The sequence below is a fragment of the Enterococcus sp. FZMF genome (assembly GCF_030263915.1).
GTDB lineage: Bacteria > Bacillota > Bacilli > Lactobacillales > Enterococcaceae > Enterococcus_D > Enterococcus_D casseliflavus.
In genome coordinates this window covers 1,384,116-1,499,458 of the sequence record NZ_CP127160.1, presented here as the reverse complement: position 1 = coordinate 1,499,458, position 115,343 = coordinate 1,384,116, and the positions used below count along the sequence as shown (strand labels likewise).

The following is a 115,343-nucleotide window of genomic DNA, read 5'->3' as shown; positions in this document are numbered from 1 at the left end:
CAATTTTTGTTTTTTTACCTAATGTAAGCCAGCGCCGAGCTTTTAAATACTGACCATCCAAGATCAGCAGATGACCAATTTGTAAATACCCGTCGGTTTCTTTTAGATAGTCATCCAAATAGTCTTCCGCCAGATCTAACGCTTTGGCAAAATCATTCAACTGCTGCAGACATTCAACCAGCCATTGATTGATCTCAAAACTGGCATTTTTTTGATAGAGTTCATTGTACAGGCGAAAAGCTTGCAAAAACTCCTTTGACTGGTAGGCTTTTTCTGCCGCCAGCCGAAGCCGTTCATTTGGTCCTGGGAAATCAATCGTCTCACCCATTCTCGATCCCTCCTTTACTACTTGCTTGATCTGCTAGTTAGTTTTGTGCGCCACTCATTACGTGATTGGCATCCACCTGTTTATTGAAAGCTTTGATCAGATTAATGGTCACCACACTGGTTTCTGCGAAATAATCCGCAGCCTGCTGCTTATTTTTATTAAAGACGATTGGTAAGTAACCGAGATAAAAGAAAAGATTGAATTGTAATACGTAGCGTCCGCAAAGCTCGCGAATCAACACAGTTTGCCAGCTGAGTTCTTCCTCTACAAAAGAAACCACTCGAATGCCAAAAAGCATTTTCCCAATCGTTTGACCATGATTTAGCTTTGTCATTAGAACAAAATAGCCTAGATAGATTGCTAAGGCACAGATGTTGTAAAGGCCAAACCGCTGATTGGTTGCCGTTAAATTCGCTAGATTGTAGATACTACCGATCGTTATTTGGGTAATCGCTCGGATCACCAACACATCAACGAGATAAGCAAAGAAACGAATCCAAAACCCAGCAAAAAAGTAGCTAGGAAAATCATTGAAGAACCGTTTGTCTTCTGCCTGTTTTTCAGGTTCCTCATACCGTTGCCAGGCTTGTTGTTTTTCCTCGATCTCGCTTTGGGTATACTCTTCTTCCCTAAAAGACGTCAAGACTTGTTGGTAAAAATCATCGGGATGATTTACTTGTGTGTTCCTCATCGCTTTGTTGGCAGTTACTGGTTCGGTTGTTTCTGAAACCTGCGCTTCAGTTTGCACATCCGTATGACCGGTTGACGGTGTCGAGGTTTCCCGCTGTTCCCTTTGATCGATTGACGAACTTGTGTGATTGTCATCCGTTGACGATGTGCCAGCGGAATACTTGTTTTTCTCTGTCATAGTCATTCACCTCCATAGTAATATAGAGGTTTTGGAGCATCGCTGGTTCCAAGGCTTTCCATCAATTGGATCACTCGCTCTGTGTTTGATTCTTTTAATCCTTGTAGTTCGGCTAAACTTGAACCTAACCAAGTAGAAGCAAATCCAGTAGATGAAACATCATAGCTGAAAATCTCGGCATCTTCCAAGCCTAGATCTGCTTTCATTGCTGCTAATGTATCTTCAGGAAAACCGATTTCATCCACTAAACCAACGGACACTGCTTGCTGCCCATCATAGATGCGGCCATCAGCGATCTTTCTAACGGCTTCTTCTGTCATGCCGCGTCCTTCTGCTACGATTTTTACGAACCGACCATAGGCATTGTCGACGTAGGTCTGCAAGACTTCTTTGTCGGCTTCTGTGGGTTTTCTCGTTGCTGAACCTACATCTTTTAGTGCGCCGCTTTTATACGTATTGTCTTCGATCCCTAGCTTTTCGAATAAGCCAGCATAGTTTAACCCTGACATGATCACCCCGATTGAACCAGTAATGGTTTCATCCGTTGAAAAAATTTTATCAGCACCTGCCGAGATATAATAACCGCCACTGGCTGCCATGTTTTTCATACTGACATACATCGGAATCCCTAACTCTTTGATTTTTGCTAACTCACGAGCGATCTCCGCACTTTCATAGACGCCGCCTCCAGGGGTATTGACTTCCATCAAGATGCCCCCAATAGTTGGATCTTCTTGGATCATCCGTAGTTCTTCTAAAAATCGCTGATGATCATAAGACTCTGTTGTGAATAAGCCGCCACTGGAGCTGCTGGCGATGGTTCCTTCTAAAGATAAGCGAACAATACGATTGTCTTGATCTCCGGCAACTAACGTTGTCTCTTCGATCGCATTACTTCCGTAGAACAAAGCATTTAACCCTTGCAGCGTCTGAGTTTCCTCTTGCTCTGGACGATTTGTGATTACTGAAAAAACCCCCGAGCAGATAAATAACCCTGCTGCGATCGCCGCTGCGATCCATCTTCTTTTATTCATTTTCCCACCTAACTTTTCACCTTTCCCATTTTTAGTATAGATTTTTGATGACGATCACTGCTTCTTCGTCTCCAACCGCATCAAATTTCTCACTTTTTTCAGCTAAGACGTAGCCGCCAAAAAATTCCTTTGTTAGTTCATCCTGGACTTCGAATGTTTGCGCGGTTTCCACGGTGACTGATCCAGGCAAAATTTCTTGCAAGCTGTCCCAGCCCGTATCCAACATGACCTTTGTTTCATCTGTGACATTAGGATCTTTTTCTATCGCAGCTACCATTTTCTTTAGCTCTGAAAAAGTCATACAATTTACAAATTCTGGCATTTCATTCCCTCACTTTCTTACTTTTTTATTGTAGCGAACTTAAAAAAAAAAGCATAGCTTTATGAGGAAATTTCTTGGGAATCTTAATCGACAAAGCTATGTCAGCTGTTTTAATTTCCTTTAAACAGGTTCAAATCAACCTTACCAATAACTATACCAATTATTTTTATATAACTTTGAGTTGACAGAATCAGGAATAAATATTATGATATTGCTTGTATTTCTATAAAATACCTCACAAGGAGGATAGATAGACCAATAAGGATAGCGCCTGATCTGGAAACAGATGACGAGGAAAGAGTTTATCGAAACATTCGGCGGATGACTCTAGGGACTGCACTCTACAGGCAAGAACAAATCTCATCGTAAGGTGATGACAAAGACTTGCTACGCAGATAGAAATACATAATGCCAAACTAAATTTTTTGAAAGTAGGATTATCATTATGTGTGGAATTGTAGGAATCGTAGGAAAATCAAATGCAGAACGAATTATTTTGAACGGATTGGAACGCTTAGAGTATCGCGGCTATGACTCAGCAGGTCTTTATGTCGCTGATCGGACTTCGGATCACTTAATTAAAGCCCAAGGAAGAATCAAAAACTTGGAAGAAAAAGTGACTTCTGAAGTAACAGGAACGATCGGTATCGGACATACCCGTTGGGCGACCCACGGCAAGCCATCAGAAATGAACGCTCATCCTCATACTTCAGCAAACCAAGCACTCGTGTTGGTTCATAACGGTGTGATCGAAAACTTTGAAGAGCTTCATCAAGAATATTTAAGCAACCACCAATTTGAAGGTCAAACAGATACGGAAATCGTTGTTCATTTGATTGAAGCATTGAAGGAGCAAGACAACAGCACGACCAAAGCAGCCTTTAAAAAAGCTTTGTCCTTGATTCGCGGCTCTTATGCCTTTGCCTTAGTAGAAAAAAATGATCCAGAAACCATTTATGTTGCCAAAAACAAAAGTCCTTTATTGATCGGTTTGGGAGATGGGTTCAATGTCATCTGCAGCGATGCCTTAGCAATGCTCGATCAAACGACTCATTTTGTTGAGATCGAAGATGGCGAAATGGTGACCGTAACAGCCGATGCGATCGAAATCGAAGATCCAAAAGGAAACCTTGTGTACCGTGAATCTTATGAAGCACAACTAGATCTGACTGACATCGAAAAAGGAACGTACCCTTACTACATGTTAAAAGAAATCGATGATCAACCAACTGTGATGCGCCGCTTGATCCAAGAATATCAAGGAGAATCTGGTGAAGTAGTGATTGATCCAGCGTTAAAAAGCGAACTTTTAGCTAGCGATCGGATCTACATCATTGCTTGTGGTACCAGCAATCATGCTGGCTGGGCAGCAAAAGCCATTTTAGAAAAACTAACACAGATTCCTGTTGAGGTTCATTTATCTAGTGAGTTTGGCTACAACATGCCATTGTTGTCAGCAAACCCCTTCTTCTTGTTCTTATCACAAAGTGGTGAAACGGCAGATAGCCGTCAAGTATTAGTGACGATCAACCAGTTAGGTCTTCCTAGTCTGACGATTACCAACGTTGCTGGTTCTACTCTTTCTCGAGAAGCGAACCATACCTTATTGCTTCATGCTGGTCCAGAAATCGCTGTTGCCTCTACAAAGGCGTATACTGCACAGATCGCAGTGATGACGTTATTAGCAAAAGCCATTGGTGATGAAAAAGCTGTTCCTGAAGCATTGGACTTTGATGTTTTCCATGAACTAAGCATCGTTGCTTCTGCAATGGAGGCTTTAGTGGATGAAAAAGCTGTTATCAGTCAATTTGCTGAGGATTTCCTTTCCGAAACCCGTAATGCGTTTTACATTGGACGTGGAAATGATTACTATGTATCGATGGAAGCGGCATTGAAATTAAAAGAAATTTCTTATATCCAAGCGGAAGGCTTTGCGGCTGGTGAATTAAAACACGGCACCATCGCGTTGATCGAAGAAGGTACACCAGTGATCGGTGTGATCACGGAAGAAGTGACCGGCTCTCATACGCGAGGCAATTTGAAAGAAGTCGAATCTCGTGGGGCTCATACCCTTGTGATCGTTAGCCAAGAATTAGCAAAAGCGACTGATCAAATCATTTTACCAAACGTTCACCCATTGGTAACAAGCTTAGTTGCAGTCGTTCCAACACAGCTGCTGGCTTACTTTGCCACTTTACAGCGCGGATTCGACGTTGATAAACCAAGAAACTTAGCAAAATCCGTTACCGTTGAATAAGTTTTTTAAAAGATTGAAACCGAATTGGTTATCTTCTGTATAATAAAAAGAACTCCTCGTTCGATGACTCGATCGTTCATAGGGGTTCTTTTTTTCTTATTTTCTGCACAACAAATCCGAAATGACTTTTAAAAGCAACTATCCTTCGCAAGGCTTGCCCACTGCGTATCCCCTGTCAAGCATTGTCGACAAATTCGTTGACAAGTTTCTCTAGTTCGCAAGTTGGCTTCTTGCTGGTAAGTAGACAAAAGAAGACGACCAAAGGATGTCTGGCTCTATAATTTATGGGACTGATGAATCAGAATTGATTCTTCAGCCCCATTTTCATTTTAGGTATTAAAAAACATATCGTTCTCTAGTATGATTAAATCACCACAAAATAAACAACTGAGAGGACGATATGCTATATGAATGATTCTATCAAAAAAATGCTGAGAATAATAGAGAAAGATTTGATGATTACAGAGGTCTCTTACGAGACCCTTCAGAAGAAAAAGACGTTGGTCGTCGATGCTGTTCTCTCGCCTACTCCTCGTGCTTGTAGAAGTTGTGGTTCTACTGTGGTAGATGGAAACGGGAAAGCAATTATAGTGAAAAATGGGAAGAAGGAAACGATTGTCCGTTTTGAACAATACAATCATATGCCTTTGGTTATGCGCCTAAAAAAGCAGCGCTATACCTGTAAAAACTGCCGAACCCATTGGACGGCTCAAAGTTATTTTGTCCAACCCAGACATTCAATCGCAAATCATGTTAGATATAAAATTGCTTCTTTACTGACTGAAAAAGTATCTTTATCTTTTATTGCGAAAAGCTGTCAGGTATCTTTGACCACCGTTATTCGTACATTGAAAGAGTTTAAAAGCTATTTACCAAAGCAATCTAAGAAGATTCTCCCCAGAGTATTGATGGTTGATGAATTTCGTTCGCATGCTTCTATAGAAGATAAAATGAGCTTTATTTGTGCAGATGGCGAAACAGGAAAATTAATAGATGTTTTGCCTACGCGTAAATTACCTCGATTAACAAGCTATTTCTTAGGTTGTACCAATCCAGAAGAAGTAGAATTCTTGGTGACAGACATGAACGCCGCCTACTTCCAGCTCACCAAACGTGTTCTGCCAAATGCGAAAGTCGTGATTGATCGGTTTCATATTGTCAAACACATGAATCAAGCGTTCAATGAGTTGCGTATCCGTGAAATGAATGAACTTCGTAAAGCCGGACAGAAAAGCCAGGCAGAAAAACTGAAAAAGAACTGGCGCTTTTTGCTAAAAAATCGTGCAAACATCAACCATTATGAATACAAAACATGGAAAAATTTCCGAGCACCAAAATACCCATTTCTTACTGAAGCAATGATGATTGATCGATTGCTTGAGTTTTCTCCGCCCCTAAAGGAGGCGTATCCCTTTTTTCATGAATTAGTTGAAGCCTTTCGAGACAAAGACCCTGACTTATTTTTCTCCTTATTGGCAGAACTTCCCGAAACGTTAGATGACAGCTTTCGGGAAAAGCTTCAAAACCTTCTGACCTATGAAGAAGGCATCACCAACGCAATGATCTATCCTTATTCCAATGGAAAAATAGAAGCGAAGAATACCCACATAAAGACAATGAAACGAGTATCCTACGGATTTAAATCATTTGAGAACATGAGAATTAGAATCTTTTTGATCAATCAATTAATCAATGTAAGATAACAAAAAATCTGAGCCAGAATGTGGTTCATTCTGACCCAGATTTGATTTTGCACAACTCATCAGTCCTTATTGACAAAGAGCCGGATGTCTTTGATCGTCTTACTTCTTTATTTATTCCGCACCGATTTCTTCTCGAACGACCGCTGCGATTTTTTCAACATAGTAATCGACTTTTTCAATGGTCGGCGCTTCTGCCATCACCCGAAGCAATGGTTCTGTTCCTGAAGGGCGAACCAAGATACGGCCTTCGCCGTTCATTTCTGCTTCTGTCTCTTCCACGATTTTACGGATAGCTGGAACATCCATCGCGCCATTTTTATCTGTCACTCGAATGTTGACAAGTTTTTGTGGATAGATCGTTACCTCTCCTGCTAATTCCGACAGTTTCTTGCCCGTTTGTTTCATGATATTCAATAGTTGAATTCCTGATAGCAAACCGTCACCTGTCGTATTGAAATCCAAGAAAATCATGTGACCTGATTGCTCGCCACCAAAATTATAATCGTTTTTACGCATTTCTTCGACGACATAACGGTCACCGACTTGTGTGATGACATCTTTCAGTCCAATTGCTTCCACTGCTTTATGGAACCCTAAATTGCTCATGACTGTTGTCACGATCGTTCCTTGGTTCAAGCGCTTTTGCTCCGCTAAATATTTCGCACAGATATACATGATTTTATCGCCATCAACGATGTTTCCTAGTTCATCTACTGCGATGACCCGATCACCATCTCCATCAAACGCAAGACCAGCATCCGCCCCTTTTTCAACGACAAATTCAGCTAACGCTTCAGGGTGAGTCGATCCCACACCATCATTAATGTTCAACCCGTCTGGAGACGTCCCCATTGTGAAGAATTCTGTTTCTAGATCAGCAAACAAACGATTGACACTTGTTGCTGTTGCGCCATTTGCTGCATCAACACACACCGTGATCCCTTCCAAATCATCAGGAATCGTTTGACGTAGAAATTGAGAGTATTTCAACAACCCTTCTGGAAACTCATCCACCGTTCCTAAGCCATCGGCAGAAGGACGTGGAAGCGTGTCTTCCGGTGCATCAAGTAATGCTTCAATTTCAGCTTCTTGTTCATCGACTAATTTAAAGCCATCATTCCCGAAAAACTTTATGCCATTGTCTTGTGCAGGATTGTGAGAGGCAGAGATCATTACACCTGCACTCGCTTTTTGCACTTTCGTCAAGTACGCAACACCCGGTGTAGAAATAACACCCAATTGGAATACCTCGATTCCGACAGATAATAGTCCAGCGATCAATGCATTTTCTAGCATCTGTCCAGAAATCCGTGTGTCCCGTCCCACCAAAACACGGGGACGGCGGTCACCAGTTTCATGCTGACTTAATACATAGCCGCCGTAACGACCTAATTTAAATGCTAATTCAGGTGTCAACTCCTTGTTTGCTTCTCCTCTAACACCATCAGTACCAAAATATTTTCCCATTTTAATAACCTCTCTTATTCATTCTCTACAGTCAAACGACTAAGAACTGCTTGTCGTCGTGCTGCTTGCGGAATTCTCTGTTTGTTCTTGCGTCGTGTCGACTGTCGAAGAATTGGCTTGAGAATTCGCACTGTTCGTTGCTTCATCGCCATCATTGTTTGATTGATTCTCAGTAGTTGTTTCTGCAACCGGAGTGATTTGGATCGTCACTACTGTTGGATTGATCGTTGTTCCCTCTGGTATTGGAATCGTTACTGTCCGTTCGGTCGTGGTTGTGATCTCACTAACATCCACTGGGACACCGATCTGCTGGGTCTCATCCAAAATACTTTGTGGTCCTGTTAGCACCGCACTGATACTACTCATCCGGTAGATGTAATGAGAGATCCCATCTGGTGTTGTCCCCTGTTGAGTGACAAACAATTCAATTTCTTTGCTTGGTGCTTCCATCATCAATGCCACATCGACCGAATCTGGCTCAGGAATGATCGCTAAAGGATTGTTTTCACTATCCCAAGCCTCGATCGTTCCATCCACCGTGATCGAATCGCCAGTAATATCATCTGGATTCACGATCGCTACCACTCGGTCGATTTCTGCCAGTGTCTTGTCGCCAGTAGTGATCTCTACTTCTTGCGGTTCAACACTCATTGAATCAACGCCGTAACCACTCGTTGCTCCATCAGTCGAGATGACTGGCTCAACGGTAAACGTTTGGGTGACTTTTTTCTCGATCGTCACAGTGACGGTTTTGGGTTCGATTTCGGCTGTCACACTTGAGCTAAGATTTTTCACTTCTAAAGGGACCTCATGGGTTCCTTCATCAAGTCCAGTCAAATCAGCCACTACTCGAAAGCTCCGCGTTTCCTCGCTACGTTCAGCATTCAATTGCACCCGATTTCGACTAGACAAAGTCACGTCTACTGTTGTTTCAAACCCTTGGATAAAGTATTCATCTGTGTCATAGGTGGTCTGAATCGGTACATTATCGATCTCTTCCTCATAAGGATTTGAAGTTCCTGCAAGGTTGACTTGCAGGCTTGATCCGCTGGCGATGAAAAACAGAACCAGACTAAAGAACAGCGCTAGTATACCATAAAATACGTTTTGACGACGTTCTTTCTTGATCATTTTCTTCCTCCTTTGTTGACCCCTTCAAAGAAAGATTGCAGCAAGTTGCGTTTACCAGGCTTTTCTTCTGGCACTAATTCGCGATTCAACACGTCGAGATACTCTTGTCGCGAAAGCTCAGTAAGCATCCGATTATTCAGGGTAATACTGACGTCTCCCGTCTCCTCTGAGACGATAATGGTCAACGCATCACTAACTTCTGAAATCCCGACAGCCGCTCGATGGCGCGTCCCAAATTCTTTGGGAATCAACGGACTTTCTGACAGTGGTAAGTAGGCACTAGCAACAGCGATCTTATCATCTCTTAAGATGACTGCACCATCGTGTAGCGGTGTATTGGGAATAAAAATATTGATCAGTAATTCGCCCGTCACGTCCGCATCTAAAGGAATCCCCGTTTCAATATATTCTTCTAACCCCGTCGTCCGTTCGATCGTGATCAATGCACCGATTTTTCGTTTTGCCATATATTGAACAGCTTTGTCCAACGCTTGGACCAACACTTCATCCCGTCGTTTTTCATTCTTAGAAGTCTTGAAGAAAGAGCTACGGCCAAGATGCTCCAGCCCTCGTCGAATTTCTGGTTGGAAAATAACAATCGCGGCGATCACCCCATATGTGATGACTTGATCCATCAACCAAGATAGCGTCTTTAATCCTACGATACCTGCCAAAAACCTTAGAACAATGAATAGGCCGACGCCTTTAAACAACTGGATCGCTTTTGTTCCTCGCACAAGCTGGATCAGCTTATAAACCAAATACCAAACAACGATCACATCTAAAACATTTACTAAAAATGACCAAGAAAATATATCAAATGAGAGCAATTCTCTCCAATAATCTAAATTAAAAAAATCCCTGAAATTTATCAACATAAACAGCCTTCCTTTATTCTTAAGACTTCAGATAATAGTATAACATAGGACCTCTTCAAAGATTTGAAAAAAAACAAATTTATGAAAAAGTTTTGAAAAAATAAACAGCTCTTTTACTTAGTTTACCATTATCCTGAAATCATTGTTTGTCAAAGGTCTTAGAAGATTTCATCTAAAAGAGCTTCTTGCACTCATTTCTTAGGAAAAACAACAAATGACCCTAAAAAACGGGTCAAACCGTTTTTCAGGGTCATCCCTCAGCGAGCGATTACTCTTGCTGACGGCGCTTTGCGCGCGCTGCACGCCGTGCTGCTCTTTCAGCGAGCTGCTCTTCGCTTAACGGCTGTTTTTCTCTTCGTACACGCTCCGTTTTTACTGCCGTTGGTTGTTCTGCATCAGTACTTACCTTTTTTTCAAGCTTTGCTCGTATTTTTTCTTCTTGACCTGCTAAGCGGGCATAGTTGTAGAAACGAGTTTTCGCATGTGAAACGGTTTTTTCAAACAACGCTTGCGCCGCATTCGGATTGGCAGACTGCAAGGATGCAAATCGAACTTGTGTCTGCATAAAGGCAGGCATTTGATCAAATGCTGGCTTTTTGAAATCGAGTGTCATTGGCTGTTTCCCTTTTTCTGCCAACAGCGGGTTATAGCGGTAGAGGCTCCAATACCCCGATGCAACTGCTTCTTGTGCTTCTTTCAAGGATTGACGCATTCCGCCTGCAAGACCGTGGGTGATACATGGCGTATAGGCAATGATGATTGACGGTCCTGGGAACCGCTCGGCTTCTTCAAAGGCTTTTATCGTTTGCATTTGATTGGCACCAGATGCGATTTGTGCGACATAGACATGTCCATAGGTCATCGCCATCATTCCTAAATCTTTTTTGGAAACAAACTTGCCACTTGCAGCGAATTTAGCAATGGCCGAAGTCGGTGTCGCTTTAGAGACTTGCCCCCCTGTATTAGAATAGACTTCATTATCTAACACGAGAATATTGACGTCTGCACCAGAAGCGAGAACATGATCGATACCGCCAAACCCAATATCATATGCCCAGCCGTCACCGCCTATCATCCATTGGCTTGGCTTAACAAACAAATCTTTCTCCTGCAAGATTTTGTTCAGCTGAGGTGTTGTGGCAGCTTCAGCTTCTAAGGCGGCGATCAATTTTGCTGCTCGCTGCTGCGTCCCAGCACTTTCTTCTCGATGAAGGTCCCAATCATCAATCAAAGCCTGCAATTCTTCTGATACATTGGCTTTCAACGACTGCAGCTGGGCTGCTAATTTCTCCCGTCGGGTTTGGTTGGCTAAGAACATGCCATAGCCATATTCGGCATTGTCTTCAAACAACGAGTTTGACCAAGCTGGCCCTTGTCCTAAGTGATTGGTTGTATAAGGGGATACTGGTGAGGTTCCACCCCAAATCGAAGAGCAGCCGGTCGCATTGGCGATCATCATGCGATCACCAAACATTTGGGTCAATAGTTTCACATAGGGGGTTTCCCCACAGCCCGCACAAGCACCAGAGAACTCCAACAAAGGTTTATTGAATTGAGAGCCCAAAACAGTTCCTGGTTTTGCTGGATTTTCTTTTTGACGTAAAGTCATCGCAAAAGCCCAATTTAAAGCTTGTTCTTTTTGTTCTTCGTAAGGACGCATCGTCAAAGCTTTCCCTTTGGCGGGACATGCTTCCACACAAAGGCCGCAACCTGTACAATCTTCAACGGAAACTTGAATTCGATATTTTTGCCCATTCGCGCCTCGCATCTCTCTGACGATAAAGCCTTCAGGTGCTTCGGTTAATTCATCTTCATCTGCCAAAAACGGACGGATCGCCGCATGAGGACAGACAAAGGCACACTCATTGCACATGGTACAGCGATCTGATAGCCACTCGGGCACTTCAACAGCGATGCCCCGCTTCTCAACCGCTGTTGTCCCGACAGGGATCACCCCTTCAGTCATTTGATTTCGTACGAGGGTTCCCACGCTTAGTTGGTTGCCTTCTTGACGGTTGATGGGTTCCACGATTTCCCGCACAAATTGTGTTGTAGCAGTGGATGTCCTCTTCGGCACTTCGATCGTTGCCCACTTGCTTGGAACAGGGATTTCTTGTAATAATTCGATGGTGCGATCGATGGCTGCTTGGTTCTTTTCAACGATCGCCATCGATTTGTGCCGATAACTTTTCAGCGCCTCTTCTTTTAAAATCGGCAAGATTTCCTCGGTCGGAATGATGTTTGCCAAGTAAAAGAAGGCTGTTTCCATCGCAGTATTGATCCGCCCACCTAAGCCGACTTCCATTGCCAACTGCATGGCATTGATGGTATAAAAGCGGATCTCGTTTTCAGCAAGATAACGTTTCATTTTCTTCGGTAGATTTTTTAAGATTTGCTCTTGTGACCAGGTCGTATTTAATAAAAAGGTTCCGCCTTTTTTGAGTCCTTTCAGCAAATCATACGTATGCAAATACGCAGACGTATGACACGCAACGAAATCCGCGTGTTCGATCAAATAGGTAGAACGAATGGGGGTATCCCCAAATCGCAGATGAGAAACCGTTAGACCACCAGATTTTTTCGAATCATAATGGAAATAGCCTTGTACATATTTTTCGGTATGGTCACCGATGATTTTGATTGCTGACTTATTTGCCCCGACGGTCCCGTCAGAGCCGAATCCCCAGAATTTCGCTTGGAAGGTGGATGGATCAGTTAGATCTAGCGTGCCCTTTGATGGCAACGACAATTGCGTCACATCATCCGTGATCCCAATGGTGAAGCGTTTCTTTTGGCTCGCTTTTGGCTTGAGCAATTCGTCATAAACGGCAACGATTTGATCAGGCGTCACATCTTTTGACCCAAGACCATAGCGTCCACCAATGATCGTCGGCCGAATCGCTGAATCATACATGGCACTTTGCACATCCAAAAGCAAAGACTCGCCATTGGCACCAGGTTCTTTGCTGCGATCCAATACAGCGATACTTTTAACGGTAGCAGGCAGTTTTTCTAAGAAGACTTCTAGTGGGAATGGTCGATACAAATGGATCGACAAGACCCCCACCTTGCGGCCTGAAGCGCATAAATGATCCACCGTTTGCTGGATCGTTTGCGTCGAGGACCCCATCGAAACGATGACTTCTTCGGCGTCCGAAGCACCATAATAATCCACTAAGTCATAGTTGGTTCCTCTTAAAGCATTGATTTTTTTCATGTAAAAACGAACGATCTCAGGCAATGTTTGATAATGCTGATTGATCGTTTCCCGCTGTTGAAAATGGATATCAGGATTTTGATTCGTTCCACTCGTCGTCGGGTGATTCGGGTTCATAGCTTTTTGTCGAAAGGCAGTCAATTTTTCATGATTGACCAACTGTGCCAATTCCTCATAATCTAAGACCTCTATTTTTTGAATCTCATGACTGGTTCGAAACCCATCAAAAAAATTTAAAAATGGGATATTGGCTTCGATAGCTGCTAAATGAGCGACTGGCGCTAAATCCATTACTTCTTGGACACTGCTTTCCGCTAACATAGCAAAGCCTGTTTGTCGGGTGGCCATTACATCGGTATGATCTCCAAAAATATTCAAAGCATTGGTGGTCACTGCTCGGCTGGCGACATGAAAGACGCCTGGCAGCATTTCCCCGGCAATCTTGTACATATTTGGTACCATTAATAAAAGTCCCTGGGATGCCGTATAGGTCGTCGTTAAGGCGCCCGTTTTTAATGAGCCGTGAACCACACCGGCCGCCCCTGCTTCAGATTGCATTTCAACCACTTTCACCGGCTGCCCAAAAAGATTATGCTTTCCTTGAGCAGACCACTGATCCACTAATTCAGCCATGGTTGAACTAGGGGTTATCGGATAGATCGCCGCAAGTTCCGTAAAGGCATAGGAAATATAGGCTGCTGCCGTATTGCCATCCATTGTTTTTCTTTTTCTCATCTATATAACTTCCTTTAATCATCATTTTGCACAATAAAACACAATTCATTATAGCTGAAAATCAAGGAATATAAAAGCACAGTCAGGGGAATTTTCTTAATTTCGTGAAACGAAATACATAGTATTTCGCTCATTTCCCTCCTCTTTTCACAGACTTAAATTAAAAGACCTGAGGCTTTTCTTTCAGTAGAAACTTCGGTAAACTAAAAGAAAAAGGAGGAATCTTAATGGATATTTCAATCATCAAAGCACAGGAAACAAATGCGGTAACAGGGATACATATCGGAGACCCTTCCGCTAAACCGATCGTCGAATTTATGAATTTACGCTGTCCTTATTGTCGGCAATGGTTTGAGGAATCGTTACCGATCTTAAGTGAAGCTGTCGCAGCTGGGAAACTACGCCGTGTCATCAAATTATTCGACAAAGAAAAAGAATCATTGCAACGAGGCAATGTGATGCACCGCTTTGTTTCCAGTACAGATCCTCAGGCAACGATCGCTGAGATCACAAAAATTTATCAAACACAAGACGAATGGGGGCATTTATCTTTACCTGAAGTGGCAGAATATGCGAAAAATACCTTAGGGCTATCTGAACAAAACCATCCTGCGATCGCAGGAGAAATTGTGGAAGAAGCGAAAAACGCCAACATTCAATTTGTGCCAACGATTATCTTAGATGGGCACATTTTTGATGAATCGGTCTCTGCTGAGGAATTAACTGCATTGATCAATGAATAACCACTAACAAAAAACAGGAGCCGATTTGACGCGAACTTCCACGTCAAATCGGCTCCTGTTTTTTGATTCATTTTTATTCCATTCGACTAGCTGACTTGTTCCCGAAGATGATCGGCAAATTCGTTGATTTTTCGAATGCGATGATTAATTCCTGATTTCGAGATCGCTCCTGATGGAATCATTTCTCCTAGCTCTTTCAAGCTGACCTCGGGATGTTCCAAACGTAATTCGGCGATTTCTTGCAGCTTTTCAGGTAAAGCTTGCAAGCCAACTCGATCTTGAATAAATTCGATATTGTCGATCTGCTTCGAAGCAGCGTCGATCGTTTTGTTCATATTGGCGGTTTCGCAATTCACCAAACGGTTGACTGAGTTACGCATATCACGCACGATCCGCACGTCCTCGAATTTCAGCATGGAATTGGTGGCACCGATCAGTGTCAAAAAATCAGCGATTTTCTCAGCGCCTTTCAAGTAAGAGATATACCCATTTCTGCGTTCTAATGCACGGGCATTCAATCCATATGCGTTTAGCATATCGCAAATATCTTGGTTATGCTCCTCGTAGATGGAATAGATCTCTAAATGATAGCGGCTGGTTTCTGGATTGTTGATGGACCCAGATGCCATGAAAGCGCCTCGTAAATAGGAACGCATTTTTTGAGTATTGCCCATGATCTCATCAGAAACATGGCTTTGAAACATCAGCCCGTCCATGATATCTAAGTCCAAAAGCACGCGCTGTGTATCTTGCTTCAAACGAACGATGTAAACGTTGTTTTTTTTTAATTTCATTTTACGACGGACCAGCAATTCGCTGCGCACGTCGTAATGATCTTTTAGTAACGAATAGATGCGTCTGGCAATCGCCGCGTTTTCTGTTTGAACGTTTAAAACAAATTGTTGGTTATTGATACTTAATGACCCATTCATCCGAATCAAAGCGGCCAATTCTGCCTTGGCATGTTCGCGATGAACTTCTAATGCGGTCAATTCTTTTTTTACTTCTGCTGCAAAGGACATAAAAAAATCCCTCCTTTCTTAGATTTTGGCCCCGTAAACGATACGTAGAAGTTCTTCAATCACTTTATCTCCGTCATGAAAAACTCCGCCATCTCTAAGCTCCAGAAAGTCAGCTGAAATGACACGGCTGGCTTCTTCTCGCAGTCCTTGGAAATCGTGTTTCACTTGTACAAGATATTCATCATAAATCTCTGGGTCCATATACCCTTCTGGAACTTTCTCGGTGTTGACTAACACCGTATCAATAAAGGGTTTGCCTAAATGCTTATGCAGGACCCGCACATGGTCGGCATCACTAAAGTGTTCAGTTTCACCTTTTTGGGTCATGATATTACAAATATAAACCGTTTCAGCTTGTGTTTCCAACATTGCTTGGCCGATCTCGCTAATCATGAGATTGGGCAAAATACTAGTAAAGAGACTACCAGGACCCAAGACGATCATATCTGCCTCCATAATTGAAGAAACAACTTTACGAGCTGCTTTCGGCTCATCATTATTTTCTTGATTACGAACAAAGACCCGATCGATCGTTTTGCGATCAACCGCGATCTTGGACTCTCCTACCGCTTCGGTGCCGTCTTTAAAAACAGCGTGTAACACCAATGGCAGATCTGACGAAGGATAAACTCGTCCATCGATATGCATGATTTTTGACAAAATTTGAATGGCTTCATAGGTACTGCTGCGCATTTCAGCAATCGCCGCAATAATCAAGTTCCCCAGGGCATGATTGGCTAAAAATTTGTCTTCGGCTTTAAAACGGTATTGAAAAATATCATTATACAGTTGCGGCATATCAGATAGAGCCGCCAAAACATTGCGCAGATCCCCTGGTGGCGAGATAGAGGAAACCAAATTGCGAATTTCGCCGCTGCTACCGCCATCATCAGCGACCGTAACGATCGCTGTGATGTCGACACCCTGATTCCGCAAGCTCTTCAGGATGACTGGTAACCCAGTTCCGCCACCTACCACAACGATCTTCGGCTTTCTGATTCGGTACGTTTTCATTTTCATGAACGATTCACCGTCTCTTTACGCTTATCTTTGTCGCGATGAGTAATATTGACGCGATAGTCTTCTGCCAAAACCGCACCGATGCGCTCAGATAATGCAACGGAACGGTGTTGGCCCCCAGTACAGCCGATAGCCACCGTCAAGCTGCTTTTGCCTTCCTTGACATAGCCTGGCATGATCGTTTGCAACAGTGTACTAAATTGCTGATAGAATTCTTCCGTTTCTGGAAAAGACATGACGTACTCATACACGGGTTCATCTTTACCCGTTAAAGGACGCAACTCTGGAATGTAATGGGGATTCGGTAAGAAACGAACATCCATCACAATATCAGCATCGATCGGCAAGCCATACTTGAAGCCAAACGAAAGTATTTCAATACGAAACCCTGTCTCATGAGAAGCACGAAATTCTTGATTGATTTTTTCTCTCAGTTGCCGTGGGGTCAGGGTCGTTGTGTCAATAACAATACTGGCACGCGTCTTCAAATCGTTTAAGATCGCTCGCTCTTTGCGAATCCCTTCCGTAACTAAGCCATCCATCGCTAATGGATGTGCTCTTCTCGTTTCTTTGTATCTTGACACCAATTCATTGTCCGATGCATCTAAAAAGAGCATCCGTGTGTCGATAAAATTCGTGTTTTCAATATCGATCAGCATACTTTGGATTTCTTCAAAAAACGATCTTGAACGCAGATCGACAACTAAGGCAATTTTTGTCACTTTTCCTGATTCTTTGATCAGTTCCCAAAATTTAGGGATCAAGCTTGGGGGCATATTATCGATACAAAAGTACCCCATATCTTCAAAACTCTGGATCGCGACCGTTTTGCCGGCTCCGCTCATCCCAGTAATAATGACCAATTCTAAATGATCCACTTCAGTCATAGGTAAAACTCCTTTCTGAAACAACTCTATTATATCATGCCGGGCGTATCATTGGAACACTGGCATAAAAAAAGACGTTAGCTCAAAAAATGCCGCTAACGTCGCTATCAGCTTTAGATTGCTTGGCGATTTGCCAATGCTTTTTCGATCGTCCGATCAACTAAAATCGATTGGGCATCGACGACTGGATACGGATTATCAGTCACAAATTCATCCATCAAGGACAACTCGGTACATCCAAGCACTACGCTTTCACAGCCGATACGTTCGGTGACTTCTTCCAGTATCTCAAAGTAAAGTTCTTGATCCAAATGATCATTTTCTTTGATTCGATCATAGATCAATGTATTGACCTTTTTTTGGATCGTCGGCTCTGGAAGATAGACGTCAAGTCCGAACTTCCGCAATTCTTTCTCATAGATGCCGGCTTTGACACTGCCTTCTGTCCCAAGAAAGGCCACTTTTCCAGTGACGCCTTTTTCAAAAACGACTTTCGCAGCCTCACGAGGCATATGCAAAATCTCGATTTCAGTGGCAGCTTGCAGCTCATCAAAAAAATAATGGGCAGTGTTACAAGTCAACACAATAAAATTTGGCTTTAACAAATTTTGTTTTTCGATGTCGTCCATTAAATATGGAACAGGGTTTTCTAACGTGTTGTCTAAAATATATGCCGTCCGATCTGGGACTGTCGCATGATTGAATAAAACATAGTTCAAGTAATCTTGGTCTTTATGGGTCTGTGTCCGTCGGTTTAAAATGCGGACAAAACTTTCCGTCGCTAACGTTCCCATGCCGCCTAAAATACTAAAAAAATTCTCCATCTTCTAGCCTTCTTTCGTATGGAAATACGTTTTGAATCGTTTGTTGTACAGATGGAACATTCTCTTTAATAGAATCCAGCGCTTTAAAGATAAGTCTTCTTTGTAAAAGACAGTCGTTCCCCAGCGATTCTCTGCTAATAATTTTTTTGCGCGTTCTTTCGCAGGATTTTCTTTTGCATAAGTCAAGAAAATGTTTTTTGGTACCCCTAGCCATAATTTCGCTTCAGGCGCGTCAGCTTTGCCATAAACCGTTTCTGTGTAAGGTTTTTCGAAGACTAAATCCTCTGTGATGAACTTCGCCAGATTCAATCCGCTTAAGGTAATAAAGAAACTGCTTCTTCCTTGACGCAAGTTGATTTCAAATAATTTATATTGACCGTCTCGCGCATCATATTTCAAGTCAAAATTGGCAAACCCAACATATTCGATCTCTTTTAAAAACTTACGGATCATTTGATAGATTTGATCATTTTCATCTGGAATGATCGCGACATAATTCCCAACAGCTCCAGGGGTTGGATCCTCTAATAAAGGATGACCTAAACCCATCACGCGAACTTCGTGATTCTCATCAACATAGGCATTTAAGACCCGCATGTTGCTGTCATCGCCAGGAATAAAATCTTGGACGATCATTTCATATTGATAACCCGCTTGATAAATGCGAGAAACGATTTCTTCAAATTCTGTTCGATTGTCAATAATGAAGGCTTTTTTGCGCCCTTCAAAATCAACTGACAGCCACGCGACACTATTTGCTGGTTTCAAAGCCACAGGAAAATCAAAAGGCAGCTCTCCTTTGAACGTTCCTTCCGTCAACAGTTCAGGTGTTAAAATGAAGGTCTTAGGATAAGGCAAGCCATATTCCTCGCAAACTTCGTAAAAACTGACTTTATTGATCAACCGTTTTAATAGGGAATAGTCATTGGCCATAAAGGTATAATAAGGCTTCAATTCTTCTTTATGCTTCGCTAACAGTTCTGCATAGCCATCGCCGCAAGGAATCAATAAATATTTCATGGCAGGATCGTTGTAAGTATTTTTTCCTAACTTGATCAACGTCTCAGTGAATCCTGGATCATGGTCAAAACCTTCCACTTGATTGATTGTAACAATTTTACTAAAGCGGGTTGGCGCAAGTTCCGCACCAGCATAAGCAACTGATTGAATGCCATATGCTTCGTGGAATGCTCTGGCCATACCATAAACATTCATATCGCTTCCTAATAATATGGGAAGAAAATTTTCCTGACTCATCAAAAATCACTCTCTCTTTTGAATACGAAAAACGACCTCTCTCGTTTCGTTTAATTACAATAGAATTATAATACCACAAAGAAAAAAGCAATCAAAGTATCTATCTTTGATTGCTTTCTCCCACTTTGAACGGATAGAACTTATAGGCAGTTTATTCAATGCGAATATACGTATACCTATTGCTATTCTATCAAATAAAATTTTGATTTCAAGCCCTTATCATGAAATTTGCAGATATTTCACGCTTCCTTAAACTTTAGCGAAACCTATTGACAGACAAGTAAAAAAGTGAGTGCTCTTTTCCTTGCCTAAAGGACTTTTTTCAAATAATGACCGGTGTAGCTTTCAGAAACCGCAGCAATTTCTTCTGGTGTACCAGTTGCAATGATCGTTCCACCGCCTTCGCCACCTTCTGGACCTAGATCAATCACATGGTCCGCTGATTTGATGACATCCAAGTTGTGTTCGATCACTAAAACGGTATTGCCAGCGTCGACAAATCGTTCCAAAACTTTCAACAAACGGGCAATATCATCCGTATGCAGACCAGTCGTCGGTTCATCTAAGATATAAAAACTCTTGCCATTGGAATTTTTGTGCAGTTCACTGGCAAGCTTCATCCGTTGCGCTTCCCCACCAGACAAAGTAGTCGCTGGTTGTCCCATCGTGACATAACCTAGACCGACATCGACGATCGTTTGCAATTTTCGATGGATTTTAGGAATATGTTGGAAAAATTCCACTGCATCTTCCACGGTCATATCTAAGATTTCCGAAATATTTTTCCCTTTGTAATGAACTTCTAACGTTTCTGAGTTATAACGTTTGCCATGACAAACCTCACAAGGTACGTAGACATCAGGTAAGAAGTGCATCTCGATCTTGATGATTCCGTCCCCTTTACATGCTTCACAGCGTCCACCTTTCACATTAAAACTAAAGCGGCCTTTTTTGTAACCACGGACTTTCGCCTCATTGGTTTTAGCAAATAAATCGCGAATGTCATCAAAGACACTGGTATACGTTGCTGGATTGCTTCGAGGCGTCCGACCGATAGGGCTTTGATCAATATCGATCAATTTCTCAATCGCTTCATAACCAGTAATGGTTTTAAAGCGACCTGGCTTGTTCGAATTCCGATTGATTTTTTGCGCCAAGGCTTTTTTCAAAATTTCGTTGACTAATGTCGATTTACCAGAGCCAGAGACCCCAGTAACGGCGACGAACTTTCCTAATGGAAAATCGACCGAAATGTTTTTCAAGTTATTCTCAGAAGCACCGGTCACACGAATCTTTTCACCATTGCCTTTGCGGCGTTCCGTTGGTGTCGGGATTTGTCGTTTTCCTGATAAGTACTGACCTGTTAAGGAAGACGCATTGGCTGCGACTTCATCAGGAGTGCCTGCAGCGACGATCTCGCCACCTGCTTGTCCTGCACCTGGACCGACATCGATCAAGTAGTCCGCTGCCCGCATCGTGTCTTCGTCATGCTCAACGACGATCAGGGTATTCCCAAGATCACGCATTTTCCGCAATGAATCTAGTAAGCGATCGTTATCCCGTTGGTGAAGACCGATCGATGGCTCATCAAGAATGTAAAGCACCCCAGACAAATTGGAGCCGATTTGTGTTGCCAAACGAATCCGTTGCGCTTCCCCACCAGAGAGTGTGCCTGATGCACGACTCAAGGTCAAATAGTCCAATCCGACATTTTTCAAGAAGCTTAAACGATCATCAACTTCTTTCACGATCGGACGTGCGATCATTTGCTCTTGTTCCGATAGTTTCAATTCTTCGACAAAGTTCAACGCATTGTTGATTGCCATCTCGCTCATTTCACCAATGTGTTTTCCGTTGACTTGCACGCACAGCGCTTGAGGGTTCAAACGATAGCCATGACAAGTTTTACAAGTCAATTCCGTCATATACAAACGCATTTGATCACGGGTGAAATCAGAGTTGGTTTCATGATAACGGCGCTTAATATTTGGTAAGATTCCTTCAAAAGCTACCTCAACATCACGCACGCCACCGAAATCATTCTCATAATGGAAATGGAAAATTTCGCCATTCGAACCATTCAAAATAATGTCTTTGTGTTCTTCTGGCAGCTCTTCAAAGGGTGTGTCCATATCGATATTGAACTCTTGACAGGCTTGTTCCAGCATTTGCGGATAATACTGTGAACTGATTGGGTTCCAAGGTAATAGTGCGCCTTCACGCAACGTTTTGCTTTGATCGGGAATCACTAGGTCGACATCGACTTCTAGCTTCACACCAAGACCATCACAGTCTGGACAAGCACCAAAAGGCGCATTGAATGAAAAGAGCCGTGGCTCTAATTCACCAACTGTAAAGCCACAATACGGGCAAGAATAATGTTCACTGAAAAGCATCTCTTCTTGACCAATCACATCGACTACCGCATAGCCATCAGCTAAACGTAATGCCGCTTCAAAGGAATCAAACAGACGAGAACGGATGCCTTCCTTTACAACGATTCGGTCAATGATGATGGCAATATCATGCTTTTTATTTTTTTCTAATTCAGGCGCTTCTGAGACATCATAGACTTCGCCATCCACCCGCATCCGAACATAACCTTCTCTTTGGATACGTTCGAAGACTTTTTTGTGCTGCCCTTTCTTTTGATAAACGATAGGTGCCAACAATTGGATCTTGGTGCGTTCTGGTAATGCCAAAACTTCATCCACCATCTGCTCAACCGACTGACTAGTAATCTCAATATGATCATTGGGACAGATTGGGTGACCGATTCTGGCGTAAAGAAGCCGCAGATAATCATTGATTTCAGTAACCGTCCCCACTGTTGATCGCGGGTTCTTGCTGGTGGTTTTTTGATCGATAGAAATCGCTGGACTAAGTCCATCAATGCTATCTACGTCGGGTTTATCCATTTGCCCTAAAAACTGACGGGCATACGCCGATAGACTTTCGACATATCGGCGCTGTCCTTCGGCATACAACGTATCAAATGCTAAGGAGCTTTTCCCTGAACCCGAAAGACCAGTTACAACAACGAGCTGGTCTCTGGGAATCGTCACATCGATATTTTTTAAATTATGGGCCCGTGCCCCATGGATCACGATTTTATCATTTGCCATATTGTTTCTCCTTCTAATCAGCAGCTTTTAGCTCAAGAATAGTATCTCTCAAGGTAGCAGCCGTTTCAAAATCCAGTGCTTTCGCAGCATCTTTCATTTCTTTTTCTAATTTCAGCAACAAGGTTGCTTTTTCTTCACGACTCAATTCTTCATAAGAAGTCGTGGTGTATTCGCCAGTTTCTTCCGCCACTTTCGTGATTGCGATCAGATCGCGAATCTCTTTGATGATGGTTTTCGGTACGATTCCATGTTCTTCGTTATAAGCTTCTTGAATACTTCGGCGTCGCGCTGTTTCGTCGATCGCTCGCTGCATCGAATCGGTCATTTTATCGGCGTACATGATTACTTTTCCTTCTGAGTTACGAGCTGCTCGTCCGATCGTTTGGACTAATGAACGCTCGCTGCGCAAGAAGCCTTCCTTATCGGCATCAAGGATCGCAACCAGGGAAACTTCTGGGACGTCTAACCCTTCTCGCAGTAAGTTGATTCCGACCAGTACATCAAATTCACCGAGACGCAGGTCGCGAATGATCTCTGTTCGTTCCAATGTTTTGATGTCACTGTGCAAGTATTTGACTTTGATCCCTAATTCTTTAAAGTAATCCGTCAAATCTTCAGACATTTTTTTCGTCAAGGTCGTGACAAAGACCCGTTCATTTCGCTCGACTCGCTCATTGATTTCTCCTACGAGGTCGTCAATTTGACCCATGATCGGTCGTACTTCGATCACCGGATCTAACAGACCAGTCGGACGAATGATTTGTTGAATGACGGTATCGGTTTGATCGTATTCATATGGTCCAGGTGTTGCTGAAACATAGACGATTTGATTGACATGCTTCTCAAATTCTTCCAAGCGTAGCGGACGGTTATCCAGTGCAGAAGGCAAACGGAAGCCATAATCCACTAACATTTGTTTTCTAGCACGGTCACCATTATACATCCCACGAACTTGCGGCATGGTCACGTGGGATTCATCAATAACGATCAGAAAGTCATCAGGAAAGAAATCTAATAACGTATAAGGCGGTTCGCCTTCTTTTCGTCCATCCATGTGGCGAGAGTAGTTTTCGATCCCTGAGGTATACCCCATTTCTCGCATCATTTCAATATCATAGTTGGTTCGCTGCTCTAAACGCTGCGCTTCCAACAGCTTATTTTCTGCTCGCAAAACTTTCAGTCGTTCATCGAGTTCACTTTGGATCGAAGCGATCGCATGTTCCATATGGTCTTCATTGGTCACAAAGTGAGTTGCCGGAAAGATCGACACATGTTCGGTGTCACTCATGATCTCGCCCGTCAAGGCATCGACTTCACGAATCCGATCGATTTCATCGCCAAAAAACTCAATGCGTAACGCTCGCTCATCACGAGAAGCTGGGAAAATCTCCACAACATCGCCACGTACGCGAAAACGCCCCCGTTGAAAATCGATGTCGTTTCGTTCAAATTGGATCTCGATCAATTCTTTTAATAGTTGATCGCGAGACTTTTCCATCCCTACTCGTAAAGAAACAACCTGTCTGGCATACTCGATCGGCGAACCTAAACCGAAAATACAAGAGACAGAAGCTACAACGATCACATCGTTTCTCTCTAATAAAGAACTTGTTGCCGAGTGACGCAGCTTATCGATTTCATCGTTGACACTGGAGTCTTTCTCGATGTATGTATCACTGGAAGGAACATACGCTTCTGGTTGATAGTAATCATAGTAACTGACAAAGTACTCGACCGCATTATTTGGGAAAAAGTCCTTGAACTCGCCATATAATTGTCCAGCCAGTGTTTTATTATGGGCAATGATCAATGTCGGTTTATTGACTTCCTTAATTAGATTAGAAATCGTATAAGTCTTACCGGTCCCAGTGGCTCCCAACAAAATCTGTGCTTTTTTTCCACCGACCACCCCGTCAACCAATTGATGGATCGCTTCTGGTTGATCCCCAGCTGGTTGATATTTTGATACTAAGTCAAATTCATGGGAAGTTGTTCTTTCGATCATCTTCATTCCCCCTCGATTATTCTAAACGACAACAAAAAAAGAAAAACTCGCTGCCGCTTTTCCATAAATAAGTATATCATAGCGAACATACTTTCGCCATCATTTGCTATGAAAGTTTCATGCGATTAAGCATAACTTAACATGTTTGATTTTCTAACATCTGATGTGAGGTTTAAGCAATTTTGTCATATTTTTAAAGAGAAAGACTTGTGTGTTGAAGAAAAAATCCATATAATCTATAAATACGTTATATCTAAAGGGGGAATTTTCTTGAAAAGAAAACACATGTCCTTCGCTTTAATCGCGCTGATTATCAGCATTTTTACGCTATCAGTAAAGTCAGCAAGTGCGGAGGAAACTACGTATAAGATAGGAACAGATTTAACATTTGCTCCTTTCGAATTCAAGAATGAAAATAATGAATATGTAGGGATCGATATAGATTTATTAAACGCGATCGCTGAAGATCAAGGTTTTGCAGTTGATTTACGTCCACTCGGTTTTGATCCTTCCATCCAAGGTGTTTTGTCCAATCAGTTGGACGGAATGATTGCTGGAATGAGTATCACAGAAGAGCGTAAAGAGAACTTTGATTTCTCAGATCCTTATTTTGATAGTGGGATTCAAATGGCGGTAGCTGCTGACAATGACAGCATTACTAGCTACGAAGATCTTGAGGGCGAAACGGTCGGTGCAAAGGTTGGTACCGAAAGTGCCCGCTTTTTAGAAGAAAATAAAGACCAATATGGCTACGACATCAAACTTTATGATGACGCTACTGGGTTGTATGGCGCTGTACGCAATGGTACTGTGGCAGCCGCTTTTGATGATTATCCAGTGCTTGGCTATGCCATCAACAACGGCGAACCGATGAAACTTGTCGGCGAACCTGAAAAAGGTGCTTCTTACGGATTCGCTGTCAGAAAAGGCCAAAATCAAGAACTACTTGAAAAATTCAATGCTGGTTTAGCCAACATGAAAGCTTCTGGCAAATACGACGAAATCGTCAATACTTACATCACAACGTCTGATTCAGATGCAGACACCAGTGAAATGGTGAAAGTCGAACCAAAGAAAGATGTTTACCGAATTGCCAGTGACTCCGCCTTCGCTCCATTTGAATTCCAAAATGAAGACAATGAATATGTAGGGATCGATGTGGATTTAATGAATCGGGCGGCAGAATTGCAAGGGTTCAACATTGAATTCAATTTCATCGGTTTTTCAGGAGCTTTGCAAGCCTTGGATGGTAACCAAGCAGATGGGATGATCGCTGGGATGACGATCACTGATGAGCGTCGTCAATCCTATGACTTCTCTGACTCTTACTTTGAAAGCGGCATTCAGATCGCTGTAAAAGAAGGCAATGATTCCATCAATTCCTATGAAGATTTAGATGGAAAAACCGTTGGTGCGAAAGTGGGAACAGAAAGTGCAGACTTCTTAATCGCCAACGAAGAAAAATATGGCTATTCGATCAAATATTATGATGCAGCCGATCAATTATATGCGGCGGTTAACGGCGGACAAATCGATGCCATGATGGATGATTATCCAGTAATCGGTTATGCCATCAGCCAAGGTCAAAAACTAGTGACACCGATTGAAAAAGAATCTGGCGGTCAGTACGGTTTTGCGGTGAAAAAAGGCCAAAATCCTGAACTGATCCAAATGTTCAATGAAGCATTGAAAGAAATGAAACGGACTGGCGAGTACGATCAAATCATCAATAAATACATTGAAGATGGCTCTGCCACAGAAAAACGAGTGGATGAATCAACGATCACTGGTTTGATCAGCAACAACTATAACGTCTTATTAAAAGGTTTATGGAATACCCTTTTACTAGCATTGATTTCTTTTGCCTTAGCATTAGTGATCGGCATCATTTTTGGACTATTTAGTGTTGCTCCAATCAAAGCATTGCGGGTTTTTGCAGGGATCTATGTTGATATCATTCGTGGTATTCCTATGATGGTATTGGCTTTCTTCATCTTCTTCGGACTTTCCGATGCCATTGGTATCACGATTCCCGACTTTGCAGCCGGGGTCATTACATTGACTTTAAATGCCAGTGCCTATATCGCTGAGATCGTCCGTGGCGGGATCAATGCGGTGCCAAAAGGTCAGATGGAAGCCTCTCGTAGTTTGGGGATGACCTACACTCGGACAATGCAGAAAATCATTTTACCGCAAGCGATCAAAATCATGATTCCATCTTTCGTTAACCAATTCGTTATCTCGTTGAAAGATACAACGATCATCTCGGTTATCGGAGTCGTAGAATTATTGCAAACTGGGAAAATCATCGTTGCTCGGACTACGCAAAGTACCTATGTTTACTTGATCATCGCGATTATTTACTTAGTCGTGATCACAGCTTTAACGAAACTTGCAAAAGTTTTAGAAAAGAAGGTGAAATAGCATGAAAGAAAAAATCTTAGTTGAAAATCTTGTAAAAAAATACGGCGACAATACCGTATTGAACAATATCAATGTTTCAATCGCTGAAGGAGAAGTCGTTTGTGTGATCGGTCCTTCAGGATCTGGGAAATCGACGTTCTTACGCTGTTTGAACCGCTTAGAAGAACCAACCAGCGGCGATATTATCGTTGACGGCGCACATCTGATGGATAAAAACATCAATATCAATGCTGTTCGTCAACATATCGGCATGGTGTTTCAGCATTTCAATCTCTTCCCTCACTTGTCGGTTTTAGAAAATATCATTTTAGCACCGATGGATCTAAAAAATGCTTCTCGGCAAGAAGCGGAAAAGAACGCAATTCGTTTATTAGAAACGGTCGGTTTGGCAGATAAAAAAGACATGTACCCTGACAATCTGTCTGGAGGACAAAAACAACGGGTGGCGATCGCTAGAGCTTTAGCAATGAATCCTGATGTGATGTTGTTCGATGAACCAACCTCCGCACTCGATCCAGAAATGGTTGGCGATGTCCTCAATGTTATGAAGGATTTGGCAAAACAAGGAATGACCATGGTGATCGTAACTCACGAGATGGGGTTTGCCAAAGAAGTAGCAAACCGCGTGATGTTTATTGACGGCGGGAACTTCTTGGAAGACGGTACCCCTGAGCAAATCTTTACCAATCCTAAGCATGAGCGTACCAAAGACTTCTTAGACAAAGTATTGAATATTTAAAAAAGCCTCTGCAACAGTCCGACGAAGGAACTGTTGCAGAGGTTTTCTTTATTGTTTGTTCCGTTTCGTTTCATCTGCGATCCGCTTTTGATTTTCCCCCAAAAACACTTTTGTATCGATGGGGTTTGCTTTGTTCGCCCCGCCGATGCCAGTATCAACCATTTTCCCCCAGCCCTTCAACGGCTCTTTCCCCGCTGCACGAAGCTTGGCATTTTTTAACCGTAATGCCTGTTTTTTTACTTCTTTTTTCGCTTGATGTTTTGCTTGCCAGTCCCTTAAGATCTTCATTCCCTCTTCCTCTCTTTTCTATTAAAACAATGCCACATTCAAATGCTCGAAAACCTTACCAACGATCTGTTTGCATCAAATGCCCTTTGCCACTGAAGCCGTATTTTTTTATCTTGTAGTTGACTATAGTATATCACGTGAATTTCATGATCATCAGGAATAGAGACTAAATTTTATTAAAACTATGAAATGCATTTTGAAATCGAGTAGTCAGATCAGGAGTGGCATGTTACACTTATTAAACAACACTCCCTCCATAACTGCATAAGCTGTATAAATACATTGATTCTTTTGTTTAAACATCGGTTAGAACCCTTCTTATAAAAAACCAACCTTAAAATAACAACAAAAGAAAAATGCAGAAAATTACTTTGGAGGCATACATCTTATGAAAACCATCTGTTTCTTTCCCTTATTGATTTTCCTTTCCTTATCACTCACTGGCTGTACCCTGATTGACGAACTCCTGGATGAAACGCGACAAAGCAGTTCGTCATTAGAAACAGCGGTGACGTCTCAATCATTGTCAATGGATTCGGGAGCTAACAGCTCTTCCTCTACTGAAAAGCAATCAACGTCTACTACAATTGACATAAGCAGCTCTTCTGACAGCCTTGATCAACAGTCAGTAAGTACCGAAGAATCCACCTCTCACTTCTCCTATTGCGAGCAATTGCAGATTGGATTGCCACGACGTTGGAATAGAACCGTCACCAAAGATTTGCTCCACCAATTGCAAGAAGGAATGTCCTGCGATCAAGTATTAGAGATCATGGGTGGACTGCCTTCTTGGCGACTAGCGATTCTAGGCGTTGAATCCAATGCCTGGATCAATCAAGAGGGCGAAGCGATCATCGTTACCCTTTCCAATCGAACCGTTACTGGCGTTACCTGGCATGATCAGTTTTCTGAATCAGAAATTGAGTAATCCATTAAGCGACCTCTCGTAACTAAGATTGGCAAAATGCGTCATGAAATTCAAACACCTCTATTATCATGAGTCGTCTAAAAAACTTAGGAGTTGAAGGATAAAATGAAACTGAATCGTCCTATGAAAAAAATCCGGGAGCATCGCAGAAGAAGTCTTTTTCTTTGTTTGGGCATTAGTTGTTTTTTACTCGGAGCTGTCCTCTTCTACAGCGAAAATCAGCCAGCAGCTGCCTACGAGCAGTTTTTAGAGATCGATTACTTAACTGCTTTACTGGAAGAAAGACCTTCCCCTGAATCCATCAGCGATCTCGGCCTCGCTCTCATCAAACGTAGTGATCGGGTAAATCAAGAGCGCAGTGCCATTAACCGAAAGCGGCGCCGCGAAAATGTGATCGTCACGGAAGAGACTAGAAAAGTTTTTTCTCCCGATCAAGGAGCAATGGTTGATGAAGTAAGAAAAGTAACCACTCGTTTGCCTGATTCAGCCATTGATTTGTTATCACCGATGGCTGACAGCAGCGCTCTCGAGACAAAAAGAGTTCCTTTAGGTTCAAGGGACAAACTGTCCAAAATCAGCTTTGATTTTGACTCCGATAACGCGGGAAATGAACATTTATCTAGAATCGCATTGGTTGATGTCCCAGAATTTTTCGGTATTGATTTCTCACAATTCGGGAAAGAGGATGATATTGAGGAGATCAAAGAGACATTGATCGAACAGTATGGTTTAAATGCTCACATCAGAGACGTTAGCGCCATTCGGAGACTTTTCTTTGTTCATGAAGGATTTGAGTTTTACATTAGTCAAAGCTATAATCCAAACGGAGTCGGCATCACCGTCCAAGCAGTAGAACCATAAACAAAAAAATAGTGAATCCCCGTCTCTTTGCGGGTTTAACAAAAAAGGCGTCTGCGAATCCAAACGCAGGCACCTTTTTTCTACTTCTATTTTTATTTAGGCAAAAACGGTCGACCAATTGTCACGTTCATCAAGAAATTCTTGCGCTAATTTTTGCGCACCCTCTAAGGTATGGTTCGCCGCCCAACCGCATTGCACTTCATTGCTGGCAGGTACTTCAGTTGCTTGCAAAACGTCCTTCATGGTTTTTTCTAGGACGGTCAAAATCTCTTCATAATCGTCATGATTCAAGACAGTCAAATAAAAGCCGGTTTGGCAGCCCATTGGCGACCAGTCCACGATATAATCCGCATGATTACGAATCAATTCTGCCGTCAAATGTTCTAGCGAGTGCAGACTTGCCATATCCATATGCGCTTGGTTCGGCTGCTTCAAACGGACATCATATTTGATGATGGTATCATTCGTTCCTTGTTTTTTATCGGCAACCCGTACATAAGGTGATTTGACTTTCGTATGATCCAAATTAAAGCTTTCAACATTCATTTTCATTGTACTTCTCTCCTACTCTTTTTGTGCTTCCACAAGCCAAACATACTCATTGATCTGCTTAAAACGACTGGTAAACCCATGCTGACGAAAGTATCGTTCGATATCCGCTATAACTGGATAGTACTCTCTTTGCAGATCAGCGGCTAGTCGCTGGTGACCAGCTTGCCGTACTTCATCGATTCGTTCCATTTTGTGGGCTAGAGAAAGAAACATCGTATCCCCGAAAAGCACTTTACCGCCTTTGGGCAGCATCGCAGCATATTTGCCGATTGCCCGTTGTTTTTCGTCCTCCGTAAGATGATGAAAAACATAGGTAGAAACGATCGTATCAATCACATCCGTGATCTCAGGAAAAACCTCCATATCACCATCTACAAAAGTCACTTTAGAAAGACTGGGTTTTGACTTGGCGATTCGCCGCATCTCTGGCGATGGCTCGATCGCCAGCACGTTTTTTCCTTGATCAAGCAGAGCTTGTGTTAGATTTCCAGTTCCACTACCAAATTCTACCACAGACTGCCCTGCTTTTTCAGCAATTTCAGCGAGTAACTGTTCATATTTGAAAAAAACCGCTCGATATTCTTCATCCTTACCTGCAACTGTTTCATCGTACTCAGCTGCCCAGTCAGAAAAAATTGGAATAAACTCTCTCCCCATCACTAGCTACCTGCCTTTTCAAACGCTTGCTCTAAATCTGCCTGCAGATCCTCACCGTCTTCGATGCCGACCGACAACCGAATCAAGCCATCTTTGATCCCAGATTGCTCACGAATTTCTTTAGGGATCGAGGCATGGGTCATCACAGCTGGCACTTCTACCAAGCTTTCCACGCCACCTAAGCTTTCTGCTAAAGTAAAAATCTTTAATGATTCAACAAATTCTGCTGTTTTCGATTCATCGTTTAGTTCAAAAGATATCATACCGCTATACCCAGACATCTGTGATTTGGCGATCTCATGTCCTTCATGGGCAATCAAGCCTGGATAATACACGTTTGCGACAGCTGGATGTGCTTGTAAGTAGTGAGCAATTTTCATCGCGTTGTTTTGATGTGCTTCCATCCGCAAAGCAAGAGTTTTGATGCTTCGTTGAATCAACCAGCTATCATGAGGCCCCAATACACCACCAATGGCGTTTTGTAAAAAAGCAATTCTTTCGGCGATTTTTGGCTCTTTGGCAACCGCTAACCCAGCTACTACATCACTGTGTCCACCGAGATACTTGGTAGCACTGTGAATCACAATATCTGCGCCTAATTGTAGCGGCTTTTGAAAGTAAGGGGTCGCAAAGGTATTATCCACGATCGTCAAAATGTCCTGTTTTTTAGCTAGTTGGGCAACGATTGCGATGTCCGTGATCTTCAATAATGGATTAGTCGGCGTTTCCAGAAAGATCGCTTTGGTTTCTGGAAGGATGGCTGCTTCAACGGCAGCTAGCTCATTTGTTTTGACAAGTGTATAAGACAATCCGCTTTTTTCTAATACTTGATGGAGCAAACGAAACGTCCCGCCATATACATCATCCCCTAAAATGACATGATCTCCAGTCTGAAACAGCGAGAAGACCGCATGGGTGGCTGCTAATCCAGAGGCAAAAGCAAACCCTTGGGCACCTTCTTCCAGATTCGCAATCAATTCTTCTAAGGCAAATCGAGTTGGATTGCCTGAACGACTGTATTCATATTGCTTTGGCTGACCAAGAGCATTTTGCCGATAGGTTGATGTTTGGTAAATTGGCACACTGACAGCACCAGTCATTTCGTCTTCGCTGATACCGCCGTGGATTACTTTTGTATTAAAATGCATGGTTTGCTCCTCCTATGAATGGGGTGATTGATGATTCACCCGCATAAATCTGTTTTGATAGATAGCGATCGCCTCCATCTGGAAAGACGGTAACGATCGAGCTTCCAGTTGGTAATTCGAGGCTTTCTTTTACTGCTGCTGCCATCGCCGCTCCACTTGAACTTCCAACAAGTAAACCATAGTTTCTTGCCAAGTAACGAGTAAAAGCAAAGCCTTCCGCATCACTGATCGTATAAATTTGATCAATAAGCAAATCGTCAAAAAATTGTGGAATGAACTCAACACCGATCCCTTCAATCTCATGTCCATGGGCAGGCCAGCCATTTAAGATCGATCCTTCTGGTTCAACGACAGCAAGTCGAGTGCTTGATTTTTGCTTCTTTAAGTATGTTGCGACACCCGCGAAGGTCCCCCCGCTGCCAGCTCCAGCAACAAAGCTGTCAATTTTTCCAGATAACTCCTGAAAGATCTCTGGGCCTAAGGTTGCTTGGTAGGCTGCAGGATTGTTTTGATTGTGAAATTGCATTGGCATATAACTATTTGGTAGCTGTTTTGCTATTTCCTTTGCTTTTTCAATAGCCCCTTGAATGCCTGCTTCAGTGGGCGTATGAACGATGGTCCCGCCCAACGCTTCAATCAGTTGCTGCTTTTCAAGGCTAAATTTTTCAGGAATGACAAAAATCATTTTTAAGCCATACTCGATTCCAGCTAAAGCTAAACCAATTCCAGTATTTCCCGCTGTCGGTTCGATAACGGTTGTCTCATGATCGATCACATGCTCGCGAAACGCTTCATCGATCAAATACTTTCCTAAGCGGTCCTTGATACTTCCACCAGGATTTAAATACTCAAGTTTCGCATAGATGGTACTTCCCTTTTTGCCGCCAAATGCTGCGGCATCAAATTCAAAGAATGGGGCGTGCCCAATCAATGCTTTTATATTATTAACGATCATCGCTCGACTCCTCGCTCAACTTTGTTTGGCACAACTCGTATGCTTCATGTACTCATTTTCATTTGCAATCATCAGCCGTCGCCAATGAAAGCGGTAAAAAACAGCAAACAAAAAGGGGTACTGACTATTACATCAGTACCCCAAAAAAATGTCGTCTTATCCGGATAGAAGTGAATCACTAAAGAAACTTCAGCGATCTTCTGCGACAAAGGAACTAATAATAGGCATGACAAATCGGTATGCTGCTTTTTGCACCATACAACAACAACAGGTAGTTTGTGTGTTGACGTTTGTCATGTCTTGTTCCCTCCTTTAATTTGCTTGTTATCAAAATAGCACGACTCTTTTTTATTGTCAAACGTTTTTTGAAATCACTGAGCACACATTGATGATCTTTAATAAAATAACATCATAGAGGATAGTAAGCACTCACATAGGCATCCACGGCTTTGATCGCTGCTGCAACATCTTCTGCAGAAACCGGAAATGGCATATTGTGGATCGTTTCCCCTTCGATGGTTGCTTGCTCGCCAATTTTTAATAGGTCTGCATCGCTGGCTTCCGCAAGATGCATGTCGGATAAGGTCGTCGGTAATTCTAAGGCCTGATACAATTCTATATATTGGTCGAGCTCTTCAGGATCTGCATTTTCCAGCATCAATTGAGTGAGTGTTCCGTAAGCAACCTTCTCACCATGGGTCAGATCATGAACGTCTCCTTCAAGGGCTGTCAAGCCATTATGAATCGCATGAGCTGCTGCCAGACCTGCACTTTCAAAGCCTAATCCACTTAGCAAAGTGTTGGCTTCCACGATTTGTTCAAAAGCTTCGGTAACGACTTGTTTTTTATTCGCTTGATAGGCTTTTAAGGCATTCTCAAAAAGGATCTCTTCGCATTTTTCAGCGATCGCCATGCTGGCAATTGGTTGCACCCCGCCGACCATATTTTTACTATGGCTTCGAGCAACAGCACGTGCCTCGACATAGGTTGCGAGTGCATCCGCAATACCAGCGGCTAGCAATTTGGCAGGCGCTTTGGCAATCACAGCGGTATCCACTAAGACAAGTTCAGGATTTTTGTTATAAAAACGATACTTTTCAAAACGACCTTCATCAGTATAAATAACAGAAAGTGCCGAAGTTGGTGCATCAGTGGAGGCAATCGTTGGCAAAACAGCAATCGGTATTTTCAATTCATCCGCAACAGCTTTCCCAGTATCGATGGCTTTCCCACCACCTAATGCGGCAATCACTTCGATTGATTCACTTTTGGCTTTAGAGACGATACGATCGATTTCATTTGCAGAAGCTTCTCCACCAAAAATTTCTTTTACCGGTTCTAACTCGGCTGCTTTCAGGTTCTCAAATAGTTCTTCACCGGCAATTTTCCAAACAGTTTCATCGGTCAAAAGAAGCACTTTCTTTCCTAAATCTTTGATATGGGATAACCCATGCTTCAAGACCCCTTTTCCTTGAACGTATCGTGACGGACTCGCAAATATTCTTTCCATTGTATCTCCTCCTTTAATTGGTCTACTTTTATTGTGACACACTAAGCAAGCGATTTCAAAGGAAAAGAAAAAAAGATGGCCAAGAAGATTCGATTCTTGCCCATACTGCACATTTATAGCCATACAAACACTCATGCCCTTATAAAACGGATGGTTTTATAAGGGCATGAGTTGGATTTTTTCATGGTTATTTCTTTTTCCCACCAAAAGCATCTTTCATTTTATCAAAAAATCCTTCTGGTTGTTGTTCGTTCGTTTCATGGCCACTGGCTTTTGCATAAGCCCGCAATGCCTCTTTTTGTTCCTCATTTAAGTTCTTAGGTGTGATCAGCTTCACTTTGACCTGTTGATCGCCATTGCCGCCTCCCCGTAAGCGAGGAGCTCCCTTACCGCGTAAGCGGAAGTTTGTGCCTGTTTGCGTACCAGCTGGAATTTTTAATTTCACATTCCCATGAACCGTTGGTACATTGACTTCGTCGCCTAAAGCAGCTTGGACAAAGTTTAACGGCAGTTCGTAATAAATTTCCGACCCATCACGGTCAAAAATATCACTTTCTTCCACTCGGAAAACAACGTACAGATCACCATAAGGACCACCATTGGTGCCAGCTTCTCCTTGACCAGACAAGCGCATTTGTTGTCCATCTTCGACACCTGCAGGTACGTTGACTTTCACACTGTGTTTTTTCTTTTCATGGCCAGTTCCATGACATGTTGTACATGGTTCTTTGATTTCTTTCCCAGTTCCATGACAAACATCACAGGTTTGACGGCTCATCACACGACCAAGCGGTGTTTGACGTTCAACATTGATGGTACCTGCACCATGACATTTATGACAGGTTTCTGGTGAAGTACCTGGTTTTGCCCCGTTCCCACCGCAGGTATGACAGGTTTCTTCACGATTGTATTGAACAGTTTTTTCCACTCCGAAAATCGCTTCTTCAAAGGAAAGATCAACCGCATATTGCAAGTCCGCTCCTTGTCGAGGTGCATTAGGATTGGCTGCTCTGCCGCCTCCACCACCGAAAAACGATTCGAAAATGTCTTCAAATCCACCAAAACCGCCACCGGAGAATCCGCCACTGTTAAAGCCGCCGAATCCACCGCCATAACCGCCTCCGTAGTTCGGATCGGTACCAGCATGACCATACTGGTCATAAGCAGCTCTTTTTTGGGAATCACTTAATATTTCATAGGCCTCAGAAATTTCTTTAAACTTTGCTTCTGCATCAGGTTCTTTATTGATGTCTGGATGATATTGTTTTGAAAGCTTACGATAAGCTTTTTTGATTTCGTCATCCGAAGCCCCTTTTTGTAGACCTAAGACCTCATAATAATCTCTTTTGTCTGCCATTGGCTTCCCTCCACTATATTCTTGCGTCTCTCGTATTTTAGCATATAATTCGCTCTAGAAAAATACGTTTCGCAAATTCATAAGAAAAAGCCAAAGCGGTGACTTTGGCTTTTTCACAAACAGCGATTATTTATCGTCACCGTCTACTTCTTCAAAGTCGGCGTCAACCACATCGTCTGCGCCGCCTTGTGCAGCTTCTGGATTTTCTTGTGCTTGTTGTTGTGCTGCTTGTTCGTATAATTTAACAGTTAAGTTTTGTACGATTTCATTCAAAGCATCACGTTTCGTTTTCATTTCTTCTAAGTTGTTTGCTTCAAGTGCAGCTTTCAACTCATCACGAGCTTCTTCCGCTTTTTTGACTTCGTCTGCATCCACTTTGCCTTCAAGCTCTTTCAATGTTTTATCAACAGTGAACAACAAAGCATCGACGTCATTGCGTAGATCAACTTCTTCTTTGCGTTGTTTGTCGGCTTCAGCGTTTGCTTCAGCATCTTTTACCATGCGTTCGATTTCTTCATCTGATAAACCTGAAGATGATTTGATCGTGATTTTTTGTTCTTTTTGTGTACCTAAATCTTTTGCAGAAACATTGACGATCCCATTTTTATCGATATCAAATGTTACTTCGATTTGAGGGATGCCACGAGGTGCTGGTGGAATATCCGTCAATTGGAATCTACCTAATGTTTTGTTGTCAGCTGCCATTGGGCGTTCTCCTTGCAAGACATGGATATCAACGGCTGGTTGATTGTCTGCTGCAGTTGAGAAGACTTGTGATTTACTTGTAGGGATCGTTGTGTTACGATCGATCAGTTTTGTGAAGACGGCACCCATTGTTTCGATACCTAATGATAATGGTGTAACGTCTAGTAAGACGACATCTTTCACATCACCTGTGATCACGCCACCTTGGATCGCAGCACCCATCGCTACCACTTCATCTGGGTTTACTGATTTGTTTGGTTCTTTATTGGTTTCTTTACGAACAGCATCAACTACTGCTGGAATACGTGTTGAACCACCAACTAAGATGACTTCATCGATTTCTGATTGTGACAAGCCAGCATCTTTCAAAGCTTGGCGTACTGGAATTTTTGTCCGTTCGACTAGGTCTGCGGTCAATTCATCGAATTTCGCACGAGTCAAGGTCATTTCCAAGTGCAATGGACCAGCATCACCAGCTGTGATAAATGGCAAGCTGATTTGAGTACTTGTTACACCTGACAAGTCTTTTTTCGCTTTTTCAGCAGCATCTTTCAAACGTTGCAAGGCCATTTTGTCTTTTCCAAGATCAATGCCGTTTTCTTTTTTGAATTCTGCTACCATGTGGTCGATGATTTTGTTATCAAAGTCATCCCCACCTAGGTTGTTGTCCCCAGCAGTTGATAATACGTCAAAGACGCCATCCCCTAATTCAAGGATCGATACGTCGAAAGTACCGCCACCTAAGTCAAAGACTAGGATTTTTTCATCTTTATCTGTTTTATCTAACCCATAAGCTAAAGCTGCGGCAGTTGGTTCGTTGACGATCCGTTCTACTTCAAGACCGGCAATTTTACCAGCATCTTTGGTTGCTTGACGTTGCGCATCGTTGAAGTATGCAGGAACAGTAATGACTGCTTTTTCAACTTTTTCACCTAAATAGTCTTCAGCAAATCCTTTGATGTATTGAAGAACCATTGCGGAAACTTCTTGTGGTGTATAGGATTTACCTTCAACTTCTACTTTGTATCCAGCTTCACCCATATGGCGTTTAATAGAAGAAATCGTATTCGGGTTTGTTACTGCTTGGCGTTTTGCAACTTCCCCTACTTGGATCTCACCGTTTTTGAATGAGACAACAGAAGGTGTGGTACGGTTTCCTTCTGGATTCGTAATGATTTTTGCTTCGCCGCCTTCAAGGACAGCAACAGCTGAGTTTGTTGTTCCTAAGTCGATACCGATAATTTTACTCATAAGTAATACACTCCCTTTTTTAATTTAAACATCTACTTATAGATAGAAAGAACTATTGTGCAACGATGACCATGCTTGCACGCAAGACACGATCATGCAATTTATACCCTTTTTGCAAGACAGTAACGATTGTGTCTGCCGGTGTTTCATCAGAGGCAGGTACAGTCTGCACCGCTTGATGCAAGTTCGGATCGAACATTGCACCTTCAGCAGGAATCTCTTCGATTCCCTCTTCTTTTAAGGCTTGACGCAGACTTTCAAGAACCATTTCAACGCCTTTTTTCAAATTCGCAGCTTGGTCTTGATCGACATCTGCTGCCATCGCTCGTTCCAAATTGTCGATTGCTGGCAACAGTTTTTTGCCAAGATCTTGCGAGCGGTATTTTTGTAAAAGTTCCCGCTCGTTGCGGTTACGTGAAGTGATATTTGCGATCTCTGCACGAGCACGCAGGAATTGATCTTCCAATTCGTTATTCTTTTCTTGCAAAAGTTCCAATTCGCTTTTTTCCACTGCTTCTTCCTCTGGTTGAGGAGTCTGTGCTTCAGTTTCAGTTGATTCATTTGAAGATTCAGTTGTTTCTGCGGTTTCTTCAGCAGTTTTATCTAATTCTTCATCTAAACGCTCTTCTTTTTCCGTCACGTTTCAACCATCCCTTCTACGATTTGTTTCATTGCCGCTTATTCATTGGCAGCGTCTAATGCGCGATAATAATCGGCCAATTTTTTTGCTAACTCGCCTCGAAAAACTTCCATCAATCCAAACATCCGTGAATACGGCATACTTGATGGACCTAATAAAGCGATCGTTCCTTGTCCATGACCTTCGATTTCATAGCTGGCTTGGATCAAACTCATATTTTGTAACAAGTCGTTGCCAAGCTCAGAGCCGATTCTGATTTGAATCGCAGAATCTCTTGGCGCCAGCAGCTGTGTCAGCTGATCTGCGTTTTTCATAAATGAATACATCGATTTGAACTGACTAACATCTTGCGTCGGTTCAAAATCCAGAAGATTCATTCGCCCGCCGACGAAGATTTTTTCTTCAAAAATATGGCTCAGCATCGTATCAAAGAGATCAACGATTCCGTCAGTCGTTTGAAAATACTTATGCAGAATCATAGGAATCTCGGTTCTTAATCGATGGTAGACCGTCATTAGAGGTTCACCGATCAATTTGTCGTTGATGATCCTTACCATTTTTTCCAAATCTTCGCTGCTCATCGATTCAGGAAGAGTAAAGACTTGATTTTCGACATTTCCTTTATCCGTCACGATGATCGCGATGATCTGTCGTGCATTCAAAGGGACGATTCGAAAGCCCGTCAATTTCCTTTCCTTCATGTCTGGTCCGAGAGACAACGCTGTATAGCTAGTCAAGTTGGACAAGATCGTGGCAGACTGCTGGATGATTTCATTGATTTCATGAAAATCTTTTCCAAAAGAATGACGAATGGTTTGAATTTCGTTTTGGTCAACTTCAGATGGCTTCAATAAGTGATCAACGTAATAGCGATACCCTTTTATTGATGGCACACGCCCTGAAGATGAATGTGTCTTTAACAGAAGTCCAGCTTCTTCCAGCGCCTTCATCTCATTACGAATGGTGGCAGAGCTAGCTTCAACCCCATCTTCCATCAATCGCTTCGAGCCCGTGGGCTGACCAGTATTCGTATAGTTTTGGATGATGAGGTGTAAAATCATTTGTTGTCTAGGTGTCAACATTTTATCCACTCCTCCGTTAGCACTCATTCCTATTAAGTGCTAACACGATTATAAATATATCATATTTGCTAGGAATGTCAAGTATTTGCATCACTTTTTTAGCACTCTTTCTAAGAGAGTGCTAAAAAAAGAAATCAAAAAAAGAAGCAGCGCGAAATGGCTACTTCTCTTCCTTGTTCTTCCTTATTTTTCTCCATCCAAGAGAAATGCTTCAAACACTTCGTTGCCAATGAACATCCCAGCTTTCGTTAAAAAGACACGATCACCTTGACTAGCCAACCAGCCTTTTTGAATCAACTGTTCGCTAGTTGAACCATAGATTTCCTGAAAAGACTTCCCGAATTTTTCTGCAAAGCGTATTTTTGAAATGCCAGCCTTTTTACGAAGGCCTAAAAACAGTTCCTCTTCCATTTGATTACTGGTTGTCAATTCTTCGGTTTCATGGATTGGCAATTGATTTTCCTGTAATGGTTTCAAATAATGCTGGATTGGACCTTTGTTCTTGTAGCGGGTCTGTCCAAGATACCCGCTGGCGCCTGCCCCAAAGCCAAAATAATGTTCATTGTTCCAATACACTAGATTATGCAAGGACTCATACCCTGGTCGTGCAAAATTACTGATTTCATATTGATTCAAGCCAGCTTTTGTCATCGCGGCGATCGCCTCATCAAACATCTGCGTTTCAGCTTCTTGAGAAGGCAGCGCCATTCTCCCTTGGCGAACCCAGTTCATAAACATGGTTTTGTTTTCTAAAATCAAGGAATACATCGCATAGTGAGGCAACCCGAGATCAATCGCTCGCGTCAGTGTATCACGGAAGCTTTCTATGCTTTGTCCCGGAAGTGCGTAAATCAAATCGATCGTCACATTCTGAAAATCATGTTTTTCCAGCAGCTGAATGGTTGAATAAACATCTTCAGCGGTATGCTTGCGGCCAATTTTTTTAAGCAAGCGATTATCAAAGGTTTGGACCCCCATCGACAAGCGAGTGACTTGATGGTTTTTCAAAACCAGCATTTTTTCTTCACTCAAATCACCAGGATTTGCTTCCACGGTAAACTCTTTGGTTGTGTGGGTCGGCAGCAATTCATGCACACCTGAAAGCAATCGATCCAGCTGGTTCGCCGAAAGCGACGTTGGCGTCCCGCCGCCGATATAAATTGTTTCCGCCTCATTGATAGGCTGACGCAAGAGGGTCAGCTCAATTTCTTTTAGTAACGCTTCGATGTACTCATCCACTGGCTGCCCTTCTAAAAACACTTTGTTGAAGTCACAGTAATAGCAGATATGTTCACAGAATGGTATATGTATATACGCAGAAATATTTTGCGCGCTTTTTGTAGATGGATCGTTTATTGTTTGACCTTCAGGCATTCCTAAGTGATTCTCCTCTACCTTCTTTTTACTCCCATCGCTGAGAGCATCGGCACTCATTGTAGCATAGTTCTTAGAATTCTCCTATCACTTGGACTATTTTGGGCAAGAAAAAACACCACTTCCAAGAAGTGATGTCTTCAAATAGTCATAGCAAAAATTAAGAGCACTACTCTTATTAAGTACGGTAAAATACCGCTTTTGTTCTTATCCCGCCCAGAAAAAAATCTGTTTGTTACAAGAACTAACACTTCCCCCAAACTGTTAGCGCCACAATAGATAAGCTGTTGCTGACGGCTTACTTAACAAGAGCAGGACTCTTATTCTTGAAAGACAATTGCTTGTCTTATCTGACTTAAGTATACCTTTTTTAAAAAATTAAGTCCTATCATCTTTTTCACCAGTCTATGAAAACGATGAGAATCATCCCCTTGGCGACCGTTATAGAATGTGTAGCAAAATATCGATCAGATAGCGGATCAACCGATACGCAATAAATAAGAAGAAAATATTTCCCAGCAAGAATTGAAAAACATTGCCGATCGATCCCTTAAAGGAACGAAAGCTGAAATAACGAGACCAACGATTGAACCCGTTTTGGCGATTTCGTTTCAAACGATACGCTTCATCATACTTCATTTCCAAGAGGTCATAGTAAAAAATCATCAAGGGTTGTTGCACAAAGAAAACTTTTTTATAGCCTGCCATCAACGTGTACTGCTTATTATTGGAAGGGAAGTTGCGATTGCCGTTTTTCTTCACGCGCATCGTTGTTCCATCGTTCATTGGGAACGCATAATGATCCTCGAATTCTGTCAGTTGATGAATTTGCGGCACCTGATTTTCTTCTTCAAAAGCACGTACGACCTCACTCGCTTTCTGAGAAAGTGAAACCAGCCACGCCATCATCCCTAGCAAAATACCTAGCAAGATGATATTTAAAAGCAAACTTTCTTGTAACAAAAATAAATAACCTAAGATAATCAAAATCGCCACACCTAGGGCAATCATTCTTCTACGGAAATAACTGCGATACATCAATTCAAAAGAGCGCCGATAATAGGCAAAATCTTCTTTTACAAAATCCATTTTTTCCACATCTTTCTGCGTTTAGGTTGCTGATAATGTATCAAAGATCCTTTTGAAAGTCAATTTACCGATAAAGTTTCAGCGTCTGATTTGTTTCAAACAAGAAAACGTTTTATAATGGAAGATGTAACAAAAAAAAGCGATGAAAGTAGGTTGAGATACGTGATATTACAAGAAACATTTACCTTGCAGAACAAACTGACGATTCCTAAGATTGGCCTTGGAACCTGGCAATCTTCTCCAGAAGATGCTTACAACGCCACAAAATTTGCCATTCAAAATGGTTATCGACATGTCGATACAGCGGCAGCTTACAAAAACGAAGAAGCGGTTGGGAAAGCTGTGCGCGATTCAGGCGTTGCCCGCGAAGAAATTTTTGTTACCACGAAAGTACCTGCTGAGTTGAAGACCTACCAAGAAGCGGTTGATAGCATTGATGCTTCTCTAAAAAAACTTGACTTAGGGTATATCGATTTGATTTTGATCCACGCCCCTCGTCCTTGGAAAATCATGGGAAACAATCCAGAAAACAAAGATTTTTATCTTGAAAACATCGATGTTTGGAAAGCATTAGAAGAAGCCTACTTAAGTGGGAAAGTAAAATCAATTGGTGTTTCCAACTTCGATCAAAAAGATTTACAGAATATTTTTGATCATTGCGATGTGAAACCGATGGTCAACCAGTTTGTTTACCATATTGGACGCACAAATGAAGAGTTATTGGCATTTTGTAAAGACCACGATATTTTAGTGGAAGGCTATTCTCCAATCGCCACCGGTCGTTTACTCGATAACGATGCAGTGAAGACGATTGCGGAAGCTTATGGAAAATCTATTCCACAACTTTCAATTCGTTACTTGCTACAAAAAGACATTCTGCCATTGCCAAAATCCGTTCATGAAGAATACATTTCTGACAATGCCAAAGTTGACTTTGAAATTTCTGAAGAAGACATGAAGAAATTGGATGCGTTGCAAGCTTAAGAATGCTTACGTTTAATTGAAAAAAAGCAGTCCGATCAAGTCCAGTAAATACTGATCATGGATCGGGCTGCTTATTTTTATCTTCTACAACTCTGTTTAGAAAAACAACCGTTTCTTAGTTTGTCAAAGCTGGATTCTTCTTATGTTAGTTGCTCAAAGGTACCCCACACTTTCACTTCTTGTTTTTCTACCATCGTTCTGCCTTTCGCTAGAACCGTTTCTACTACTAATGTTTCTTTGTTCAGCAAGCAAATATCAGCATCCATCCCTGCTGCAAGACGTCCCTTTTGATCAAGCTTCAATACTTTCGCTGGATTGGAAGTGATTGCTCGAATGGCGATCTCCAATGGAATCTGCTCTTTTTGGACTGCTTCTTTAATGCCTACCATCAAGGCTCGCGAACTACCGACACCCAGACCTATGAATTGATTGTTTTCATCAAAGTACGGGAGGCTACCTTGCCCATCAGAGGTCATGGTAAATTGATCCAGCCCGATCCCTTCTGCTAACAAACGCTTCAATCCTTTACTGAAGCGAACCTCATCGTCTTCTTTTTCCCAGAAATCAGGATCCTCACTCGCCGTAAAATCAATCGTTCCACCCATTTTTGCAAAAGCAATACTTGCTTCGAAAAGCTCGCTGGTCCGATTGGCATGTGTCGGTAAAAATTGGCTGATTGGAATCTCTGTTTCTTCGATGGTTCGTAAAAGTAGCTCATATTTTCTCTTTCCTCCACCTAAGTGGACATTTACGATGCCTGCTTTTCCAGAAAGCATCCCACCAACACGGGCATCCGCCACCGCGCGGGTAAATTCTTCGAAACTCGGTTGTGAAGAACGATGGTCAGAAACGGCAATTTCACCGATACCAATGATTTTGTCAATAGTCAAAAAATCTTGAATGATAGAAGCGGTGACCGGAGTCAATGGCAATCGATAAGAACCGTCATACAAGTACGTCGTGATGCCTTCTGCCTCTAGTCCACGAGCCTTACTGATCAAGGCAGTCATATCTCTGCCTACTCCGTCAGTACCCAAACACCCAACCACTGTCGTTACCCCCGCAGAGGTCAGCTGAGACAATTTCACTTCTGGTGTCCGGTTCTGAAAGCCGCCTTCCCCGCCACCTCCTAAGATATGAAAGTGGCAGTCAATAAAGCCGGGAACAGCAAGTAACCCTGTGCCATCGATTTCTTCAAGAGGAACCCCTGAGAATCCTCCTTCGATCGAATCTTCAATAGCAATGATCTTGTCTTCGCTTAAAAGAATATCTTTTTTTCCTAAATAGTCAGGCGCATAAACCTCCGCTTGTCGTACCACTTTCATGAGTGCTTCCTCCTCGTGTCTGATTGCTTCTTATTGCAAGCCGATCGCGACTGCAATAAAGATGAAGATCGTTCCTAATACAAATAAGAACCCTTGCATTTTGATCTGGAATTTCGCCCATTTCACCCATTCGATTCTTGCGACACCTAGTACACCGATCAGACTTGCCGATACTGGAGTGAAGGCATCCATGAAGCCTGAGCCTAATTGATAAGCCAATACAGCGATCTGTCTTGAAACACCTAAAAGATCAGCTAATGGCGCCATGATCGGCATGGTCAATGCAGCCTGACCTGAATTGGAGGTGACAATCAAATTGAAGAAGCTTTGGAAAATGTACATGAACCAAGCCCCAATAAATGCTGGAACATTGCTTAACAAACCACCAATGCTGTGCAAAATCGTATTCAAGGCTGACGGCACGTTGGCATCAGAACCGCCGAGAACCAGAAGAATCCCTTTGGCCATCCCTACAACGATTGCAGTTCCTGCTAATTCTGAGGCCCCTGATTGAAAGGCACTCGCCACATCATTCAAGCCCATATTTTCTAATTTGAAAAGAACCGCTATGATTCCTGCCCCTAAGCCCATAACAAAGAATTGAGAAGCGATCTCGGGAATATAATAGCCTTTTTGTGTCACACCCCATACGATCCAGATCAAGACCGCCAGCATTTCAACCAAGATCAATTTATGCCCTAATAAAAATGGTTTTTGCTCACTGGAGGTTTTTTCAAGATGATTTCGAAAATACGCATCTGATTGATACGTGAGCGATTTCTCAGGATTCTTGCGAATTCTTTCGGCATAGATCATGAGGTATCCTGCGGATAATGCGGTAATCACGACCCACATGATGATTCGGAACGTTGCGCCTGAAAGAACGGGAATACCTGCGATCCCTTGAGCCACTGCCACACTAAATGGACTCATCCACGAGGTGGCATTCCCAATCTGGGAGGCGACATAGGTGACAGTGACCGCCACGATCGAGTCATATCCTAATGCGATCACGAAAGGCACCATGACCATCGAAAACGGAATGACTTCTTCTGCCATCCCAAAAGTAGCACCACCAAATGAAAAAGCAAAGAACAACAGCGGCAATGCCAAACGTTCTAACCCACGGGTTTTGCTGATAAATGCAAAGATCCCCGCATCGATCGCTCCGGTTTGCATGATAATACCAAACGCACCACCAACCACTAAAATCAGTGCTGCAATCCCAACTGCTGAGCCGTATTTGTCGCCAGAAACCAACCCTTCAAAAACAAAATTTAAAAAGCCGAAACCGCCAAAGTCATCGGTTCCCCAAACCTTGGCTGTTTTATGCAGTTTTTCTGAAGTATCATAAATCTTTTCGCCATAAAGGCTGTAAAGGGTATCATCCGTTAGCCCGACCTCATCTAATTGACTCTGGGACAACTCTTTAGGCCCTTCAGCTAGAACAGCTGCTAAAGCCTCAGGATCGACATCTAATTCTTCCAGCTCTTGTGGATCGTCTTCCAATTGATTCAACTGTTGATAGACGTATTCGTTATCTAACGGGTAGGCATAACGAAACGAATCTTGCATCAAGACCGTTCTGGTACTTATGTCCCCATTTGCATCGGTATACTCGATTTCTTGTGTACTAAATTTCCCAGCAGGAACTAAGAAAGTCAGCAACCATGCCAACAGCACGACCCCAAAAATGATGACATACGTATGCGGCGTTTTCATTTTGGTTAAATCTTTCTTTTCTTTCCCCTTTTTCGCTTTTTTTCCAATTGTCACTTTTTCTCTCCCTTTCCCTTTGCAGCGTACTGCATAAATTATCATTTTAGCCTATTTTTTAGTATATCGAAAAAACGTTTTTTCCTCATGGGGAAAGCATTAGAATTCAAATAAACTACGTTATAAAAAGAGAGAAAAAGAAAAAGTGAAAAGAAGCCAGAAACGCTTCTTTTCACTACGAATGACTAGTTTTCTTCAGAAAGCCCATCAAAATAAGCTTCAGTGTCTCGTTCATCTTGCTTTAATTGCTCGATCAACGCTTGTGCGCCATTGAAAGCGACTTGATCACGTAAGAAATGATGCCAACGGATCGCCACGGTTTCACCATAGATATCTTGGTGAAAATCGAGAATATAAATCTCTACTGTTAACTGGCGACCTTGACCAAACGTATCATTGTGACCAATCGATCCCATCGATGGATACCACTTGTCACCAACTTTGATTTCCGTCACATAGACGCCTTCTTTTGGCAACCGAACGGTGCTCTTCACTTTGATATTTGCGGTTGGAAACCCAAGTTCTCGTCCTCTAGCATCACCGTGAACGACGGTTCCTTCAAATTCATAAATATACCCTAACAAGCGATTGACTTGCGCCATATCACCATTTTGTAGTGCAGAGCGAATGCGTGTGGAGCTGACCTTTTCCTCATGAAACGATTCTTGCGCGACAGTCACGACTTCAAAATGTCCTTCTGCATAGGTTGGCAAAAGCGCCATGTTGGCTATCTCTTTCTTGCCATAGGTATAGTCAAAACCTGCAACAACAACTTTTGCATGCAGTCCGATCATGTATTCGTCTACAAATACTTGCGGTGCCAAATTTGCAAAAGCAGAAGTAAATTCAATGATATAAAGAATATCTACCCCAAGCTGTTCCATGTGCGCTTCTTTTTGCGGCAAACTGGTCAGGTATTGCATTTTTTCAGGATCAACCTTTTGAAAAACGATCGAGGGATGCTGATTAAAGGTCATCAACGCCAATTTTAACCCTTTCTCCTCTGCAATCTTTCGTCCTGTTTCAATGACTTTTTGATGACCTAAATGCACGCCATCGAAAAAGCCTAAAACTAAGACGATCTCCTCCTCAGGAATCGCTGCGTGATCATAAGGGTGTCTTATTTCAATGATTTCCATATTCATTCTCCTATTTCTGTACGGATGACTTTTACCGGTTTCATCATATCCTGGTATTTGTCATGAGCTTTATAGATACTGATCAATTGTTCTCGATAAAAAATCGCCACTAATTCCTCTGGGCGCTTTGGTAATCCAAACGCGCTGAAGGGCAAACGCATGCCATTTTTTACTTTCTGCCAGAGGTCTGCATCGATCGTCACTTGAAGAAATTCTGATACCCCGTATTCTAAAGGTAGTAGTAGTTCCGAAACACGTTGTTCATCGACTGCCTTTTGCACCTCTTCAATCGTGTAGGATTGTTCTTTTGAAAAACCACCGCTTTTTAGGCGAGTCAAATCAGACATATGCGCGGGTACACCCAGCAATTTCCCTGTGTCGACCGCTAATGTGCGAACATAGGTCCCTTTTCCACAAGAAACTTCAAAACGCCAGCTTTGCGTATTGTCCTCATGAATAATCGGCTCTGAAATTCGTTCAAAGGAATAAATTTCTGCTTTGCGCTGTGGCCGCTCGACAGTTTCATTGTTACGAGCATATTCGTAAAGTCGTTTGCCATTGACTTTGACCGCCGAATACATCGGCGGGATCTGGGTAATCGTCCCCGTCAACTGTTTCATTGCCTGATCGATCTCTTCCTTCGTAAACGGACGAGTTAGTGCTTGTTGTTCAACGATATCCCCCGACCGATCTTCTGTAGTGGTACTGAATCCCAAGGTGATTTCCCCGGTGTAGACTTTTCCAGAATCAACCAAGTATTCGACGATCTTCGTTCCTTTTCCGATACAAATGGGCAAGACACCATCCACGTCAGGATCTAGTGTGCCGCTGTGTCCGATTTTTTTTGTCTTTAATATTTTTCGTAATTTAAACACGCAGTCGTGACTTGTTTGTCCACGCTCTTTCCATAATGGTAAAATCCCGTCCATCGTATTCCTCCATTTCACTTCAACTTGCTTATTATAACATATAAAAAAAATTCATTGCACGACAAAATCCTTTTCGCTCTTTCTCATTACATGATAAACTAAGCATATAAGGAGGTCCTAAAATGGTTGTTTTAACGATAGGGTCATTTATTGGATTTGCCATTTTTTTGATCATGATTCAGCTCGGCACGATGCAGCGTTGGGAAGAAGCGTTTGCTTTGCAGATCATCCAAAGCCGTACGCCCTCTTTGACGCGCATGATGCACTTTTTTACCAATTTAGGAAAAGCCTTTCCGACAGTTGCGATCGCTTTACTGTTGTTTGCCTTTCCATCATCGCGGGCGGATCTTGCACCAAAAACAGCAGTCAGTATCTTCATAGTATCAGCAGCTGCTTACTTGATCAAACGAATCATCCGACGAGATCGTCCTATTGATCATCGTTTAGTTGAAGAAAAAGATCACAGCTTTCCTAGTGCTCATGCTGCCACATCCGCTGCCATGTATGGAACGATCGCCTTGAATCTTGGACAATTGGTTCCCTCAGCTGTCATCCCGATGACCTTACTGGCAATTTTGCTTAGCTTTATGATTGGCTTTAGCAGAGTCTACTTAGGGATCCATTTTTTAACAGATGTGATCGGTGGTTGGCTCTTAGGGGCAGGTGTTGCTGGACTGGTTACTTTACTGATGAATTCCTGATGCTTTTTCCAAATAAAAAAGAACAGCTTCGACTGGAAGCTGTTCTTTTTTTTATTCTTCTGAGTGCAATGCGCGAATCATTTCATCAATTGTATTCCCGTATTGTACAGATTCATCCAACTCGAATTGGATTTCTGGAACTTTGTAGAGCGTTAGCGCTTGGCCTAGTTCACGACGAACCAACCCAGTTGCTTTTTCCAGTCCTGCTTGGGCTTTTTTCTTATCTGAAGCCAAGTCCGTCAAGGTGCTGTAAAAGATCGTTGCTTGCTGCAAATCTCCAGTTACTCGTACATCTGTGATCGTCACATCTTGCACGCGAGGATCACGAACTTTTTTACGAAGAATTTGATTGACTTCTTTTAAGATTTCTTGCGCCACTCGGCGATCTCGATAGTTAGCCATTCAAAAAGCCTCCTTGTATAGTTGTCATTTCGTTTATTTTGTTGGTACTTCTTCCATGACATAGCCTTCGATCACATCATCGACTTTTACGTCGTTGAATTTCTCGATCATCGCGCCACATTCAAATCCTAGCTTCACTTCTTTGACATCGTCTTTGAAGCGTTTCAAGCTGGCAAGTTTGCCTTCATAGATGACGATACCGTCACGAATCACCCGTACACCACTGTCACGGCGAATGCTGCCTTCCGTCACATAGCAACCAGCGATCGTACCAACTTTAGAAACTTTGTAGGTTTCACGAACGATCATTTGACCGGTAATTTTTTCTTCAAATTCAGGATCAAGCATCCCTTTCATCGCTGTTTCGATTTCTTCGATCGCTTTGTAGATAATGCGATGCAAACGAATATCGACTTCTTCTGCTTCCGCTTGCTGTTTGGCTTGCGGTGTAGGGCGGACGTTGAATCCGATGATGATAGCATTACTTGCTGCTGCTAGCGTTACGTCACTTTCATTGATGGCACCAACCGCTGAATGGACGATGTTTACTCGCACACCTTCAACATCGATTTTCTTCAATGACGCAGCTAACGCTTCGGCTGAACCTTGTACGTCTGCTTTGATGATGACGTTCACTTCTTTCAGTTCGCCTTCTTTTAGACTTTCAAACAAGTTATCCAATGTCACACGACTGCTTGATGCACGTTGTTCCATCAAGGCACGTTTTGCACGTTCTTCACCTGCTGCCCGAGCCGTTTTTTCATCTTCAAAGGTAACGAAACGGTCACCTGCTTGAGGGACATCGTTCAATCCTGTGATTTCGACTGGCGTTGCAGGTCCAGCTGCTTTATCACGACGACCTAAATCATTCGTCATCACGCGGACACGACCGAAAGTGTTCCCTACAACGATTGGATCACCAACATGAAGAGTTCCTTGTTGTACCAATAGTGTTGCTACAGGACCTTTGCCTTTATCAAGGCGCGCTTCAATAACGGTACCGATCGCTCGTTGGGTAGGATCAGCTTTCAAATCTTCGACTTCTGCTACTAAGAGGATCATTTCAAGCAATTCTTCAATGTTTTGCCCAAATTTCGCTGAGATTTCAACGAAGATCGTATCCCCACCCCAAGCTTCTGGGATCAACTCATGTTCACTTAATTCTTGCATCACATGTTGAGGGTTAGCACCTGGTTTATCGATTTTGTTAACTGCAACGATGATTGGCACTTTTGCTGCTTTCGCATGGTTGATCGCTTCCACCGTTTGCGGCATGACACCATCATCAGCTGCGACAACTAAAATCGTAATATCAGTGATACTTGCTCCCCGTGCACGCATACTGGTGAACGCCGCGTGTCCAGGAGTATCTAAGAAAGTGATTGGTTTGCCATTGATGTCGATTTGGTAAGCCCCAATATGCTGCGTGATTCCTCCAGCTTCCCCACTTGTTACGCGTGAATGACGTAACGTATCTAGCAATGTTGTTTTCCCGTGGTCAACGTGACCCATGATGGTTACAACAGGTGGTCGTGATACTAAATTCTCTTCAATTTGTTCTTCTGCTTCGAAGAATTTATCGATATCTGCGATATCCACTTGAACTTTTTCTTGTGGTTCGATTCCGTAATCGGTAGCAAGCAGTTCAATCGTATCTTTATCTAAAGGTTGGTTTTGATTGACCATAACCCCCATCATAAAGAGCTTCTTGATGATCTCTGCTGGTTCACGGTAGATTTTTTTCGCGATATCCGCTACGTTCATGCCTTCTGTATATTCCAATACTTCTGGCAGTTCACGGAATTTACGTGCTGGAACTGGTGGTTTCTTTTCCGTCTGCTGACGGCCTTTCTTCCCTTTTTTGTTAAATTTATTGCGATTGTTGTTGTTGAAATTGTTATTGCGTCCACCGTAATTTGACTTGCCGCGGTTTTGATTTCCTCCACGGGAATCATTCGAGCCTTGCGTACGGTTGTTGTTGCGGTCTGCTCCTTGCGTATTTCCTGCAGATTGAGCGGCTGGACGGTTTTGTTGCCCTTGATTGTTCGGACGATTTTGTTGTCCTTGGTTGTTTGGACGGTTTTGCTGTCCTTGGTTATTCGGACGATTTTGTTGCCCTTGGTTGTTTGGACGGTTTTGCTGTCCTTGGTTATTCGGACGATTTTGTTGCCCTTGGTTGTTTGGACGGTTTTGTTGTCCTTGATTGTTCGGACGATTTTGTTGTCCTTGGTTGTTTGGGCGATTTTGTTGCCCTTGATTATTCGGACGGTTTTGTTGTCCTTGGTTTGTTGGGCGGTTTTGTTGCCCTTGATTGTTACGATTCTCTTGGTTATTCACTCGATTATGACTTCCTTGGTTATTTGGTCTGTTACTTCCTTGACTGTTCGTGCGCTCTACTTGTCCTTGACCAGCAGGACGGTTATTGCTTTGCGTAGTTCGCTGTTGACTTTGATTGTTATGACGGTTTTGGAAGTTAGGATTATTTCTTTGCGTTTTAAATTTCTTTTGTTCTTGTTTTTCCGGCTGGTTGGCTGGTTTCTGATTTGCGGGATTTGAGTTTGCAGATGTTTTACCATTTGGATTGCCGCCTAATGACTGCTGCAATTTCTGCGCCTCTCCATCTGAGATCGCGCCCATATGATTTTTGACATCAAAGCCTAAAGATTGTGCTTTTTCAACAACCTCTTTGCTCGATTTGTTCCATTCTTTTGCAAGTTCATAAATTCTTTTTTTCCCCATGCAATCACCTTCCTAACCTAATATTAATTCCTGCACCTTCCTTGCAAATCCTTGATCTAAGATGCCAATGACCATTCTTGGTTTCCCAATGGCCGCACTGATTTCATCAGCAGAAAATGCATCTAGGAGCGGAATTTCGTAATAAGAACTTTTGTCCTTAATTTTCTTTTGTGTATTTTTACCAGCATCACTGGCGACAATGACCAAAGCAGCTTTCTCATTGCGAATCTCTTTTAAGGTCATTTCTTCACCAGTCACTAATTTCCCAGCACGCATGGCTAGTCCTAACATATTTAATGCTTTGGTTTTATTCATTTGCAAATAACTCTTTTCGCGCTTTTTGGTGCGTTACATAGTCCAATAGTTCTTGGTAAAATTCATCTGTTAATTTCGTTTCCAGCACCCGATCCAAGATCCGCTTATCCCATGCTTTCTGGGCTTCAGCCGGTTCGATCGCTATATAAGCTCCTCGACCGGGCATTTTTCCTGTTGGATCGATGGAAACAACGCCTTCTTTTGAACGAGTGATACGAAGCATTTCTTTCTTAGGCAGCATTTCGCCTGAAATCACTGATTTTCGTAAAGGAATTTTTCGTTTTTTCATCACGATCTCACCTCAACTATTTTTCGTCAAACTCAACATTTTCATAATCATCCGCAGTCATGTCTGATGAAAGGATCGCTTCATCAACTGTTTCTGCAGATTCTGTTGCTTCTGTGCTGCTTTCTTCAGCAGCTTCTGAAGCAGTTGCATCATACTCATCGATATAGTCGCCTTCATCCAGCTTCGCATAAAACTCTTCCATATCTGTTTCTGATTTGATATCGATTTTGAAGCCAGTCAATTTGGCTGCTAGACGAGCATTTTGTCCGCGTTTACCGATCGCCAATGATAATTGGTAATCAGGCACGACAACAGTACATGCCTTCGGATTATCAACGTCGAAAATAACGTCGCTGACTTCTGCTGGATTCAACGCATTGGCGATGAAGATCGCTGGATCTTCATTCCATTCCACGATGTCCATGTTTTCGCCTTTTAGTTCATTGACGATCGCTTGAACCCGTTGACCTTTAGGGCCGACACAAGTGCCGACTGGATCGACGTTGGCATCAAAGGAACGAACAGCGACTTTGGCACGATCCCCTGCTTCACGAGCAATACTTACGATCTCTACAGTACCATCATATACTTCTGGCACTTCTTGTTCAAATAATCGGCGTAGCAAATCTGGATGGCTACGGCTAACGAATACTTGAGGGCCTTTCGAAGTATTTTCAACACGAGAAACGAATACTTTGATCCGATCATGGGGTTGATAAAACTCATTTGGCATTTGGTCTTGTTTTGAAAGCACGGCTTCAATTTTGCCTAAGTTTACATAGATATAACGATTATCTTGGCGTTCAACGATTCCTTGCAGAATGTCTTTTTCGTACGCACTAAATTCGTTATAAATAATGTTTCTTTCCGCTTCACGGACCCGTTGCAAAATGACTTGTTTTGCCGTTTGCGCCGCAATACGACCAAAGTCTTTAGGCGTTACTTCAAAACGGATTTTGTCGCCGATTTCATAAGCGGGATTGATTGTCATCGCTTCTTTTAATGAAACCTCTAGTTGCGAGTCCATGACTTCTTCTGTCACTTCTTTGACTGCATAGACGTGGATGTTGCCTTTTTTCTGATCAAATTCAACTTCCACATTTTGTGCTTGCCCGTAATGACGTTTGTACGCTGAAACCAATGCCGCTTCCAAGGCATCGATGACAATCTCTTTTGAAATGCCTTTCTCTGCTTCTAATGCATCCAATGCATTCAACATTTCTTTACTCATGATTCTTTCATTCCTCCGTGTTTAAAATTGAATGGCTAAACGAGCTTTGGCAATATTTTTCCGGTCGATCGTTCGTTCTTTTTCTCTGGTTTTGATTCGGGTCTTAATTACTAGCTGATTTTCGTCGAATGACTGTAAAAAGCCTTCGAACTGTTTTTCTCCATCAATCGGTTGATATAAAGAAACATGAATGTACTCGCCGACTGCCCGTTGATAATCTGCTTCTTTCTTCAATGGACGCTCGGCGCCAGGGGAAGAAACTTCCAAGAAATAAGCCTGTGGAATAGGATCAGGTTCGCATTGGTCTAATTGTTCACTAAGTTGTTCACTGACAAAGGCACATTCCTCGATATCGATTCCGCCTTCTTTATCGATGAACACACGAAGAAACCAATTTTTCCCTTCCTTCACGAATTCTACTTCAACTAATTCAAATTTTTGCGCATCCAGAATAGGGGTCACTATATCTGTAACAGTTTCCACTACCGTACTCACAACATCGCCTCCTTTATTTCTCAACGAAACGAACTTCATTCCATTAAAAAGAGTGAGCGAAAAAACCGCTCACTCACTCTAAGTATCATTACATTGTAAATATAACACAATTTTCATAAAGATTCAACTACTGTCGCATGTTCCCTTCGCTTTCAGAAAAAAACAAAGCATTTTCTTAAAGATTTTTAATGCCTGGGTGAATGGCTGTTAGTGAATCACTTGACCAATCCGACGTAGTAGTTGTGGGAAAATGCTCTCTGGATCAAAGTCCATTGGCGCGTCATGTGGGAAATGAAGCCAGAGCCGACCACCATAAACCACTAGTACCAAAAGTGTCAAGGTCAGCCACAGGTTGTGACTGTGGTAAAGTTTGCTGATTTTCAGATTTTTTTTGAACAAAACGATTCCGAATACGATCGGCACTAACCAAAACAAGGGATGAAAATGCAGCGCACCTTCAAGATCACCCTGAAATAAGTGCAAGTAGGCGCGCGTCATGCCACAACCTGGACAAGGAAACCCCGTTAACCATTTAAACGGACAAATCAATAATCGACCCAATCATCTGAATCAGACGAATCGTTTGATGTAGCAGATGACATCATGGCATTTTGATCAGCTGCTTCCCACATTTGATTCATATCACCTTGTAAAATCGCAATGTTGATGAAATCAAAAGCAAAAAGGCTCAAGACGACAAAAAGGATTTTGTTGTCACTCAGACGAGGCATATTCGCTCGTTGTTGTGCACTCATAAAGATATCCGCAATTCGGTACCACCAATAAATTTGGTACAATCCGCAAGTAAGGATCGTGAGTAAAATCGACGTTTCTGGCGAAAGACGATTATCCCCGCTGTACTCTGCTAGCTCTTTGGTTGTTTGGTACATCCAAAAGAATGTATAAATGCCACAAGTAATAAATGTTAATAAAATGACCGATACAACCGATTTCTTTCTAACTCCGTAATTATAATTCATCACAAACTCCTTTTCTTTTTTTTCATTTTTGCCACTTATCAATTATACTACAATCTAATCATCATAACAAAACCTATTTATTTATTTTTATGAATTTAGACAAAAAAAGCACCATCTTAAAGAAGGTGCTTTTTCACTTCATCCATCATAAAACTATTTGCGACTATAGTTTTTCACTTCTGCAGCCATTGCATCAACAAACAGATTCAATTCTTCGACTTGGGTCTCTTTGCTGCCGTAGCGACGGATATTGACTGTCGCGTCATTGACTTCTTGATCCCCAACAACGATTTGGTAAGGAATTTTTTGGGTTTGTGATGCGCGGATCTTATACCCCATTTTTTCGTTGCGGTCATCCACTTCTACCCGCAGTCCTTGTGCCTGCAAGCGTTCTTTGATTTCGTAAGCATAGTCACTGTGAGCTTCGACTGAAACTGGAATGATCGATGCTTGGATCGGCGCCAACCAAGTTGGGAATGCGCCTTTATAGACTTCCGTTAGATAAGCCACAAAGCGTTCCATCGTTGAAACGATGCCGCGGTGGATCACCACTGGACGGTGGTTGTTTTCACCATCTTCACCAACATACGTTAGGTCAAACCGTTCAGGCAACAAGAAATCTAATTGGATCGTTGACAAGGTTTCCTCCATGCCTAAAGCTGTTTTCACTTGGACATCTAGTTTTGGTCCATAGAAAGCTGCTTCGCCTTCTGCTTCAAAATAATCCAATTCTAATTCATCCATAGCGGCTTTTAGCATCGTTTGCGCATTTTCCCACATTGCATCGTCATCAAAATATTTGTCTTTGTTTTGTGGATCACGATAACTTAGACGGAAACGATAATCGGTGATATTAAAGTCTTCATAAACACCGATCATTAAATCAAGTGTCCGTTTGAATTCTTCTTTGATTTGATCCGGACGGACGAATGTATGCCCATCGTTTAAAGTCATTTCCCGAACCCGTTGCAATCCAGATAATGCCCCTGATTTTTCATAGCGGTGCATCATGCCTAATTCAGCGATCCGAATCGGTAGCTCACGATACGAATGAATGTCATTTTTATAAACCATCATATGATGCGGACAGTTCATTGGTCGCAATACTAACATTTCCCCATCCCCCATATCCATTGGCGGGAACATGTCTTCATGGTAATGATCCCAGTGCCCTGAGGTTTTGTATAAATCCACGTTTGCCATGATTGGTGTATACACATGTTGGTACCCTAAGCTGATTTCTTTGTCCACGATATACCGTTCGATCGTACGACGGATCGTAGCTCCTTTTGGCAGCCAGAACGGCAAACCAGCGCCGACTTCAGGTGATAACATGAACAATTCTAATTCTTTTCCTAATTTACGATGATCGCGTTCTTTTGCTTCTTCCCGTAAACGGATAAATTCCTTCAAGTCTTTTTTATCGAAAAAGGCTGTTCCATATACCCGTTGCATCATCTGGTTGTCAGAGCTTCCACGCCAGTAAGCACCTGCCACTGATAACAATTTGTACACTTGGATACGACCAGTTGATGGGACGTGAGGACCGCGGCAAAGATCGACAAATTCACCTTGCTGATAGGCAGTAATCGTTTCATCATCTGGTAATTCAGTGATCAACTCTACTTTGTATGGATCTTCGGCAAAAAGGGTCAACGCTTCTTCTTTTGTTAACACGCGGCGTTCGATTGGCAGATTTTCTTTGATGATCTTCATCATCTCTGCTTCGATTGCTGGTAGATCTTCTGCAGTTACTGGGTTTTCCCCATTGTCTGTGTCATAGTAAAAACCAGAATCAATTGCAGGTCCTACCCCAAAATGGATCAATGGATAGAGTCTGCGCATAGCTTGAGCCATTAAATGAGCTGTCGAATGACGAAGTAAGCCTAAGGCGTCTTCATGATCGGGTGTCACGATCTCAATCGTTGCATCTTCTTCGATCGGACGTGAAAGATCGACCAGTTGTCCATTGACTTTTCCAGCTAAGGCTTTCTTTGCAAGACTTTTCGAGATACTTTCAGCAATCTCTTTGGTTGTTACCCCAACAGCAAATTCTTTTTTTGCGCCATCAGGAAATGTAATAAATAATGACATATGAATGTCCTCCTTTGATGATTTCAATCAATAAAAAAAGTCCTAGTATCGGTTACGATACTAGGACGATCACTCGTGGTTCCACCTATTCTTCAAAAACAGAAAAAGTCTGTTTTCCTCTTCATGAGATAACGGTTCAACCGCCTCCGTTTCAACAGAGGTCTTAAAAAAGTGGTCATCCTTTGGTTTTCTTCTAGGAAATTTTCAGCCAAGATTTCCCTCTCTTATCGAAGACTCTCAAATTCAGGTGTCTTTTTTATTGATCGATTATGGCTCAATTAAACCACTCTCTTGATAAAAAAGCAAGAGAATTATTTCCAATCGCCATTCACAGCATAGGTTCCTTGCTTCATTTCATTGATGATAACATGGATATGCTCTTTAGGGGCGCCTGTATTTTTATGGACCGCCTCAGTGATTTCTTTCATCATATTCGTCAGTTGCTCTTGCGAACGTCCTTCAACTAGTTCGACATGGATAAATGGCATACGACTTCCTCCTTTGTTTGCTTTTGATTATACACCTTTTTCAAAAAGACAAAAACTATTACCTTGGTTTCCAAAGAAAACCATGACTTTATTCTTCCTGATAAACGACACAAAACTTTTCGCAAACACACAGCATTTGATCGTGAAAAGACAACCCCGCTGAGGCATAAGCTCGTCGAAAAAAAGCTTCATGAACACGGCGCCGATAAGCCAAAGTGCGATATCCTTCCCCTTCTAAAAAGGCAAAGTCTGCTGTCACCTCATCAAAAGGCACGATCGACACTGACTCTAAGTAAAGAACAGCTTTTGGTACATCCGACCCATTTAAAAGGACACTATAGGTTCCTGATTGCGGCAATGCTTCTTGCTCGATTTCATAGAGCGCAGCGGCAGATGTCGTTGCCGTCTTTTTGCCAGCTAAAACCAGTGCTGCCAGTTCATCGGCCATTTGTGGGGTATCACCAAAGGACCAAGCATCTTCATAGGTCAAAGGAGATTGATTTCTTGGATTTGCTTTTAAAAACCGCTGCCAAAACGCCTGAATCTGACAGTCTTTTATTTTTGATTCTCTGGTTTCATCTGCCAATTTTTTTCACTCCAATACTTCGTATATGTTTGGACATTCTCAGCTTCTTGCCAATCATAGGCCAGCCCTAATTTCTCGCTGATGTTCTTTGCTTGGCCATCAAAACGTTTTTGCATCTTCAAGAGGGACTGACCGCAGGCAGTGATCGTGGAAAAATCAAGCAATGAGGTCAATTCCCGCCACTCCTTTTCCGTTAGAAACGACTGTAGGTATTTATGATTTTTCCCTGTACTCACCTGAAATTGCTGAGCTTGGGCAACGAACAAATCTTCAATCCATAACAATTCTTGCCAACAAATAGTGTATAAATGATCCGCAGCATAAATCAGCTGCTTTCGAAGCAGCCCTTTCACGACATACGTGCTTACCCACCAAAATTCGTTGCAGTGTTCCTGAAAAGCGGCTTGGGTCGGGCGCTTGATCCAGTAATGCGAATGATTTGCTTGATTAGCAAAACTTAGTATTTGGTCTGGATCAAGCAGCGGATGCAAGCCTGGTTCGTTAGCCAGACGATCGACCAGTGCAAGAGGACATAGCATGAGATCGATTCTTACTCCGTCTAAAAAATGCATCAAGTACGTAAAACACCCGCCCAAACTTAACGGATAGATGGTGCTAGCTTCCGGTGTTTGCCTGATCATGATCGGTCCAAAGGCTTCTAACCATGAAGGATCATCGACCAAGGGCTGAATATCATCCATTACGTAAACCACATCAAAGTCTTGTAAAAAATCTTTTGGCGCCTGTGGATCGGTCCGTGAACCAGATAAACCTATGGCACGTGCCCCAACACGTTGCCCCACAGACAGGATCAATTGGTGCAATTCTGCTTCTTCCCTCACCGTCTCCACCTCTTTTTCGTTTCGTTTTTGAACACCTAAGCTCTTTTTATAAATCTTAGCATAGTTTCTTTTTTTCCACGACATTCGCAGGGAAAATATGCTATAATTTTATGTCGCAATTTTTTTAAGGAGGATCCTTCGTGAACGAACGTCAAAAAGAACAACAACATGTCAATGAAACCATTGCTCTGATCCACAGAGAACAAGCGATCCTTTCGCAGCAAAAACAAGAGTTAGCCGCTAAAATGGATGATCAATTAAAAGAAATCGCCGATAAGAAAATTCGCGGGGGCGACAGTGAAGCCTTTTATGAATCAGTTATCGAGTACCAGCAGCATGAACAAGAATTGCTGATAAAATACCAAACCGCAGAATCACAAGAAAAACGCGTCAAAACCTTAACAACGATGGCGGGCAATCCGTATTTTGCTCGAATCGATTTCAAAGAAGAACAAGAAACCGAGACCCTCTATTTGGGGATCGCTTCATTGCGAGACAAAGATGAAGAAACGATCGTCATTGACTGGCGCGCACCGATCGCCAATCTTTATTATGAAGGAGAGCTTGGTGAAACCTTCTACGAAACAGACACTGATCGGTTTACGGTAGAATTGCTTTTGAAACGCCAATTTAAAATTCAAAATGGTGAAATCTTGTCGATGGTCGATACTTCGGAGATCATCAATGACGAATTTTTGTTGGAAATATTGGATGAAGCCTCTTCTTCTCAAATGCGTAACATCGTTTCGACGATCCAAAAAGCACAGAATCAAATCATTCGTGATACCACCAATAAATTCTTACTGATCGAAGGGATTGCTGGAAGTGGGAAAACCTCTGCTTTGTTGCAGCGGGTCGCCTTTTTACTTTATCGGAATCGCAAATGGTTGGACGAAAAACAAGTCTTGCTGTTTTCACCCAATCATTTGTTTTCTGACTATATTTCCATGGTCCTGCCTTCTTTAGGTGAAAGTGAAGTGCCCACAAGAACCTTCCACCACTTTATCCAATTGATTCTGACTGGCTATGAAGTGACGAAAGAAACCCAACAAGAAGAAACCTTTTTAAGCGGCGATGATGATGCCATTGAAAAAATCAAAAGTAGTCTTTTCTTGGTGGAAAAAATCAACCGTTATGTCCGTTCGATTGCACCGATCGGTCCCTTGTTCCGTGATCTAAAAATCCAAGGGCAAACCTATTTGACAAAAGAACAGATTCGCCGCTGGTATCAAGAAACCAATAACGAACTGCCGATTTACCAAAGAACCCAACTGCTTCAAACGAAATTATTAAAAAAAATCGGCGGCTTGGAAAAAGATGAAGCAAAAAAAGACTGGGTCAAAGAAGCGACCGAAGAACAATTGCAACAAGTATTTGCCAATGATCCTCATCAAGAATACAGCGAAGAAAACGAACGCCGTTTGCGGAAGAAACTTAGACAGCAGATCGTCCGCAAGAAGTTCCGTTCCTTGACCCGGGGAGTGAAAAACTTTCAGTTTATCAACCAAGCCAAGCAATACTTACACTTTTTACAATCGGTTGAGTCTGCTGCAGTCAAAGAAACTGGCATCGAGGCTGCGGCTTGGCAGCAAAGTATTGCCGATATTCGACAAGGCATGCGCCAAAGACAGATCAAACAAGAAGACGCCGTTTTGTTTTTCTTACTGATCAAACAGCTTTATCCTGTTCACGTCGAAGAAAAAGCTCGGTTTATCTTTATCGATGAAATGCAGGATTTTCCACCAGCACAAGTGGCCCTACTGCGTCAGCTTTATCCAAAGGCTGGCATCACCCTGTGCGGAGATTTGAATCAAAAAGTGTATGGCAATGAAACGATCGTCGGGGCATTAGCAGAATTATTCCCCCACGAAAGTGTGAAACGTTATCAATTGAAAACCAGCTATCGTTCGACTAAGGAAATCACAGATTTCGCCAATCAATTTTTAGTTGGCAGTGATCAAGTGGAATTGACGGCTCGTAAAGGGGCGGTACCAACAATTGTTAAAGGAACTGCAACTGAAAATCTGGCTTTCCTAGAAACCAGTATTCGTGACGCAGCTGAGAATCAGCGTTGGCGCACCGCGATCATTTGTAAAACCGCAAAGGATTGCCAGCAGTTATATGCCCAGCTGGCAGAAACAATGCAGGAACAAGTGCAGCTGATCACCTCTGAAGAAGACTTCATGAAACGCAATGTGATGATCTTCCCGGCCTTTTTAGCAAAAGGGCTAGAGTTTGACCAAGTATTTGTCTGGACACCAGGTGCCACTTTTGTGACTGAACAAGACCAATTGATTTTTTATACAATGGCGACACGGGCGATGCATCAGTTGACCGTCCTCACCCAAGAGGAATTGCCGCTGCTAGCAAAAGCTGATCCTACCACTTATCAGTTCCAAAAAGCATCAACGATCGGATAACAAAAAACATCACTTTCGGCGAGTTCCCAAAGGAAACAAGCCGATCGTGATGTTTTTTTAGCCTTTTAACTCGCCAATAAATAAACGGGTTTCTGGATAGCGCATCCCTACGATGGTTAAAATCATTTGCAGCTCAGAAACGTGTTCAGGATCTTCTGGAACGAATAATTTTGTATGTCGTCCAATGCTGCCGTTATCGATCAAGCGATGGGTACGATTCCACTCACTAAATTCTTCAATCGTCGTAAAGCGACTAAGAGGAAAGCCAGCGCCATCCAGAATTTCTGTCAATCGAAAAAGTACATAGGAACTGTCGATGACAAATTCTTTTCTATGAGGCAAAGCACGCGTTCGTTTATAATCAATAATTGCTTTTTCTGGTCGGTGCTCTAAAAGCCAATCCAACAGCAAGAAGAACCCTTCCATTCGATACTCATCGATAAAGAGCCGTTCAGAGTATTCCGACATGCGAAAGACTAATGGAATCAAGAATCGCTCTTTATAAATTAATAAGGGTGCGCGATCAACGACGACATTTAAATAACGATTCAAATAAGAAGAGCCACGATAATCACCTAGACGATACCCTTCTACCCCATACTTTTGATATTTCCGACAAAGAGCCGAGCAGTCAGAAATCGATACAGACACTTCTGCTAGCTTTTCAAAACCACTTAAGATTCGATTAAATGGCTCTAAAACGATTTTTTCTTCCATGTCTGCCCCCCTAACGATTTGTTTGCTTATGTAGTAAATCATAACACATAAAATGTATAGAAACCAACTGAAAAGATGATCAACACAGAAGAATTTTCAGTAAATGAGCAACGCCACCGCTTCATTATTTCTCTTGCATAAGCGACAAAGCTTCTACATAAAAAAACATACTAAAAAAATGGCAGCCAGATTGTCTCTAGGCTGCCAAGTGACACTTATTCTTCCGCGTCTGCCACATTGTGATAGACGTTTTGTACGTCTTCAAGATCTTCTAACACATCGATCATTTTTTCAAATTTTTCTAGATCGTCACCCGTCAAGGTTACTTCATTTTGAGGAATCATTTGCATTTCTGCAATTGAGAATTCAGTGATTCCTTTTTCTTTCAAGGCTTCTTGAATGGCATGGAAGTCACTTGGTTCACCGTGAACGATGATTTGTCCATCTTCTTCAACAACATCACGAACATCGATCTCTTTGTCCATCAAATATTCTAAGATTTCATCCGCATCGTCACCGGCAAAGCCAAAGAGTGCCGTGTTATCAAACATATAAGCAACGGCCCCTGAAACACCCATATTCCCGCCGTTTTTACCAAAAGCGGCCCGAACATCGGCTGCGGTGCGGTTGACGTTATTTGTCAACGTGTCGACGATCACCATTGATCCATTTGGACCAAATCCTTCGTATCGAAGTTCTGAGTATTGTTCATCGCCAGAACCTTTGGCTTTTTCAATCGCACGGTCAATAATGTGTTTTGGCACATTGTAGGTTTTCGCACGTTCGATAACAAAGCGTAATTTTTGGTTCGCGTGAGGATCAGGATCACCCGATTTTGCTGCTGCGTAGATTTCGATTCCAAATTTTGCATAAACTCGGCTATTGTTTGCATCTTTAGCAGTTTTTTTCGCTACGATATTTGCCCATTTACGACCCATGATTTCACTTCGCTTTCTTGTTTTTAAAAATCCTTATTCATTATACTTGTCAAATGGCGTTCTGTGAAGTAATTTTCACTTATTTATCAATAAAAAGCGGAATTCTTCGAAAATTTTGTTCTGTGATTTGAGGATTCCCTTGCTGATAGATCTGGTCGATCCGCAATGACAAGCCATAGCGCTGTGCTTCTTGCTTACCAAATTTAGCGATCAGCGGCAGGGTCAGCTCTTTTTTGACCTCTTTTAAATAGTGCTGCCCTTGCTTCGTATACCCTAAGACTCGAATAAAGGAATGTTCTTGAGCTTCCTTCATTTCAGCTTTTGTCACTTGGAACAATACATAACAAGCAAGACGCTGCAGCCGCGTTTGGGTATAACGTTTCGTCTTTAACAACTTGATAAAATCTGCAAAAGAATCCGCCGCCGTCACATATTGTTTTAGTCGATATTCTAATCCTTCTTCCATCTGGTAAATAGCAGCTAATTTTTCGATTGGGGCAGAAATGATCTGGTATTGAAGATACGGCCAAAAGTCTTCCCAGTCGACTGTTGCTTGTGAAAGAAAGGTTTGTGTGGCTTCAGGAACAAAATCCACAACAGCTGCACCTTGTTTGATTGCTTGGCGAATGGCTGTTGCACTGGCGATTGTTGGATGATCGAATTGTTCTGAATGATAAGACGCCGCAACGCGTTGGATGGGGACCAAGCGCATTGGTTTTTCATAATGCAGCACTTCCCGTGCATACGCCATACCCAACAGATGATTGGGCTGGTCTTTTTCTGCATGGTACTCAGGATATAGCTCCCTTAGGACCGCACTCATTTTTTGACTATAGGTAGTATTTTGCCTCGCTAAGCGTTGAAATGCGTCATCGATCATTAGTTGATTTTCTTTTTCAAAGTGAGCAAACTTGGCATAGTCGAAGGGGTGTTTCGTATCTGTGCCAAAGCATAACAACTCACATTGCAGATCCTGCAGAATCCTAATCGCACCCGATGCAAAAAAATCAGCAGAGTGGACGGCCCAAGCGGGGGGCAATTCGACGATCAAGTCTACCCCATATTGTAGTGCTGCTTGAGCTCGCTGCCATTTATCGATGATTGCTGGTTCGCCACGCTGTAAAAAATTCCCACTCATCACCGCAACGACGACATCAGCGTTCGTTACTTGCCGTGCTTTTTCCACATGGTATTGGTGTCCATGGTGAAAAGGATTGTATTCTACGACTAGTCCGCAAGCCTTCATCGACATCCCTCCTGTTTTACATAACGGTTACTTATGGCAGACAAAAAACCAGCGACGGCTTTTTTCATTTGGCTTCGTATCGATAAAATCGGCATAGCATTCAACATTAGCAAAACCAGCATTTTCTAACATTCTTAAATAGCTTTCAAGAGGATAGGTTCTTTCTTGATGAAGCTCATCTAAGCGTTCAAACAACCCATTCTCTTGTGCAACAAACAAGGTCAAGAAGTGTTCAATGCTATGGTCTTTTTCGCCTTGATAGCTTTCCCAAAGAAAGGCAAATTCATCGGTTTGGTAATGATAGCTATAATCAGGAAAGACTTCATCGATTTGATATAAGGAATGCACATCAAATAAAAAGACGCCATCTTCTTCTAAACAACTGTAAACACCATCAAACACTTGCTGCACACTCTGCTCGTCTTCCATGTAGCAAAGGGAGTCAGAATAGCAGGTAATTGCTTGATAGGTGCCAACATCTACGAGATCCAGCATGTCACCCGCAACAAATTGCACAGCCGCTTCTTCTTTTTCAGCCCGTTGACTAGCGATCATCAGCATCTCTTCTGAAAGATCTAACCCAGTCACGTCAAAACCAGCCTTGGCAAACTCAACGGCTAACGCACCAGTTCCACAAGCCAATTCTAACAGCTGTTTTCTTTTTCCTAAATGACGACAAGAAAAATCCAGCCACTTTTTATAGAGACTGGAATCCATTACTTCGTCATAGACAAATGCGAAGGTTTCGTAAGCCATTACGCCACGACCCATTCATTAAGATCCACAAGCGGCGCATCAGACCATAATTTTTCTAGGTTGTAAAAAGCACGTTCTGAGGCACTAAATACGTGAACGATCACGTCACCTAAGTCGATCAAGACCCATTTTCCACCATCTTTTCCTTCGACACGGCGAACAGATACTTGGTTTTCTTCTTCTTTATCGATGACTTCATCAATGATCGCATTGATTTGACGCTCGCTATTTCCTGAACAGATCACAAAGTAATCTGCTAGCAAAGAGATTTCCCGCACATCTAATGCCATAATATCTTCGGCATGTTTGGAATCGGCGGCTTTTACAGCAATTTCTAATATTTTCTGACTATCTATGGTAATTCCCTCCTATATTTGGCTACCCAAAAATTGTAGGTTTCGATCGTTTTTGGGTAGATAACTGCTTCTGTTTCGATCAAATGAAGCAAGGTATGTTTCGTTTCGTAAGCAACAGCGGCATCTAAGTCGATCATTGCGATCTCTCTGGCTTCAACGACTCCAGGAAACGTACGTCCGGGTTCGATATAATCTGCCACATAGATGATTTTATCTAACAGGCTCATCTTAGCAGCTCCGGTGGTGTGCAAACGGATCGCTTGTAAGATTTCTTCGTCATCGATTTCTAATTCTCGTTGAACGAAATCAGCACCGACGAGTCCATGCCAGATGGCATTGTTCCAGTTCAAGAGATCCAAGTCGAATCCGTCTCTACGAATGACTAATTGAAATTCTTCATCGCTGCGTTCTTTCGCATAATCATGCGTCAAGGCGGCGATGCTGGCTTTGACCGGTGAAGCACCATATTTTTCCGCAAGGGCAACGGCCGTTTTTTCGACACCTAACACATGCTCAAAGCGCTTTTGACTCATCTGCATTTGGACCTTTTGCATCAAAAGTTCCCGTTCTGCTTGTGTGTAGTGTTCACTCTTCATCCAAGTACAACCCCTTTTCTTGAATATAGTGTAACACATTATCTGGCAATAAGTAGCGAACCGAACAACCTTGTTGCACTTTTTTACGAATTGTTGTTGAGCTGACATCCATTAGCGGGATATCGATCCAAATAATCGGGTATGGGCTATCGATCGGCACTTCTGGACGACGAACCCCCACAAAAGTCACCAATTCCATCAGCTCATCAATTTGATGCCATTTTGGTAAATAGTTCACCATATCCCCGCCAATGATAAAATAATAATTGGTATCTGGATTCTTAGCTGTCAATTCCCGCATCGTATCAACCGTGTAACTCTTACCTTTTCGTTCCAACTCAATGGTCTCTACAGCAAATCGTGGATTATCGGCGATCGCCAACTCCAACATCGCCAAGCGGTGCTCAGCTGGGATCGTCTTTTTCTCATCAACATGAGGCGGTAAATACTCAGGCATGAAATAAACTTTATCCAGCCCTAATGCTTGCCCTACTTGCTCACCCATGACCAGATGTGCGTAGTGTACTGGATTAAAATTCCCACCAAGAATGCCCACTTGCTTTTTCGGTACAAGTTCTTGTGTTTGTGTCTCTAAAACCGTTTGTACCTTTCCAAATGTTTGTCCTTGCATGCCTTCTCCCTCCTAAATTGAACGAACTTTGCTTGAAATCGTTTGGTATTTTTCTTTGCTTGACGGTTTGAATAAAACGATCACTCGTCCGATGATTTGTACCACTTCACAGCCGACTTTCTCACGGATCGTTTCAGCTGCTTCGTCAGCAACCTCATCGGTATTTTGGAGCAATGAGACTTTGATCAATTCTCGTTTTTCTAGCGCTTCTTCAATTTGCGCCATCATCGCGTCATTCAAGCCGCCTTTGCCGATTTGAAAAATCGGGTTTAAATGGTGCGCTTCACTTCGTAAAAATCTTTTTTGTTTTCCTCGCAAGTCCATATTCTTCCTTCTTCCTTATACTAATGCTTTGCGTCTAAGCACATCGACACCCTTTGGCGCCCACCCAGCGATGACACACGGTTTGGTGATCGTGATCCAGCCAAGTCCAGCAAAAACGATATCGGTTTTTTCTTTGATTGAAAATTCGAAACGGACGAGTTCAGGAAAATCCGCCACTTCATCTGCTCGCGGCGGCTGCAGCAGCCCACCAACATGTTTCTCATAAAACTCATCGGCTTTCGTTAATTTGGTCCGATGGATCGCCACATCATTTGCTACATAAGCAATAAATGAACTGCGTTCTCCTTGAATGAAATCAAATCGGGCAAGTCCTCCTAAGAACAAAGTTTGTTCTGGATTCAACTGATACACCTTTGGTTTGATCTCTTTGGCTGGTGCCACGATTTTTAGATCTTTTTTACCTAAATAATGCGCCATTTGATAACGATGAATAATTCCTGGTGTGTCGATCAAGAAGTGTCCGTCATCCAATGGAATCTCGATTTTATCCAATGTGGTTCCCGGGAAACGCGAAGTCGTGATCAATTCGTTGATCCCCGCTGTTTGTTTGATGATTTGATTGATCAATGTTGATTTTCCAACATTCGTCACACCCACCACATAGACATCGCGTCCTTCACGATACGTTTCGATCGCTTGCAGTAAAGCTTCCGTTTCACCTGGCTTCTTGGCACTCGTCAATAATACATCCACTGGTCTTAATCCAGCTTCATGAGCACGTTCCTTCATCCATTGGGTCATCTTCGATTTTTTCAAAGATTTTGGCAAAATATCCACCTTGTTGCCCACTAATAAAACAGGATTATTGCCGACAAAGCGGTGCAGTCCTGGGATCAATGAATCATTAAAATCGAAAATATCAACGACATTAACGATCAAGGCTTCTTTTTCCCCGATTTCATTCAGTAGACGCAGAAAATCATCGTCGGTAAGGGAAACATCTTGGATCTCATTGTAATGGCGCAAACGGAAGCAGCGTTGACAATAGACTTCTCCTGATTCAAGTCCTTTTTCTAATGCGGATTGCGGGGTGTAGCCCAATTCATTGGGGTTCGTTGTCTGAATCACTGCCCCGCAGCCGATACAGTGAATTTCTTCGATTCCTTCTGTCATATTAAATTCCTCCACGCCATTTTAACTCTGGGTTGTGCTTCAATAAATAGTTCATGATTTTTCTTTCTGCGGCTCGATTAAATTGGGTTTTCCAAGAATCCGTTGGGATCACTGGTTTCACTAAAATACTGCGAACACCGGCACGATTGGCACCTCGTACATCCGTCATGATTTGATCGCCGATCATCACGACCTCTTCTTTTTTCAAGCCTAATTGCTGATAGCCTTGTTTGATCCCTCTTGAAAAAGGTTTTAATGCGCGGTGTACGTACTTTAAGCCAAAGGGCGCAACTGCCCGTGCCACTCGTTCACTATTGTTGTTGGAAACGACAACTACCGGTATCCCAGCATTTTTCATTTCCAGTAGCCAGTTTTTTAGTTCTTCGGTTCCGTCAGGATTGTTCCAAGCAATCAAGGTATTATCAAGATCGGTCAAAATCCCTTTGATCCCCTGTGCCTTTAGTTGGCTAGGGGTGATTTTATAAATCGCATCGACCATCCAAGTCGGTTTATAATTTGAAAACATAAAATCTCCTTTGCTGCATGATTTCTTCACATATTAAAAATCGGTGACTAGTCATCGATCCAAATTGTCGATCCTAAAAAAGAAACAGTCCGATCTGCCTACAATCACGCAGATGGTTTCTATCAAGATCAGACCTCTTCAACCTGTAATTATACAATAGAATCTTTTTGAATACTAGCAAGTGCGCCAGTTTCTGCAGGTTTCTTGTAAAAGAACTGAAAAAGGAACCTGCCAAGACAACCGTTTGTTCTATCACTTCTTTAAAGTAGTCTTTTTTCCGTCAAAAAAGCATCCTTTTACTGAAAGGATGCTTAGGAAAGGTCCAAATTTATCACTAACAACTGCGAACTTCTCGCAGTTTACAATACTTTACTCAAAAAATCAATGGTTCGTGGATTTTTCGGATGATCAAAGATCTGTTCTGGCGTTCCTTCCTCCATAATGATTCCCTGATCCATAAATAAAATCCGATCCGCGACTTCTTTCGCAAAGCCCATTTCATGAGTGACGATGACCATCGTCATTCCTTGCTGAGCCAAACGCTGCATGACGGACAATACTTCGCCAACCATTTCTGGGTCTAACGCTGAAGTCGGTTCATCAAAGAGCATCACGTCTGGTTCCATCGCCAAGGCACGTGCGATAGCGATTCGTTGCATTTGTCCACCAGAAAGACTTTGAGGATAGGCTTTTGCTTTGTCTGGTAAGCCAACATCATTTAGTAGTTGTTTTGCCAACTGATCAGCCGCCGATTTTGCTACCTTCTTGACTTTCGTCGGGGACAAAGTAATGTTTTCTAAAACCGTCATATTCGGAAAAAGATTAAAATTTTGAAATACCATACCCATTTTTTCACGCATCTTATACAAATCATTCTTTGGATCGGTAATATCGGTTCCTTCAAAAAAGATCTTTCCGCTTGTCGGTACTTCTAATAGGTTCAAACAGCGTAAAAACGTGCTTTTTCCTGACCCAGATGGCCCAATCACCACTACGACTTCTCCTTGATCGATCGTCGTTGTGATCCCTTTTAGCACTTGATTGCTGCCAAAGGTTTTGTGTAAATCTTGAATATCTAACATCATAGCTTGTCTTCTCCTTTTAACGACGATAGCCTTTGCCTAGTTTCTTTTCCCATAAACTCAATAGTCGCGAAGTCGTAAACGTCAAGATGAAGTAAATGACCGCCGCCACATAGAAAGGCGTTAATGGTTGGAAAGAACTGGTGACAACGATCTGCGCACTGTTCATCAGCTCGTAGATGCCGATCGTTGAAAGCAAAGAGGAATCCTTAATCAAAACGATAAATTCATTGCCTAGTGGCGGCAAAATGTTGCGTAGTGCTTGTGGCAATACGACATAACGCATCGTTTGAAAAGGCCGCAATCCTAAAGAACCAGCCGCTTCTGTTTGACCGTAATCAACGGCATTGATTCCCCCTCGGACGATCTCAGCAACATATGCCCCAGAATTAAGCGAGAGCGCAATGATCCCAGGAAATAGCCGCCCAAAATCAAGACTCAACACGCCGATCGAGACCGTCGGCAAGGCAAACATTCCTTGCAAAAGACCAAAAGCGATCAATATCTGCACCAGCATCGGTGTGCCGCGGATGACTTCAATATACGCATTAGCAAACCAGCGCAAAGGCGTCACTTTTGATAATTTCATTAGGGCAAAAATCACCCCTAGAATCGTTCCAAAGATCACGGTGATGATAGAGATCACGATGGTGATCACCACACCAGAAAGAAAATAAGGGTAATATATCGCTAAAAAGGATAAATCCATAATTGTGTCTACTCCGTTCTATCTATTGCGCCGCATTTTCGTTGGCTAGATCTGTGTTCTTTTGTACATACTCATCGATTGTACCATCTTCAATCAATTCTTTCAAAATACTGTTTAGTTCTTCTTGTAATTCGGTACTCCCTTTAGGTAAAGCAATTGCATAAGAATCGCCTTCAGATGCTTCTAATGCTACATCAGTGATCACGAGGTCATCATTTTGTGCAACATACGATTCAGCAACCGCACTTTCAAGGACCAAACCGTCGATCGAGCCTTGTTTCAATTCATTGACTAGATTCGGAACTTTGGCGATGGAAACCAATTGCGAATCAGCTAATTGATCTTGAACGATCATTTCTTGGATCGAGCCTTTTTGAGCGCCTACTTTTTTGCCAGACAAGCTTTCGATTGAATCAAATGCCGATTCATTGTTTTTATTAACAACTAATTTTTGTTCTGGTGTAAAATAGTTATCGGTGAAATCAAAAGTCTGTTTACGTTCGTCAGTTGCTGAGATGCCTGAAACAGCGATATCGGCTTTCCCTTGTTGCAAAGCAGTCAAAACAGCATTGAAATCAAGGTCCAAAATATTCACTTCGACACCAAGACGATCAGCGATCTCATTGACCATATCGATATCTGCGCCCACGATCGTATCTTTGCCATCGATCAAGGCATGAAATTCAAACGGGGCAAAGTCAGCAGAAGTTGCCACATTTAACACACCAGCTGCTTTGATGGCTTCCAATTGATTATCCGCCGAACCGCTGGCACTAGAACTTCCAGTACTCGATGAGCCGCCATTCCCACAAGCTCCTAAAACCAAAATCCCCGTCAATACAACAAGTGCTCCAAATAATTTTTTCATTAAAAACGCTCCTCTTCAAAACAAATATTTATGCAATATAATCTTCTTATATTCAGAATATATACATAATAGCACAGAATAATTAAATTTTAAACTAAAAACTTCGCCATTTGTACGATTTATTCAATAACACTTTTAATAAAAAAATACTAGGATACCCATCCTCTAATCAGAGTGGATATCCTAGTTTTTAAAATCGGCGAAAACGTTGATACCTTGCCTCAAGCAATTCATCTGTTTGCAAGGTAGAAAGTTCGGCAAGTTTCTTTGAAATTGCCGCTTTCATCTGTTCCATCAATTGCTCTTTCGGTAAAAAGGCCTCTTCATGGGTTTCAGCAATCACTTTTTCAATAACACCGAGTTCATATAGTTCTTGAGCTGTGATCTTCATCAAGCCAGCAGCTTCTTTGGCACGGCTGCCATCTTTCCATAGGATCGAAGCAAAGCCTTCGGGAGATAAAATGGCATAGATCGAATGTTCCATCATCCAAACCTCATCGCCTAATGCCAGTGCTAAGGCACCGCCGCTGCCGCCTTCACCAATGATGATTGCCAAGATCGGCACCGTTAAATCGGACATTTCCATCAAGTTACGGGCAATCGCTTCGCCTTCTCCGCGCTCTTCCGCGCCAATACCGCAAAACGCCCCTGCTGTATTGATCAATGTGACCACAGGTCGCTGAAATTTTTCTGCTTGCTTCATTAAGCGTAACGCTTTGCGATAACCTTCAGGATGTGGCGAGCCAAAGTTTCTGCGTAAATTTTCAGGCAGATTACGGCCTTTTTGAATACCGATCACGGTCACTGGCTTGCCATCTAAACAAGCAATGCCGCCAACAACGGCTTCATCTTCGCCAAACAGACGGTCTCCATGAAACTCTTCAAACTCAGAAAAAATGCCGTCAAAGTAATCCAGTGCCGTCAAACGGTCTTTGCTGCGAGCGAGTTCAACGATTTCGTGGGCTGCTCTAGTCATTGCGATCCCATCCTTTCCGCGTATGCAAAGAAATCAAATGGTGGATTTTCTCCCGCAAGTTCGTCCGTGGAACGATTTGATCGACAAAGCCATGATCTAACAGAAACTCTGCCTTTTGAAAGTCTTCAGGTAGTTCCTGACGAATGGTTTGTTCAATCACACGTCGTCCAGCAAAACCGATCAAGGCTTGCGGTTCTGCCAGGATGATATCCCCTTCCATCGCAAAACTAGCGGTGACGCCACCGGTTGTCGGGTCCGTTAAAACCGTTAGATAAAACAAGCCAGCTTTACTATGGCGTTTTACCGCCGCAGAGATTTTTGCCATTTGCATCAGTGACAAAATTCCTTCTTGCATCCGTGCACCACCTGAAGCGGTAAAAAGAACAACTGGTAGCTGTTTTTCGATCGCACGTTCAAACAAACGGGTAATCTTCTCCCCCACGACCGTTCCCATACTGCCCATGATGAAATTCGCATCCATGATCCCGATCGCTAACGGCAATCCTTGAACTTTTGCTTCTCCTGTGAGGACAGCCTCATGCAACCCAGTTTTTTCTTGCATTTGTGCGACTTTATCCAAATATCCAGGAAAATCAAGAGGATTTTTTGTGGTTACATCTGTGTCCCATTCTTCAAAACTTTTCTCATCAATCGTGATAGCGATCCGTTCCCAGGCACTGATTCGGAAATTATACCCGCAGTGAGGACAGACTTTCTCTGCCCCCATCTCCTTCGTATAAAGCGTTCGTTTGCAACTAGGACATTTCGCCCAAAGATTATCTGGTACGACTGGTTCGTTCGTTGGCAGCTGACCTCGATTAGGATTGATGCGAATGTAGTTTTTCTTCTTAAATAAAGCCACTCATCTTCCCTCCTATTGTTCAGGTGTCCAATTTGGCAGAAATTCCTCTTGTAAAAAGGCGGTTGTATAGTCTCCCGCAATCACTTTCGGGTGACTGATCAAGTCCATTTGGAATTCTGCATTCGTAATGACACCATCGGTCACTAATTCGGCTAACGCCCGCTGCATCTTCATCAACGCTTCGAAACGGTTCTCGCCGTGAACGATCACTTTAGCGATCATAGAATCATAATAAGGTGGAATCGTGTAGCCAGAATACATGGCACTGTCTACACGAACGCCTAGGCCGCCACTTGGTAAAAACAAATTGTTGATCTTGCCTGGTGACGGTGCAAAATTGAAGGCTGGATTTTCTGCATTGATCCGACATTCGATCGCCGCGCCCGTCATCTTGATGTCTGCTTGCGTCAAGCCTAGCGGTTCGCCACTAGCGACTTCAAGTTGTTTTTTGACTAGATCAATGTTTGTCACCATTTCGGTGATCGGGTGTTCCACTTGAATTCGAGTGTTCATTTCCATGAAATAAAACTCCCCAGTGTCCGCCATTAAAAACTCGATCGTGCCAGCATTACGATACCCTACCGCTTGTGCGGCACGTACCGCTGCTTCTCCTAGTTCTGCTCGCTTGCTTTCAGAAATCACCACAGAAGGGGATTCTTCCAACACTTTTTGGTTGTTGCGTTGTAGCGAGCAATCGCGTTCACCAAGGTGGATAATATTACCAAAAGAATCACCTAACACTTGCACTTCTATGTGTCGAGCAGGATAAATGATTTTTTCAATGTACATTTCATCGTTGCCAAATGCCGCTTTCGCTTCTTGCTGCGCCGAAGCAAAATGATGAGGCAATGCTTCTTTATCTGCGACTTTCCGTATCCCTTTACCGCCACCGCCGGCCGCAGCTTTGAGCATGACTGGGTAACCAATCTCTTCAGCGATTGTTAAAGCTTCTTCCACATCAGAAATCGCGCCTTTGCTTCCGGGAATGACCGGTACTTCTGCTTCGATCATCAAGCGTCTTGCATTGATTTTGTTTCCCATTGCATCGATAGTCTCACTCTTTGGCCCAATAAAGACGATATTGCATTCCTCGCACATCGCAGCAAAGCGGCTATTCTCTGAAAGGAAGCCAAATCCAGGATGGATCGCCTCAGCCTTTGTGACGATCGCAGCGCTTAGGATCTGCTGTACATTCAAATAAGAGTCGGCTGCTTTGGCAGGTCCGATACAAATCGCTTCATCGGCAAGCTCTGTATGCAACGCTTCTTTATCTGCTTCTGAATAAACGGCGACCGTTTGAATACCTAATTCGCGACAAGCGCGAATGATACGTACGGCGATTTCGCCACGGTTTGCGATCAATACTTTAGAAAACATGTCTCACCTATCCAATCATGAAAGTCAATTCTGCTTCCGCCACTTTTTTCCCATCAACATAGGCAATTCCTTTGCCGATGCCAGCTGCAGATTTCACTTTGATTATTTCTACTTCTAAGATCAAGGTATCGCCTGGTGTTACTTTTTTTCTGAATTTCGCTTTGTCTAAACCGCCAAAGTAGGCAGTTTTCCCACGAAAATCTTCCAATGATAGCAATGCTACAGCACCTGCTTGCGCCATTGCTTCCACGATCAATACTCCGGGCATCACTGGTTCATGGGGAAAATGACCTTGGAAAAACGGCTCATTGATAGTAACGTTTTTCTTCGCAACGACCCGTTTGCCTTCTTCTAACTCCTCTACCCGATCCACTAAAAGCATCGGATAACGATGAGGGATGATTTCTTTGATTTCTTGAATCGTTAATGCGCTCATTGCTTTACCCTTCTTTCACACGGAATAATGGTTGATTGTATTCAACGATTTGTTCGCTTTCAACCAAGACTTCAACTAATTCGCCATCGACGTCACTGACGATTTCATTCATGACTTTCATCGCTTCAACGATACAGAGAATATCACCTTTTTTCACGTGATCGCCGATTTGTTTGAAGTTGTCTTTATCAGGACTTGGTTTCAAATAAACGACACCCACTAATGGAGAGACAACTTCTTTGCCCTCTAAGACAGGTTTTGCCGTTTCTACTGTGTCCGGTGTTGCTGAGACAGCAGGCGTTGGTGCAACAGGAGTTGGCGCAGCATTCGCTGCAGGAGCAGATGCAGGTGCAGAGGATGCACTTTGTAACCCACTTGTCGTATTTTTATTAAAATAAAGTTCAAATGTCTCTTTTTTTAATTGAAGCTCAGTTAACGTCGATTGATCGAATTGGCTGAGCAGCTCTTTTACCTCATGTGTTTCCAATTACGCTTCCTCCCAACGTTTCAACAAGATCACTGCATTATGACCGCCAAACCCAAGTGAATTACTCATGGCATAGGTCAATTCTGCTGGTTGGCTTTGATTGATAACAACGTTCAAGTCGATCTCAGGATCTTGTTCTGTCACGTTGATGGTTGGTGGAATAAATTGATGTTGTAATGCTAATAGTGAAGCAATGGCTTCGATTCCGCCAGCCGCCCCAAGCAAATGACCAGTCATTGACTTTGTACTGCTAACATATGGTTTTTTATAGTCTTCGCCCAATCCGTATTGGATCGATGTCGCTTCTGCACTGTCATTGGCGGGCGTGCTTGTACCGTGGGCATTGATGTAGCCAACTTCAGCCGGGGTGATCGATGCTTCTTGCATCGCCAATTTCATTGCTTTTCCGGCACCTGATCCATCAGGATTTGGCGCAGTCATATGGTAGGCATCACAGTTCGCACCGTACCCTACGACTTCACCTAAAATCGTTGCCCCACGTTTTTGCGCATGCGCCAATGATTCTAAAATGAAGACGCCAGCGCCTTCACCCATGACAAACCCACTACGATTTTTATCAAACGGAACGGAAGCTTTGTCAGGGTCTGATTCAGTGGTTAACGCCGTCAGAGACGCAAAACCAGCGATACCGATTTCACAGATCGTCGCTTCTGAACCACCAGCGATAATGACATCTGCGTAGCCATGCTTGATGTTCCGAAAAGCTTCACCGATTGAATGGGTACCAGAAGCACAGGCGGAAACAGTCGTCGTACAAATGCCTTTCGCACCTACCCGTAACGCAATGTTGCCGGCAACCATATTTACGATCGACATCGGTACGAACATTGGTGATACCCGATTTGCTCCTTTGTCATGCATCCGAATCACTTGGTCTTGAATCGTTGGCAAGCCGCCGATCCCTGAACCAACCATCACGCCAAAACGATCCACATCAATGGTTTCTGTATCTAACTTCGCCATTTCCATCGCTTCTAACGCCGCATAAATTCCATAAATGGAAAAAAGATCCATCCGCTTCGTATCTTTTTTAACGAAGTACTTTTCTAACGGAAAATCTTTGACTTCAGCGGCAACTGAGATCCCTGTTGCTTCTGCGTCAAATTTTGTAATCGGGCCGATGCCGTTGGTCCCGTTTTGTAAACTTGCTAAAAACGTTTCTGGGTCATTTCCGATTGGAGAAGTGACGCCGTATCCTGTAACTACTACTCGATTCATCTATTCTTCCTCCTACCCTTGCATTGCCATCCCGCCGTCTACACTGATCACCTGACCAGTGATGTAGGGGCTTTTTGCTAAAAAGACTGCTGTTTGCGCAACATCCTGTGTGGAACCAAAACGCTGTAATGGAATATTTGCCAATGATTGTTCTTTGACTTTATCCGACAGCACTTCAGTCATCTCTGTTTCGATAAATCCTGGGGCGATCGCATTGCAGGTGATCCCCCGAGCGGCACCTTCACGAGCGGCAGATTTCGTAAAACCGATCACGCCAGCTTTACTTGCCGCATAGTTGGCTTGCCCGATATTTCCCGTCAAGCCGACCACACTCGTCAAATTGATGATACGGCCTTCTCGCAGCTTCATCATTTTTTTCAACGCATGCTGCGTCATATTGAAGGTACCAGTCAAATTGATTTTGATCACTGAATCAAAATCTTCGGGTTTCATTCTCAACAATAATTTGTCATTCGTGATTCCGGCATTATTGACTAAAATGTGGATCGGTCCGACTGCCGCTTCTGCTTCCAAAAGCATGGCTGCCGCTTGATCAAAATCAGAAATGTCCCCATTGATCGCTACACATTTCACGCCGTAGCTGGTGATGCGATCGATCAGTGACTGGGGAATTTCTTTTCGTCCATTTAAAACGATATTCGCTCCTTCTTTGGCAAAGGCTTCCGCGATGGTAAAACCGATCCCTCGCGAGCTACCAGTTACAAAGACGTTTCTATTTTGCAGATCCATAAATTCCTCCTAGTTGAATCGGGCTAGTGTATCTGCCAACGTTTGGCTATCTTCTACACGCGCAGTCTGGATTTCTTTGTCTATTTTCTTCATAAAACCGCTCAATACTTTTCCTGGTCCGATCTCGATGACTTGTTGGATGCCAAGCTGCTTCAGTGTCGCAATGCTTTCGTAAAAACGCACTGGCGATTTCACTTGCAGCGTCAACAGTTCCTTGATTTGGTCTTGCTGCATTGGCTGCGCGGTTGTATTGCTGATGACAGGTACTTGCAACTCATCAAAGGTGATTTGAGCTAATTCCTGTGCTAATTGCTGCGATGCGGGTTCCAACAAAGCAGTATGGAAAGGACCGCTGACATTTAAAGGAATCACCCGTTTGGTTCCAGCAGCTTGTAACAATTCCACCGCTTTATCCACTGCCGGCGCTTCACCGCCAATGACGATCTGCTGCGGCGTATTGTAATTCGCTGGTGTCACGATCCCCACTTGACTTGCTTCTTTACAGATTTCTTCAATCGTTTCAGCGGGTGTGTTCATCACAGCGACCATTTTCCCAACACCTGCTGGCGCCGCACTTGCCATATACCGACCGCGCTTTTGCACCAATGCGACTGCTGTCTGGAAATCAAGCGCACCACTAGCGACTAAGGCTGTATATTCGCCTAAACTCAAGCCAGCAACAGCATCTGCTTTGATTCCTTGCGCATCCAAAAGTCGCCAAAAAGCCGTACTTACCGTTAAGATGGCAGGCTGCGTATATTCCGTCTGGTTTAAACGTTCGTTTTCAGTAAAGCATAGCTCAGCCATATCATATCCTAGAATGGTGCTGGCTTGTTCAAACGTCTCACGAACGATGGCTTCTTGGTGATAGAGCTCTTCTCCCATTTTGGGGTACTGTGCGCCTTGACCGCTAAATAAAAAGGCTGTCTTCATCTTGTACTCCTTCATTACTTTGATCGTTGTCGTTGGAGAACATGGCTTCTTGCAGTTCGTCTATGAATCAGCAAAAACACGTTCTTAAAAAGGAAAGGCTAGGCTGTCTGCCTAGCCTTTGTTTTATGCTTGTTGTTTTTCTACATATTTAACTAGATCTTCAACGGTTGTGATACCATCTTCTGTTTCGATCTTCACATCGAATTCATCTTCGATCTCGTTAATGATTTGGAAAAGATCCAAGCTGTCTGCTTCTAAATCTTCTTGGATGTTTGTGTTCAATTTGATTTCTTCTTTTTCTTTTCCTAATTCTTCTGCTACGATTTCTTGAATTTTTTCGAATACCATGTGTATATTCCTCCAATGTGTTTTTCAATAGTAATTTTGTTTCGTGAACAAGTTATAAGGTGGCTAACATAGTTCCCCATGTCAATCCGCCGCCAAAACCTGAGAACACCACTTTTTGACCACTGCCAAGTGACAGTGTACCTCGTTTGATTTCTTCATCTAGCAATAACGGAATCGAGGCTGCCGAAGTATTGCCATAATCTTGCATATTTTGCAAAAATTTCTCACGGGGCTGCTTCAGCTTGCGAGCAACTTTGTCTAAAATACGTGAATTTGCTTGGTGAAGCAAAAAATAATCGATTGCTTCATCTTGTGTCAGATCATTGATCGAGGCGACCACATCACGCGTCGCAAAATCAAAGATTTCTCGTCCAATCATTTGCATACAAGCACTATACGCCGGAGCGTTTTGTGAAAAAGGATTCTCATTCGTTCGAAAACCAGATGTTAAGGACATGCCTCGCGTCCCATCTGCTTTTAAAGACTCTTTGAGCAAATGCTGCTCTGAAGATGCTTCCAACAATAGACCGCCGGCACCATCTCCGAATAAAACAGCCGTCGAACGGTCGTTCCAATCCAAGACTTTTGAAAGTACTTCTCCACCGATGACCAATCCTTTTTTAGCGCCCGTTCGAATCAGTTTTTCTGCCATAGACAATGCATAAACGAAACCAGCACATGCTGCACTGATATCAAAAGCAAAGGCATTGACTGCCCCAATCGCCCCTTGGACTTGGCAAGCAACCGCCGGTGTATTGAAATCCGGTGTGATCGTCGCTACCAAGATAAAATCTAGACTTTCTGCTGAAAGCTGAGCATCTTGTAAGAGCGTTTGAGCGACGCGAATACAAAGGTCTGAAGTGTTTTCGCCGACAGCGACTCTTCTTCGTTTGATTCCCGTGCGAGAATGGATCCATTCATCTGAAGTATCCATCAAATTTGATAGATCATCATTTGTTACGATTTTTTCTGGAACATAACTTGCAGTCGCGGTAATTTTTCCAAACATATTCATCCATTATTCTCACTTATAATCTTGTAAAAAGTCATGCAGATTTTTCAGTGCTTTCAACAGTGCCTGTTCCTCTTCAGGAGACATCTGACTCAAGACACCCTTCACCATCTCACGATGAAAATGCTGATGAACACGATAAAGGAGTTTTCCTTTTTTCGTCAAACCTAGTTTGACGACTCGCCGATCATCTTCACTGCGAATCCGTTCTACATATTCTTTTTTCACCAAACGATTGATCGCGATGGTCAAAGTCCCAACAGTGATCGAAAGCTCTTTGGCAACTTCAGTCGTGGTCTTTTTTTTGTACATCCCGATGGCTTCGATGGTATGCATTTCGGTAATTGAAAGGTCTTTGAATTGAGATTTTTTCAATTCAGATTCTTCAATCACTAAGATGTCATTAAAGACGCTGACTAAGTAGTCATTAACTGTTTCTAAATTGGGTTCCATAACCTTCACCATCCGAATACTTTGATAATCAAATCATTTGATAGTCAAACTATATCGGAAGTTATTGAGAAATGCAAGAATTTTTTCGAACTTTTTTTATTTTTAAGCGCATTTTTATTTTAGAATTGATTTTCTAAGATTTTAAAAGCTGCGAGTTGACAAAATAATCCGTTTCCGTTATAGAGAAATTTCCTTTGAGTGTCAAAGTTTATCATTGCGTTGCCTCCACTCTATTTCTAATTTTTTCTTGTCAATGGCCAGCAAACGTTGCTCTCTTACGCTTCATCTGCTACTCTTTGGAGGAAGGAGAGGAACGATCGATGAATCCGAACAAAGAGTTTCTAAAAAACAAAGCAAATGCACTGCCTGAAAAGCCTGGTGTTTATTTAATGAAAGATCAGCACAACGAAGTCTTGTATGTAGGAAAAGCCAAATCATTGAAACAGCGTGTCGTTTCTTACTTCCGAAAAAATCAGCAGCATGCCAATAAGGTGCTTCGACTTGTTTATAATGTCGTTGATTTTGAAACGATCGAAACAGATACAGAATTGGATGCACTATTACTTGAATGTCGTTTGATCCAAGCTTTTCATCCTATCTACAACCGACAAATGAACCATTCAGCCAACTATTGCTTTGTTGACTTGACGAATCATACCTTCACGATCACTCAAACACCACAAATTGGCAGTTATGGCCCCTTTCGGCAAACAAAAAAATTGCCAGCATTGTTTCAATTATTGTCAGAAACCTTTCAATTGCCGACTGTCAACGAACTGACGCTATTGACCTTACGTAAGCAGCTCCCTCAAATGGATGCGTATCCCTCGAAACAGAAGTGGTGGGAAATCGGCTGTTTTTTTGCAGGAAAGAAGACCGACTGTTTTTCACTCCTTAAAAAACGCTTAGCATACCTGATTGATCACTTATTGTTTGAGCAAGCTAGTGTACTGCAGCGCGAGATCCATTTAGCACAAAGCTTTTACCAAGAAATCGTGAGGGTCAATCAGTTTATTCAAGAACCAGAAGTGATTTTTTCTATTCCCCTTGACTTAGAGGAGCCAGGATCACAGACGACTCAAATCAAATACTATCAAGTTAGCTTTGGCAAGTTGATCCAAACAAAAGTTCTTTCTCCCGAGGAAACATTCCAGCCACTCCCGCCAGCAAGCGCTGCGCTTCCTTTAGCCCCGGAAGATCTCGATCCATTAGGGATCATCCTTAATCACTTGTATCGCCAAGAAAAAGCAGCAGATAAATAAAAAACAGCAAGCCCAAGTAGGCTTGCTGTTTAGAAATGAGAAAGCGACGACGAACGTCCCACTCATTCTTATTGGATCAAATCATAGATTTCCATGGCTACAATATCAACGTTATCAAATTGATAAGATTGACTTGATTCTGCTTCCGTTAATTCAAACGTTTCTGTCGAATTGTCATAAGTAACGGTACATTTTTCGACGCCTTCTTTTTCAAAACGACGTACTTGAACTTCATTGTCTTGCGCTTCGACCATCGCTTCTAAACGTTTGATGATAGCGACTAATTGCGAACTTTTCATTCGTAAGCCTCCTTTTTCTGTCCGTTATATTGTATCAAAACATCCTCTATCTTGCATTGATTTTTCGTATTTTTTTTGTCATTTTAAGATTTTTTTCCATCTTGCCACCAAAGTTTAATCAGCGCCTGCGTTCCGTCATTTTCGAAGCCTTTTTCAGCCAACTGATCATACAATTTTTTAGCTAAAGCGGTGCTTGGCAAATCCAATCCCATCTTCTTGGCCTCATCCAAAGCGATACCCAAATCTTTGATGAAATGTTTGACAAAAAAGCCTGGTGAATAATCCTCTTTTAGGATACGAGGACTATAATTCGTCATGGACCAATTGGCTGCCCCACCACCAGAAAGGGTTTCAATCACTCGTGGTAAATCAAGACCCGCTTGGTTCGCATAGACCAGCATTTCTGTCATCCCCGTCATGGTTCCGGCAATCATGATCTGATTGGCCATTTTCGTATGCTGACCTTTCCCTGCCCCTCCTTGAAGTTGAAACGTCTTTCCTAATACTTCAAAAAGTGGTTTTACTTGTTGGTAAGCTTCTTCATCGCCACCAACCATAATCGTTAGCGTGGCGTTTCTCGCACCAAGATCACCACCAGAAACTGGCGCATCAATACTCGCTGCTCCTTTTTCCTTCGCTGTCTGGTAGATTCGTTCTGCCAAATCAGGTGTACTGGTGGTAAAATCCACCAATGTTTTGCCCGTCACAGCCGTTTGAAAAATCCCTTGAGGCCCATAGTAAACCTCTTCAACATCGGATGGATAACCAACCATTGTAAAGATGATTTCACTTTCTGATGCAACTTCTGTTGGGGTGTCACACCAAATTGCTCCATTCGCAACGAGTTCATCAGTTTTTTCTTTCGTCCGATTGTAAACATTCACTGTATGTCCTGCAGCTAAGAGATGACCAACCATCGCTTGACCCATGACACCAGTACCGATAAATCCTAATTTCATGCAGATCCCTCCAAAATAAAAAAGTTCATGTCTTTAGTATACGCTAAAAACATGAACTTGCGAAAATTTTCTGTTTAATCGATCGTTCGGCGAAAGGCCTTTAATTTTACTTTGAATTTTTCTAGCGTCTGCTCGGTTTCTTTTTCGATGCGTTCTGTTTCATAATAAGCGACCATGTCATGGTAGAAAGATAGCATCGACTCACCGAAGCGCAATGCCGAGATCTCGTACATTTTTCTAGCAAGAACTTCGGGATCAGCAGGAATCTTTCGTTCATAATAATCAATAAATGCTTTTGCGAAATCCCGATCACTCTCATAGGTGACGCCTAAAGACGGATCATCGATCAAGGTGTTTAAGTAGTCATTGCCTTCAACGACTAACGGTGTTCCAGCAGCCATTGCTTCCGTGTAAGTCAGTCCTTGTGTTTCTGATGTGGAGGCACTGACGAAGTAATCGGCAGCATGGTAATAGATCGCCACTTTATCATTTGCCACTTCACCGACAAATTGAACATGGTCAGATAGAGCCATATCCACCACTTTTTCTTCTAATTTTTCTTTATGCGGACCTTTCCCAACGATCACTAATTGCGCATCAGGAATCTTCGTTAAAATTTCTGGCATGCCGTCGATGATTGCTTGGATATTCTTTTCATAAGAAATACGACTGAGGGAAAGCAGCATGGGTTGATTCTCAGTGATGCCCAATTTCTCCCGCAATTCTTTTTTCATGTCAGTTGTAATATCCGGTCGGCGAAACTTCTCAACTTCGATCCCTGTGGGGATGATCCGCATTGGTGAAACCACACCATACCCTCTCAGCGTATCGATGACCCGTTCACTTGGACAAACAACACCTGTCGAGTGGTTGGCAAATAGCCGTGAAAGATATTTCACGTGAGATGGCCGCAAGACCTTTCCGTTTGCGATGTAGTGCAAGTAATCTTCATACATTGTATGGTAGGTATGGATCACAGGAATCTGCAATTTACGCCCCACCATTTTCCCCAACATCCCAGAACCAAACTCTGTATGGGTATGGATCAATTCCAATTCTAATTCTTTGGCGATCAAATAGGCATACAACATGCCGCGAACCACGATTCGCCGATCTTTGAAGGACACAAACGGGACACTTGGCATGCGAATGATATCTTCTTCGTCCAGATCAGCATTTGGATCGGTCGTTGTAAAGATATACACTTTATGGCCTTTTTTCTCAAGCTCTTCTTTCAATGTCTTGATCGATGTCGCCACACCACTTACCTGGGGGAAGTAGGTGTCAGTAAAAAATCCGATTTTCAAAACGGTACCTCCAAACTTTACATTAGTTTCTTCATTCCGTATTCATCACTTTTGTATAAACCTCTTGTAATTTAAACCCAATTTCATCAATACTCTTTTGCTTTGCTGTTTCATAACCCGCTTCACTCAATGGTGGTAACGTGCCCTCCACGATTCCTTTGATTTTCTCAATAAATCCTTCATTGGTTTTTTCCATGTATGCATTGTGCCCATTACTTAGCCACCCTTTATAAACAGGAATATCCCGAACGAGCACATTTTGGCGGCTGGCTAACGCCTCAAGGACTACGATCCCTTCTGTTTCTTCATAAGAAGGAAAGAAAAATAAATCGGCAGCGGAATATGCGCCTTCGATAATGTCTCCTTTGATATAACCTGGAAATAACACATTTTCTGGATGGTCTTCATTGACGAGGTCGCGGATCTGTTTAGGAATCGTCATCATTGGTGTATGACCAAACCAGATAAACGTATACTCAGGCAATTGTCTAGCTATCTCTACAAAATCAAGAATGCCTTTTCGTTCAAAAAATAAACCGACGGATATAATGACTTTTTGATCTGGTAAGAGATTGAAATACTCACGAAAGGCTTTTTCTTTCTCTTGATCCGGCTGATATTTGTCAAGATCGATGCCGTTTGAGATTGCCTCGATCGGTACTTGGATACCATATCCTTCCAAAAGTTCTTTCGAATAAGGAGTCGGTGTGATCAACTGATCGGCTCTAGAATAAAGATTGATCAAATATTTTTTATATAATGGCGAAAGCTGGTTTGAGCCGATAAATGAATTCCGAAAATCCTCTTCTGTAGAATGGGCATGGTAAATCACTTTTTTCCCTTGTCTTTTGGCTTTGTTGACCATGTGCATACTATTGATCCCATACGTGTTGATATGAAGGATATCATAGTCCTCATCATTTTTATCAAGAGTAAAAGGAATCCCGACAGATGTCAGTGCTCGTTGCTGATGGGCCAACGCTCGACCGATACCTGATTTAGCTAATAATTTTTCTCCTTCAAAATAAAGAAGTACTTTCAAAGATGATTCCTCCTTGGAAATGCTTATATCTGATATTAGTATACCATAGGCAATCGGAGACATACTCCTACCATGGTCCTAGATTTTGTTCCCCATTTAATCATGATACGTGAAAAACTTACGGAATCATAGCTTTATACAAAGATATGACAAAATTGTTCGTTTTCTGAAAAAACGAGCAGGCTGTTGCAAGTCAAATCGAACAAGAAGGCTTCTTATAACAAAAAAAAAGGCAACAAGCAAAATTGCTTGTTACCTAGAAATGATTAGTTTACATACTGTTCGATTAGCTCAACAACTTCTTCCATTGTATCGCAATCTTCTAAAGCACGTTTTGCTAATTCTTGCATGTCAGTCGTTGACAAGCGTTTCATTAAGCTACGTGTTTTTAGAACAGATGTTGCACTCATTGAGAACTCATCTAAGCCCATACCTACAAGAAGTGGCACAGCAGTTTGATCGCCCGCCATTTCTCCACACATACCAGCCCATTTGCCTTCAGCATGCGCTGAATCGATCACGTTTTTGATCAAACGTAAAATTGATGGGTTGTATGGTTGGTACAAGTAAGACACGCGCTCGTTCATGCGGTCTGCAGCCATGGTGTATTGGATCAAGTCATTGGTACCAATACTGAAGAAGTCAACTTCCTTCGCAAACTTGTCTGCTAAGACAGCAGCTGCTGGAATTTCGATCATGATTCCGACTTGGATCTCGTTAGAAACCTCAACGCCTTCGTCAATCAATTTTTGACGCTCTTCTTCATACATTTTCTTCGCAGTACGGAACTCTTTCAATGTTGCCACCATTGGGAACATGATACGTAAGTTGCCGTGAGCAGAAGCACGTAACAACGCACGAAGTTGGGTACGGAACATGTCATCCCCAAGTTCAGATAAGCTGATACGCAATGCACGATAGCCTAAGAAAGGATTCATTTCATGAGGCAATTTTAGGTAAGGAAGTTCTTTATCGCCACCAATATCCATTGTACGGACAACCACTGGTTTGCCAGCCATTCCTTCTAAAACTGCTTTGTATGCTTTGTATTGGTCTTCTTCTGTTGGGAAATCAGGAGAATCCATGTACAAGAATTCAGTACGGTATAAACCGACTGCTTCTGCACCATTGTTGTGGACACCTTCTAAATCTTTAGGCGTTCCAATGTTCGCAGCTAATTCAAAGTGCTTACCATCAGCGGTAACTGTTTCAGCATCTTTCAATTTTTCCCATTCTGCTTTTTGTTCTGCGTAGGCTTTCCCAGCTTCAACAAATTCAGCTGCTTGGTCATCTGTCGGGTTGACGATAACGTCACCGATAATACCGTTAACAGCTAAGATGTCGCCCGCTTTCACTTTTGCGGTGATCTCCATTGTTCCAACGATTGCTGGGATTTCAAGAGAACGTGCCATGATAGCGGAATGAGAAGTACGTCCACCGATATCTGTTACAAAAGCTTTTACAAAGTTGCGGTCTAATTGTGCAGTATCACTTGGTGTCAAGTCATGCGCAACAACGACTACTTCTTCGTTGATCATTGAAGGATTAGGCAAAGTCACATTCAGCAAATGCGCCAAGATACGTTTTGCGACATCTTTAATGTCAGCTGCCCGTTCTTGCATGTAAGCATTGTCATCCATTGCTTCAAACATATCAATATACATGTCAGTAACTTCTTTCAACGCAGCTTCTGCATTGACTTTGTTATCTGTCACGTTTTGTTTGATTTGACCAATCATCTCAGGATCTGAAAGAACCATTAAATGAGCATCAAATACTTGTGCTTCTGCTTCACCTAAAGTTTGCGCTGCTTTGTCGCGGATTTGTTGTAATTCCGCTGTTGACTTCGCTAACGCATCATCTAAGCGTGCTTCCTCTGCTGCAGTATCTTCAACTGATACTTTTGAAAAAGATAAATCAGGTTGTACTAACAGGTAGGCTTTCGCAACGGCTACACCATCACTAGCAGCAATTCCTTTTAGCATCTCAACCATTATTCAGACAAACCTTCTTTTTTCATTGTTTCTACGATTGCAGCGATTGCATCTGCTTCGTCAGCACCTTCAGCAGTGATAGTTACATCAGAACCTTGGCCAACGCCTAAAGACATTACGCCCATGATTGATTTAAGGTTTACTGATTTACCTTTGTACTCTAAGTTGATATCAGAGTTGAATTTGCTTGCTGTTTGAACCAATAATGTAGCTGGACGTGCGTGAATCCCTGTCTCAGCAACTACGTGAAAATCTTTCTTTTCCATATTGATCAATCTCCTTTATGATACGTTTTTTTGTGTGAAGGCAAAATTTCCATGCATGCAATGACACCCGAAAAAAATCGCCCTTTCAACTGTTAAGATTACCATTTTTTTCCTCGATAGACAACCGTTTTCTCTTAAATAAACAATTGAAATAAATGTCCTATTTATTTTCTTGCACATAACGGTAGATGATCTTCCCATTTAAGCCCGCTTCTCCGACAAAAGAAGACCGATCTTCCAACTGGAGCCAGACATCTCTAAACGCCAGGAATTCTGGCTGTTGGACAATCAATTCTTGGATCTCTCCATTGCGCAAACGCGTTATTTCTGAAGCAAAATCTCTGTTCTCCATCCTCAATTCTCACCTCTTTCTTTCTATTATAATGGAATTACTTTTTATTTAAAAGACGCTTCTGCTAATGAAAGAGCGGCAAAAATTTTTACGAGTAAAATTCTTGCAGTCTGACAAAAAGTTAGTATAATAGAATTATGGTCAGTAAAGGTCAATAACACATTACCTCGAAGATGACCGTTTCTATGCACACAGCCCCTTTTCTTTTACAAGTGTAAAAAAGCGCCGTAAAATAAGGGTGATGGAACAAATATGAAAGGTCGTGAATCTATGCTTTGTCAAAATTGCGGCAAAAATGAAGCGTCTATTCATTTATATGCCAGTGTCAATGGTCAAAGAAAACAACTCGATTATTGTCAAAGTTGTTACCAAAAATTAAAAGCTCAATCTGGGAATGCTGCAGCTGCAATGGCGCAAGATCCTTTTGGATTCGGCAATATTGATGATCTATTTCGTCAAATGTCTCGCCAGATGCAGCAAGGAAATACCCCTTATGAACAAACCCCTCCGACGCAAACCGGCGGTAACGGTTTTGTCGGCGGTCAGCCTCCACGCAATAACCAAGCACCTGCAGGTCTGTTAGGAGAATACGGTATCAATATTACCCAAATGGCTCGTGATGGCGAAGTCGATCCAGTCGTTGGTCGTGATTCAGAGATCAAACGAGTGATTGAGATCCTTAATCGTCGAACAAAAAATAACCCTGTGCTTATTGGTGAACCTGGGGTTGGGAAAACTGCCGTCGTTGAAGGGTTAGCCCAAAAAATCGTTGATGGTGATGTACCACAAAAACTAATGGATAAAGAAGTCATTCGTTTGGACGTTGCGTCTCTTGTTCAAGGCACAGGTATTCGTGGACAATTTGAAGAACGCATCCAAAAATTGATTGAAGAAATCAAGCAAGCAGAAAACGTGATTTTGTTTATTGATGAAGTCCATGAAATCGTTGGCGCTGGTGCAGCTGGCGACGGAAATATGGATGCTGGAAACATCTTAAAACCAGCTCTTGCTCGTGGAGAACTACAAATGGTCGGAGCAACGACGTTAAATGAATACCGCATCATCGAAAAAGATGCTGCTTTAGAACGCCGTTTGCAACCAGTACGTGTGGATGAACCTTCTGTGGAAGAAACGATCCGCATCTTAAAAGGTTTGCAACCACGTTATGAAGATTATCATCATGTGAAATATACTGATGAAGCGATCGCAGCTGCCGCTACCCTTTCTAACCGATACATCCAAGACCGATTCTTGCCTGATAAAGCAATCGATCTACTAGATGAAACAGGTTCTAAGAAAAACTTAATGATCCAAATCGTTGATCCAAAAACGATCGAAAAGAAATTACAAGAAGCGGAAGAGCAAAAACAAGCTGCCTCTCGAGAAGAAGATTTCGAAAAAGCTGCTTACTATCGCGATCAAATCAATAAATTGCAAAAAATGAAGGAACGCCAAATCAGCGAAGAAGAAACGCCAGTCATTACCGAAAAAGACATGGAACAAATCGTTGAAGAACGGACGAATATTCCAGTTGGTGAATTGAAAGAAAAAGAACAAACGCAATTGAAAAATCTTGCGGATGACTTGAAAGCTAAAGTTATCGGACAAGATGAAGCGATCGACAAAGTAGCCAAAGCGATTCGCAGAAATCGGGTCGGTTTAGGCAAACAAAACCGTCCAATTGGCTCTTTCCTATTCGTCGGCCCAACCGGTGTCGGGAAAACCGAATTAGCAAAACAATTAGCCTATGAGATGTTTGGTTCTGAAGAATCGATGATTCGTTTCGATATGTCAGAATACATGGAAAAACACAGTGTATCCAAACTGATTGGCTCTCCTCCTGGTTACGTTGGCTACGAAGAAGCGGGTCAATTGACTGAAAAAGTTCGTCGGAATCCATATAGCCTGATTTTATTAGACGAAGTGGAAAAAGCCCATCCTGATGTATTGCATATGTTCTTGCAAATTCTCGATGATGGTCGTTTGACGGATGCCCAAGGACGTACAGTCAGCTTTAAAGATACCTTGATCATCATGACAAGTAATGCGGGAACTGGCAAAGTTGAAGCCAACGTCGGCTTTGGCGCAGCGCGTGAAGGCATCACTCGTTCCGTGTTAAATCAATTGAACAATTACTTTACGCCAGAATTTCTCAATCGCTTTGACGGGATCATCGAATTCAAGGCACTAAGCAAGGAAAACTTGTTATCGATCGTGTCCCTTATGCTGCATGATGTCAATCAAACACTTAGTCATCAAAAATTGCATATCGATGTTCCACAAGACGTGCAAGAAAAACTGGTCGATCTAGGTTACAGTGCAACGATGGGTGCTCGCCCATTGCGCAGGACCATCCAAGATCAAATCGAAGACGGGATTGCTGAATATTATCTTGAGCATCCTCAAGTTCGTCAATTAAAAGCACAATTGGAGGATTCCGATAAAATCGTTGTAACTTCAGCCGAATCCTCTGCACTTCCTGAAGAAACACCTTCTGCTGAAGAGGAAAAACCATCGGAAACAGATGAGCAATAACGTGTCAAAACGGTGACCAAACCGTTCGTTTTGCCAGACAACCATGTTTTGCCAAAAAATTGGGTAATTCCGAGTTGTCTGGCTTTTCTTTTGAAAAAAAACGACCTATAATGTTATTAATAAATACATAGAATGTGAGGTGAGTCTGGTGAAATTAATCAACGTTACAAACAGCCATTCTCGACTAGTATTGAATCAACTTGAAAATACCGACGCAGAACTTGTAAAGGTTTACACTGCCGGAGACACGACCGTGATCTTTACCTCAGCGCCGAACCACAATGAAATTTTGCTGATCAATAAAAAACGGAATATTCGCCCGACGGAGGTAGAAGAAATCAAAAATTACTTCTTGAAAAAATTACCTGATGGCTCCTATGATCCTGCTACGATCTCTGTGATCCAAATGCCCGAAGTGGTAGAAATCTCCATCAAAAAAACGTTGTCTTCCTCACGTTAGCTTTGCCTAATCACGTGTTTAAAAAATATCTATAAAAGGTGACTGTCGCAGCCCTCTTTTATAGATATCTTTTTTTGTCTTCTCTCCTCCTTCTTTCGCCTAGTACTTCGACCAACGATACTTGCTAGTCAAGCAAAAAAAGAGAGCGTTACGCTCTCTTTTTCAAGTATATTTATTAGAAATCATCGACTGGATCATCACATGTAGATTGTGCCAATCCTTGGTACTATGAACATTGCCAAAAAATGTAAATTTCTGTGACTCATTATGGATCAGCACGCCATCAGAAACCAGTATGTCTGAGTCTCCTAAGTTCGAACTAAAGTGAATCACGTTTTCATTGTAAATTTTCAATAGTTTGTTCTTAATGACCGGGATATATTCTGGGTGGTTCAAAAGAGAAATACCAATGCGAATCGGTTCCTCTTTTTGGATAGGTAGATAAGAGGCTGTAATCTGAGAGATTTTCCTTAAGAAAAGGGCTTCTTTTTCTATTACAAACGAATGGCGCTGCAAGACGGTCGCAATCAACTCCTCCACCTCTAATACACGTTCGTTCGTAGAGGACAAATCTTCAGTAGACACAAAACTATCCAAAAAGAGATGAAGACAGCCCCATGTATTCATCACTAATTCATAGGTAAGAAACGCTTCGATCGCTTTGGAAAGATCATACTTTTGCGACAAGACAGCCACAACATCAGCAGAAAATTCGACCAATGGATTCCCCGAGAGGTTTCGCAGCTGTTTCCCCAAAAGAAGTTTCTCTTGATCCGAGATCGTTTCAGGTATGAAGAGAAAAACCCAGAAATGATAAAAAATCTGTTCTTTCTCGATATCTTGCTGACTTCTGATCGGCAGCAGCTTGATCACTTGTTTTTCCCCATTGAGTTGCTTGATTTGCTCATAAATAGCGATGGAAGCTTCGTCTAATTCATTGACGATATAGCCCCTCAACACCGCATTTTCAATGATTGAAAACATAATATCGTGCTTCACTTTTGTAGTTTTCAACGGCTCATATTCTTTCGCAGCTAATTCAACGCTTGCACGGGTGCGCTGATTGATGTAAACATTACAAGCCATGATCTCAACTAAATAGTGGTACATCCGCACACAAGGCTCTGCCCCTGTCAGATCAATGGAATCTGTGTTGTTATTGATAGTAATCGGGACATTTTGGATAACCAGCATTTTTTTCAGATAGCTGATCAATTTATAACAATAAGAAATACTAAAAATCAATTCTTCTGAGATGTCCACCATACGGGTCTTTCTTTTTCTTAACAAATAGGATAATAGACGATAATAAGGAGATTCTAAGAAATACTTCTTCTTTAGATTCACAAAAATATGCAGGCTTTGTTCTTCGTTTAATTCTCGTGACAAATAAACGGTTCTCTTTTTCAACAAAAAAATAGACTCGTCAAAGGTCGTAAACTCTCTCATATCTTCGGCGATTTCATTGATCAATATTTTCACCTGATACAAAGATTTGTTTATCGTTTCACATATTTTATCAAGAGACAGCTGCTTCTCCAAAATGATATTTCTAATAATAGTTAATTTATCTACCTGTTTTTTGGTTAAATAAAACCTATACAACTTTTCTATATACTCCAAAATTTTTTACCCGCCTTATTTAAAAAGTATCCTAGTTTCCAATTATAGTAAAATAAACTTAAATTTGAGCCTCTTTTTTCATTAAACGGACAATTTTAATAAAAACTTCAGAAAAATCCCCGCTTCTTTAAAACAGAACGGGTGAGAAAAACTTGTAAAACGATTCTTACCTTTTGTAACAAAAAAGTGTTGGAAACCATTAAAAAGATCCTGTGAATTAGCTGTTTCCATAGACTTAGAAAAAATTCGTATTCTTTCATTGATTGGTAAGTGACTTGGAGAGTAAAATCATTTTCTAGCTGGACAAACTTCTTTGAGGAATCAAGTTCATTTCAAAGAGCTTGTAATAAAATATCTTCTCTTTTTAGCCAGCAATCTTTGTATTCATAAATGTTGATGATCGACAATTCATCACTCATCTCATTAATTGCCCGCATAATTTCTTCATCATCCGAATCAACATTGCCAATGACATGCAAATCATAATGAATACCAGATTTATCCACGCACTCAAAGATATAACTGATGACATCTCCCCAAAAATGTTCCAATCGATGCGTGCCTCCTGCTTTTTCTAGCCTTGAACGTTCAGCGATACACAAAACGTTTTTCGAAGAGTATTGCAAGATGTTGATTTCCCCTAGTGATTCTGCTAAGTAGTCAAGAACCGATTGCCGATCATCCTCTTGATCCACAATTAAATTTCTCTCTAAAATCGTGTTCGTCTTGTTGCTGAAAAAGCGCACAGTCAACATGGTAGCATTCTTTTTTCCACTGAAATTTATTCTGGTTTGCAGCATTTTGATTCACTCCTTAAAAGAACTTTGATCCTCTGCTATTAAGGATATAGTAAGAACCAGCTGATTTTTATCGTCTTTTTTTTCAAAAAAACTACAAATAAAATAATCATTGTCACTCTTTTTCTTTCTACTAACTAAAAGACCTGTCGATTAGAAACGAGGGGCAACTTCATAAAATTAAGAAAGACAAAAAACTCTTTCAAAGCTTTCTTCAAAGAGTCTGATTGTATATTCCTAAAAAATTATGCTTCCTATTAAAATCTAGAGTTCATGAGATAGCCATCCCACACAGGTAGTTTTTTGAGATATCTTTATAATGAAACAAACATGAACGTTTATTAACACAGGAGTACCCCTTGATGTCTCTGTCGCGTGAAGCTAGAAGAATTGTAGGCGCAGATTACTAATTGAATGAAAACGTTAATTGATATTTTTTCATAAGTAACTTTGATATACCTATCCAATAGGAACGCATAAATAGAATCATACTTTTCAATCCCCACCCTACGCAACTGTTCATACGCGTAAAGCTACTGCCAAAATAGGTTCTTAAAAATGATAGAAAGTTGGTTTCTATTGAATTGCAGGTGTTCACTGAAGAAATATCAGACATGAATTTTCAGAACTACTTTTACTGATACTACTGACCCAAAAAAAATTCTCAGAGACTACGAATAATATTATATTTCTTTTTAGGTCCAATCCTAGTTGGAACGACAATTCTTTCAACTCTGAGAAGACTTTGACTTAAAATAAAAGCCAAAATATAACCCTGCAACAAATTTACTTTCATAGCGATTATTACCGAATTGATAATTCGTAGACAGAAAGATAGGTCGTCTTGATAATCAGCATCATTTGACCACTAGAATATTTAATTAAATTATTGTATAAAAAAATCAGATTAATAAAATACTTTCTACTTTTTCATTAAAAATAGCGAAAAAACGGATAATAACATAATACACCATCATTGTATACTTTATTTAAGCAGTAAATCATCTGCAAAAATTAAAGTGAGGTTTTATTATGAAAAAAGTTATTTTGGGTACTACATTGGCAACATCTTTACTACTAGTAGGAGGAATCACTGCGTCAGCAGATGTTGCTATGCCAGATGTTCCCTCTGTTCCATTTGCTGTTACTATAACAGAAGGAACATCTAGTTTTGCATTTAACGATATGAATTTAAACGGAACGTTCGAAATAAGTCCAGCATTATTTGCCAACGGAACAATGACAGGAACTATTGAAAACGTTGGTGGAACAATAACAAACTTAACTCGTTCAGTTAATAGAGTTACAATTACAGTTTCTTCTGATTCTGAAGGTATCGTAATCACCGAAAATGATGTTGTTGCCGTTGAAGCAGAAGCTATTTCCCAACCAGTAGCTACCAGCGTAAATACAACTTTCACATTCAATCGTCAAACTGCTTTGCTAGATGAAGGTGCGCCAACTATCACAGTAACTGCATCAGATACTACTGACTCAAGCAATGGTCAACAACTTTAATTCTTAAAAAGGATAGCATATGGATAAAATATCAAAACACAGAGACTCTTTTCTAAGAGTTTCTGTGTTCTTCCTCATATTGACAATAATCGCAAATATAAATATAAGTATTGCAACAGCGAATGAGACGACGAATACTTTAAAACTATCACTTAGTGATACTGAACATGAAACATCAAGAAATACTCTTACTCTTCCTTCTGATGTTGATAAAAAGTATACATTTGAAATTAAACTGGAAAACATTGGAGCTGGTGATTCATCAATAGCGGTCACTCCCTTTGCTTCAACTGCTATTTCAAGAGAATCCTCTATTTTGTACACCTCGAATACAGAGAACCTTCTCGATGATAAATACGACTTTTCAAATTATGTTACTATCCTTTCAGATGCTATAGACGAAGAGAATCAAATAGAAATTGCCCCTAATGAATCTGTTGGTGTCAGCATTACCATAAATGTTCCAGACGACATAGAGCTTGAAGGTACTGTAATGGGTGGAATTAATTTTAAGCAAATATTAGGTGTTCAAACAGCTGAAGATTCTATTAGTATTGCGTCTGCCTACGAGTCTATCATTTTTATCAACTTACTTTTTAGTGAAGTGGAAGAGATCAAAGACGTCGTTTATGAAGACTTCTCCTTCGTTGCTCTTCAGGACATGGCAAACCTACAATTTTATGCACTTAACTATAATCCTATTTTAGGCAACTTAAACAATGCGCTCTACGAACTAATAAACCCCAATGGAGAAACAATTGCCTCTGGAGAGTTAGCAGATTCCGTTCTTTTAACGCCGTTAACCAAATCAAGAATGCAGATCCCTTTAATAGACGATAGTGAACTTATTGAAGGAGAATACCGTTTAACTATAGAAACAACTAGAAAAGCGATCACGACTACTTTTTCTTATGAGAAAGAAGACTTGGATAACTTCAAAAAAGAGAACCGTCCAACGAACACTGCCGATGTTCAGACAAATAATCAAATCCTTATCTGGATCATCTTTGTTCTCGTTGCAGCGTTGGCAGCTGCAGTCATCTATATTTTTAAATCAAAAAGAAAAAGAGAGGGCTAGTGTTGTGACCCCAAAAGTTAGCTTTTAGGACTAACTTTTGGAGGTCGCTTCAAAGCTCCTTTTTTTAGTACCACCAATTAGTCACAAACTTGTTCCAGCAAAAGCACTTATCACCTAGTATTAGAAAAAGATATGCAGCAAAAAACCGCTCCTATTCAGCTAAGCGGTTTTTCCTACACTAGTTTTAAATATATCTTTTATCAAAAATCACTTCTCCTGCAAAAATTGTCGCTATCTCGTACTGGCGTTCCTCCTCTAAACGATCCTCAAGGATAGTATCATCATTGATATCCTCAAGTGATTCTTCTTGGCTGAATGAATCATTCTCTAATGAGTCTTCTTCCTCTGGGCGCTCGGATTCCTCCTCGATGCCATTGTCTTCTTGCTTTTCATCGTCTTGGTCTTCATCTGTCAAGTTTTCGTCTGGAATCTCCTCTTTTTCCTCATCCGTCTGATTCATTTTTATATCTTTCGTAAAGGTCTCTGAATCATCAATTGCTGTAAAAGTGACTAATAGGTAGTACTCAGAGTTAGAATCAAGATATTCCTTTATGTTCAATGTTGCAGCTACATTAAGAATCATTGATGCTTCATCAGTATCCTCAATCTGAATGATCTTCTCTTCCGAACCGTTCACGCTGTTTAATTCTGCTGAAAATGCTTCTCCGACAGCCGTGATCGTTACGCCAAAAGCACCTTCACTGCCGTTGCTATCGACGGTCAGCTGAAGATCTTGTGTGGTTTTCAACAAATAATAGTGTTCGTCCTTAAAGTCAATCGTGTTCAAATCAAAAATCAAAGTTTCGGAAACCTCATCAGCTGCAGCCTCTATTGTTGGAAAGAAAAATATCGCCGAAAATATGAATAACAAGCTTTTTAGCACTATCTGGTCCCCTTTCTGCTTTCAGAAATCACTTTTATTTAATATATAATCATTTGCTTTAGCAAAATCGATAGATAGATAACTGTAGACTAGCAATAAGACTAATTCATTTTGGCGTCCCGAAGCCATGGTACACCAACTGAAAACTTAAGCCATCTGTTAGAAGTGCTTCAAATGAAGTTTCAAGGGCTATCACCGATTCATGTTCAGATAAAGAAAGTTTAGTCTTCACTAGTAGCATCTGACAAAAAGAACATGTCCCTCGATCAAATGATTAAATGACCTCTATCACTGGCAATCTATTCTCTGCTTTCCCTCTACTTTCAAACAAGTGAAAATTTCCTGAATCATCAAATGTACCTATGACATTTTTCTTTTCATTTCAAATGCATTTCCTTGTGGTCACCTTTAATACTACGCTCTTTTTCCAACTCATTTTATCTTCTTTTAAAAGAATGGTTATAAATTAGGATAATTGTCTGATCATTGGACGATTTCCCCCCAATCACGCAACCTTCCTTCTGTATCAAAAGCACGTTTTCAGCAAAAAAAAAGCCCCTTCTTATCCATTTGGATAAGAAAAGACTTTCTACGATCGTTCAATTAAAAAAGATCAGCCTTACGTACAAAGTTGTGCATACCTAGACAGTCTCGCGGGAAACGACTCTTACATCAAACTCTTCAATTCGACGTCTGGGTACTTATCTGCGAACCAGCGCATCGCAAATTGGTTCTCAAACAAGAACAATGGCTGGTCGAAACGGTCTTTCGCTAAAATGTTACGACTGGAGCTCATACGCTCATCCAAGTCTTTCGGATCGATCCAACGGGCAATCTTGTGGCCCATTGGGGTCATAATGACTTCGGCATTGTACTCATTCATCATGCGGTATTGGAAAACTTCAAATTGCAGCTGCCCGACAGCACCAATGATATACTCATCACTAAGATACGTCTTGTACAACTGGATGGCTCCTTCTTGGACCAACTGATAGATTCCTTTGTGGAAAGATTTTTGTTTCATCACATTTTTTGCAGTGACTTTCATAAAGAGTTCCGGAGTAAATGATGGCAGCTCTTCGTAAGCAACTTTTAGTTTTCCTTCATAGATCGTATCGCCGATTTGATAATTTCCCGTATCATAAACCCCGATAATATCCCCAGCGACTGCTTCTTCAATATTTTCTCGGGTGTCTGCCATAAATTGTGTCACATTGCTGAGTTTCATTTTTTTGCCAGTACGCTCAAGCGTCACGTCCATGCCTCGTTCAAAGGTTCCTGAACAAATACGGACAAAGGCGATCCGGTCACGATGGGCAGGGTTCATATTTGCTTGGATCTTGAACACAAACCCAGACATTTCTGGTTCATAAGGACTGACTTCATCACCAGCTAAAGTTTTGTGACCGTAAGGCGCTGGTGCAAAGGACAAGAAGGTTTCCAAAAAGGTCTGCACGCCGAAATTCGTAAGGGCGGAACCAAAGAACACGGGTGTTTGATCGCCTCGTGCGATTTTTTCTGTATCAAAGGCATCGCCAGCTTCTTGCAACAATTCCACTTCTTCTAAAATTTGTTGGAACAGCCCATCTTCGGCAAATGGATGATCTGCAGGAAATTGACCATTTTCATCTAGGGCAACTAAACGTTCCCCACCGTGATTGTCTGGACGATAAAATTCGACCCGTTGGTTATGGATATCATACAGTCCTTCTAAGCCTTTCCCCATGCCGATCGGCCAATTCATTGGAAATGATTCGATCTCTAAAAGATCTTCTAGTTCTTCTAATAATTCTAATGGTTCGCGGCCATCACGGTCGAGTTTATTGATAAATGTAAAAATCGGAATACCGCGTTTTTTAACGACCTGGAAGAGTTTTTTCGTTTGCGCTTCGATCCCTTTTGCGCTATCGATCACCATGACCGCACTATCCACCGCCATCAAGGTACGGTAGGTATCTTCAGAAAAGTCCTCATGCCCAGGGGTATCTAAAATATTGACCCGTTTGCCTTGGTAATCAAACTGCATAACAGAACTGGTAACGGAGATCCCCCGTTGTTTTTCAATTTCCATCCAGTCGGACTTTGCGAAATTCCCAGTCTTTTTCCCTTTGACTGTACCAGCTTGGCGAATCGCGCCACCGAATAATAATAATTGTTCTGTAATGGTTGTTTTCCCCGCATCCGGGTGGGAAATAATCGCAAAGGTACGGCGACTATCTACTTGTTGTTTTAATTTTGGATTATCCATTGATTTTATTGCTCCATTTCTTGTATTTACAATGCGAACAGTGTCCATTTTAGACTGTCGCTAGTTTTCTGACCAAATCAGTATATCATGGATAAGGGTGATAAAAAAGCAAAAAAAGACAAGAAATCCCTTTGACTATTCTCTTTTACAGAGTTAGGCAAAGGGCGTTCTTTCCATTTGATGGAAAGAAATTAAAATGCTGGCAATAAGGTATCGCTATGGTCGTTTTCTAAAAATTCGCGAACTTTATCGCTAGTCATGGCACGGCGCAAAACGGCGATTTTTTCAGAATCTTGATTGTCTTCTCGAGCAACCAATGAGATAGCAAAGCGATCATCGATCGTTTTTTCTAAGAAAAGGGCATCGGCTGGTTTCAAACCGATTTTCGCGATATAGGTTGGGTAGTTGTATACCAAGGATACATTCGGTTCATCATAGGCTTCCGCAAGATTCAGTAAATCAACAGATAACCATTCAAAGTTTTTGGGATTTTCGGTAACGTCTTTAAGTGTTCCATTAACACCAACGCCATCTTTAAGGGTGATCAATCCTTCTTCTGCTAAAATCGCTAACGCTCGACCTTCATTGGACACATCATTCGGCAATGCGACTTTCGTTCCTTCTGGAATATCATTGATATCCGTATACTCTTTGGAATAAAAACCGACTTTTGCATTGTAGATTTTATCTAATGCCACTAGGTTTGCATCTTTTTCTTCATTATACATTTGCATATATGGTTCATGTTGCGCAAAGTTGGCATCGACCTCGTCATTATTCAGCAGCTCATTGTACTGGATATTGTCATTGACTTGGACCAACTGGATTTCCCAGCCATCTTCCACTGCTTCCGCTGCAACTTTTACGACATCGGTCATTGGCGTCGTTTGCGAAGCGACCTTGATGATTTTCTCTTCGCTCGCCTCATCCGAACCCGTACCGCAAGCCCCCAATACACCTAATGCCAATACACTCAATCCTAAAACAAATCCTTTTTTCACTTTCATTCCTCCTATTTTCGTTTATCAAGTTTTCTTGCTGCTTGATTGCCAATCCCTTGCAGGATAAAGACCAAAAGAATCATGATGATAATTGCAAAATACATGACGCCATATTCATAGCGTTGATAACCATAGCGGATCGCAAAATCGCCGATACCACCACCGCCGACGATCCCCATCACTGTTGAATAAGAAACCATGCTGACTGCTGTCGTCGTTAAAGATAAAATCAAGCCGCTTCTAGCTTCCACCAGTAAAAACGACCAAACGTATTGCCATTGACTGACGCCAAGGGATTTCGCCAAATAAGAAACTTCTTCTGGGACATCCAGCAGTACTTGCTCTGTCAAGCGAGCAAAAATACTCATAGCAACGATACTCAAAGGGAAACTGGCGGGAATCGGTCCAAATGAGCTGCCTAAAAGCATTCGCGTCAGCGGGATCAACGCTACGACAAATAATAGAAACGGAAACGAGCGGATGATCGTCACAACGAGATTCAAACCCTCATAAAGAAATGAGATTTTTTTCCCACGACTGCGGCTAAGAAAGAGCCAGACACCTAGCGGTAGTCCTAAGACAATGGCTGCGAGCATCGAAATCCCCATCATGATCGCTGTTTCTTTCAAAGACTGAAGTAATTCAGGCAAATAATACAAAATACTCTCACTGATCGTCATGCAGCAAACTCCTCTCCACTTTGTACACATAAGAGCTTTCTTTGCGGACAATTGGCTGCGGATGATTGACAAATTCCGCCGCAAAGACGGCATCTTCCAATACAAACACGCGTTGACAAATTTGTCTAACTGCGGTTAGCTCATGACTAACGAAAATGACTGCTGGCTGAAACGTCTGTTGAACTTTTTGCAGTAAAGCAAGTACATCGGCTTTCGTATCTTCATCCAGCGCACTAGTGGGTTCGTCACACAGCAAGATTTTCGGCTCACGGATCAACGCCCGTGCGATAGCTACTCGTTGTTTCTCCCCACCGCTCAACTTGGCTGGATAAATGTCGACTTTGTCTTCCATCCCAACAAATGAAAGCATCTCCAACACCTTCTCCGATGATTTCCCCATTAACTTCAAGGGCAAATAGACATTTTCAAAAACGGTTCGATTGTGTAACAGATTGTAATTTTGAAAAATCATGCCGATTTCCTGCTGCGCATGTAGCAGTTGCTTTTTGTTTAAGGGATCGATTCGTTTCCCGTCAAAGAGAAGCTCCCCACTGTCAGGTGTCTCAATTAAGTTCAAAAGCCGAAGCAACGTTGATTTCCCCGAGCCGCTTTTGCCGACGACCCCAACAATTTCCTCCGGCTGAACAGCAAAAGAGAGACCATCTAGGACGCTTCGATCGTAACGCTTTGTGATGTTGATGGCTTCTAGCATCTTTTTTCCTCCTAATCAAACAGCAACGCAAGAAATTCAGCGTTAGTCATCTGATGGATAAATTGCTCGATGGCAATATCCTTTAGCAAGCGGCTGATGGTGTTTTGTTCAAAATCAATACCTTGCAGCATCGCTTCAAGTTCACTGATCTCTTTTTGTCCAAAAAAATCACCGGTAATTTGAATCGCTGCAATCTTGCCTTTGTTGACAGTAAAATCGACTTCAACGATTCCAACCTGCGCAAACCGCTTTCTTTTTTGCCATTCAAAAGCAGGCGCTTCATTAAAAATCCACTCATTGTTCGCGTAACGTTCTTCAAACAACGTTTGGATTGCTTGGCGATCCGCATCCGTCAAGACGATCTCTTGCTCACTGATTTCATCAATCGATTCTACTTCATAGATTCGGCAAAGGAGTGTGTCTCGAAATGCCTTGGTATCCATTGATTGATATTGTTCTGCCAAATACGGTTTAATATTCGTCACACTTTTCCGTACGGATTTCGTTGCTTTAGAGGCAATTTTTTCTTGGGCAACGTGTAGGACTTTTGTTAATTCTTCTAGATCCACATCATACATCAATGTGCCATGAGAATACGTTCGACCTTTTTTTGTATACATCGCATTGCCAGAAAACTTTTTCCCATCAATGAACAGATCATTGCGGCCATGTACTTCTACCTCCTTGGCTCCCATTGCCGCTAAGCCTTTCATGATCGGTTGTGTTGCACTTTGGTAGTCACCAAAACTCGTGGCATCTTTTTTGGTGACAAAACTAAAGCTCATGTTGCCTAGATCGTCATAAACTGCTCCACCGCCAGATGTCCTGCGAGTCAACACGATATTGCGACTCCTTAAATAGTCAAAATCAATCTCTTGATACGCATTTTGATTTCTGCCGATTATAACACATGGTTTTTGTATGTATAACAGAAGACAAGGTTCTGAAACATCTACGTTATTCATTAAATACTCTTCAGTTGCCAAATTGTAACGGATATCATCACTAAGCATACGGTAAAATTTCATTTCAAGCCCCTCGTTCTTATTAGATTTCTATGGATATTCTCGCTTTTCTTACGGAAAATTGCAATCAAACTGCTTAACGATAAGATACACGTGTTTTTTTATCTGTTTTTAAACTGTATTATTGATTAGATTTATCGTAACCGTTTCTTACAAACAAATCAAGGGGAATAAGTAAAAAAAAGGAACAAAAAAGACCAAAGCAGTTGCCTTGGTCTTTCTCATTTCATTCATGCGGAACATTAACGGCGAGGTTCATCTTCCTCAAAATCTTTGCGGAAATAGCGGCGTTCTTCTTCTGGTTCCACTTCGCCTTCTTCTGGATCATGGAAGATTACACGGATCTTCAAGACACGTGATCCTTCCATTTCTTCAGAAATCAATTTCACGTTATCCACTTCAAAGGAAAGTTTTTCTCCTTCATCTGGAATCATTCCTAAAGCAGTGATCAAGTAGCCTGCCATCGTATCGACGTCGCTCATATGCAAGCTCATATTGAAAGCTTCATTGAAATCATCGATCAGCATCCGACCTTGGATCACGTATTCTTTATCAGAGATTTTTTCATAAAGCTCTTCGACTTCATCGGATTCATCATCGATCTCACCGACGATTTCTTCAAGCAAGTCTTCTAACGTAACTAACCCAACGACTCCGCCGTATTCATCAAGCAAGATCGCCATTTGATTTTGGGTTTTCTTTAATTCATAAAGCAAATCATCGATAAAGACTGTTTCTGGAACAAACAATGGTTCTTGCAAGATCTGCTTGATGTCCATTGTTTCAAAGCCGTATTTGTAGGCACATTTCAAAAGGTTTTTGGTATGCAAAATCCCAACGACTTTGTCTTTATCTTCATTATATACAGGAATACGAGAATAATTTTCTGCTAAAATTTCAGTCAAAATTTCTTCTACTGAGTCATTGATATCCACCATAAAGGCAGAGGTTCGAGGAACCATGACTTCACGGGCGACTTTCGTATCTAATGAAAAGATCCCTTGCAGCATCTCTAATTCATCTTCTTCGAAGACCCCTTCTGTTTCCAACATATACCGCATTTCATCACGGGTCATCTTTGTGTCTTCATCGTCAAATTCCATTGGAGTGATCCGCGCCAATAAGCTTGTTGAAGCAGATAAGAACCAGACGAAGGGTTTTGCAATAATCCCGATCGTTCGAATCACGCCAGAAGTGAACTGAGCAACTTCTTCTGATTTGTTCATGGCGATACGTTTTGGATACAACTCACCGAAAACGATCGACACATAGGTCAAGATCGCTAAAACGATAATGTTCGCTAAACTTTTAGCCGCCGTTCCTCCACCTAATAAAGGTGCCAGACGGGTCGACAAGGTATCTGCCAGAGATGCCCCAGATAAGATATTCACCAAGGTAATCCCAACTTGGATCGTTGACAAGAAATTTGTTGGATTATCAATGATTTTCAATAATTTTTGTGATTTGACATTTCCTTCTTCCGCTTTTTGCTCCACACGGTTTTTGTTGACTGAGACGACTGCGATCTCAGAGGCCGCTAGAAAAGCGTTGATCAATGTCAAAACGATCAATAATAAAATTTGCGCTAGAAGCGACTGACTCTCGGGGTCAGCATTCATAATAGCATTCTCTCCTTATTTTTTCATATTCTAAAAAAAATCGTGGGCTTAGCCCACGATAAAATCCTATCACAAAGTTTTTTTCTTTGCAATAAAAAACACCAATCATTGATTACTCGATCAACCGTTCTTGATTTTTCTTGATTTTGTCATCTTTGATCAGACGAACAATAAAGACCACGATCGTCCGACAAATTGCGTAAAACGGTACTCCTAAGAAAATTCCCAGCAAACCTGCCAGATTTCCAGCGACCAATAAAACCAAGATGATCGTTAATGGATGGATCGCTAATGATTTTCCGATCACATTCGGGTAGATAACATTTCCATCTAATTGTTGGACGACTAGTACCACGACACAGCACAGCAATGCGCGGAACGGTTCATCAAACACCGTCACTAAGACTGCTGGAATCAAGCCAAGATACGGACCTAAATAAGGAATCAAGTTTGTGACCCCTGCGATCACCCCAAAAAGAAAAGCATAGTTCACGCCGATCATCCAGTACCCAATAAACGTGAAGGTAGCGACAAAAATACATTCGATCGCTTGCCCACTGATGTAATTGGATAATGTCTTGTTTAAGTCACCTAGCAATCCAACAATTTGCTCTCGTCTTCTTTCTGGAAAGACTGTTTTCAGATTAGGAACTAGCTTTTCTCCATCTTTCAACATGTAGAAAAGGATGAATGGGACTGTAACGATGATCATCGTCGCGGAAGCAATCGTACTGACGATCGATCCTAAGCTAGTGGATAACCCACTAAGAAACTGCTGCAGCAAAGAACCATAAGAAAGATTTAGGTTTTCTAACTGCTGCGCGATATCGATTTGTTTGAAAAATGGATCATCTGCGATTCTTGAGATCCAGCTTTCCATATTTTTGGCAAATGTTGGAATATTTTCCGCCAATGAAGTAATCTGACTCACCAGATTAGGAATAACGCTGACGAAAATCAAGATGATTGCTGCTACTAATAACAATAGAACCAATATGACAGCAAACAGTCGTTTTATTTTTGCCGTTTTCATCAAAAATAGGACGATTGGATTTAGCAGATAATACAGAAAGCCAGCAATCAATACTGGTGCAAATAAAGTAGAAAAAAACGTGCCGATCGGTGCAAATAGAAAATTGACTTTACTTAACACAAACACGAGTGTCACTAAAACCAATGCTTCCAATGACCAAAAGAACAGTTTTGATTGTTTGAATTTGTCGAACAAAAGATTCCCTCCCTTTTTTATAACATTATAGTTGATTTTGTAAAAAAAAGCTTGCGACTTTAGCCGCAAAAAAAAGAAATTTGTAAAAAAAGTGGTATACTAATAAAAATAACGGAGAAATCATAGCTGAGGTGAGTTTTTTTATGCATATCGCACAAACAAAAGATACGCTAAGTGAGATCTATTTGGCGTCATTGAAAATACGAAATCAAGTGTTTGTAAAAGAGCAAGGGGTTCCATTAGCATTAGAAGTAGATGAAAATGAGGCATTGGCTGTTCATTTCGTCTTATATGACGATGACAATGAAGCAGTCGCAACCTTACGTTTTTTACCGATCTCTGATCATGAGGTGAAATTACAGCGAATGGCGGTGCCAGCTGCTCATCGAGGTTCAGGCTACGGCAGGCAGTTGATCGAGGGAGCGGAAGCTTTCATTCAAAAACAAGGAATCAAAAAAGTCACGTTAGGGGCACAGTTAACTGCCAAAGAATTTTACTTGAAGTTAGGCTATCAGCCTGAAGGCGATGTCTTTTTAGACGCGGATATGCCCCATATCAAAATGAGCAAAACCTTTTAACGAGCAGTGATTACTTAAAGTAGCGACCCCAAAACAGATCCTTCCTCTGTTTTGGGGTCGCTACTTTTTATTCCTCTAATTCAACGATCTCTTCAATCGCTGTCAGCAACGCTTGCGCCACCCTTTGATCATAGCCTTCACTTGTAATCATTGCCAGATCAGTGTCACTGTTCAAATAGCCTAACTCCAACAAAACTGCTGGAATATATTGCTCTCGTAAAACATAATAGTTACCAAAACGAGTGCCGTTGGAACTCAATGCCACTGAACTACTCAAACTGGAAGTGATCGTTTCTGCCATCTCTTTTGCCCCAGTATAGTAATAGTAAGTTGTCAGTCCTTGATTGCTGTTTGGTAGCTCTGAATTGTCGAAATGAATGCTGATAAATAGATCTGGTTCCTGCGAGAGTGAAGCTGCAGTAATTTCAGACAGCGCTAAATAGCGATCTTCGGTGCGTGTATAACTGACTTGAATTCCCGCTTGGGTCAGTACTTCGCCGATGGTTTGGACGGTGGCTAACGTCAAATCTTTTTCCATGATCGTTTGATCCGTTGACAGTGCCCCAGAATCTTCGCCGCCGTGCCCCGCATCAAGAACGACTTTAAAGTCTGACAATTTTTTTGAAGTCTCCGAAAGTGGAACTTCTTGGATGGATGCAGAATGCTTTTCAATGTAACCCGTTATTCCATCGTCTGTTTGGATTTCAACCATCTCTTCTGTTTGACTAAGTACGGTTGCCCAACTTCCACGGTGGATCTTCCCGATGACGGTTTCTTGACTTGTTGTCTGATAAATCGATACATAATCGTTCTCACTTTCAATCGCTGCATCGTATTCTGAGGGATCCACGTAAATTTGGACCATGCTTGCCGTTTGTGCGACCTCTTTTGCTTGAGCGTCCGACTCGGTTTGAGCCGTGCTTTCTTGGGTCTCTTCTTGAACAAAATGATCATTTCTCAACACAGCAAAACCTGCCGCAAAAAGTAGAATCATGGTAGTACCGATAACAAGCTTCCCTTTTTTCTTCATTTGCTTCCCCCACTTTTTTCTTGGTCTTTCTATCATGGGACTAGCAGCTTAAACAGAACTTAAAGGCAACTGCTAGAAGCAACCCTCTCACAGCACAAAAAAACTTCAACCGAAATGGTTGAAGTTTCTCGGGAAAAATGAGCGATCCGACCCATTTCACTATTTTTGAGACAACTGCTTGTAGCGATCATACCAAATGTCCACATACCCTTGCGAAAAGGGTCCTTTGCCATTATTGATCCAATCTACTAAAATTTTGACATTTTCTTTCAAGATAAAATCAATGTCTTGCGGATATTGCATAATCTTACTGTGCAATTCATACTCATCCACATCTAGTAAACGTTTCTCGCCATCAGGAAATACTTTGATATCAAGGTCATAATCGATATATTTCAATGCCTCTTCATCAAGTAAATACGGTGAAGCAAGATTACAATAATAGGAAACCCCCTTTTCTCGAATCATTGCAATAACATTAAACCAGTATTTTTTATGAAAATATACAATTGCTGGTTCACGGGTAACCCAGCGTCTTCCATCTGATTCGGTCACTAATGTATGATCGTTGACCCCTATCACTGAGAATTCACTGGTCTTTAAGACCATCGTATCCCGCCACGTTCGATGCAAATTGCCGTCATGTTTGTAGCTTTGAATGCTGACAAACTCTCCTTCTTTTGGAACTCGCATAGCAACCCTTCCCTCAGCAAGAAAACTTGCGTTTTGTTTGGGTGTTCATTACACCGACATCGTTAATATTATAGCAATAAAAGAAAGCTTTGCCTAGAAATCTTTATCGAGTTTCTGATATTTCTTTAATTGATCCACCAATTTCTGCTGGGGTTTTGGGAAAACATAGTTTTGAAAGGAATCTTTTGCTGCCCATTCGCTGTCTTGTAACGTGAGCTCTCCCCGTTTTCTGCCGTAAAATAAAAGGACGTGCCATTTCAAATGACTAAAGATATGAGTGATCTCGCCAAAATGTCGTTTTTGCCAAACGACAGGCAGATCAGGAAAAATCTCGAGCGCATCATCTTCGGCAATCAAATCCAACTGTAGCTGCTCCTCTTTTGCCCATGTTCGCTGCAGAGCCTCGTACTGTTCTTTCGTCACTTCTACCAAAGGAAAATGCCACATAGAAGCCAATAAGCCTGTTTCAGGTCGCTGCACGAGTAAAAACGAGCCTTGATCTTCGATGGCGCCTGCGATGTAATAGACATCTTTTGGCTTTGCTTTTTTCGATTTCACTGGAAAGTCTGTTTGTCGATTCTGCGCATAAGCAAGACAATACTGACTGATGGGACACTCTTCACATTTCGGTGTGGTGGGTGTACAGATTCGTGAGCCAAGATCCATCAAGGCTTGATTAAACTCACCAGGTTCATCGGGGGAAATGATTGTTCTCATCGCCTCGTCGAATGGTCTTCGGCTGCTGGCTTTCGCAATATCTGCTTCGATACAAAATAACCGACTGACGACCCGCATCACATTTCCATCGATTGCCGGTTCTGGCAAGCCAAAAGCTATACTGCCAATGGCTCCAGCTGTGTAGGGACCAATTCCTTTTAATGAGCGAATCTCTTCAATTGATTGGGGCATTTCTCCGTCGAATTCGGCAACGATTTGCTGGGCGGCAGCCTTAAGATTACGAGCACGAGAGTAATAACCTAAACCTTCCCAAACCTTTAAAAGCTTTTGTTCTTCGGCTGCCGCCAAGTCTTGGATCGTCGGGAATTGTTCCATAAAACGATAGAAATAGCCAATAACTGTCTCCACTCGTGTTTGTTGAAGCATGATCTCTGATATCCAGATTGCATACGGATCGTTGGTCGCCCGCCAAGGGAGATTGCGTTTTTCTTTATGATACCAAGTTAAAAATGTTTCTTGGAACGTCTTGATTTTTTCTTCATCCCAAGTTTCCCACTGCTTACTCATCCATTACTTCCTCATCTAAGAATCGTTGTATATCATCGATGGCAAACCCTTTTTGATAAAGGCCTTGCTTGATTTTCATTTTTCGTTTCATCAACGGTAACCGCTGATGCCGCCGCATAAGTCGTGCCCCTTCTCTTTGGAGCGCTTCATTTTCTTGGTCCTCATCTTTTTCCATCGGTAATTCATCCAAAATCATCTGAATGACTCCTTGATGAAAACCTTTTTGCATCAAATGCATTTTTATCTTTTGGATCATTTCTTTATGGCTTTTGTTGTGAAAGCGACGCATCGCTTTTTCAGCCGTATGATACCCGGCTTCAAACTGCATTTCCTCGGTATACAAAGGCAATACTTCCTGAATCACGGAATCTTTTAATCCTTTTTTTCTCAATTGCTGACTGATGACCACGGGTCCTTTATCACTCATGCGGACTTGGGTGCGAATGTAGCTCTCTCCGTAGTTTTTGTCATCGATCAAATTCAGCTCTTTCAGACGTTCAACGACTAAGTCTCGGTCTTGTTTTTCGATTTCTTTGTCTTTCAAATAGGTACGGACTTCCATTTCAGAACGCAGCTGATAGCTGATATAGTTCATGGCTTGCTGCAATCCTAAATCAAACCCCGCACTTTTTTTGATTTCTTTTAATTTTTCTTCACTCAGTTCCTTGCCTTTTAATAGCCGAAAACGGACCAAAAGGTCTTCTGAGACCCGCAGCGTTTCACCTTCTGATGTCGCCACTTCATAAAATGGTCCTTTTCCTTTATTGATACGAATAATTGTATTCATCTTCTTCACCTCGCGAACGTACATTCTATTTTACCACAACTACGATGAAATTCCTTCTAATCAAGCTGAAAAAATGTGGTAAAATGAACTGACTATTTTATTTAAGGAGTTCACATGGCAAATACACAAGTCCAGCTTGGACAAAAACTACAACTAACGATCAAACGCTTGGGGATCAACGGAGAAGGCATTGGGTATTACAAAAAGTTGATCATCTTTGTTCCCCGTGTTCTGCCGGGGGAACAGGTCATTGCCGAAGTCACCAAAGCATCTCCCCGCTTTGCTGAAGCCAAGATGACCAAAATCATCAAGCCAAGCAGCGATCGTATCCAACCACCCTGCAAGTTTTACGACCGGTGCGGCGGCTGCCAATTGCAGCACTTAGTCTACGACAAACAATTAGACTTCAAAAAAGACCTATTGAAACAAGCACTTGAAAAATTTAAGCCAAAAGGCTACCAACAGTTTGAACTAAGGGATACTTTAGGCATGGATGTTCCTTGGCATTACCGCAACAAAGCACAATTTCAATTGCGTTACAACAGTCAAACCAAACGAATCGAAGCAGGTTTATACGAAATGGAGTCTCATCGCTTAGTCGCCATTGATGATTGCCTCGTACAAGAACAAGATACGCAAAAAGTGATCAACGGCATCGTCCAATTGTTGAATAAATACCAGATCCCGATTTACGATGAACGCAAAAACAGCGGGATTCTACGGACATTGATGGTTCGTATCGGGATCGCGACTGGCGAAGTTCAAGTCGTGTTTATTACCAACTCTATCAAACTGCCGCAAAAAAATGCGCTGATTCGCGAGATCAATCAGCGCTTGCCGCAAGTCGTTTCCATCATGCAAAATGTGCAAAACAAAAAAACGTCCGTCGTCATGGGAGAGGAAACGATTCATCTTTGGGGCAAAGAAGCGATCGAAGAACGGTTGAATGAACTGACCTTCGACTTGTCCGCCCGCGCATTCTTCCAGCTGAATCCACAGCAAACCAGCATCTTGTATCAAGAAGGGTTAAAAGCCCTTGACTTGAGCAAAAATGAAACAGTCGTTGATGCCTATTGCGGTGTGGGAACGATTGGGTTGAGCGTGGCTCCATATGCCAAAGAAGTCCGCGGCATGGACATTATTCCTCAAGCAATTGAAAATGCCCAAGAAAATGCACGCCGCATTGGTGCCCAAAATACCCATTATGAAACGGGGACTGCTGAGGAGCTCTTACCAAAATGGTTCAATGAAGGCTTCAAACCTGATAGCATCATTGTTGATCCGCCAAGGACAGGCTTGGATGAACGATTATTGAAAGCTTTGCTGAAACAACCACCGAAGAAGATGGTCTATATATCTTGTAATGTTTCTACTTTAGCAAGAGACTTGGTCCAATTAGCCAAAGTGTTTCACGTAGAATATCTGCAATCAGTAGATATGTTTCCACAAACCGCCCGCTGCGAAGTAGTGGTAAAATTGACCCGAAAATAAACACTCGCCTGACAAATCATCTTGTGATCTGTCAGGCGAATATTGTTTTCGTTGTCTTTTAAGCATAACGATTAATTGATTTGTAAGACGAGGACTTTCGCGGCAATAAAGGTGTCCCCTACTCGCTGCCCATACAGACTTACCGATCGTTCAAGCTGCAGATCCGCACGTGACCCCTCCACGATTCGAGAATTATGCGATTGTGCATCATATAGAATTACTTTTATCTCAGTCTCGCTAGTAATCGTAAAGGATAATCTTTCCTCAGATGCGATCGCCATATCAAAGACTTCGCCGTCTTCCCCTGTTCCTTGAGAAATGTTCGTCAACTCCATCTCAAAACGATCACCATCAATAAGAATGAGTGTGCCCGTTTCATCTGCTTGTGCCAATTCCTCATTCGCTCGCTCTGCATCTGTCTGAGTCACTTGTTGCGCTTTTGTCTGATCGGTTTGATCGTGATTATTTTGCGTCTCGTCTCCACTTTGACTCGATTGTGTTTGCGCTTGCGGCGTATTGATTTGGTTGTTGATGGGTACGTTGTCGTTGTTTGTCTGTGGGTCATTCGCAGCAACACCGCAACCACTAAGTAATGCCACAAACAAGATAATTGCTGTTTGTTTTTTTATCATAAAAAACACCTTCCTTTTATTCATAGCGTAATGCTTCGATCGGTTTTAATTTCGACGCTTTATAAGCGGGCAAGTAACCAAAAATCGTACCGATCAGCATTGAAAATGACACACTGATCAAAATGGATAACAATGAGATCGTCATCGGATACTCTAACAGACGCAAAGCGATCAGACTGATCAACAGACCGACGATGATGCCAATCAGCCCCCCGATCACCGATAAAACGATTGCTTCTGTCAAAAATTGCTGCAAAATCACTTTACGTTTGGCACCCAATGCTTTCTTCAAACCGATCTCTCTGGTACGCTCTGTCACACTGACCAGCATCGTATTCATTACACCGATCCCACCGACGAGTAAGGAAAAGCTAGCAATTCCCCCCAGCAAAATCATATTCGATCGATTGATATCATCAGTCATTTTCTGCACTTCATCATAGTTGCGGATGGAAAAAACAAAATCTGAAGGCGGAATACTCTTGGTCAATTCATGGCTGGCTTGGACGACTGCTGATTCTAAGACGTCCGCATTCGTTGCCTGAAACAGCACTGTTGGCCTTTGGTTGAGCTTTCCTTCGACGAAACTTTGGCTGCCTCGAGGGATGAAGACATATTTCCCTGACAGTTGCTCCGTGTCAGAAACAGCTACGCCAACGATGCGAAAGGGCGTCCCATTGATTTCGATCAGTTGATTGATAGGATCACGATAGGAAAAAAAATTTCCGCCAAATCTTTCGTAATCACCGCAACTTGTTTTTGTGTCTGCAATTCGGTTTCAGTCATTGCTCTGCCAGCAAGGATCGTATGGGGCAAAATTTCAAAGAACCCGCCATCCATGCCTAGCACTGTCGTATCGGTTTGCTGGTCTCTTTGGAAAACTGTCAGATTGGCTTCATAGAAAAAGCTAACGTTCTTGGCGTGATCAATGGTCAGCAACTTTTGCAGCTCTCCTTCTGATAGTTGCGGGGCGTAATCAGGCAAACGATCATTTCTGCCGCTTTCGCCCGCTAAAAAAGCACTTCTGGCGTCATATTCGATCCGCATCGAGTTAGTATCACCACCAATCAGCTGCTTTTTCATGTTCTCAGTATTTCCGTTGATGATACTCACAATGGAAATGATGGAGGCAATCCCGACAATGATTCCTAGCATCGTCAACAAGGAACGCAAACGATGCTGGTAGATTGCTTGAATGGCTAAGCGAATATTTTCGGTCATCTTGTGCCCTCCTCAACAACTTCACCATCTTTAATGACGATTTGCCGCTTTGCATAGTCCGCGACTTCTTGTTCGTGGGTAATCAAAACCACTGTTTTTCCTAGATGATTCAGCTTAGTAAATAGCGCCATGATCTCATGACTATTAGCGGTATCTAAAGAACCCGTCGGCTCATCCGCTAAGATCACATTTGCTTCTCCTGCTAATGCCCGAGCAATCGCTACTCGTTGTTTTTGCCCCCCTGACAACTGATTGATCCTAAAATCGATCCGATCCCTCAATCCGACACTTTCTAAAGCGTGAATTGCTCGAGTCGTTCGTTCTTCCTGATTGACACCAGCATACAAGAGCGATAAGGCAGCATTTTGTAAAACGGATAGTTTGGGCAACAGTTCAAAATTTTGAAACACGAAGCCGATTTTTTGATTGCGGATCTCGGACAGTTCATCTTCACTCATTTGACTGGTATTTTTACCATCAAGTAGATAGCTGCCCGTTGTTGGCGTGTCTAAACAGCCAATAATATTCATCAAGGTCGACTTGCCTGATCCCGATCGGCCCATGATGGAAACAAACTCGCCAGCATTGATTGTTAAGTTGATTTTTTTCAAAACGTGAATCTCACTAGTACCCTGTGGGAACGTTTTGCAGACATCAATCAGTTGGATCATTTGGTCTCACATCCATTCCTTCTTGGATCCGAACTGTTGGGAAGACGAGCGCCACTTGCATATCCAGTTCACTTTCTAACAGATACATGGCTTCATCCGTTTCATCTTCCATGATTTCCACGGATAGTTTACTGATTTTATGGTCCTCAACGACGTAGATGAAGGGCCTATCTTCTTCATAAAACACGAACGATTTGGGCAGCTTGATCGCGGTTTGCTCTTCCACAATGCGTTCTACAAAACAATGGATGCCAATACTAGGTGGCTCTTCACTTTCATCTAAAACGACCTCAAAACTAAATTGCGACAAATTGGGGTTTGCGCCTTGTTCTTCAACCACTACCGAAGGCTCTTTCATATCCCCAACTCGGGTGATCTTTCCAGTCCATCGCTGACTGCCGCCATTACGGTCTCTAAGTTCAACTTTTTGACCAGGCTCAAGTTGATTGCGGCGAAATTCATCCACAGTCCCTTTTAAAAAGAGCCGACAGGTATCAACGATCGTCATAAAAGGATTCTCTGGAGTTGCTTCACTTGCGCTTCGATTCATATGTCGTTCGTCCACGTCTTTAACGATTCCATCAATTTCGGCTTCCACGACGTCCGAGCCATGCTGCTCTTTGACTGAACGTAGTTCTAATTCTGCCCGTTCCAGCTCTAATTCGGCATCGCCAATGCTGCTTTCCAAGTTTTGCGCTTCTAGCAGTAATTGACTTTGCTGCATTTCCAAATCGGTTTTACGATCTTCCAACCCTTCTTTGTCCTCTTCTTCCGCACTGGCAATTTTTTGTTTCGTCTCCTCCAGCTGATTCGTGACCTTATTGTATTGTTCCCATTTTTGATTCGTTTGCCGTCTTGCTTGTTCCACAGCTCTCGAGCGATTTGCCGTCGCCTGTTCTGCTTCTTTAATGGCCAAAGCCCCCTCAGGATTAGAGTAAACAAAAAGAGCTTGCCCTGCTTTGACTTGATCCCCTGCCTCTACTTTTTTCTCAACAACTGATCCTCTTGAGCTATCCACCTTGACTTCAACCGTTCTTGCTGGTTCAACGACTCCTACTAAGTAAAAATCTGCTCTCGGTTGCAGATCTTGCAAAGTTATTTGAGTGATGGAAGGTTCTTCACGACGAGCAATCCCCCAGGCACTCGTCCAGCCTAAACTGCCGATGATCAGTAAACTACTGATGATCATGAAACTCTTTTTTGATTTGTTCATATGCTTTCTCAAACATCTCA

At 42.1% G+C, this 115,343-nt stretch carries 108 protein-coding genes and 1 pseudogene (1 of these 109 only partly in view); 17 read left to right on the top strand and 92 right to left on the bottom strand.

Annotation, left to right across the window (positions count from 1 at the left end; all coding sequences use genetic code 11):
* The 4 genes in view from QN079_RS07190 to QN079_RS07175 are tightly spaced (at most 37 nt apart) and all read right to left on the bottom strand, a layout consistent with a single transcriptional unit that may run on beyond the window.
* On the bottom strand, nt 1–328 hold the start of the coding sequence (locus QN079_RS07190; protein WP_015509612.1) for a tetratricopeptide repeat protein. The gene continues 620 nt to the left of window position 1, outside the view; the window shows 328 of its 948 coding nt (coding positions 1–328); the start codon lies at nt 326–328; the stop codon falls past the left edge of the window.
* A gap of 37 nt (nt 329–365) precedes the next feature.
* Complete coding sequence (locus tag QN079_RS07185) at nt 366–1,196, bottom strand: RDD family protein (protein ID WP_289230597.1); 831 nt, start codon at nt 1,194–1,196, stop codon at nt 366–368.
* Nucleotides 1,197–1,198: 2 nt separating this feature from the next.
* Nucleotides 1,199–2,230, bottom strand: a complete 1,032-nt coding sequence (gene sppA, locus QN079_RS07180) for a signal peptide peptidase SppA (protein WP_289230596.1) — start codon at nt 2,228–2,230, stop codon at nt 1,199–1,201.
* Nucleotides 2,231–2,261: 31 nt separating this feature from the next.
* Nucleotides 2,262–2,552: a hypothetical protein gene (locus QN079_RS07175; protein WP_005225961.1), complete on the bottom strand. Its 291-nt coding sequence runs from the start codon at nt 2,550–2,552 to the stop codon at nt 2,262–2,264.
* A gap of 445 nt (nt 2,553–2,997) precedes the next feature.
* Here QN079_RS07175 and glmS point away from each other — a divergent pair, with 445 nt between their 5' ends.
* The gene (gene glmS / locus QN079_RS07170; RefSeq protein WP_159160578.1) at nt 2,998–4,809 is read left to right on the top strand and encodes a glutamine--fructose-6-phosphate transaminase (isomerizing); all 1,812 of its coding nucleotides are present in this window, start codon (nt 2,998–3,000) and stop codon (nt 4,807–4,809) included.
* 407 nt (nt 4,810–5,216) lie between these two features.
* Entirely contained in the window at nt 5,217–6,512 is a 1,296-nt protein-coding gene (locus tag QN079_RS07165) for an ISL3-like element ISEfa11 family transposase (protein WP_289229717.1), read from the top strand.
* A 111-nt stretch (nt 6,513–6,623) separates the two neighbouring features.
* On the opposite strand, the gene glmM is transcribed toward QN079_RS07165, so the two are convergent.
* The 4 genes from glmM to nifJ form a co-directional block, all read right to left on the bottom strand.
* A complete protein-coding gene (gene glmM, locus QN079_RS07160) occupies nt 6,624–7,979 on the bottom strand; it encodes a phosphoglucosamine mutase (RefSeq protein WP_005225959.1) in 1,356 nt (451 codons plus the stop codon).
* 39 nt (nt 7,980–8,018) lie between these two features.
* On the bottom strand, nt 8,019–9,110 hold the full coding sequence (locus tag QN079_RS07155; RefSeq protein WP_289230595.1) for a CdaR family protein: 1,092 nt from the start codon (nt 9,108–9,110) through the stop codon (nt 8,019–8,021).
* On the bottom strand, nt 9,107–9,988 hold the full coding sequence (gene cdaA, locus QN079_RS07150; protein ID WP_005235688.1) for a diadenylate cyclase CdaA: 882 nt from the start codon (nt 9,986–9,988) through the stop codon (nt 9,107–9,109). The genes QN079_RS07155 and cdaA overlap by 4 nt, the downstream gene beginning before the upstream one ends.
* Before the next feature lie 268 nt (nt 9,989–10,256).
* Nucleotides 10,257–13,940 carry a pyruvate:ferredoxin (flavodoxin) oxidoreductase gene (nifJ, locus tag QN079_RS07145; protein WP_289230594.1) on the bottom strand — a complete coding sequence of 1,228 codons (3,684 nt, stop codon included), beginning with the start codon at nt 13,938–13,940 and terminating at the stop codon, nt 10,257–10,259.
* Nucleotides 13,941–14,167: 227 nt separating this feature from the next.
* On the opposite strand from nifJ, the gene QN079_RS07140 reads away from it, so the two are divergent.
* Nucleotides 14,168–14,683 (top strand): DsbA family protein, encoded by a 516-nt coding sequence (locus tag QN079_RS07140; RefSeq protein ID WP_289230593.1) that lies wholly within the window; start codon nt 14,168–14,170, stop codon nt 14,681–14,683.
* An 86-nt stretch (nt 14,684–14,769) separates the two neighbouring features.
* Here QN079_RS07140 and whiA read toward each other — a convergent pair whose 3' ends face one another.
* The 7 genes from whiA to uvrB all read right to left on the bottom strand — a co-directional run bounded on the left by whiA (nt 14,770) and on the right by uvrB (nt 24,823).
* Nucleotides 14,770–15,705: a DNA-binding protein WhiA gene (gene whiA, locus QN079_RS07135; protein ID WP_005225954.1), complete on the bottom strand. Its 936-nt coding sequence runs from the start codon at nt 15,703–15,705 to the stop codon at nt 14,770–14,772.
* Between the two features lie 18 nt (nt 15,706–15,723).
* Nucleotides 15,724–16,725: a gluconeogenesis factor YvcK family protein gene (locus tag QN079_RS07130; protein WP_010748165.1), complete on the bottom strand. Its 1,002-nt coding sequence runs from the start codon at nt 16,723–16,725 to the stop codon at nt 15,724–15,726.
* Nucleotides 16,722–17,612: an RNase adapter RapZ gene (gene rapZ / locus QN079_RS07125; protein WP_005225952.1), complete on the bottom strand. Its 891-nt coding sequence runs from the start codon at nt 17,610–17,612 to the stop codon at nt 16,722–16,724. The genes QN079_RS07130 and rapZ overlap by 4 nt, the downstream gene beginning before the upstream one ends.
* A gap of 113 nt (nt 17,613–17,725) precedes the next feature.
* Nucleotides 17,726–18,436, bottom strand: coding sequence for an amino acid racemase (locus QN079_RS07120; RefSeq protein ID WP_005225951.1), 711 nt, complete (start codon nt 18,434–18,436; stop codon nt 17,726–17,728).
* A 3-nt stretch (nt 18,437–18,439) separates the two neighbouring features.
* Complete coding sequence (locus tag QN079_RS07115; RefSeq protein WP_289230592.1) at nt 18,440–19,693, bottom strand: carboxylate--amine ligase; 1,254 nt, start codon at nt 19,691–19,693, stop codon at nt 18,440–18,442.
* A gap of 308 nt (nt 19,694–20,001) precedes the next feature.
* Nucleotides 20,002–22,818: an excinuclease ABC subunit UvrA gene (gene uvrA / locus QN079_RS07110; RefSeq protein WP_289230591.1), complete on the bottom strand. Its 2,817-nt coding sequence runs from the start codon at nt 22,816–22,818 to the stop codon at nt 20,002–20,004.
* A 13-nt stretch (nt 22,819–22,831) separates the two neighbouring features.
* Entirely contained in the window at nt 22,832–24,823 is a 1,992-nt protein-coding gene (gene uvrB, locus QN079_RS07105; protein WP_010748162.1) for an excinuclease ABC subunit UvrB, read from the bottom strand.
* A 270-nt stretch (nt 24,824–25,093) separates the two neighbouring features.
* Here uvrB and QN079_RS07100 point away from each other — a divergent pair, with 270 nt between their 5' ends.
* Nucleotides 25,094–27,247: an amino acid ABC transporter substrate-binding protein/permease gene (locus QN079_RS07100; protein WP_213356467.1), complete on the top strand. Its 2,154-nt coding sequence runs from the start codon at nt 25,094–25,096 to the stop codon at nt 27,245–27,247.
* A gap of 1 nt (nt 27,248) precedes the next feature.
* Entirely contained in the window at nt 27,249–27,986 is a 738-nt protein-coding gene (locus tag QN079_RS07095) for an amino acid ABC transporter ATP-binding protein (RefSeq protein ID WP_289230590.1), read from the top strand.
* 48 nt (nt 27,987–28,034) lie between these two features.
* On the opposite strand, the gene QN079_RS07090 is transcribed toward QN079_RS07095, so the two are convergent.
* The gene (locus tag QN079_RS07090) at nt 28,035–28,274 is read right to left on the bottom strand and encodes a hypothetical protein (protein WP_142967264.1); all 240 of its coding nucleotides are present in this window, start codon (nt 28,272–28,274) and stop codon (nt 28,035–28,037) included.
* Nucleotides 28,275–28,662: 388 nt separating this feature from the next.
* Here QN079_RS07090 and QN079_RS07085 point away from each other — a divergent pair, with 388 nt between their 5' ends.
* Entirely contained in the window at nt 28,663–29,202 is a 540-nt protein-coding gene (locus QN079_RS07085) for a hypothetical protein (protein ID WP_289230589.1), read from the top strand.
* A 105-nt stretch (nt 29,203–29,307) separates the two neighbouring features.
* Nucleotides 29,308–30,063: a Tat pathway signal sequence domain protein gene (locus tag QN079_RS07080; RefSeq protein ID WP_289230588.1), complete on the top strand. Its 756-nt coding sequence runs from the start codon at nt 29,308–29,310 to the stop codon at nt 30,061–30,063.
* A 96-nt stretch (nt 30,064–30,159) separates the two neighbouring features.
* On the opposite strand, the gene QN079_RS07075 is transcribed toward QN079_RS07080, so the two are convergent.
* The 11 genes from QN079_RS07075 to QN079_RS07025 form a co-directional block, all read right to left on the bottom strand.
* The gene (locus tag QN079_RS07075; protein ID WP_289230587.1) at nt 30,160–30,615 is read right to left on the bottom strand and encodes an S-ribosylhomocysteine lyase; all 456 of its coding nucleotides are present in this window, start codon (nt 30,613–30,615) and stop codon (nt 30,160–30,162) included.
* A gap of 12 nt (nt 30,616–30,627) precedes the next feature.
* Complete coding sequence (locus QN079_RS07070) at nt 30,628–31,272, bottom strand: class I SAM-dependent methyltransferase (RefSeq protein WP_213335694.1); 645 nt, start codon at nt 31,270–31,272, stop codon at nt 30,628–30,630.
* Between the two features lie 2 nt (nt 31,273–31,274).
* Nucleotides 31,275–32,420 carry a cystathionine gamma-synthase gene (locus tag QN079_RS07065; RefSeq protein ID WP_289230586.1) on the bottom strand — a complete coding sequence of 382 codons (1,146 nt, stop codon included), beginning with the start codon at nt 32,418–32,420 and terminating at the stop codon, nt 31,275–31,277.
* A complete protein-coding gene (locus tag QN079_RS07060) occupies nt 32,410–33,375 on the bottom strand; it encodes a PLP-dependent cysteine synthase family protein (protein WP_289230585.1) in 966 nt (321 codons plus the stop codon). The genes QN079_RS07065 and QN079_RS07060 overlap by 11 nt, the downstream gene beginning before the upstream one ends.
* Before the next feature lie 409 nt (nt 33,376–33,784).
* On the bottom strand, nt 33,785–34,885 hold the full coding sequence (locus tag QN079_RS07055; RefSeq protein ID WP_034857973.1) for a glycerol dehydrogenase: 1,101 nt from the start codon (nt 34,883–34,885) through the stop codon (nt 33,785–33,787).
* A gap of 187 nt (nt 34,886–35,072) precedes the next feature.
* Nucleotides 35,073–36,242, bottom strand: coding sequence for a molecular chaperone DnaJ (gene dnaJ, locus QN079_RS07050; protein ID WP_005225937.1), 1,170 nt, complete (start codon nt 36,240–36,242; stop codon nt 35,073–35,075).
* A gap of 126 nt (nt 36,243–36,368) precedes the next feature.
* The gene (gene dnaK, locus QN079_RS07045; protein ID WP_005225936.1) at nt 36,369–38,198 is read right to left on the bottom strand and encodes a molecular chaperone DnaK; all 1,830 of its coding nucleotides are present in this window, start codon (nt 38,196–38,198) and stop codon (nt 36,369–36,371) included.
* A 52-nt stretch (nt 38,199–38,250) separates the two neighbouring features.
* On the bottom strand, nt 38,251–38,838 hold the full coding sequence (grpE, locus tag QN079_RS07040; protein WP_005225935.1) for a nucleotide exchange factor GrpE: 588 nt from the start codon (nt 38,836–38,838) through the stop codon (nt 38,251–38,253).
* 38 nt (nt 38,839–38,876) lie between these two features.
* Nucleotides 38,877–39,920: a heat-inducible transcriptional repressor HrcA gene (hrcA, locus tag QN079_RS07035; protein ID WP_005225934.1), complete on the bottom strand. Its 1,044-nt coding sequence runs from the start codon at nt 39,918–39,920 to the stop codon at nt 38,877–38,879.
* A gap of 183 nt (nt 39,921–40,103) precedes the next feature.
* Nucleotides 40,104–41,294, bottom strand: coding sequence for a radical SAM family heme chaperone HemW (gene hemW, locus QN079_RS07030; RefSeq protein ID WP_086295222.1), 1,191 nt, complete (start codon nt 41,292–41,294; stop codon nt 40,104–40,106).
* Nucleotides 41,295–41,735: 441 nt separating this feature from the next.
* Complete coding sequence (locus QN079_RS07025; protein ID WP_015509594.1) at nt 41,736–42,383, bottom strand: hypothetical protein; 648 nt, start codon at nt 42,381–42,383, stop codon at nt 41,736–41,738.
* A gap of 117 nt (nt 42,384–42,500) precedes the next feature.
* Between QN079_RS07025 and QN079_RS07020 the strand changes: the two genes are divergently transcribed.
* Nucleotides 42,501–43,367, top strand: coding sequence for an aldo/keto reductase (locus tag QN079_RS07020; RefSeq protein WP_017144356.1), 867 nt, complete (start codon nt 42,501–42,503; stop codon nt 43,365–43,367).
* Nucleotides 43,368–43,507: 140 nt separating this feature from the next.
* Here the strand turns inward: QN079_RS07020 and iadA are convergent, their stop codons facing one another.
* The 4 genes from iadA to truB form a co-directional block, all read right to left on the bottom strand.
* On the bottom strand, nt 43,508–44,692 hold the full coding sequence (gene iadA / locus QN079_RS07015; RefSeq protein WP_289230584.1) for a beta-aspartyl-peptidase: 1,185 nt from the start codon (nt 44,690–44,692) through the stop codon (nt 43,508–43,510).
* Between the two features lie 30 nt (nt 44,693–44,722).
* Nucleotides 44,723–46,414 (bottom strand): putative basic amino acid antiporter YfcC, encoded by a 1,692-nt coding sequence (yfcC, locus tag QN079_RS07010; protein WP_289230729.1) that lies wholly within the window; start codon nt 46,412–46,414, stop codon nt 44,723–44,725.
* A gap of 239 nt (nt 46,415–46,653) precedes the next feature.
* Entirely contained in the window at nt 46,654–47,607 is a 954-nt protein-coding gene (ribF, locus tag QN079_RS07005; protein WP_289230583.1) for a riboflavin biosynthesis protein RibF, read from the bottom strand.
* A gap of 2 nt (nt 47,608–47,609) precedes the next feature.
* Entirely contained in the window at nt 47,610–48,536 is a 927-nt protein-coding gene (gene truB / locus QN079_RS07000) for a tRNA pseudouridine(55) synthase TruB (RefSeq protein ID WP_213356481.1), read from the bottom strand.
* Nucleotides 48,537–48,658: 122 nt separating this feature from the next.
* On the opposite strand from truB, the gene QN079_RS06995 reads away from it, so the two are divergent.
* Nucleotides 48,659–49,237, top strand: coding sequence for a phosphatase PAP2 family protein (locus tag QN079_RS06995; protein WP_289230582.1), 579 nt, complete (start codon nt 48,659–48,661; stop codon nt 49,235–49,237).
* Nucleotides 49,238–49,288: 51 nt separating this feature from the next.
* Here QN079_RS06995 and rbfA read toward each other — a convergent pair whose 3' ends face one another.
* The 12 genes from rbfA to QN079_RS06935 all read right to left on the bottom strand — a co-directional run bounded on the left by rbfA (nt 49,289) and on the right by QN079_RS06935 (nt 59,698).
* Nucleotides 49,289–49,639, bottom strand: a complete 351-nt coding sequence (rbfA, locus tag QN079_RS06990; RefSeq protein ID WP_289230581.1) for a 30S ribosome-binding factor RbfA — start codon at nt 49,637–49,639, stop codon at nt 49,289–49,291.
* A gap of 33 nt (nt 49,640–49,672) precedes the next feature.
* Nucleotides 49,673–52,378 (bottom strand): translation initiation factor IF-2, encoded by a 2,706-nt coding sequence (infB, locus tag QN079_RS06985; protein ID WP_074536425.1) that lies wholly within the window; start codon nt 52,376–52,378, stop codon nt 49,673–49,675.
* 12 nt (nt 52,379–52,390) lie between these two features.
* The gene (locus QN079_RS06980) at nt 52,391–52,693 is read right to left on the bottom strand and encodes a YlxQ-related RNA-binding protein (protein WP_015509584.1); all 303 of its coding nucleotides are present in this window, start codon (nt 52,691–52,693) and stop codon (nt 52,391–52,393) included.
* Nucleotides 52,686–52,982 (bottom strand): RNase P modulator RnpM, encoded by a 297-nt coding sequence (gene rnpM, locus QN079_RS06975; protein ID WP_005225922.1) that lies wholly within the window; start codon nt 52,980–52,982, stop codon nt 52,686–52,688. The genes QN079_RS06980 and rnpM overlap by 8 nt, the downstream gene beginning before the upstream one ends.
* A 16-nt stretch (nt 52,983–52,998) precedes the next feature.
* Nucleotides 52,999–54,213: a transcription termination factor NusA gene (nusA, locus tag QN079_RS06970; RefSeq protein ID WP_060792086.1), complete on the bottom strand. Its 1,215-nt coding sequence runs from the start codon at nt 54,211–54,213 to the stop codon at nt 52,999–53,001.
* 21 nt (nt 54,214–54,234) lie between these two features.
* Entirely contained in the window at nt 54,235–54,708 is a 474-nt protein-coding gene (gene rimP, locus QN079_RS06965) for a ribosome maturation factor RimP (protein ID WP_005225920.1), read from the bottom strand.
* A gap of 207 nt (nt 54,709–54,915) precedes the next feature.
* Complete coding sequence (locus QN079_RS06960; RefSeq protein ID WP_289230728.1) at nt 54,916–55,257, bottom strand: DUF2752 domain-containing protein; 342 nt, start codon at nt 55,255–55,257, stop codon at nt 54,916–54,918.
* Complete coding sequence (locus QN079_RS06955) at nt 55,254–55,688, bottom strand: DUF4234 domain-containing protein (RefSeq protein WP_289230580.1); 435 nt, start codon at nt 55,686–55,688, stop codon at nt 55,254–55,256. Before QN079_RS06955 ends, QN079_RS06960 begins: the two co-directional genes overlap by 4 nt.
* A gap of 153 nt (nt 55,689–55,841) precedes the next feature.
* Nucleotides 55,842–57,782, bottom strand: a complete 1,941-nt coding sequence (thrS, locus tag QN079_RS06950; protein ID WP_289230579.1) for a threonine--tRNA ligase — start codon at nt 57,780–57,782, stop codon at nt 55,842–55,844.
* Between the two features lie 311 nt (nt 57,783–58,093).
* Nucleotides 58,094–58,270 carry a 2-hydroxymuconate tautomerase gene (thmT, locus tag QN079_RS06945; RefSeq protein ID WP_005225916.1) on the bottom strand — a complete coding sequence of 59 codons (177 nt, stop codon included), beginning with the start codon at nt 58,268–58,270 and terminating at the stop codon, nt 58,094–58,096.
* An 88-nt stretch (nt 58,271–58,358) separates the two neighbouring features.
* On the bottom strand, nt 58,359–58,856 hold the full coding sequence (locus QN079_RS06940; protein ID WP_289230578.1) for an ASCH domain-containing protein: 498 nt from the start codon (nt 58,854–58,856) through the stop codon (nt 58,359–58,361).
* Nucleotides 58,826–59,698 carry an aminoglycoside 6-adenylyltransferase gene (locus tag QN079_RS06935; RefSeq protein WP_289230577.1) on the bottom strand — a complete coding sequence of 291 codons (873 nt, stop codon included), beginning with the start codon at nt 59,696–59,698 and terminating at the stop codon, nt 58,826–58,828. Before QN079_RS06935 ends, QN079_RS06940 begins: the two co-directional genes overlap by 31 nt.
* Nucleotides 59,699–59,838: 140 nt before the next feature.
* On the opposite strand from QN079_RS06935, the gene helD reads away from it, so the two are divergent.
* Nucleotides 59,839–62,118, top strand: a complete 2,280-nt coding sequence (gene helD / locus QN079_RS06930; RefSeq protein ID WP_289230576.1) for an RNA polymerase recycling motor HelD — start codon at nt 59,839–59,841, stop codon at nt 62,116–62,118.
* A gap of 57 nt (nt 62,119–62,175) precedes the next feature.
* Here helD and QN079_RS06925 read toward each other — a convergent pair whose 3' ends face one another.
* The 24 genes from QN079_RS06925 to fabT all read right to left on the bottom strand — a co-directional run bounded on the left by QN079_RS06925 (nt 62,176) and on the right by fabT (nt 80,874).
* The gene (locus QN079_RS06925; RefSeq protein ID WP_005225912.1) at nt 62,176–62,835 is read right to left on the bottom strand and encodes a hypothetical protein; all 660 of its coding nucleotides are present in this window, start codon (nt 62,833–62,835) and stop codon (nt 62,176–62,178) included.
* 215 nt (nt 62,836–63,050) lie between these two features.
* Nucleotides 63,051–63,773, bottom strand: a complete 723-nt coding sequence (locus QN079_RS06920) for a YebC/PmpR family DNA-binding transcriptional regulator (protein WP_005225911.1) — start codon at nt 63,771–63,773, stop codon at nt 63,051–63,053.
* A gap of 79 nt (nt 63,774–63,852) precedes the next feature.
* Complete coding sequence (locus tag QN079_RS06915) at nt 63,853–65,019, bottom strand: nucleotidyltransferase (RefSeq protein ID WP_289230575.1); 1,167 nt, start codon at nt 65,017–65,019, stop codon at nt 63,853–63,855.
* 27 nt (nt 65,020–65,046) lie between these two features.
* On the bottom strand, nt 65,047–65,775 hold the full coding sequence (locus QN079_RS06910) for a class I SAM-dependent DNA methyltransferase (protein ID WP_289230727.1): 729 nt from the start codon (nt 65,773–65,775) through the stop codon (nt 65,047–65,049).
* Entirely contained in the window at nt 65,775–66,116 is a 342-nt protein-coding gene (rsfS, locus tag QN079_RS06905; RefSeq protein WP_034695537.1) for a ribosome silencing factor, read from the bottom strand. Before rsfS ends, QN079_RS06910 begins: the two co-directional genes overlap by 1 nt.
* 11 nt (nt 66,117–66,127) lie before the next feature.
* Nucleotides 66,128–66,727 (bottom strand): bis(5'-nucleosyl)-tetraphosphatase (symmetrical) YqeK, encoded by a 600-nt coding sequence (gene yqeK, locus QN079_RS06900; RefSeq protein WP_005225907.1) that lies wholly within the window; start codon nt 66,725–66,727, stop codon nt 66,128–66,130.
* Entirely contained in the window at nt 66,717–67,358 is a 642-nt protein-coding gene (locus QN079_RS06895; RefSeq protein ID WP_005225906.1) for a nicotinate-nucleotide adenylyltransferase, read from the bottom strand. Before QN079_RS06895 ends, yqeK begins: the two co-directional genes overlap by 11 nt.
* A gap of 12 nt (nt 67,359–67,370) precedes the next feature.
* Nucleotides 67,371–67,682, bottom strand: a complete 312-nt coding sequence (gene yhbY, locus QN079_RS06890) for a ribosome assembly RNA-binding protein YhbY (protein WP_005225905.1) — start codon at nt 67,680–67,682, stop codon at nt 67,371–67,373.
* A 15-nt stretch (nt 67,683–67,697) separates the two neighbouring features.
* Nucleotides 67,698–68,816 (bottom strand): ribosome biogenesis GTPase YqeH, encoded by a 1,119-nt coding sequence (gene yqeH, locus QN079_RS06885; RefSeq protein WP_289230574.1) that lies wholly within the window; start codon nt 68,814–68,816, stop codon nt 67,698–67,700.
* A gap of 1 nt (nt 68,817) precedes the next feature.
* Nucleotides 68,818–69,342, bottom strand: coding sequence for a YqeG family HAD IIIA-type phosphatase (locus QN079_RS06880; RefSeq protein WP_005225903.1), 525 nt, complete (start codon nt 69,340–69,342; stop codon nt 68,818–68,820).
* A gap of 359 nt (nt 69,343–69,701) precedes the next feature.
* The gene (locus QN079_RS06875) at nt 69,702–70,427 is read right to left on the bottom strand and encodes an amino acid ABC transporter ATP-binding protein (protein ID WP_005225901.1); all 726 of its coding nucleotides are present in this window, start codon (nt 70,425–70,427) and stop codon (nt 69,702–69,704) included.
* 16 nt (nt 70,428–70,443) lie between these two features.
* On the bottom strand, nt 70,444–71,133 hold the full coding sequence (locus tag QN079_RS06870; RefSeq protein WP_005225900.1) for an amino acid ABC transporter permease: 690 nt from the start codon (nt 71,131–71,133) through the stop codon (nt 70,444–70,446).
* Nucleotides 71,134–71,155: 22 nt separating this feature from the next.
* Nucleotides 71,156–72,001, bottom strand: coding sequence for a transporter substrate-binding domain-containing protein (locus tag QN079_RS06865; RefSeq protein WP_005225899.1), 846 nt, complete (start codon nt 71,999–72,001; stop codon nt 71,156–71,158).
* Nucleotides 72,002–72,191: 190 nt separating this feature from the next.
* A complete protein-coding gene (locus QN079_RS06860) occupies nt 72,192–72,977 on the bottom strand; it encodes an acetyl-CoA carboxylase carboxyl transferase subunit alpha (protein WP_015509573.1) in 786 nt (261 codons plus the stop codon).
* Entirely contained in the window at nt 72,970–73,839 is an 870-nt protein-coding gene (gene accD / locus QN079_RS06855; protein ID WP_289230573.1) for an acetyl-CoA carboxylase, carboxyltransferase subunit beta, read from the bottom strand. Before accD ends, QN079_RS06860 begins: the two co-directional genes overlap by 8 nt.
* Nucleotides 73,840–73,851: 12 nt before the next feature.
* Nucleotides 73,852–75,216, bottom strand: a complete 1,365-nt coding sequence (locus QN079_RS06850; RefSeq protein ID WP_005225896.1) for an acetyl-CoA carboxylase biotin carboxylase subunit — start codon at nt 75,214–75,216, stop codon at nt 73,852–73,854.
* A 7-nt stretch (nt 75,217–75,223) separates the two neighbouring features.
* Nucleotides 75,224–75,652 (bottom strand): 3-hydroxyacyl-ACP dehydratase FabZ, encoded by a 429-nt coding sequence (gene fabZ, locus QN079_RS06845; RefSeq protein ID WP_005225895.1) that lies wholly within the window; start codon nt 75,650–75,652, stop codon nt 75,224–75,226.
* A gap of 4 nt (nt 75,653–75,656) precedes the next feature.
* Complete coding sequence (gene accB, locus QN079_RS06840) at nt 75,657–76,139, bottom strand: acetyl-CoA carboxylase biotin carboxyl carrier protein (protein ID WP_016610184.1); 483 nt, start codon at nt 76,137–76,139, stop codon at nt 75,657–75,659.
* On the bottom strand, nt 76,140–77,378 hold the full coding sequence (gene fabF / locus QN079_RS06835; protein WP_289230572.1) for a beta-ketoacyl-ACP synthase II: 1,239 nt from the start codon (nt 77,376–77,378) through the stop codon (nt 76,140–76,142).
* A gap of 12 nt (nt 77,379–77,390) precedes the next feature.
* Complete coding sequence (gene fabG, locus QN079_RS06830) at nt 77,391–78,128, bottom strand: 3-oxoacyl-[acyl-carrier-protein] reductase (RefSeq protein WP_008378189.1); 738 nt, start codon at nt 78,126–78,128, stop codon at nt 77,391–77,393.
* Between the two features lie 9 nt (nt 78,129–78,137).
* Nucleotides 78,138–79,061 carry an ACP S-malonyltransferase gene (gene fabD, locus QN079_RS06825; protein WP_034872550.1) on the bottom strand — a complete coding sequence of 308 codons (924 nt, stop codon included), beginning with the start codon at nt 79,059–79,061 and terminating at the stop codon, nt 78,138–78,140.
* Between the two features lie 123 nt (nt 79,062–79,184).
* Nucleotides 79,185–79,409: an acyl carrier protein gene (locus QN079_RS06820; protein ID WP_005225890.1), complete on the bottom strand. Its 225-nt coding sequence runs from the start codon at nt 79,407–79,409 to the stop codon at nt 79,185–79,187.
* A gap of 52 nt (nt 79,410–79,461) precedes the next feature.
* Nucleotides 79,462–80,424 (bottom strand): beta-ketoacyl-ACP synthase III, encoded by a 963-nt coding sequence (locus QN079_RS06815; protein WP_005225889.1) that lies wholly within the window; start codon nt 80,422–80,424, stop codon nt 79,462–79,464.
* A 9-nt stretch (nt 80,425–80,433) separates the two neighbouring features.
* Nucleotides 80,434–80,874 carry a fatty acid biosynthesis transcriptional regulator FabT gene (fabT, locus tag QN079_RS06810; protein ID WP_008378199.1) on the bottom strand — a complete coding sequence of 147 codons (441 nt, stop codon included), beginning with the start codon at nt 80,872–80,874 and terminating at the stop codon, nt 80,434–80,436.
* Between the two features lie 320 nt (nt 80,875–81,194).
* Between fabT and QN079_RS06805 the strand changes: the two genes are divergently transcribed.
* The gene (locus QN079_RS06805) at nt 81,195–82,136 is read left to right on the top strand and encodes a GIY-YIG nuclease family protein (protein WP_289230571.1); all 942 of its coding nucleotides are present in this window, start codon (nt 81,195–81,197) and stop codon (nt 82,134–82,136) included.
* Nucleotides 82,137–82,204: 68 nt separating this feature from the next.
* On the opposite strand, the gene QN079_RS06800 is transcribed toward QN079_RS06805, so the two are convergent.
* The 7 genes from QN079_RS06800 to ykzS form a co-directional block, all read right to left on the bottom strand.
* Entirely contained in the window at nt 82,205–82,435 is a 231-nt protein-coding gene (locus tag QN079_RS06800; protein ID WP_005225886.1) for a YkuJ family protein, read from the bottom strand.
* 83 nt (nt 82,436–82,518) lie between these two features.
* Entirely contained in the window at nt 82,519–83,394 is an 876-nt protein-coding gene (locus QN079_RS06795; protein ID WP_115232243.1) for an NAD(P)-dependent oxidoreductase, read from the bottom strand.
* 74 nt (nt 83,395–83,468) lie between these two features.
* Entirely contained in the window at nt 83,469–84,701 is a 1,233-nt protein-coding gene (locus QN079_RS06790) for a glycosyltransferase family 4 protein (protein ID WP_005225884.1), read from the bottom strand.
* Nucleotides 84,702–84,732: 31 nt separating this feature from the next.
* Nucleotides 84,733–85,743, bottom strand: a complete 1,011-nt coding sequence (locus tag QN079_RS06785) for an LTA glycolipid anchor biosynthesis glycosyltransferase, IagA/BgsA family (protein ID WP_034858001.1) — start codon at nt 85,741–85,743, stop codon at nt 84,733–84,735.
* Between the two features lie 266 nt (nt 85,744–86,009).
* Nucleotides 86,010–87,737: a phosphoenolpyruvate--protein phosphotransferase gene (gene ptsP / locus QN079_RS06780; RefSeq protein ID WP_289230570.1), complete on the bottom strand. Its 1,728-nt coding sequence runs from the start codon at nt 87,735–87,737 to the stop codon at nt 86,010–86,012.
* Complete coding sequence (locus QN079_RS06775) at nt 87,737–88,003, bottom strand: phosphocarrier protein HPr (protein WP_003126335.1); 267 nt, start codon at nt 88,001–88,003, stop codon at nt 87,737–87,739. Before QN079_RS06775 ends, ptsP begins: the two co-directional genes overlap by 1 nt.
* Nucleotides 88,004–88,163: 160 nt before the next feature.
* Nucleotides 88,164–88,355 (bottom strand): protein YkzS, encoded by a 192-nt coding sequence (ykzS, locus tag QN079_RS06770; RefSeq protein ID WP_005225880.1) that lies wholly within the window; start codon nt 88,353–88,355, stop codon nt 88,164–88,166.
* Between the two features lie 270 nt (nt 88,356–88,625).
* Here ykzS and QN079_RS06765 point away from each other — a divergent pair, with 270 nt between their 5' ends.
* Entirely contained in the window at nt 88,626–90,890 is a 2,265-nt protein-coding gene (locus QN079_RS06765; protein ID WP_289230726.1) for an ATP-dependent Clp protease ATP-binding subunit, read from the top strand.
* Nucleotides 90,891–91,038: 148 nt separating this feature from the next.
* Nucleotides 91,039–91,350 carry a DUF1827 family protein gene (locus tag QN079_RS06760; RefSeq protein ID WP_005225878.1) on the top strand — a complete coding sequence of 104 codons (312 nt, stop codon included), beginning with the start codon at nt 91,039–91,041 and terminating at the stop codon, nt 91,348–91,350.
* 162 nt (nt 91,351–91,512) lie between these two features.
* Here QN079_RS06760 and QN079_RS06755 read toward each other — a convergent pair whose 3' ends face one another.
* Together QN079_RS06755 and QN079_RS06750 are read right to left on the bottom strand one after the other, a co-directional pair.
* Nucleotides 91,513–92,832 (bottom strand): helix-turn-helix domain-containing protein, encoded by a 1,320-nt coding sequence (locus tag QN079_RS06755; RefSeq protein WP_289230725.1) that lies wholly within the window; start codon nt 92,830–92,832, stop codon nt 91,513–91,515.
* A gap of 473 nt (nt 92,833–93,305) precedes the next feature.
* Entirely contained in the window at nt 93,306–93,773 is a 468-nt protein-coding gene (locus QN079_RS06750) for a hypothetical protein (RefSeq protein WP_289230569.1), read from the bottom strand.
* A gap of 1,029 nt (nt 93,774–94,802) precedes the next feature.
* Between QN079_RS06750 and QN079_RS06745 the strand changes: the two genes are divergently transcribed.
* Together QN079_RS06745 and QN079_RS06740 are read left to right on the top strand one after the other, a co-directional pair.
* Nucleotides 94,803–95,288, top strand: a complete 486-nt coding sequence (locus QN079_RS06745; protein WP_289230568.1) for a hypothetical protein — start codon at nt 94,803–94,805, stop codon at nt 95,286–95,288.
* Nucleotides 95,289–95,307: 19 nt separating this feature from the next.
* Complete coding sequence (locus QN079_RS06740) at nt 95,308–96,366, top strand: WxL protein peptidoglycan domain-containing protein (RefSeq protein ID WP_289230567.1); 1,059 nt, start codon at nt 95,308–95,310, stop codon at nt 96,364–96,366.
* A gap of 184 nt (nt 96,367–96,550) precedes the next feature.
* On the opposite strand, the gene QN079_RS06735 is transcribed toward QN079_RS06740, so the two are convergent.
* From QN079_RS06735 to QN079_RS06700, 8 genes are all read right to left on the bottom strand, one after another.
* Entirely contained in the window at nt 96,551–97,165 is a 615-nt protein-coding gene (locus QN079_RS06735; protein ID WP_289230566.1) for a hypothetical protein, read from the bottom strand.
* A 751-nt stretch (nt 97,166–97,916) separates the two neighbouring features.
* Entirely contained in the window at nt 97,917–99,497 is a 1,581-nt protein-coding gene (locus QN079_RS06730) for a peptide chain release factor 3 (RefSeq protein WP_289230565.1), read from the bottom strand.
* Between the two features lie 191 nt (nt 99,498–99,688).
* On the bottom strand, nt 99,689–100,504 hold the full coding sequence (locus QN079_RS06725) for a MetQ/NlpA family ABC transporter substrate-binding protein (RefSeq protein WP_142968365.1): 816 nt from the start codon (nt 100,502–100,504) through the stop codon (nt 99,689–99,691).
* A gap of 5 nt (nt 100,505–100,509) precedes the next feature.
* Nucleotides 100,510–101,178 carry a metal ABC transporter permease EmtB gene (gene emtB, locus QN079_RS06720; RefSeq protein WP_010748069.1) on the bottom strand — a complete coding sequence of 223 codons (669 nt, stop codon included), beginning with the start codon at nt 101,176–101,178 and terminating at the stop codon, nt 100,510–100,512.
* The gene (locus tag QN079_RS06715; RefSeq protein WP_289230564.1) at nt 101,165–101,890 is read right to left on the bottom strand and encodes an ATP-binding cassette domain-containing protein; all 726 of its coding nucleotides are present in this window, start codon (nt 101,888–101,890) and stop codon (nt 101,165–101,167) included. The genes emtB and QN079_RS06715 overlap by 14 nt, the downstream gene beginning before the upstream one ends.
* Before the next feature lie 11 nt (nt 101,891–101,901).
* The gene (gene lplA / locus QN079_RS06710; protein WP_289230563.1) at nt 101,902–102,918 is read right to left on the bottom strand and encodes a lipoate--protein ligase; all 1,017 of its coding nucleotides are present in this window, start codon (nt 102,916–102,918) and stop codon (nt 101,902–101,904) included.
* Nucleotides 102,919–103,157: 239 nt separating this feature from the next.
* On the bottom strand, nt 103,158–104,534 hold the full coding sequence (locus QN079_RS06705) for a hemolysin family protein (RefSeq protein WP_005225867.1): 1,377 nt from the start codon (nt 104,532–104,534) through the stop codon (nt 103,158–103,160).
* 112 nt (nt 104,535–104,646) lie between these two features.
* Nucleotides 104,647–105,762 carry an AI-2E family transporter gene (locus QN079_RS06700; RefSeq protein WP_289230562.1) on the bottom strand — a complete coding sequence of 372 codons (1,116 nt, stop codon included), beginning with the start codon at nt 105,760–105,762 and terminating at the stop codon, nt 104,647–104,649.
* Between the two features lie 143 nt (nt 105,763–105,905).
* On the opposite strand from QN079_RS06700, the gene QN079_RS06695 reads away from it, so the two are divergent.
* Nucleotides 105,906–106,340, top strand: a complete 435-nt coding sequence (locus QN079_RS06695; RefSeq protein ID WP_016610225.1) for a GNAT family N-acetyltransferase — start codon at nt 105,906–105,908, stop codon at nt 106,338–106,340.
* Nucleotides 106,341–106,407: 67 nt separating this feature from the next.
* Here the strand turns inward: QN079_RS06695 and QN079_RS06690 are convergent, their stop codons facing one another.
* The 4 genes from QN079_RS06690 to recX all read right to left on the bottom strand — a co-directional run bounded on the left by QN079_RS06690 (nt 106,408) and on the right by recX (nt 110,095).
* Nucleotides 106,408–107,370 (bottom strand): N-acetylmuramoyl-L-alanine amidase, encoded by a 963-nt coding sequence (locus QN079_RS06690; protein ID WP_289230561.1) that lies wholly within the window; start codon nt 107,368–107,370, stop codon nt 106,408–106,410.
* A 159-nt stretch (nt 107,371–107,529) separates the two neighbouring features.
* Nucleotides 107,530–108,063 carry a nucleoside tri-diphosphate phosphatase gene (gene ntdP, locus QN079_RS06685; protein ID WP_005225863.1) on the bottom strand — a complete coding sequence of 178 codons (534 nt, stop codon included), beginning with the start codon at nt 108,061–108,063 and terminating at the stop codon, nt 107,530–107,532.
* Nucleotides 108,064–108,156: 93 nt separating this feature from the next.
* Nucleotides 108,157–109,308, bottom strand: coding sequence for an A/G-specific adenine glycosylase (mutY, locus tag QN079_RS06680; RefSeq protein ID WP_289230560.1), 1,152 nt, complete (start codon nt 109,306–109,308; stop codon nt 108,157–108,159).
* Entirely contained in the window at nt 109,301–110,095 is a 795-nt protein-coding gene (recX, locus tag QN079_RS06675; protein WP_289230559.1) for a recombination regulator RecX, read from the bottom strand. Before recX ends, mutY begins: the two co-directional genes overlap by 8 nt.
* Before the next feature lie 114 nt (nt 110,096–110,209).
* On the opposite strand from recX, the gene rlmD reads away from it, so the two are divergent.
* The gene (gene rlmD, locus QN079_RS06670) at nt 110,210–111,586 is read left to right on the top strand and encodes a 23S rRNA (uracil(1939)-C(5))-methyltransferase RlmD (RefSeq protein ID WP_289230558.1); all 1,377 of its coding nucleotides are present in this window, start codon (nt 110,210–110,212) and stop codon (nt 111,584–111,586) included.
* A 71-nt stretch (nt 111,587–111,657) separates the two neighbouring features.
* Here the strand turns inward: rlmD and QN079_RS06665 are convergent, their stop codons facing one another.
* The 4 genes and pseudogenes from QN079_RS06665 to QN079_RS06645 all read right to left on the bottom strand — a co-directional run bounded on the left by QN079_RS06665 (nt 111,658) and on the right by QN079_RS06645 (nt 115,323).
* The gene (locus tag QN079_RS06665; RefSeq protein ID WP_289230557.1) at nt 111,658–112,218 is read right to left on the bottom strand and encodes a hypothetical protein; all 561 of its coding nucleotides are present in this window, start codon (nt 112,216–112,218) and stop codon (nt 111,658–111,660) included.
* A 16-nt stretch (nt 112,219–112,234) separates the two neighbouring features.
* A pseudogene (locus tag QN079_RS16670) lies at nt 112,235–113,439 on the bottom strand (ABC transporter permease).
* A complete protein-coding gene (locus tag QN079_RS06650; protein WP_289230554.1) occupies nt 113,436–114,110 on the bottom strand; it encodes an ABC transporter ATP-binding protein in 675 nt (224 codons plus the stop codon). Before QN079_RS06650 ends, QN079_RS16670 begins: the two are co-directional and overlap by 4 nt.
* Complete coding sequence (locus QN079_RS06645) at nt 114,094–115,323, bottom strand: efflux RND transporter periplasmic adaptor subunit (RefSeq protein WP_289230553.1); 1,230 nt, start codon at nt 115,321–115,323, stop codon at nt 114,094–114,096. The genes QN079_RS06650 and QN079_RS06645 overlap by 17 nt, the downstream gene beginning before the upstream one ends.
* Nucleotides 115,324–115,343: the final 20 nt, after the last annotated feature.

Coding starts and splice junctions, on each gene's coding strand:
- QN079_RS07185 (WP_289230597.1), bottom strand. CDS start 1,196: ATGACAGAGAAAAACAAGTATTCCGCTGGCACATCGTCAACGGATGAC.
- sppA (WP_289230596.1), bottom strand. CDS start 2,230: ATGAATAAAAGAAGATGGATCGCAGCGGCGATCGCAGCAGGGTTATTT.
- QN079_RS07175 (WP_005225961.1), bottom strand. CDS start 2,552: ATGCCAGAATTTGTAAATTGTATGACTTTTTCAGAGCTAAAGAAAATG.
- glmS (WP_159160578.1), top strand. CDS start 2,998: ATGTGTGGAATTGTAGGAATCGTAGGAAAATCAAATGCAGAACGAATT.
- QN079_RS07165 (WP_289229717.1), top strand. CDS start 5,217: ATGAATGATTCTATCAAAAAAATGCTGAGAATAATAGAGAAAGATTTG.
- glmM (WP_005225959.1), bottom strand. CDS start 7,979: ATGGGAAAATATTTTGGTACTGATGGTGTTAGAGGAGAAGCAAACAAG.
- QN079_RS07155 (WP_289230595.1), bottom strand. CDS start 9,110: ATGATCAAGAAAGAACGTCGTCAAAACGTATTTTATGGTATACTAGCG.
- cdaA (WP_005235688.1), bottom strand. CDS start 9,988: ATGTTGATAAATTTCAGGGATTTTTTTAATTTAGATTATTGGAGAGAA.
- nifJ (WP_289230594.1), bottom strand. CDS start 13,940: ATGAGAAAAAGAAAAACAATGGATGGCAATACGGCAGCAGCCTATATT.
- QN079_RS07140 (WP_289230593.1), top strand. CDS start 14,168: ATGGATATTTCAATCATCAAAGCACAGGAAACAAATGCGGTAACAGGG.
- whiA (WP_005225954.1), bottom strand. CDS start 15,705: ATGTCCTTTGCAGCAGAAGTAAAAAAAGAATTGACCGCATTAGAAGTT.
- QN079_RS07130 (WP_010748165.1), bottom strand. CDS start 16,725: ATGAAAATGAAAACGTACCGAATCAGAAAGCCGAAGATCGTTGTGGTA.
- rapZ (WP_005225952.1), bottom strand. CDS start 17,612: ATGACTGAAGTGGATCATTTAGAATTGGTCATTATTACTGGGATGAGC.
- QN079_RS07120 (WP_005225951.1), bottom strand. CDS start 18,436: ATGGAGAATTTTTTTAGTATTTTAGGCGGCATGGGAACGTTAGCGACG.
- QN079_RS07115 (WP_289230592.1), bottom strand. CDS start 19,693: ATGAGTCAGGAAAATTTTCTTCCCATATTATTAGGAAGCGATATGAAT.
- uvrA (WP_289230591.1), bottom strand. CDS start 22,818: ATGGCAAATGATAAAATCGTGATCCATGGGGCACGGGCCCATAATTTA.
- uvrB (WP_010748162.1), bottom strand. CDS start 24,823: ATGATCGAAAGAACAACTTCCCATGAATTTGACTTAGTATCAAAATAT.
- QN079_RS07095 (WP_289230590.1), top strand. CDS start 27,249: ATGAAAGAAAAAATCTTAGTTGAAAATCTTGTAAAAAAATACGGCGAC.
- QN079_RS07090 (WP_142967264.1), bottom strand. CDS start 28,274: ATGAAGATCTTAAGGGACTGGCAAGCAAAACATCAAGCGAAAAAAGAA.
- QN079_RS07085 (WP_289230589.1), top strand. CDS start 28,663: ATGAAAACCATCTGTTTCTTTCCCTTATTGATTTTCCTTTCCTTATCA.
- QN079_RS07080 (WP_289230588.1), top strand. CDS start 29,308: ATGAAACTGAATCGTCCTATGAAAAAAATCCGGGAGCATCGCAGAAGA.
- QN079_RS07075 (WP_289230587.1), bottom strand. CDS start 30,615: ATGAAAATGAATGTTGAAAGCTTTAATTTGGATCATACGAAAGTCAAA.
- QN079_RS07070 (WP_213335694.1), bottom strand. CDS start 31,272: ATGGGGAGAGAGTTTATTCCAATTTTTTCTGACTGGGCAGCTGAGTAC.
- QN079_RS07065 (WP_289230586.1), bottom strand. CDS start 32,420: ATGCATTTTAATACAAAAGTAATCCACGGCGGTATCAGCGAAGACGAA.
- QN079_RS07060 (WP_289230585.1), bottom strand. CDS start 33,375: ATGATCGTTAATAATATAAAAGCATTGATTGGGCACGCCCCATTCTTT.
- QN079_RS07055 (WP_034857973.1), bottom strand. CDS start 34,885: ATGGAAAGAATATTTGCGAGTCCGTCACGATACGTTCAAGGAAAAGGG.
- dnaJ (WP_005225937.1), bottom strand. CDS start 36,242: ATGGCAGACAAAAGAGATTATTATGAGGTCTTAGGTCTACAAAAAGGG.
- dnaK (WP_005225936.1), bottom strand. CDS start 38,198: ATGAGTAAAATTATCGGTATCGACTTAGGAACAACAAACTCAGCTGTT.
- hrcA (WP_005225934.1), bottom strand. CDS start 39,920: ATGTTGACACCTAGACAACAAATGATTTTACACCTCATCATCCAAAAC.
- hemW (WP_086295222.1), bottom strand. CDS start 41,294: ATGCCTGAAGGTCAAACAATAAACGATCCATCTACAAAAAGCGCGCAA.
- QN079_RS07025 (WP_015509594.1), bottom strand. CDS start 42,383: ATGGATTTTGTAAAAGAAGATTTTGCCTATTATCGGCGCTCTTTTGAA.
- QN079_RS07020 (WP_017144356.1), top strand. CDS start 42,501: ATGGAAGATGTAACAAAAAAAAGCGATGAAAGTAGGTTGAGATACGTG.
- iadA (WP_289230584.1), bottom strand. CDS start 44,692: ATGAAAGTGGTACGACAAGCGGAGGTTTATGCGCCTGACTATTTAGGA.
- yfcC (WP_289230729.1), bottom strand. CDS start 46,414: ATGAAAACGCCGCATACGTATGTCATCATTTTTGGGGTCGTGCTGTTG.
- ribF (WP_289230583.1), bottom strand. CDS start 47,607: ATGGAAATCATTGAAATAAGACACCCTTATGATCACGCAGCGATTCCT.
- truB (WP_213356481.1), bottom strand. CDS start 48,536: ATGGACGGGATTTTACCATTATGGAAAGAGCGTGGACAAACAAGTCAC.
- QN079_RS06995 (WP_289230582.1), top strand. CDS start 48,659: ATGGTTGTTTTAACGATAGGGTCATTTATTGGATTTGCCATTTTTTTG.
- rbfA (WP_289230581.1), bottom strand. CDS start 49,639: ATGGCTAACTATCGAGATCGCCGAGTGGCGCAAGAAATCTTAAAAGAA.
- infB (WP_074536425.1), bottom strand. CDS start 52,378: ATGGGGAAAAAAAGAATTTATGAACTTGCAAAAGAATGGAACAAATCG.
- QN079_RS06980 (WP_015509584.1), bottom strand. CDS start 52,693: ATGAATAAAACCAAAGCATTAAATATGTTAGGACTAGCCATGCGTGCT.
- rnpM (WP_005225922.1), bottom strand. CDS start 52,982: ATGAAAAAACGAAAAATTCCTTTACGAAAATCAGTGATTTCAGGCGAA.
- nusA (WP_060792086.1), bottom strand. CDS start 54,213: ATGAGTAAAGAAATGTTGAATGCATTGGATGCATTAGAAGCAGAGAAA.
- QN079_RS06955 (WP_289230580.1), bottom strand. CDS start 55,688: ATGAATTATAATTACGGAGTTAGAAAGAAATCGGTTGTATCGGTCATT.
- thrS (WP_289230579.1), bottom strand. CDS start 57,782: ATGTCATTATTTATTACATTTCCTGATGGCGCAAAAAAAGAATTTGCT.
- thmT (WP_005225916.1), bottom strand. CDS start 58,270: ATGCCATTTATCCATGTCGAACTAGTTGAAGGACGTTCGCAAGAGCAA.
- QN079_RS06925 (WP_005225912.1), bottom strand. CDS start 62,835: ATGGAAGAAAAAATCGTTTTAGAGCCATTTAATCGAATCTTAAGTGGT.
- QN079_RS06920 (WP_005225911.1), bottom strand. CDS start 63,773: ATGGGTCGTAAATGGGCAAATATCGTAGCGAAAAAAACTGCTAAAGAT.
- QN079_RS06915 (WP_289230575.1), bottom strand. CDS start 65,019: ATGAAGGCTTGCGGACTAGTCGTAGAATACAATCCTTTTCACCATGGA.
- QN079_RS06910 (WP_289230727.1), bottom strand. CDS start 65,775: ATGGCTTACGAAACCTTCGCATTTGTCTATGACGAAGTAATGGATTCC.
- yqeK (WP_005225907.1), bottom strand. CDS start 66,727: ATGAAGAGTGAACACTACACACAAGCAGAACGGGAACTTTTGATGCAA.
- QN079_RS06895 (WP_005225906.1), bottom strand. CDS start 67,358: ATGCAAGGACAAACATTTGGAAAGGTACAAACGGTTTTAGAGACACAA.
- yhbY (WP_005225905.1), bottom strand. CDS start 67,682: ATGGACTTGCGAGGAAAACAAAAAAGATTTTTACGAAGTGAAGCGCAC.
- yqeH (WP_289230574.1), bottom strand. CDS start 68,816: ATGACAGAAGGAATCGAAGAAATTCACTGTATCGGCTGCGGGGCAGTG.
- QN079_RS06880 (WP_005225903.1), bottom strand. CDS start 69,342: ATGTTTTCAAATTATAAACCGACTTGGATGGTCGATGCGATTTATAAA.
- QN079_RS06875 (WP_005225901.1), bottom strand. CDS start 70,427: ATGATGTTAGATATTCAAGATTTACACAAAACCTTTGGCAGCAATCAA.
- QN079_RS06870 (WP_005225900.1), bottom strand. CDS start 71,133: ATGGATTTATCCTTTTTAGCGATATATTACCCTTATTTTCTTTCTGGT.
- QN079_RS06865 (WP_005225899.1), bottom strand. CDS start 72,001: ATGAAAAAATTATTTGGAGCACTTGTTGTATTGACGGGGATTTTGGTT.
- QN079_RS06860 (WP_015509573.1), bottom strand. CDS start 72,977: ATGACTAGAGCAGCCCACGAAATCGTTGAACTCGCTCGCAGCAAAGAC.
- QN079_RS06850 (WP_005225896.1), bottom strand. CDS start 75,216: ATGTTTTCTAAAGTATTGATCGCAAACCGTGGCGAAATCGCCGTACGT.
- fabZ (WP_005225895.1), bottom strand. CDS start 75,652: ATGAGCGCATTAACGATTCAAGAAATCAAAGAAATCATCCCTCATCGT.
- fabF (WP_289230572.1), bottom strand. CDS start 77,378: ATGAATCGAGTAGTAGTTACAGGATACGGCGTCACTTCTCCAATCGGA.
- fabG (WP_008378189.1), bottom strand. CDS start 78,128: ATGGATCTGCAAAATAGAAACGTCTTTGTAACTGGTAGCTCGCGAGGG.
- fabD (WP_034872550.1), bottom strand. CDS start 79,061: ATGAAGACAGCCTTTTTATTTAGCGGTCAAGGCGCACAGTACCCCAAA.
- QN079_RS06820 (WP_005225890.1), bottom strand. CDS start 79,409: ATGGTATTCGAAAAAATTCAAGAAATCGTAGCAGAAGAATTAGGAAAA.
- QN079_RS06815 (WP_005225889.1), bottom strand. CDS start 80,424: ATGAATATGTTTGGAAAAATTACCGCGACTGCAAGTTATGTTCCAGAA.
- fabT (WP_008378199.1), bottom strand. CDS start 80,874: ATGGAACCCAATTTAGAAACAGTTAATGACTACTTAGTCAGCGTCTTT.
- QN079_RS06805 (WP_289230571.1), top strand. CDS start 81,195: ATGAATCCGAACAAAGAGTTTCTAAAAAACAAAGCAAATGCACTGCCT.
- QN079_RS06800 (WP_005225886.1), bottom strand. CDS start 82,435: ATGAAAAGTTCGCAATTAGTCGCTATCATCAAACGTTTAGAAGCGATG.
- QN079_RS06795 (WP_115232243.1), bottom strand. CDS start 83,394: ATGAAATTAGGATTTATCGGTACTGGTGTCATGGGTCAAGCGATGGTT.
- ptsP (WP_289230570.1), bottom strand. CDS start 87,737: ATGGTTGAGATGCTAAAAGGAATTGCTGCTAGTGATGGTGTAGCCGTT.
- QN079_RS06775 (WP_003126335.1), bottom strand. CDS start 88,003: ATGGAAAAGAAAGATTTTCACGTAGTTGCTGAGACAGGGATTCACGCA.
- ykzS (WP_005225880.1), bottom strand. CDS start 88,355: ATGGAGAACAGAGATTTTGCTTCAGAAATAACGCGTTTGCGCAATGGA.
- QN079_RS06765 (WP_289230726.1), top strand. CDS start 88,626: ATGCTTTGTCAAAATTGCGGCAAAAATGAAGCGTCTATTCATTTATAT.
- QN079_RS06750 (WP_289230569.1), bottom strand. CDS start 93,773: ATGCTGCAAACCAGAATAAATTTCAGTGGAAAAAAGAATGCTACCATG.
- QN079_RS06745 (WP_289230568.1), top strand. CDS start 94,803: ATGAAAAAAGTTATTTTGGGTACTACATTGGCAACATCTTTACTACTA.
- QN079_RS06740 (WP_289230567.1), top strand. CDS start 95,308: ATGGATAAAATATCAAAACACAGAGACTCTTTTCTAAGAGTTTCTGTG.
- QN079_RS06730 (WP_289230565.1), bottom strand. CDS start 99,497: ATGGATAATCCAAAATTAAAACAACAAGTAGATAGTCGCCGTACCTTT.
- QN079_RS06725 (WP_142968365.1), bottom strand. CDS start 100,504: ATGAAAGTGAAAAAAGGATTTGTTTTAGGATTGAGTGTATTGGCATTA.
- emtB (WP_010748069.1), bottom strand. CDS start 101,178: ATGACGATCAGTGAGAGTATTTTGTATTATTTGCCTGAATTACTTCAG.
- QN079_RS06715 (WP_289230564.1), bottom strand. CDS start 101,890: ATGCTAGAAGCCATCAACATCACAAAGCGTTACGATCGAAGCGTCCTA.
- lplA (WP_289230563.1), bottom strand. CDS start 102,918: ATGAAATTTTACCGTATGCTTAGTGATGATATCCGTTACAATTTGGCA.
- QN079_RS06705 (WP_005225867.1), bottom strand. CDS start 104,534: ATGAATGCTGACCCCGAGAGTCAGTCGCTTCTAGCGCAAATTTTATTA.
- QN079_RS06695 (WP_016610225.1), top strand. CDS start 105,906: ATGCATATCGCACAAACAAAAGATACGCTAAGTGAGATCTATTTGGCG.
- QN079_RS06690 (WP_289230561.1), bottom strand. CDS start 107,370: ATGAAGAAAAAAGGGAAGCTTGTTATCGGTACTACCATGATTCTACTT.
- ntdP (WP_005225863.1), bottom strand. CDS start 108,063: ATGCGAGTTCCAAAAGAAGGAGAGTTTGTCAGCATTCAAAGCTACAAA.
- mutY (WP_289230560.1), bottom strand. CDS start 109,308: ATGAGTAAGCAGTGGGAAACTTGGGATGAAGAAAAAATCAAGACGTTC.
- recX (WP_289230559.1), bottom strand. CDS start 110,095: ATGAATACAATTATTCGTATCAATAAAGGAAAAGGACCATTTTATGAA.
- rlmD (WP_289230558.1), top strand. CDS start 110,210: ATGGCAAATACACAAGTCCAGCTTGGACAAAAACTACAACTAACGATC.
- QN079_RS06665 (WP_289230557.1), bottom strand. CDS start 112,218: ATGATAAAAAAACAAACAGCAATTATCTTGTTTGTGGCATTACTTAGT.
- QN079_RS06650 (WP_289230554.1), bottom strand. CDS start 114,110: ATGATCCAACTGATTGATGTCTGCAAAACGTTCCCACAGGGTACTAGT.
- QN079_RS06645 (WP_289230553.1), bottom strand. CDS start 115,323: ATGAACAAATCAAAAAAGAGTTTCATGATCATCAGTAGTTTACTGATC.